This window comes from Arthrobacter sp. IK3, from assembly GCF_051337705.1.
GTDB lineage: Bacteria > Actinomycetota > Actinomycetes > Actinomycetales > Micrococcaceae > Arthrobacter_B > Arthrobacter_B koreensis.
This window is the reverse complement of sequence record NZ_JBPPSW010000007.1, coordinates 55,952-165,779: the sequence shown is the minus strand read 5'-3', so window position 1 is coordinate 165,779 and position 109,828 is coordinate 55,952. Positions and strand designations below refer to the sequence as shown.

Below are 109,828 nucleotides of genomic sequence, written 5' to 3'. Positions count from 1 at the left end.
AGACCATCAACACCTCGATCCTTCGCACCTATGACGAGGTGGTGGCGGAGCTGAAGAAGCAGGACGCCAAGCAGCCGGCAATGGAGCTGGAAGTGATTGGGCAGTCCGTGAAGGGCCGCGACCTGTACCTCGCGAAGTACATCAGCAACCCGGACAACCCCACTATCCTGTACCTGACGCAGCAGCACGGCAATGAACAGCTCACCACCGAGGGCGCCCTGGAGTTCGTGAAGCACCTCGGCACCGGCAAGACCAAGGGCGTGCTCGACGGCGTCAACATCCTGATTGTGCCGATGCTCAACCCGGACGGAGCGATGGGCGACGTCGACTTCCCGCTGGACGGCTACATCGCCACCGGCCGCACGCTCACACGCGCCAATGCCACCGGCACGGACCTGAACCGGGACCATGTGGCAAAGATCCAGCCGGAGACGCAGGCCCTGCACAACAACGTGATGCGCGCCTACGACATCGACTACATGATCGACCTGCACCACCAGGGCACGCAGAGCGAGCGCGACGGCAAGCTCGTCTCCGGATCGATCCTTTACCCGACGACGCCGAACGCCTCCCCCGAGGTGGTTCAAGGTTCGAAGCAGCTCGGTGCCGTGGTGTTCAACGCGATCGATTCCACCGGCTGGGGCCACCTGGGCCGATACGTGGGCGGTTCCGCGGAGACCATCAGCCGCAACGGCATTGCGGTTGAGTACGGCATCTCCACCCTGCTGTTCGAAATGCGCGGCATGTCGGACAACACCAACCCCTCCGCCGTACTGGGCCAGAAGAGCAACGGCTACCTGATCAAGCAAACCGTCACCACCCTCGATGCCGCGGCCCGGGCCATCTCCGACGGCTCGATCGGGACCACCGACACGTCCATCTGGGACAGGCTGGCGGAACAGACCACCCGTCCCGGCGAATAACTCCCCCAACCCGCGAAGGCGCAGTTCCCGCACGGGCTGCGCCTTCGCCGGTTAGAGGCGCCTGGCCGAGCCGGGCAGGGGGCACTTGGCCGAGCCGAGCAGGGGGCGCTTGGCCGAGCCGGGCGGAGAAAAAGCCGCATGGGGTTCCGGCCGGGGCGAACGGGGCAGATACTTCCATGCAGCACCACCGTCCATGATGTCCAAGGAGCCAATATGTCCGCGGCAAACAGGGAAACCTCCGTCTTCCGGCGCAAGCCCATTGAGCTGACTGAAGACGAGGCATCCGGTTCCAAACTCTTCAAGGGCCTGGGCCTGTGGCAGCTGACGGCCATCGGCGTGGGCGGCATCATCGGCATCGGCATCTTTACCCTGGCGGGGCTGGTGGCCAACGGAGGGCCCGACGCCGAGGGCGTGGGTCCGGCGGTCCTGATCTCCTTCCTGATCGCCGGGCTGGCGAGCGCCGCGGCGGCGCTGTCCTACGCCGAGTTCGCCGGGATGGTGCCGCGCGCCGGGTCCGCCTACACCTACGGCTATGTGGCCCTCGGGGAGATCATCGGCTGGTTCATCGGCTGGGACCTGCTGCTTGAATACACGGCGATCGTCGCCGTCGTCGCCATTGGCATTTCCGGGTATTTCACCGAGTTCATGGCCGGGATCGGCCTGGATGTGCCGGTGTGGATGCAGGGCACCGGCGACGTCGTGGAAGGCGGCGCGGTCAACTTGCCGGCCCTGGTGGTCTGCCTGTTCATCACGTTCATCCTGAGCCGGGGAACCAAGACATTCGGCCGCTTTGAACTGGTGGCGGTGGGACTGAAGGTCCTGCTGATCCTGTTCATCATTAGCCTGGGCATCTTCTTCATCAACACGTCCAACTACACGCCGTTCCTGCCCAACGGGTTTGGCGCAGTGTTCACGGGCGCCGCCACGGTGTTCTTCGCGGTGTTCGGTTACGACGCCATGTCCACCGCCGCCGAAGAGGCCAAGGACGGCAAGAAGCACATGCCCAAGGCCATCCTGCTGTCCCTCGGCATCGCCATGGTGCTGTACATCCTGGCCACCCTGGTGCTCACCGGCATGCAGAACTACACCGAGATCAGCCCCACGGCGGGATTCGCGTCAGCGTTCCAGAACGTTGGCCTGCCGGTGATCGCCACCGTGATCTCCGCGTTCGCCGTCCTGTCCATCCTGACCGTGATGCTGACCTTCCTGCTCGGCGTCACCCGGGTCTGGTTCTCGATGAGCCGGGACGGGCTGCTGCCCCGGTGGTTCTCCGCCACGGACAACAACGGAACCCCGCAGCGCGTGACCTGGATTGCCGGCGGGGTCTCCGCCCTGCTGGCCGGGTTCTTCCCGATCCGCGCCGTGGCGGACCTGACCAACATCGGCATCCTGGCAGCGTTCGTGGTGGTCTGCATCGCCGTGATTGTGCTGCGCCGGACCCAGCCGGACGCTCCACGGGAGTTCAGGCTCCCGCTGATGCCCTGGATCCCGGCTTTCGGCGTGCTGGCCTCGGCGTTCCTCATTTCCCAGCTGCACTGGGAAACCTGGCTGCGGTTCGCCGTCTGGCTGCTGATCGGAATGGCCGTGTACTGGTTCTACAGCCGGAAACACTCGCTGCTGAATCCGGACAGCCCGCGGCACACGGACTCCGGCGGAACCGGGCCGGCTCCCTCCGCCACGCCGGAACCGGGCAGCACGGGTTAGGCCTTCCGGGCGGGTGCCGGTGCGGTTCCGCCCGCCGGCAGCCGGACCGTAAAGACCGTCCGTCCGGGACGGCTGTCCACCCCCATGGTGCCGTTGTGGGCCTTGACGATGGCCGCCACAATCGCCAGTCCCAGGCCGGTGGACCCGGACAGGCCGCTGCGTGCGGTGTCCGCCCGGGCGAAGCGGGAGAAGATGCGGTCCTGGAAGTCTGGGGGAATGCCGGGTCCGTCATCCGCCACGGTCAGGACAGTCCCGCCGTCGGGCTCTCCGGCCAAGGCCAGATGCACGGTGGTCCCGGGTCCGGTGTGCTTTCCGGCGTTGCTGAGCAGGTTGATCATGACCTGACGCAGCTGGCCGGAGTCCCCCTGCACCAGCACCGGTTCCTCCGGCAGTGCCAGCACCCAATGGTGGTCCGGTGAGGCAACCTGCGCGTCGGACAGCGATTCAACGGCCAACTGGGACAGGTCCACTTCAACGGGTTCCGCGGTACGCCCTTCATCCAGGCGGGCGAGGAGCAGGAGGTCTTCCACGAGGCCGCTCATGCGCAGCGACTCCGCCTCCACCCGGCCCAGAAACTGCTGGGCCTGGGGGCTCAGGTCCTCGGTCAGCCGGACCATTTCGGTATAGCCGCGGATCGAGGTGAGCGGGGTGCGCAGTTCGTGGCTGGCATCCGCCACGAATCGCCGGACCTGCATCTCACTGCGCTGCCGCTCCCCCAGTGCGTTGGCCACGTTGTCCAGCATCCGGTTGAAGGCCAGGCCCACGCTCCCCACTTCGGTGCCCGGATGGGCCAGGGATTCGGGCACCCGCTCCGGAAGCTCGACGTCGCCGGCCGCCAGCGGCATGGTGGCCACCTGGGTGGCGATCTCGGAGACTTCCTCGAGCGGTTCGAGCGAACGCCGGATGATCAGGTAACCGAGCACTCCGGTGAGGGCCATGCCCGCGGCGGACACACCGGCAATGGTCAGCCCCAGGGACAGCAGCGTGCTGTTCGTTTCGGCCAGGGGGAGGCCGGACACAACGACGCCGCCGTTCGTTCCGGGCTGCGGCTGGGCAACCAGGCGGTACTCACCGAGGGAGAGCATACGGGTGACGGGCTGTCCGTCTGCCGGCAAAGATGCGAGCTCCCGGGCATCCTCCCCGGACAGGGCTGCGCGGGTTCCGTCCGGCTGCACCACGCCGGCGCTGGCCACCGTGCCGTCCGTGACGCGTGCACCCAGCATCCCGATCCTGCCCTGGCCGGGAGCGTCCAGCGGGTCCGGTGCCATGCCGGGAAGGTACTGCGGGGCGCCGGGCGGCGGCTGGAAGCTGACGGCCCGGTCAGAGGCGTCCAGCAGCTCAGTGTCCAGCTGCCGAACCAGGAAAACGTTCATGACGGCGTGGCTGAAGAACCCAATGGTGAGGCACGTCAGCAGTAGCAGGCCCAGGGTTGCCGCCAGCAGTTTGCTGCGCAGCCGCCAGCCGCCCAGCCGCCGGACGAGCCCGCTGCGCAGCTGCCGCAAGCGCCCCGCGGCGCTCATGCGGCGCTCATGTGGCCGGCTTGAGCGCGTAGCCCGCACCGCGGACGGTGTGGATCATGGGAGCGCGTCCGGCGTCGATTTTCTTGCGCAGGTAGGAGATGTAGAGCTCCACAATGTTGGCCTGTCCGCCGAAGTCATAGTCCCAGACCCGGTCCAGGATCTGGGATTTGCTGACCACGCGGCGCGGGTTCTCCATCAGGAAGCGCAGGAGGTCGAACTGCGTGGCGGTGAGCTGGATTTCGTCGCCCCCGCGGGTGACTTCACGGGTGTCCAGGTTCAGCACCAGGTCCCCGACCACCAGCTCGGCGCTGTCCGCGGAGGCAGCACCGGAACGCTGCACCAGGCGGTGCAGGCGCAGCAGCACCTCCTGCATGCTGAACGGCTTGGTCACGTAGTCGTCCCCGCCGGCCGCCAGACCCGTGAGCCTGTCTTCCACTGAGTCCTTGGCGGTGAGGAACAGTGCCGGCACGTCCGGATCGAAGCTGCGGATCTTGGTGAGGACTTCCACGCCGTCGAACTCCGGCAGCATGACATCCAGCACCAGGACGTCCGGGCGGAACTCGCGGGCACGCGAGACGGCGGAGCGGCCGTCGCCTGCCACCGCCACCTCCCAGCCGGCCATCCGCAGGCCCATGCTGACCAGGTCCGCCAGGTTCGGTTCGTCGTCCACCACCAGTGCGCGGATGGGAGTGCCGTCCGGATGCGTGAGCCGGGGCAGGTCCGCAACAAAATTCTTCGATGCTTCGGTCAACGTGTGCCTTCCCTGGATGCTGCCCTGAATCTGTGCCCGAAGGGCTGCTACTCCGGCAGCCGGGGGTTTCCGGTCCCGGCCGCTTCCCTTCCGGTTCCATTCTCCCCTTCCGGGCTTTCGCCGTCCTGATCCGCTGCTGTGCGGGGGCTGTGAGAACCGGATCCGGCCGCCCACCGGCCGAGCCGGCGATAGGCCAGCCCCACCAGCACGCACACCAGGTAGGACGCACCGATGAAGATCCAGCCGTCCAGGAAGTCCCCGGAGTATTCCAGGAGCAGGCCCATTGCCAGCGGGCCGGTGGCGAACCCGGCGTACATGCCCAGGGATACGGCGCCCGACGCCGCTCCCACACGTTCCTTGGGTACCTCTCGCAGGACGCCGGCCATCACCACGACGTTCACGCCGAGGACGGACGCGCCGTGGAAGACCACACCGGCCCAGAGCAGCGCCGGGTTGCCGGTTTCGCCGGCGGCCAGCAGGAGCGCCGCACCGCAGATGGCCCCGGCGGCCAGGATGAGCAGCAGGGTTGAGGCACGGACGCCTTCGGCCATGCGCCGGCCCCACAGCACCCGGGAGGCCACCCCCACCACTCCGGCGGCCGCGGCCGTGGCTCCGGCAAGCAGCAGAGAGAAGCCCAGTTCCCGCTGCGCAAACAGCGGCAGGTAGACGTTGGTGGCCTGCATGCCGGCACCCGAGAAGAGCGCGAATGCGGCCAGCAGCCATACCGCCGCGGGGAACCGGCGTTCGGCGGACGGACGTTCCCGCTCCGTTCCCAACGTTCCACGGGGTTCTGCCGGCAGCCGCTGCCAGGCGTAGGCCAGCAGCAGGCCCAGCACCAGTGCTGCTCCGACGGCGGCTCCGCGCCAGCCAGCGAACAGGGCGGCGGCGGGGAAGAACAGGCTGGAAAACAGCTGGCTGGCCTGCACGCCGGACTGCTTGATGCCCATCCACCCCGGCCGTTTTCCCGGCTGGACCGCGTGGATGATGATCCGGTTGGTGGTGGGGTTGGAGATGGCCTGCGCAGGCCCGGAGAGCAGGACGGCGGCGAGCAGCCACAGGTAGTTCCCTGACAGGGCCATCAGCACCAGGGCCAGGGCCGTGCCGCCGAAGATGATCAGCATTTGGGAGCGGGAGCTGATGCGGTCACTCAGCCGGCCCAGGGACATCGATGACAGTGCGGCGCTGGCGAAACAGGTAGCCGCGAGCAGGCCGAACTGGGATTCACTGATGCCCAGGTCCGTGATGATCAGTGTGCTCGTGGCGGAGATGCCGTAGTTCATGACCGGCCCGGCTCCCATGGCGCAGACGAGCACGAACAGCAAACCGGGGCCGGGGTTGGAGCGCAAAATCTTCCTCTCGTGGAACGACACAAACCATTGTTGCCTGTGTATGCCAGAGTTACGGACAAAAAGGGACTAATATCAGCGGTAGGGTCCGCCGGTCTTGGGCTCTTGTAGCTGGGGGAGAACGAAATGGGCAGTGAGTCTCAGGCAAGCGCGCCTTCGGCACGCCGTCACTCCGTTATGCTTTTCCGCCGCGCCCGCACCGTCATGGGCGCCCTCATCATCTTCTGGCTGTGGATGCTCCTGGGCAGCGCCGGTTTTGTGGCCTCGCTGTTTGACCGGCCCTTCTACGCCATGCTGGCACTCTATGCGCTGGGCACCCTCACCCTGATTTCCCTGCTGATTGCACCCGTTGCCCTGGCCTACCTGCTGATGAACCGGCCGGGCAAAGTGGCCGCGCAGCAGGCTCCCGCCGCGGCATCGCAGCCGCAGCGTTCCGAGACCGCCCGTCCGGTACGGGTCCAGCAGCCAGTCCCGCCGCAGCGTTCGGTGCGCGCCGACCTGGCTCCGGTCATCCGCATGATTCCGCGGAAGGTCAAGGACAGCAGCACCTCGCTGGGCAACCGTGCCGCCGCGAAATGGCGGGACCTGGCCTCCTAGCCTGCCCGGCCCCGGCCGTTGTGCGGGCCCAATGTCAGTGCCGTCGGCAACAGTTGGCACATGACCGTTACCGCGCACTCCGTCCCGCTCCGCTCTTCCTCCCCGGCCCGACCCCGGGTTTCACACGCCCCGTACCGGCAGGAACCGTACGTGCGGTGCCGCTTCGAGGCTCTGGCAGCGGACGGCAAAGCAGTAGCGTGGACGCGCACCGAGGTGCTGGTGCACTGGATCGACGACGACGGACAGGCCCACAACCGCTGGGTGCCGGCAGCCGCCGTCGTGCGTATTGCGCGGGACGACTCCGCCTGGCGGGATCCGTATGACGACTTCGACTTCTACTATCCGTCCCTGCACGCCTCCGGGGCCCCGGCGCGTTGACACCGCACCGGCGGCCGGGGCTCAGTTGAGGATGACGGATGTTTCCTTCGAGGCAGGCGGGAGCGGTCAGCGGAATGGACTTCCACTACTTCATTGAGACGGCCGGGTCCGTGGTGGACCTGGCCGGAGTCGCCGCGATAGTGGCCGGCGCCGCCGTCGCTTCCGTGCTGGCCGCCCGGGGACTGCTGCAGCGCCGCGAAAAGGTCTATGAGGTGTACCGGCAGCAGCTGGGCAGGGCCATCCTGCTGGGCCTGGAACTGCTGGTGGCCGCGGACATCATCCGGACTGTCGCGGTCACCCCCACGTTCGAGTCGCTCGGGGTGCTGGCGGTCATTGTGCTGATCCGGACGTTCCTGAGCTATTCGCTGCAGCTGGAGGTAACCGGCCGGCTGCCGTGGCAGCGGGCACCCGGCCCGGCGGAGCCTGCAGGACCAAAGCAGGCGCTATAGGCGTGCCGCCTGCTGCCGTCCAGCCGGTTCGGGCCGGGCCCGGAGCGCGGTGACCAGCACCGCCACGGTGACCATCAGGGTGGCGATGCCAAAGGGGTTGGCCAGGGCCGCCGAATATCCCAGCACCTCCGGCCCGGCCAGGGCGGAGAAGACCGATCCTGCCTGGGGCGTACCGAAATCCGGCACGAAGAATCCAAACGCGCCGGCCAGCACGTAGTTGGCGAGCAGCAGCAGCGAGGTCTTCAGGGGCGCACCAAATGGTCGGCGTGCCGCGGCCGCTGCAGTGATCTTTACGGCAGCGGCAAGCATCAGCACGGCCAGCACCGGCCCGGCCGTCAGCGCGAAAATCGAAACCAGGTGCCCCTCGACGCCAAAAAGCATCCGTCCCGCGGTGATCCACAGCGGTACCAGCAGCGCCATGGGAAGGCTCGCACAGGCCAGGACTGCGGTGAAGATTCGGGGCACGACGGAGGACGGACGGTCAGGCATGCTTCAACCTTAATCTGCGCCGTCCCCCTCCCCTGAACCGAAGGAATGAGGACGCCCCTCCAAATGTCATCTTCAGGGATGATGCCCCAGCAGCCTGCCGCGCCATAATCTGGGTTCAGCACTGGCCGAAAAGCTTCGCCGGCACGCAGTGACCCCCGCGCTTCCACCTTCCTACTGGCCTGCCTGAAAGTGCCCCAAGACCATGTCCGTTGATTTCCTCATGTGGATACCCGCCGCGGTGCTCCTGGCACTGCTCGTCCTGACGTTGACAGCCGGTGCCCTGTTCAGTCTTTTCCGGACCGGGGAAACCACGGGCGGCAAACGGGTGTTCTGGTTCGCCGTGGTGCTCCTGCTGCCCGTCGTGGGAGCGCTGGCCTGGCTTGCCGTGCTCCAGCACAGCACCCGGACTGCTGCCGCCGGAGGCTCCGGAACGGAGCCCCTGGCCTAGCCTCCTACGCATCGCCCGAGATCCCGGCCACCGGTTGCGGCGTTGTTGAGCACGCCTGCTGAAAACTGTTAGGCAGTCCGAACTCCCGGTGTTACCTTGGCCTTATGCAGGCTGCTCCCACAGACCCCGCGCCCCGGACCTCCCTGTCCAGGGCGGGAACGCGCCTGCCCTGGCTCCTCGGCCCCGCGCTCGTTGCCGGGGTTGCCTACCTGGACCCCGGCAACGTGGCAAGCAACATGACCGCCGGAGCCCGTTTCGGTTACCTGCTGGTTTGGGTGGTAGTTGCCGGAAACGTGATGGCCTGGCTGGTCCAGTATCTTTCCGCGAAGCTGGGACTGGCCACCGGACGCAGCCTGCCCGAACTGCTCGGCGCCCGGGTACGGTCCACCCCCGGACGGAGGCTGTACTGGCTGCAGGCGGAGCTGGTGGCCATGGCCACCGACGTCGCCGAGGTGATTGGCGGCGCCGTCGCACTCTGGCTGCTCTTTGACCTTCCGCTGCTGCTGGGCGGCGCGATTACGGGCGGCGTATCCATGGCGGTGCTGGCCGTGCAGGGCAGCGGACGGCACCGCAGCTTCGAATACGTGATCGTGTCAATGATGGCGATCATCGCCGTCGGCTTCACGGCCGGAGTCTTTGTGGCACCCCCGGATCCCGGCGCCGTGGCGGAGGGCCTGGTACCGCGGTTCGACGGCCCGGATTCGGTCCTGCTCGCGGCGTCCATCCTCGGGGCGACCGTCATGCCGCATGCGATCTACGCACACTCCGCGCTGACCCGTGACCGCTTTCCCGAGCGCTCCGCGGGACTGACCACCTCCACGCTGATCCGCGCCACGCGCTGGGACGTGACCATTGCCCTCGCCGTGGCCGGCACCGTCAACCTCGCCATCCTGCTGCTGGCCGCCACGTCCCTGCAGGGCGTGGACGGGACGGACACCCTGGAAGGCGCCCATGCCGCTATTGGCGGTGCCCTGGGCAGCGGCGTCGCGCTCCTGTTCGCGCTGGGCCTGCTGGCCTCCGGCCTGGCATCAACGTCGGTGGGCGCCTACGCGGGTGCCGAAATCATGCAGGGGCTGCTCAAGGTGCGCATTCCCATACTGCTGCGGCGGCTGATCACGCTGCTGCCGGCGCTGGCCATCCTGGCTGCCGGGGTGGACCCCACCTGGGCGCTGGTGCTGAGCCAGGTGGTGCTGTCCTTCGGGATCCCGTTCGCCCTGGTGCCGCTGCTGTGGCTGACCACGCGGGCGGACCTGATGGGCGAACACCGCAACCGGTGGTGGACCACCGCGGTGGGCGTTCTGGTAGCCGGACTGCTCATCACCCTGAACGTGGTGCTGCTGTACCTGACGTTTACGGGCGCCGGGTAGCCCGCACCGGTTGCCGGCTAGGGCCAGAGGGCGGAGTGGGCGCGGGCTTCAAGGTCCCGCCGCTCATCCGCGTGTGCGGCAAGCAGCCCGACGTCCGGCCGCGGCCGCCGGGCGGTACGTTCGCCGAGACTGATCAGGAGCTCCCCGGTGGTGACGAAGAGGCGGCCGACGCCGGTGGGACGGACGGTTGAATGGGTGGCTGGACGCGTGTGCGGAGGCAGGGACGCGTAGGTCATGACAGCATTCATGGCTGGTCTCCGGGTTCGATAAGCGGGAAGTAGTTCAGGTACAGCTCCACTGGCCGGGTGCCGCCGGCGCTGTCGCGGCCGCGGTACGGGGCAAGCAGTTGCTCCAGGTGCTCCGAGGCCTGGCGGGAGACCGCCTGCGCCTCTTCCAGCGTCAGGTGCAGCGTGGCCCCCATGAGGATGGAGGTATCCGCCCAGCCGTCCGGGAGCGCGTCACTGTGGTCGATAAAGCTGTTCACCGCACGGGATTGTCCACCCGTCACGGTCTTCGCGAGCATTCGGGTGGCGTCCCGGGTGGCCGGAGAAGCGGCCATGGTGGTCTGGATTGCCTCGGGAACCCGCTCCCACCAGCGTTCCCGTGCAGTCCCCCGCCCCTCCACCTCGCGGACGAAGCCATGCTTCGCCAGCTGGCGCAGGTGGTAGCTGGTGGAACCGCTGGATTCGCCCAGGCGGTCCGCCACTCCGCAGGCAGTCTGCGCGCCGTAGCGGGTGAGGCTCTCCAACAGGGCAATGCGGATGGGGTGCGCCAAGGCCTTGAGGCGGGTCATGTCCAGGACCGTGGCGTCGTACGGGGCTGACTGCTCTTCCATGCCTAGGAGCCTACGCTTGCAAAGAAGTCTTTGCAAGCATTTCTTTGCAACTACTTCTTTGCAATCGCAACCGTACCCAGGGGACGGTGAAGAAGAGCGTTAGGCGCGGACCCGGCCGCGGATCCGGATGGCCGCCACGAGGGTGAACACCACGGTCATCGCCACGAGCACGAAGATGACGTAGCCGGTACCCACGTGCCAGTCCCCCACCTGAGCCGTGATGCCGAAGACTCCCTGCAGTTCCTCGATCGCTGCAGGCTGGTCGCCGGTCATGGCGGGCAGTGTTTCGGCGGTCATTTCCTGCCGGACCAGCATGGAGGACTGCAGGAAGGGCAGGGCGCTCACGAACTGGCGCACCCCCTCGGGGAAGTTGCCAACCGGAATGTAGGACCCGGCAATGAAACCCAGGACGGTGCCCACAATCGTGGACAGCGCCGAGTAGGCGCCGGCGGTCCGGATGAAGGACACCGCGAACGCACTCAGCGCGGAGAACGCGAAGCAGGCCAGCGCCAGGTAGCCGCAGATCTTCAGCAGGGGCACAAAGGCGATGGTCACACCGCTGACCACGAACAGGTAGGCCAGGCTCACCAGCAGCACCAGCGCGGTCATGACCATGGAGATCAGGACGGCGGAGAGCAGGTAGCCCAGGATCAGCTTCTCCCGCCGGATCGGTGAAACCAGGAAGTCCTGGAAGCGGCCTGATCCGGAGTCCTCGACGAACACCACCATGGCACCCAGCGCCGTCGTAATGGTGGTGATGCCCAGGATGCCGGCGAACATCCAGCTGTCCACGAAGCCGCGGATCTGGTCCTCGGTGGCCTGCGGAAAGGATTCGGCGAGCCCTTCGGTCTGCAGGTTGCCCAGGAACAGGGTGTACAGCAGGAACACCACCAGGGCGGACACGAGCGAGAAGAAGACGCCCAGCCGGTCGCGGAAGAAGAGCCTCAGGTTGCGGGTGGTGATGTCCAGGACCACGTTCACTTGCCAGCTCCTTCGGCTGCCGGGGCAGGGGTCTCGTGGCCGGTGAGGGCCAGGAAAACGTCATCCATGGTGCCGTGGCGGAATTCGAAGTCCTGCACGGCGGCACCGTGCCGGGCCAGGATCTGCCGGGCCGTTTCGGCGGTCTCCACGCCAATGCGTACGACGGCGCCTTCCGCACTTTCTATGGTCCCGCCCAGTTCCCCGGCGGCCGCCATGAGGCCTGCCCGGTCCGCCGTCGTAATGCTGAGGATGCTGGAGCTGTAGGCTGCGCGCAGTTCCGAGGGGGTGCCGTCGGCGATGATCCGGCCGCTGTCCAGAATGCAGACCCTGTCCGCTTCCTCGGTTTCCTCCATGTAGTGCGTGGTGAGGAAGACCGTCAGCCCGTGGCGGTCGCGGAGGTCGTGGATGGTGGACCAGACAATCGCGCGGCTGGCCGGATCAAGTCCGGCGGTTGGCTCGTCCAGGAAGATGATGGGAGGGGCGTGCAGCAGGGCCCTGGCTATGTCCACGCGGCGGCGCTGTCCGCCGGAGTATGTTCCGTAGCGGCGGTCGATGAAGCTGCCCAGCCCAATCAGGTCTGACAGCTCACTGATGCGTGCTTCGTTGGCGGCGCGGTCCGCGGAGTAGAAGCGCGCCCGCACGCGCAGGTTTTCCCGGCCGGTCAGCAGCGGATCGAGGACGGATTCCTGGAAGACGACGCCGATGCGGGACCGGACGCCCTCCCCGCCGGAGCGGACATCGAACCCGCCTACTTCGGCTGATCCGGAGTCGAACGGGATGGAGGTGGTGAGACAGCTGATGGTGGTGGATTTCCCGGCGCCGTTGGTGCCGAGGAACGCGAAGACGCTTCCGGCTTCGACGTCGAATGACAGGTTATCCACTGCGGTCTTTGCGCCGTACCTCTTGGTCAGGCCCCGAACCGATATGGCCGGCAGGTTTTTCATCACTTCATCCTCCAGGAGAGCTCTCCGGCTGATCCCGCCGGCGGCGGGAGCGCAGAAGGCCCCGAGCGGAAACACTATCCGACTCGGGGCCTTGCGCACTGACCTGTGGTTTTTATGGCATTTTGCGGCGAATTCCTCCCGCTTAGCTGCCCGTCTCAGAGGGGCTCGGTTTTGGCACCACGGCGGCCGGAGTTGACGGGGCCGGCTCGGGTTCGGGCTCGGGATCCTCGCTCGGAACAACCGGAGCGGGCGCCGGAGCAGGTGCCGTCGTCGGGCGCGGGACCGGAGTGGCCGACGGCTTGGGGGCCGGCTTCTCCTCCTCTTCCTCGGGCTCTTCGGACTCCGTTGGACTCGGGCTGGGAGTGGGGTTCGCCAGGAGGTTGCCCGGCGGGTTGGCGAAGGCCTCACCCGGGTACAGGCTGCCTGCCTGCTGCATGAACCTGGCCCAGGACGGAGCGGCGATAAGCGAACCGTCGACTTCGGGGTAGATGCGGCCGCCGATTTCCAGATCGGACAGGGACCCTGTTCCGGCCTTCCAGTTGCCGATCCAGCTGGCGGTAGCCATGCCCGAGTTGTAGCCGATGAACCAGGTCTGTGACCGCGAGTCATTCGTTCCGGTCTTGCCGGCCATGGGCTGGCCGCCGTAATTCAGCAGCGATCCTGAGCCGGACTTCATGACCTCCTGAGTCGCATAGTTCACGCCGCGGGCGGTCTCCTTGGAGATCACCTGTTCGCAGTCGGGTTCCGGCACGTTGTAGGTCTTGCCGTTGGCTGCGGTGACTTCCAGCAGGGCACGGGGCTCGCAGACGTTGCCCTCGGCCGCGAAGCCGGCGAAGGCCTGGGCCATGGCCATCGGCGAGACGTCTTCCACGCCGCCAATCAGGGCTGACGGGTTGACGGAGAGGGATTCTTCCTCGCCGGAAGCGCTCTTGCCGTTGTGGATGCCCATGGACTCGGCAATCTCCATGATCCGGCACAGATCCAGCTGCTTGGCAGAGGAGAAGGTGATGGTGTTCAGCGACTGGGCGAGCCCGCGCAGGACGGTGGCGTCTCCGTAGTTGGTGTCGCCGTAGTTCTGCGGGGTCCAGCCGTTGGCATCGCCTTCAACGTAGGCGCCGCCGTCGAGGCAGCTCGCTGTCCAGCGGTCACCCTGCGGATAGGTCTTCTTGCGCCCGTCCAGCTGGGTGCCCAGGGACTTGCCCGCGTCCACCCAGGCCGCCACGGTGAACGGCTTGAAGGTTGAACCGGGCTGGAACCCGCCCACACCGTCCAGCGGCTTGTCCGGGTCTCCGTCCTGGAACTGGTCAACGTTGAAGTTCAGCACTGAATCCCCGGGGTTATCCCCCGGCGTGTATCGGGTGTTCTGCGCCATGGACAGGACGTTGCCTGTGCCCGGCTGCAGGCTGATCATTGAATGCCCAACCTCGGCAGCGGTGGTGTCCGGGTTTGCAGTTTCGTTGACTGCATCCTGGGCGGCCTGCTGAACGGCGGGATCCAGGGTGGTCTTGATGGTCAGGCCGGAACGGTAGAGCACAGACCGGCGCTCAGCCTCAGTCTCACCGAACTCCTCGCTGTTCAGGATCAGGCGCTCCACGTAGGAGCAGAAGTAGGGTGCCTGCTCGGCAGCCACGCAGCCCTGCTTGGTGGGCGTGATGGTGAGGTCCAGGCCCGAGGCCGCAGCGGCGTCGTACTGCGCCTGGTCAATCTTGCCGTTTTCAAGCATCTCGCCGAGCACCAGGTTGCGGCGTTCCAGCGCCCGCTCGGGGAAGGCCTGCGGATCGTAGTAGCCGGGGCCGTTGACCAGGCCGGCCAGCAGGGCGGATTCCTGGATGTTCAGGTCCTTGGCGTCCTTGTTGAAGAAGTATTTGGACGCCGCCTGGACACCGTAGGTGTTGCCGGTGAAGGGAACAATGTTGAAGTAGCCCTCAAGGATCTCGTCCTTGCTCATCTCATTTTCAACGGCGATGGCGAGCCGGATTTCCCGAACCTTGTCCGAAATTCCCTTGCTGCCGCTGTAGGTGGCTTCTTCGCCGCGTTCATTGGCTGAGTTGATGAGCACGTTGGTCACGAACTGCTGGGTGATGGTGGAGGCGCCGCGGTTGGTTCCGCTGGAGACGTTGGAGGCAATGGCACCGAAGATGCCCTGGACATCCACGCCGCCGTGGTCGTAATAGCGGGAGTCCTCAACGGAAAGCAGTGCATCCACCATGTGCGGGGAGATTTGGTCGAAGGTGACCGGCTGGCGGTTCTCCTCGTAGAGGGTGGCAATCAGTGAGTCGTCGGACGCGACGATGCGGGTTGGCGTGGCCAGCGTGGCACGCTCCAGGTCCGCGGGCAGTCCGTCGAAGAAGGTGATAGAGGCCGACGCCGCTGATCCGGCTCCGGCGGCCATGGGAACGAACAGCCCTGCAGTAAGTACTCCGCAGAGCACACTGACCCCAATAAAGGAGAGCAGGCGTCCGAATGTGGTTGCCGTGGTGAACACGGGAGATTTACGCGCAGCCATGATATGGGAGCATAACGCAGGAACATGGGATTTCTGGTTCTGTTGAGGAGCCGATACGGGGCGGCACCGTTGCATCCGGGCGGCAGATGGGGATAATCCGCGGCGTCCGGACGTGGCAGGACTCACGCCGCGGGGAACTCCGGGCAGGCACCCAACTAATCTGTGCAACCCCATCCCGGCCGCTCCCCGCCGCTGCTAGACTCCTGCACACTTCCTTCTGATGCACGGCGGCTCCAGGCACATCCAGGCACACGGCTGCGGGGCATCGGGAGTCCGGAACCATCCCCGGCTGAGGAGAGTCATGGCCCGGTTACTCCACGAGCTGCGTCGAGCGGGCAGCAGCCTGCGGGCGAACATCGATGCGCGGCGGGGAACCCTTGCACCGCCGCGGGCCAACCACGAAGAAATCCATGCGCGGCTTGAAAGTGCCATGGCCTCAGCCCGCGCCGCCGGACGGACCCTCGAGGAACAGGAACGGGTAGCGGGAGAAACAGCCGCCCACTTCGCCTCGGTGGCCGAGGCGTACCGGCTGCGGCGCGAAGCAGTAGAGACCGTGATGCCGGCCAGTCCGTCCCCTGCGGTGCTGACGCTGGCCGGAACGGCGCGGCGCATGCACTCACTGGCAACTGAACGTGAGGAAATGGCCACCGCCCATTTGTCGGAGATACGTTCCCGGCGGGACAAGGCCCACCAACTGCTGGCAGACCTGGTCAAGGCGCAGGCGGAACTGCGCCTTGCCGTCACCGTGGAGCAAAGCCGGCTGCGGCTGGATGGACTGGGCGGCCTGTCAGCTGAGGTTCCGGCCGGTCCCGGCAACCCGTTCGACATAGAGCTGCGCGAAGCCACCCGGCTGGCGCGGGAAGCAGAAGCCCTGGCAGAGCTGAAAGGCGGATGGGCATGAGTGAAGAATCAAGCGTGCGGGTGGGAGTTCCGTATACGCCGCCGCGGTCCTATTCGGAGAAGGCGGTGAGCCGGCTCGTCTTTACGGCGGCCGTGTTCATCATTTTCGGCGGTTTCAACTTCATCGCCGTGGCACTGGCCATCCTGCTGGTGGTTTATCCGCTCTTTATCCTTCGGGAGCGGCTCGTCCTGAGGCCGCGCCGGGAGGAAACGGAGACCGCCGCCCTGAACGACGCCGTCGCTCAGTTCTTCCCTGCCGCGCCGAAGGTGCAGCGCGAGCAGTGGCGAGAATTGATGACCACCAGGAAGGGGAAGACCTTCCGGTTCAGGGACGACGTCGGCGGGGAGATGCGGATGGTGCGCACCGGGCGCTCATCGCTGGGCGGAAACACAGCGATTGCCGGGCAGCCATGCCGCCCGCACAGTGCCAAGCGCACTGAAATTGAAGTAACCGTCCGCCACGGCGACGTGGGCCTGACGGACTTCGACACCATCATGACCGCATCCGGACGGGACCCCAACATTGCCCGGGCCATCGCGGAGGTCCGCCGGGGCTACCGGCACGGACGTGAATCCGCCTAGCGCAGGTTCATGCCCATCACGGTCCGCGCCGGAATGGGTCCGCCGAAGTCCTCGTCGACCGGAGCCATACCGAGCTTCTCGGCCACCCGTTTCGATGCCGTGTTCTCCGGGTGGATAAGGGCGACCAGCCGGGGTGCCTGCAGCGTTTCGCGGGCGAAGTCCCGGCAGGCGGCCGCGGCTTCTGTCGCGTAGCCGCGGCCCTGCCGGTCGGCGCGGACGTGGTAACCCACTTCCAGTTCGGTGTTTTCGCCGTTGATCTTCTGCCAGGTGAGGCCGCAGTCGCCCAGGAACTCGCCGTCGTGCGTTTCAACGATCCAGAGGCCGTAGCCGTGGCGGGCATAGTTCGCCTCGTTCCAGGCGATCCACTTGGCCGCCTCGTCCCGGGTCTTGGGCGCCGGGTAGTACGTCATGACCTCCGGATCGCCCAGAAGGCCGGCCATGAGGTCAAGGTCCTCCGGCGTCATGTCGCGGAAGCGGAGCCTGGCGGTGTCCTGGGGCAGCATTCCTCCAGCTTAAACCGGGCTGCAGGGCTGGCTAGAAGTACCCGTTGTCATTAATGGGCGGATAGATCTCCTTGGGAATCGGCTGGATGACGTCCCAGTGCTCAACCACCTTGCCGTCTTCAACCCGGAAGATGTCCACGATGGCCCTGCCTTCTTCGCCCGGAACCCGGCGGGAATGAACGTGCAGTGCCACCAGATCGCCGTCGGCAATTGCGCGCTTCACTTCGTTGCGGCCGTCCGGGTAGTTCTCGCGCAGGTAGGTCACAAAGCGGCGGAATGCCTCGGGGCCGTCCGCGACCCAGGGGTTGTGCTGGATGTAGGTGTCCCCCAGGTACGCCATGGCGCCCTCGACGTCGCGGTTGTTGTATTTCTCGTAGAAATCGAGGACCAGTTCCTTGTTGTTCACGCTCTTCCCTTCATGTGATGCGCGTTACATGCTGCGGCCAATATAGGCCGGAGCGCTCCCCTGCCGCCTATTTGGGCGCTTCACATTCGGGCACAAAAAAGTCCCGTCCTCCCCGCTGGGCGGAGAGGACGGGACAGATCCTGTGGAGCTTAGGGGAATCGAACCCCTGACCTTTTCATTGCGAACGAAACGCTCTACCAACTGAGCTAAAGCCCCAAGCCTGAACCGGAGAACCGGCCATGTCAGGCTACGCCGATTCTATGCACCCGCCTAGTCCGGGGGCAAAATGCCGCACGGTCCTTGAGGGCCTCGCCGGCACTTGGCTAGGCTCGCGGCATGCCCGCGCCGGCCCCGGCAAGCCACCGAGAACAAGGAGCACGCGATGAGCCTGATCAAAGACATGCTGACGTCCCACCCGGCAGGGAACTCCACCGTGGACATGGATGCACTGGCCGCCTGCATCGAGGCGTGCTTCGACTGCGTCCAGACGTGCACTGCCTGCGCGGATGCCTGCCTGGGCGAAGACATGCTCGGGGACATGGTCAGCTGTATCCGCACCGACCTGGACTGCGCGGAGGTCTGCGGAGCCACCGGGAAGGTGCTGGCGAGGGCCGGGAAGAACTACGCCTCCGCCGTCGAGCTTGTCCGTGCCTGTGCGGCGGCCTGCCGCCGGTGTGCCGGGGAATGCGAGCAGCATGCCTCAGCCCACGATCACTGCCGCATCTGCGCCGAAGCCTGCCACCGCTGCGCCGCAGCCTGCGATGCGCTGCTGCTGACCATCGCTTCCTAGCTGGAACCGGAGCTGGAACCGGAGGTGAGCATGCCCCGCACGTAGGCGGCCTGCCCCACATGCTCCAGGCAGTCTGCCAGGGAACTGATTAGCCGCACACCGAGCGTGACGGGCGGATCCCAGGACGTGTCCACCACACGGTCCAGATCCGCGGCGGACAGGCCGGACACGAAAGCCACCGTCCGGGCACTCACGGCGTCGTAGTAGCCCTGCAGGACCTCCGCGGACTGCACCTGCACCTTGGCGACCTGTTCGGACGTGTGCCCATATCCCGTGTCCTCAGCCTCCAGCGGGAGCCCAACCCGGTCAACCCAGCCCTCGGCCGTCCACACCTGCTGGTGTCCGGCGACGTCAGCAACCTGCGCGTCCTCCACCCGGGCCAGGTGCCAGATGAGCCAGGAGATGGAGTTCCCGTCCGGGTACGGCCGGGAGTTCAGCTCCTTCGCGCTCAGCCCGTGCACCACCCGCCGCACGGTAGAGGGAAGCCGGCCGAATGCGTCAACTAACAGCTCGCTCGATTCCATGGATGTTCCTCCGCAGGTTGGAAGTGGTTGCACGCCACTGTGCCAGTTCGGCGCCGCGGACAAAAGGGATGTCCGACGGCGGCGGGTGCGGCATGGGCGTACCCGGCAAGTATTTACCCGGAACGGGGTGGCAGACGGCCTCCGCGCTTCTACACTGACCGGATGGAGTGGATCGATGAACGTCCCACTTGGCTGCCGCCCATCCCGCCCCCGCACCGCGGACGGGCCCGGATCGTGGCGGGGGTGCTGCTGGTCAGCGCCGTGATGATCGCGGTGATGGCTACGGCCTTCGTGGGCGGCACCATCTCCATGTACCTGTGGTGGCCGCTGGCCGGCGGACTGCTGCTGCTGGGTTCGGGCCTGCTGAGCCGCCGCCGCCTTCCCTAATGTGTCTGACCAGCCTGCGCTCATCCGCCTGATCGAACAAAGTTCGGCATACCGAACTTGTTTAATCAACCTGCCGAACTTATGGTTTTCGGCATGAACTCCAACTCCCGCCTCCGCCGGCTGGCGGCGTTGCCGGCCGCCGCACTCCTGCTCTCGCTCACCGCCTGCTCCGGCACCGCGGCGTCCAACAACAGCAAACCCGTAGTCCTGACCACCTTCACCGTGCTGGCGGACATGGCCGAGAACGTCGCCGGCGACCATCTCCAGGTCGAATCCATCACCAAGGCCGGCGCCGAAATCCACGGCTACGAACCCACCCCGGGAGATATCCGCAAAGCCTCCGGGGCAGACCTCATTCTGGACAACGGCATGAACCTCGAGGCCTGGTTCGAACAGTTCACCGCAGGCCTCGACGTTCCCCGGGTGACAGTCAGCGACGGCATTGACCCGGTGGACATCGCCGAGGACGCCTACCAGGGCCTGCCCAACCCGCACGCCTGGATGTCCCCGCTGAACGCCCAGGTCTATGTGGACAACATGGCGGAGGCCTTCGCCGAGCTCGATCCGGACAACGCGGAAGCCTTCCGCTCCAACGCCGAGGGCTACAAGCAGGAACTGCAGGCCGTCCAGGACGAACTGGTCACCGAGCTCGGCACCCTGCCGGAACACCAGCGCGCACTGGTCACCTGCGAAGGGGCATTTTCCTACCTCGCCCGCGACGCAGGTCTTCGCGAGCGCTACATCTGGGCGGTCAACGCCGAGCAGCAGGCCACCCCGCAGCAGATCGCCGCCGCCATCGAATTCGTCCGGGCGAACCGGGTTCCCGCCGTCTTCTGCGAGTCCACCGTCTCCGACGCCCCAATGCAGCAGGTGGTAGGGGCCACCGGCGCCGCGTTCGGCGGTGTCCTGTACGTCGACTCGCTCTCCGAGGAGGACGGCCCGGTGCCCACGTACCTTGACCTGATCCGGCACGACACCCGGACCATCATCAGCGCGCTCACCGGGACCGGTGCACAGTGAGCGCCGCACTTGAACTGGACTCCGTGACGGTTACGTACGACGACGTTACGGCGCTCGACGGCGTCAGCCTCACCGTCCGGCCGGGCCGGGTCTGCGGGCTGGTGGGCATGAATGGCTCCGGCAAGTCCACGCTGTTCAAGTCCCTCATGGGCCTGGTGAAGCCATCCGCCGGAACCGTCAGGCTCAGCGGAATGCCTCCTGCCAAGGCACGCAAGGCCGGCCTGGTCGCCTACGTTCCGCAGAGCGAGGCCGTGGACTGGACCTTTCCGCTCAGCATCCGGGACGTGGTGATGACCGGACGCTACGGACATATGGGCCCCACCCGCCGGCCGCGCCCCGCCGACCGGACCGCCGTCGCCGATGCCCTGGCACGGGTGGAACTGACCGGCCTGGCTGACCGGCAGATCGGCCGCCTGTCCGGCGGACAGAAAAAGCGTGCCTTCGTGGCCCGCGGAATTGCCCAGGGGGCATCGGTGCTGCTGCTCGATGAGCCCTTCGCCGGCGTCGACAAGCGGTCAGAGGCAACCATCACTGCCCTGCTTCGTGAACTCGCGGCGGACGGACGGACCGTCCTCGTCTCCACGCACGACCTGCATGCCCTCCCCCAGCTGGCCGATGAAGCCGTGCTGCTGATGCGCCGGGTCCTGGCGCACGGATCCCCGGACGAGGTCCTCCGGCCGGAACAGCTGGCCCGCGCGTTCGGCCTGAACGTCCTGCCGGACGGCACACCGGCACCCGCACCGGAAGGAGCCACCCCGTGATTGACCTGCTGGCCGAACCCCTGGCCTATGACTTCATGCTCCGCGCCCTGGCCACCGCCGTCGTCGCGTCGGTGGTGTGCGGGGTGCTGTCCTGCTGGCTGGTGCTGATTGGCTGGTCGCTCATGGGCGACGCGGTGTCCCATGCCGTGCTGCCCGGCGTCGTGCTGGCGCACGTGGCCGGCGCGCCGTTCGCGCTGGGCGCGGTGCTGTTCGGATTCCTGGCGGTGGGACTGATCGGCCTGGTGCGGGACACGAGCCGGATCAAGGAGGACGCGGCAATCGGCATCGTCTTCACCACGCTGTTCGCCGCCGGATTGGTGCTGATTTCCGTGACGCCGAGCCAGACGGACCTGAACCACATCATCTTCGGCAACCTGCTGGGCGTGAGCTCCGCGGACCTGGCGCAGGTCGCCGTCCTGGCCGCTCTGACCCTGGCCGTGCTGCTCTTCAAGCGCCGCGACTTCACCCTGTACGCGTTCGACCCAACCCACGCCCACGCCGTCGGGCTTAATCCGCGGCTGCTCGGCGCGGCGCTGCTCGGGCTGCTGGCGCTCACCGCCGTCGTGGCGCTGCAGGCCGTGGGCGTGGTCCTGGTGGTCGCGATGCTGATCATCCCCGGCTCCACGGCCTACCTTTTGACCGACCGGTTCAGCCGCATGCTGCTGATCGCACCGGCGCTGGCGGCGGGCTGCGCGGTGGCCGGCATCTACGCCAGCTATTACCTGGACACCGCCACCGGCCCCATGGTGGTTCTGGCGCAGGGCACGGTTTTCGCCCTGGCGTACCTTTTCAGCCCACGTCAGGGAGTGGTTGGCCGTGCGGTCGGCGCCAGGAAGCGGCGCCGTGCGGCAGCCGCCTGAGCCTATGATGGGCGCATGACTTCTGTGTCCTCCGGTTCCGGCTCCCAGTCCCAGACCCTGTCCCGCGGGATCCAGGCACTGGAACTCCTGGCCGAATCGGAGACGCCGCTGACCATCGCCGAGCTCTCCGCCGGCCTGGGCGTGCACCGCTCCATCGCCTACCGGATCCTGCGCACGCTGGAGGCGCACTCGCTGGTGATGCGCGACGACGCCGGCCGGGTTTCGGCCGCGCCCGGACTCGCCGCGCTGGCCCGGGGAGTGTCCCGTGACCTGCAGTCCGCCGCGCTCCCGGAGCTGACCGTGCTTGCGAATGAGCTGTCCATGACCGCGTTCATCGCGGTGTGGGACCAGCACGACTGCGTCACCCTGGTCACCGTTGAACCCCGGCACAGCCGCACTGCCCTGATCCAGCGTCCGGGCACCCGGCACTCCTTTACCGCCGGGGCACCCGGGATCGCGATCCAGTCTGCCGTGTCCGAGGAGCACTGGAACCGGCTGGCCCCGGGCCAGCCGTACCGCGAAGAGGCCCGGCTGGCCCGGCGCCGCGGCTACGCCACCAGCCACAGCGAGGTGATCGACGGCGTGGGCTCGGTTGCCGTTCCGGTGCAGGTCCCCGGCCAGCTCCCGGCGTCCCTGTCCGTGGTGTACTTCGGCACCGGCAAGGACGACGCCGGAATCGGTGCGCGGCTGATCGAAAGTGTCCAGCAGATCGAGGCGCAGCTGCACTAGGTTTCGCAGGCTTCCGGCGCAGTATGCCTTTCCGCTCCGGTTTGTAACGTTTGCTCCGCTCCGCGGCGGAGCGATCTTCCAAAGCGGAGCGATTCCGCAGCCGTCTGGGTTAGGCAAGCATTCTCTTGCTGGAAACTGGAGCGGAAGGGGCCTAAAACGAAAGCATGGCCCATCATCATGCGTCTACGAACACGGCAGCCGCGCGCGTCAAAACGGCGGTTCGGAACTATCCGGTTGTCGCGGCAACCGTGGTGGTGCTCGGCGTCGTCCTCATCCTGTGGGGAACCGGGGCGTCCGGCCCTGCGCAGTGGATCGCCAGCCTGTACACCCTGGGGATCGTGGGCATCACCGGCTACGGCATGGTGCAGGACATTCGGCGCGGGCATTACGGCCTGGACATCCTTGCGGTCATCGCCATGCTCGCCACCGTCGCGGTGGGTGAATACATCGCGTCCCTGATCATCGTGCTGATGCTCTCCGGCGGCGAGGCGCTGGAGGACTACGCCGCCGGCCGGGCCAAGGGGGAACTCGATGCCCTGCTGGACCGTGCCCCGCAGATCGCGCACCGGCTGCCGTCCGGCGCCGACACGGGCGGGAACCCGGCCTCCGGTAAACCGGCTGCCGAACTGGCCGAGGACATTCCGGCCACCGAGGTGACGGTGGGCGACATCCTGCTGATCAAGCCCTCCGAAGTGGTGCCCGTCGACGGCGTGCTGCTCTCCCCCGCCGCGGCGATCGACGAATCTTCCCTGACCGGTGAGGCGATTCCGGTCTCCCGGGCAGCCGGAGACTCGGTGATGAGCGGTTCGGTCAACGGCACCCACGCGGTACGCATCCGGGCCACGGCGACGACGGCGGACAGCCAGTACCAGCGCATCGTCGCCCTGGTGCAGGAAGCCTCGGAGTCCAAGGCTCCCGTGGTGCGCCTGGCAGACCGCTTCGCAGTTCCCTTCACGATCGTTTCCCTGCTCATCGCCGGCATTGCCTGGGCGGTGTCCGGGGATCCGGTGCGGTTCGCCGAAGTGCTGGTGCTGGCCACCCCGTGCCCGCTGCTGATCGCTGCCCCCGTGGCGTTTATGGGCGGTATGAGCCGCTCCGCCCGGCACGGCATCATCGTCAAGGGCGGCGCGGTGCTGGAGCAGCTCTCCGCCGCGAAGAGCGCCGCGTTCGACAAGACCGGCACCCTCACCTACGGCCGTCCGGAGCTGGTCTCGGTGAACCCGGTCAACGGCTTCACGGGCGACGAGCTGCTGGGACTGGCGGCGTCGGCCGAGCAGTATTCCTCCCATGTGCTCGCAGCCTCCGTGCTGGCTGCCGCCGAGGAGCGCGGCCTTCCGGTCCAGCCTGCGGAGACCGCCCAGGAGGTGGCGACCAACGGCGTCGAAGCATTCATCGGCGGGCGGACCGTGCGCGTTGGAAAACGCCGGTTCATCGAGGAAGTGGACGGTTCAACGCAGGCCGTGGACCTGGCGCCCGGCCAGATGGTGGTGTACCTGAGTGTGGACGGGCGCTTCGCAGGCACGCTGATCCTCAGCGACACGGCCCGGGAAAACGCTGCGGCCACCCTGGAACGGCTGCGTGGGTTGGGCATCCGCGAAACCGTGATGCTCACCGGCGACGGCCAGGCCACCGCCGAGAGCATGGCCCGCACGGTGGGCATCTCCTCGGTACGGGCCGAGCTGCTCCCGGAGGACAAGGTGAAGGCCGTGGCGGAGCTGCCGCTGCGTCCGGTGATCATGGTGGGCGACGGCGTCAACGACGCGCCCGTGCTGGCAGCCGCCGACGTCGGAATAGCCATGGGCGCCCGCGGATCGACGGCGGCAAGCGAGTCTGCTGACGCCGTGATCGTCGCGGATGACATCTCCAAGGTCGCCACCGCCATGGACATCAGCCAGCGGACCATGAAGGTGGCGCTGGGCAGCATCTGGCTGGGCATCGCGCTGAGCGTGGTACTGATGCTGGTGGCTGCTTTCGGGTACATTCCGGCCGTAGCCGGCGCGCTCACCCAGGAACTCGTGGACCTGGCCACCATTCTCAACGCACTGCGTGCCCTGCACGGCAAGACCCTGTTCCGCCGCGCGGGCACACCCGCCGCCGTGAAGTCGGCTCCGGTTGCGGGGTCCGTGTAACCGGGTTTGCTGCGACCGTCCTTCCCACGCTCTGTGACCCGCGGGACGGATGAGGTCACATCAGCCACCACGCGTCACGGCGCGTGGGAAGCCCTGCCCGTCTCGACCCTCCTTCCCACTCCCTGTAACTGACGGGACGGATGAGGTCCCATCAGCTACCACGCGTCACGGCGCGTGGGAAGCCGGCGGGCAATCCAGGCCCCGGATGCCCGTTCCTGCGTCATAATCCCCGGATTCGTTGAAGGCCTGATCAGCGCGCGAATACGATGGCGGATCATCGCTTGAACACCGCCATGGACCCGGGAACTGAACATGTCTGCACTGATTGCGCCTGAAGGCCTGCCCCGTCCCGCTGTTTCCGCCGACGACGCCGTCCGCCTGGCCGCGGAGTTCTACGGCGTCGGGACAGCCCAGGTAAAAGAACTGGGCAGCCAGCAGGACCGAAACTTTCGGCTGACTGCCGCAGACGGCGTCCGGCAGCTCCTGAAGATCAGCAACCCGGCCTTCACCCGCCCGGAGATCGAAGCGCAGAACGCTGCCATGGAATGCCTGGCCGCCGCCGGATTCGCCGCCCCGCTGCCGCAGCTGTCCGTCAACGGCGAACCGGTGGAAAGCACTGTGATGGGCGGGCAGAAGCACTGCCTGCGCCTGCTGAGCTACGTGGAGGGAGCCCCCGTCATAGACCGGCCGCACCTGGGACCGGCCCTGCGGTCCGCTCTTGGCGACTGGCTGGGCCGGGCCAGCACGGCGCTGGCCGGGCTGGAGCACCCCGGGCTGGACCGGTCCCTGCAGTGGGACCTGCGGCACGGCGAGGAAGTTGTCGCTGCACTGGTTCCCTTTGTCCGCGCCGAATGGAAACAGGACCTGCTGCTCCGGACGCTGGAGCGAATCAGCAGCACGCTGGCCCCGCTGAAGGACCAGCTTCCGGTCCAGGCCGTGCACGGTGACCTCACGGATGACAACATCGTCTGCGCTTCAGGCCCGCGCGGCAGCGTGGAGCTGACCGGAATCATCGATTTCAGCGACGCGATGTACAGCTGGCGGGTAGCCGAACTGGCCGTCGGCTGCTCCGCACTCTTCCACCACGATCCGGTCAATCCGCTCACCGTGCTCCCCATGATCCGGGCCTTCCATGCACGGGCACCACTGTCCGACGCCGAGGTGCGGGCACTGTGGCCGCTGATCGTGCTGCGCGGGGCGGTGCTGGCGGTCAGCGGCGAACACCAGGTCACCATCGACGCCGGCAATGACTACGCCTCCGACGCGCTGGACCGTGAATGGGCCATGTTCGAGGTCCCAGCCCGCTACGACTGGAACGCCGCCGAGGCCTCCATCCGGGGAGCGCTCGGGATGGAGCTGCCGTCCCCTCCCGACACGTCAGCCTGGCTGCCGCTGGTGCCCGGCCTGCCGGTCCCGGCTCCGGTGGACTTCAGCTGGGACAGCGAGGAGTTCAGCAACGGATCCTGGCTGGACGGCGCAGCCGAAGAAGAACGCATCTTCGCCGAAGCCGCGGGCGCGGTGCTAACCCGGTTCGGGGAAGCCCGCCTCACCCGCGCCGCCGTGAACAGTGCCGAGGAACCGGCGAACACAGCCATCGCAGTCGAACTCCGGGCCCCTGTGCCGGCGGCGGTGCACACCCCCTTCGCAGGAACCCTCTCCGCCGCACCGGACGGAACCGTCCGGTTAGAAGGCGCGGAGGCCGTCGTCGTGCTTTCCGGTGTTCAGCTGGAGGCGGGTCCCGGACCGGTGGACGCCGGGGCCCGGCTCGGAACAGCGAACCAGCTGACCGTGTGGGTGCAGCTGCCGGGTGCCTATTCCGCCGCAGAAACACCGCCCCGGTTTGTGAAGGCGTCTGAGTTCCCCGGCTACGCTGCGGGTTTCCTGGATCCCTCAGCCCTGTTTGGCCTCCCACCGGCCACACCTGCAGCGGACGAAGCCCTGCTGGAGCGCCGGACGAATGCCTATGATGCCCTGCAGTCGCATTACTATGAGGCCCCGCCGCGGATCGAGCGCGGCTGGAAGGAACACCTGATCAGCACCTCCGGGCGGCATTACCTGGACATGGTGAACAACGTGACCTCGCTGGGGCACGGGCACCCGGTGGTCGCGGAGACCGCCGCACGGCAATGGCGGCGGCTGAACACGAACTCGCGGTTCCACTACGCCTCCGTGGCCGAACTGTCCGAACGGCTGCTGGCCAAGGTTCCAGACTCTTTCGATACCGTGCTGCTGGTCAACAGCGGCTCCGAGGCCGTGGAACTGGCGCTGCGGCTGGCCAAGGCGTTCACCGGCCGGGAAGACGTTTTGTGCGTGCACGAGTCCTATCACGGCTGGTCGCTGGGAGCCGATGCGGTTTCCACCTCTGTCTCGGACAACCCGCGGGCGCTGGAAACCCGGCCGGACTGGGTCCACATCGCCGACGCTCCGAACGCCTACCGCGGCCAGCACCGCGGTGAGGGTGCGGGCGCTGCCTACGCCGCCGACGTCGTGCGCCAGCTGCAGCGCCTGCACGACGCCGGCACTCCGGTGGGCACGTTCATCGCCGAGCCGCGCAACGGCAACGCGGGAGCAATCGGCACGCCGCCGGGTTACCTGGAGCAGGTGTACGCCGCGGTCCGCGGGCAGGGCGGGGTGAATATCTGCGACGAGGTGCAGATGGGTTACGGACGTCTCGGCAGGCACTTCTGGGGCTTCGAGGAACACGGCGTGGTGCCGGACATCATCACCATGGCCAAAGCGATGGGCAACGGGCACCCCCTCGGTGCGGTGATCACCCGGAAGGAGATTGCTGCGGCGCTGGCCGGGGAGGGCTCCTTCTTCTCCTCCGGCGGCGGCAGCACACTCAGCAGCCGGATCGGCGTCACCGTGCTGGACGTGATCGAGAAGGAACAGCTGCAGGAAAACGCCGACGCCGTGGGGCAGCTGCTGTCCCAGGGGTTCCGGGAACTGATGGACCGGCATGCGCTGATCGGTGCGGTGCACGGCATGGGCCTGTACCAGGGGGTGGAGTTTGTCCGGGACCGGCAAACACTGGAACCGGCTCCGGAGGAGACCCGGGCCATCTGCGAGCGCATGCTGGAGCTGGGCGTGATCGTGCTGCCTACGGGCGACCGGCAGAACATCCTCAAGGTCAAGCCGCCGCTGTGCTTTACAGAGGAGAGTGCTCGGTTCTTCCTGGCCATGCTGGACCGGGTGCTGGCCGAGGGCTGGTAAGCCCTCACAGTCCGCAAGAATGCGTACTGTACGCTGTCGATTCATCAGGTCACCGTGGACCAGCCGCCGTTTTCGCCTTGCAGCTGGACTGCCAGAACCCGGGAGGCACCATGCGCTTGAAATTCCTCGCCGCCGCAAGCGCCGCGGCCCTGCTGCTGAGCGGCTGTTCCCAGGCCACCGCGACGGAGGAGGTCCTTACAGTTGAGGACGGCCTGCCCGTCCACCCGGCCCCGGAGACCGGTCTGGGTTCCATGGAGGGGTTTTCCTCCACCGGTGTGACAGCCACCTTCACCGCCGAAGGACCGACGGTCGCCGCGTATCTGGCCTGCGGCTCCGAGGAGGAACCCCAGGGTGAACTGCGGCTGCAGGTGACCGGCCAGGAGGCCCGCACGGTGCCCTGCGGGACCACGGAGAGTCCCACCCGTACGCTCTTTGATAACTTCCCGCGGGGTGCCGCGTTTGATGTCACCGTCGAGTCCGTGGATGAGCCGCTGTCCTTTGCGCTCGTCCTCACCGATGCCTCCCGCTAGGGCAGCCATACTGGAGGCATGCACTCGACGACGGTACTGGTCGAAGGCGAGAGCGACCGGCTGGCACTCCAGGTGCTGGCCGGCCGCTCCGGGCTCGACCTTGCGGCGGGAAACGTCGCTGTGGTGCCGATGGGCGGTGTCACCAACGTCGCCCGGTTCCTGTCCCGGTACGGGCCCGACGGCGCCGGCCACCGGCTGCTCGGACTCTGCGACGAAGCGGAGGCCTGGTACGTCCGGCGGGCATTGGACCGTGCGGGCATAGGATCCGGAGACCTCCCCGGGCGGGGATTCCAGGTCTGCCGGTTGGACCTGGAAGACGAACTGATCCGGGCGCTCGGCCCCGGCGTCGTTGTGGACATCATTGCGGCTGAGGGCGAACTGGCGTCCTTCCGGCTCCTGCAGCGCCAGCCTTCGCTCCGCGAACTGGCCCTGGAGGAGCAGCTGCACCGCTTCCTGGCCGGCCGCTCCGGCAATAAGATCCGCTACGCACCGCTGCTGGTGGGCGCCCTGGACCCAGCGAACGTTCCGGAGCCGCTGGCCCGGCTGGTGGCGGCGATGTCGAGGCCGGCCTCCTAGGCCTCCGGGCTCTTCCGGCGGCCCGACCAGCGGGCACCCGAGCCCTCCTCCGCCGCCTGGTCCTGCGGGTTAAGGATGCCGCAGGCAGTCATCGAGAGACAGCCGCAGCCGATGCAGTCTTCCAGGGACATCCGGAGGCCCTCCAGCTCCGCGATCCGCTGGTCGATCCGCTCTTTCCACGGCTGGCTCAACCGTGCCCATTCTTTGGGGGACGGCGCCCGGTCGATCGGCAGCTCCGCCATGGCGGCCTGGATTTCCGCGATGGTGAGACCGATTTTCTGTGCGGCGGCAATGAATGCCAGGCGGCGAAGGACCGTGCGGTGGTAGACCCGGCGCCCGGCCACCCGCCGAGGGCTGTTTACCAGTCCGCGTTCTTCGTAATAGCGGATGGCGCTGACCGCCAGGCCGGAACGTGCCGACACCACGGAGATGGGCAGCAGGGCTTCGGGTTTGGGCTGGGTCACAGCAACAGGCTACGCGGGTTCCGCTTGCGCTCAAGTGAACTTGAGCACATACGGTCACCGTCATGTCCCGTACCCTTTCCTTCTCCTACCTGGAGGCGCTGAAGAACAAGCGCCTGGCCGCCTTCCTCTCCGGTGACCTCGTGTCCCGGATCGGTGACGGCATGACGCTCGTAGCGCTGCCTGTCCTCGTTCTGGGTCTGCCGTCTGAAGTGCCGCCGGCGGTCAGGCTGTCCCTCGTGTACGCAGTGCCGCTCGCCGCCCCGCTGATAGTCAGTCTGTTCTTCGGACTGGGAACGAAGCGTTTCGATCCGGCAGTCACTGTTGCTGCCGACTCCGCCCTGCGCATCCTTTTCTACGGTCTGGCTGCGGGGCTGGCGCTGGGCGGAACACTGACGTTCGGCTGGCTGCTGGCACTGCTCAGCGCCGGGTCCGTGCTTCGCTCGCTGGGGGCGGGTGCCCGCCGTCTTTTCGCCCTGGGTCTCGCCGGTCCGCAGGGATCCTACGCTGTCAACGGGATGATCGGCCTGTCCCTGGGCGCTGGAATGTTCGTCTTTGGCCCCGCCTGCGGCGGCCTGCTCCTCCTCTCGGGATCGGCGGCCCCGGCGCTGCTCGCAAACGCCGGCACCTACGTCGCCTTGCTCGCCGCGGTGCTGGTCGTCCGGCATTCGAGCGCGCAACCCGGCCCCCGTCCGGCGGACCCGCCGGCAGCCGTCTCAGGCTGGTCGATCCTCCGAAGCAAACCCAGGATCCTGCGGCTCTTTGCCGTGCTTTTCCTGTACGACCTGTTCTACGCGCCGGTCGAGATTGCGATGCCCCTGCTGATGCTCCATGACCTGGACCAGCCGTCAACGGCACTCGGAACAATCTGGGCCTGCTACGGGTTCGGCGCTCTCGCGGGGGCCGTCGCGGTCAACTATCTTCGCCGTTTCCCGCCGGCACCCGTACTGGTGGCGGTAATTGCCGGGTGGGCGCTTTGCGTAGCAGCGCTGGGCCTGTCGGGCACCGGCGCCGCGGCGTTCGCCGCCTTCGCCGCCGCGGGATTCGTGTACGCCCCGTTCAATCCCCTGGTCTTTGTGGTCCTGCAGAGCCAGTTGGCAGACCATGAACAGCAGCCCGTCTTCACGCTCTGGACCGCGGGCCTAACCGCCGCCCTCCCTCTCGGCCTGGCGCTTGGAGGACCGCTGGTCAGCATGGTCGGCTCCAGGCAATCCCTGTTCCTCTCAGCTGCAGTTTCGCTGGGCCTGGCGCTGGCCGCGCTGGCGATACTGCGGCACGAACTGTGGCCGGCGTCCTCCCGTCCCCGAAGCCGCAGGAAGCGCTCGGCTGTTCCTGCAGCGGGCAAAAACGGCTAGCGTAGCCAGCATTCGGTACCCGGTTTCGGATAATCCGGTACCCCGGATGCGAAGGAAGGTCCGGTCATGAGCACGCAGCAGGAACTGGTTACCAAGTACCTGGATGGCTTCCGCCGCAGTGACCACCCGGCGATCCTCGCCTGCCTGACGGACGACGTTGTGTGGCGCATTCACGGGTCTCGTACCGCCCGCGGCAAGGCGGAGTTCGACGCCGAGATTGGCGAGCCGGGCTTCGAGGGCTCCCCGGACCTCAGCATGGAGCGCATGGTCACCGAGGGCAACACCACTGCCATCATCGGCGCGGGCCACGGGGTACACCGAACCATCGGCCCGGTCTTCTTCAACTACTGCGATGTCATCACGTTCCGGGACGGCCTGATCAGCGAGATCGACTCCTACATTGTGCCCGTCGCCTAGGCGTCAATGGGGAAAGTCTGCGCCTCAGATGGTGCTGGAATCAGGCGCGTATCCGAAGCCAGCACACTGTTGCGGCCCGGCCCCTTGTCCGTCTCTAGGATGTATTGGATCGGGATGGGCCCGGTTGCTGCCACGCCGGTGAACACGCTTTCCTGGCGGCGAATTCCGGAGCCGATCCCGTCTGCCCGGACCAGGCGGGAGAAGATGGGGGCGGCAACAGCCGTGCCGCCGCTGCGTTCACACCAAATGCTGTACATGCCGTAAAGGTCTGCGACGGGAAGTACATCGCTGTCGTCCAAGTCCCGGACGGTGCATTCGGCGAGGAACTGGCGAACCTGCTGCGTAGTGGTATCCATGATGCTCAGCTCTGAAGAATTATGCGGTGATGATAGGAGGGTCCGGGAACCACGTGGTGGTCCGGATGCCGCCGTTGTCCTGGGGCGGACTGGTGCGGACTTGGAGTGCGCGGGCGGAGCGGGTTGCGGGTGAGGCAGCACAGTAGCTGGGGACTGGAAGCCATGATCGGTTCTACACCGTAGACGCTAGCTGTAGACTGCCCGGTAAGCAACCTTACGGATAGAGTTCTGACGAGCGATTTCCCTACGAAGGAACGGAAACAGACCCATGGCGCCGCCGCCGCGAAGGCCACCCGAACCCGACTCCGCCAAGCCGAGGCTGAACCGGGACCTGGTGCTCATCACGGCCCTGCGGCTGGTGGACACTGGTGGGCTGGAAGCGCTGAGCATGCGCCGCCTGGGCCAGGAACTGCAGTGCGATCCAATGGCCCTGTACCGCTACGCAGCCAGCCGCGCGGAACTGCTGGACGGCGTCACCGAACTGGTACTGAACGAACTTGTGATTGATGCGGATACTTCGGACTGGCAGGAGCAGCTGCGCCGGACAGCTCATGCCGTCCGGCGGCTGGCGCTCCAGCACCCTAACGCCGTGCCGCTGCTGGTCACCCGGCCGCTGTCCACTCCGCTGGGGATGAGGCCGCTGGGAATGCTGCGCCCGCTGGAGCTGATCCTTACCCTGTTGATCCGAACCGGGTTCACGCCGCCGGATGCACTGCACGTCTACCGTGCGTACTACGGATTCCTGTACGGGCACATCCTCAATGAGCTGCAGGAAACCGTGGTGAATCCGGAGGAAGAGGAACCCCTGCTCCGGCTGGCGCTTTACCGCCTTCCACCGCGGGACTTCCCCCGGCTGCGGGAGCTGGCACCGGTCCTGGCAGAGTACGACGGCGCGGCGGAGCTGGACGCGGGGCTGGATATCCTGCTCTCGGGGCTGGCACAGAAACTCAAGACAGATCCGGCCGACCACAGCCGCTAACCCCCCGGCCCTCCCCCGAGGAGAAAATCCGTTGCATCGAGAGGCCAGTCACGGCTCGTATGGGACCTCAAATGAGCCGTAACTGGCCTCTCGGCGGTTGGGAACGGGCTGGCTAGGAGACCGGAGCCAGCTCCGGGTAATCGGTGTAACCGGCGGCGCCGTCCGTGTAGAACGTGGCGTAGTCCGGCGCGTTCAACTCGGCACCTTCCTGCCAGCGGCGTGCCAGGTCAGGGTTGGCGAGCGCGGGACGGCCGACGACGACGGCGTCCGCCAGGTCCTCGTCCAGCAGGGCGAGCGCGGACTCGCGGGTGGTTTCCACGCCGAAGCCCGTGTTCAGCAGGACGGGCCCGGCGAAGCGGCGGCGCAGTTCCTGGACCAGGTCATCGGCCGGGTCCTTGTGCAGGATGCTCAGGTAGGCGGGCTTCAGCGGCGCGATGCCGTCCACCAGGGCCGTGTAGGTAGCAAGGACGTCTTCGCGGTCGGTTTCCAGCACGTCCTGGATGTTGTGTTCCGGCGAGATGCGGATGCCGGTGTGCTCGGCACCGACGGCCTCGACGACGGCGTGAAAGGCCTCGAGGACAAAGCGGGCCCGGTTTTCCGGGGAACCGCCGTAGGAGTCGGTGCGGGTGTTGGAGACCGGCGAGAGGAATTCCTGCAGCAGGTAACCGTTGGCACCGTGCAGCTCAACGCCGTCGAACCCTGCCTTCATGGCGTTCGCCGCGGCGGACGCGAATTCCTGGGCGACGCCGGGCAGTTCAGCCTCGGTCAGCGCGTGCGGCACCGGGTAGGGCTGCTTGCCGTCATAGGTGTGCGCTTCGCCGGAGAGTGTGATGGCACTGGGAGCCACGGGCTGGCGGCCGCCGTTGACGTTTTCGTGGGCCACCCGGCCGGAGTGCATCAGCTGGGCGACGATCCGGCCGCCGGCTTCATGCACGGCGTCGGTGACGCGCTTCCAGCCGGCGACGTGCTCGTCGGTGACCAGGCCTGGCATGCGGGTGTTGCCCTGTCCGGTGAAGGAGGGATAGATGCCTTCGCTGACAATCAGGCCCAGGGAGGCGCGCTGGCGGTAGTAGTCCACCATGATGTCGGTGGGGACGCCGTTCAAGTCGGCGCGCATGCGGGTCAGCGGTGCCATCACCAGCCGGTTGGGCAGTTCCATGGCGCCGACGGACAGCGGGGTAAACAGGTTCACTGGGGCAGGTACTTTCTCTCGACCGCATCAGGGCAGGGATTGTCCCGACGTTCGTACACCCAGCGACAACCCAATGCCCCGGGGCGGATATTCCAGCAGCCGCCAAGATCACATCCCGCTAGCTCCGCCCGGCTTCGGCCCTTGGCACTCCGTATCTGACGGAACCCGAATTGGCCGGTGCCCGTTCCCGGCTGCTGGAGCTGGCCGAGCCCGCCTGACCGGAGCTACCCGCGGGCCCTTTCCTGCGGCGCCCGCTCCAGGTTGCGGATGAGCTGACCGCGGGTTTGCCCGTCGATGGAGTTGTTCCACGCCGGGGATCCGGGTGCGGAGCGCCAAGATTCGTTCAGCGGGCTGTTGTCCACGGTGTCGAAACCCAGCTGGTCGTAGAGGCGGGTTACCAGTTCGACGGCGTCCGGGTAGTTACTGGAAACGCTGAGCGCCTTGCGGTCCGGCGCACCGGAGGGACGGGCCAGGCGGAACAGACCCGGCAGGTTGTCGCTGGGAACCCGGATGGGGGAACGGGCGTGGTGCTGGATGTGGGAGAAGGCCTTGGCTATCTTCGAGGCGGGCAGCTGTTTCTGGCGCAGCTCGTGGACAGTCCTGAGTCCGGAATCGATCTCCGGATAGTTGCCGTCCCGCCAGATCATGTAATTGTTGGTGTCCAGCACGATCTTCCCGGCGAGTTCCGCGGCCGGCAGCTGATCATCCGGCCGGTATGGAAAGGCCAGGACCACGAAGTCCCCGGCGGCGGCGGCCTCGGCTGCCCAGGCGGAGCGTGCACCGCGGCCCAGGGAACGAACAAGTCCCTGCAGCGCCAGGGGGTTCTGCGAATTCGCGATGACGATGTCATAGCCGGCGGCGAGGGCAGCGCGGGCGATGGTACTGCCGGCCTGCCCGGCGCCGAGAATGCCGATGGTTGTCATAACTGGTCTCTCCTGGCTCAGTCCTGTGGTCTGGGCACAACGCTAGGACCGGGTGCCGCTGGCAGCCAGACTCCCCCTGAGCCCAGGGACCGGCAGGACCCCTCTGGACTGCCGGGCGGTTACTTCCCGCTGAAGACCGGAAACCTTCCGGACATGCCGTAATCCCGAACGTCCATCCGCTGCAGGTCCGGCGCGGGACCTAGAACCGGCGCTCTGCCACGTTCACCCGGGTGGCGGCGTCGAGCGCTGACTGGACCTGGTCCGCCGGAGTCGGGCCGGGAGGCGTGTCCATGAGCTGGTCGTCGGACACGGTGGGGTCGGAGAAGTAGACCCGTCCGTAGGCCGGGGTTTCGGGTTCGAACCGCCAGCTTTCGGCGAGCGTCCCGGCGTCCACCGCGTCGAAACCGATTGCGTTGAGGATGGCTTCCGCCTCGGCCTTGGCGGCGGCGTTGTCGCCCGCGATGGGCAGGGCGGAGCGGTCCGCGGCGCCTTCAGGCCGGGCGAGCGCGGGGATGTGCGCGGCCGTGATGTTGTTGAAGACCTTCACGTACTCCGCGGTGCCGAGCTGGTCCCGCACCATCTCGCTGCTGGTGACCGTGCTGGTGACAAGTTCCTCGATGCGTCCGTCGCGGGAGGGGTAGTAGTTGCTGGTATCCAGCACCAGCTTGCCGGCCAGCAGGCCTTCGGGCAGGTCCTTCACGGCCTTGAGCGGGATGGAAAGCACGACGGCGTCGCCCAGGTTCGCGGCCTCTTCCGCCGTTCCAGCCTTGGCCAGCGGGCCCAGCTCCGCCACCAGCTCCTGCAGGGATTCCGGGCCGCGGGAGTTCGCGACCACCACGTTCATGTCCGCCGCGACGGCCAGCCGGGCCACGGCCGATCCAATGTTTCCGCTTCCGATGATTCCCAGTGTCGCCATGAGCACGTCCCTTCAGTGGTGGTTGTGGTGTGTGCAAGCAACGGCAGCCGCACGGAAATTCCCGGTATCCGCAGCCGGACCTCAGGCCACGGGCGCGGTTGCTCCCGCGAGTTCGCGCAGTTCCGCTGCAGTGAGCCGGGCACCGAACGCGGGGCCGCCGGGCTGCAGGAAGGCGGTCCCGGCCAGGGAATCCACCGGAACCGGGTCATAGCCGATGCGGTCCACGAGGGCGGAAACCAGGGCGACGGCGGCGGAATCCTCTCCGGCCACGGCCAGGCCCCGGCGTTCCGGATGGCCTGCGGGGCGGCGGTCCGGTTCCAGGTGGTGGTAGCCGGTGTGGCTAAAGGTCTTCACGACGGCGGCACCGGGGAACATTTCCTGCACCACTTCGGAGGACGGGCGGTCCCCGGCCGCGAAGGCGGGGATCTCGCCGTCCACCGGCGGCCAGTAGTTCATGGTGTCTATGACCACGCGGCCGGCCAGCAGGGCGGGATCGATGGTCTTCAGCCGGTGCAGGGGCAGGGCCAGAACCACGATGTCAGCGTCAGCAACGGCGTCGTGGGTCCACTTCGGTTCGGCGCCGGGGGTGACGAAGTCGATCATCAGTTCCAGCCGGGCGGGGTTCCCGGAAGCACTGAGTGACACCCGGTAGCCGGATTCAAGCAGCGAACGGGCGATGGCGGTGCCCGCCTTGCCCGCGCCGATCACGGCTATGTGCAGTGACTCCGGGGCGGCAGGTGTGGAGGACTGGTCATTCGTGGCCTGAAGAGGGGTCATGCCATCGCTAACACAGCCCGGCGCACGGGCATTCCCCCTGGTATCCAAGCCCACAGCGGGCGACAGACCCGGGAACTATTTGCGGCGCCGTCTTTACAGCGCCCTCCGCCGGCGTGACCATGGGCCCATGGCCTCTGTGCCGTGATGCCTGCCACCGCTGCCGGGATCAAAACCGCTGTGTTCGTCTGCAGATACCTGAAAGGCAACGCAATGAGACCTCCTTCATCCCAGAGGCGGGTTCTTCCCGCCGTGCTCGCCGCCCTGCTGCTGCTGCTCCTGACCGGCACCGGCGCCTTTGCCTCGGCCCCCAAGTCACTGACGGCTGCACCCTACGGGGACAATGACGGTTCGGGTCCCCAGTTCTACAGCGGACTGAACGTCAATGTGAGCGACGACGTGTCCGGGGACGTGTACGCGTCCGGCCAGCGGATCACCATCTCCGGCAATGTCACGGGCGATGTCATCGCCGCGGGCCAGAACATCAACATCACCGGAAACGTGGACGGCAACGTGCGCCTGGCCGGGCAGGATGTGACAATCAGCGGGGAAGTGTCCCGCAGCGGCACCATTTTCGCCTCGACCGTCGACGTCACGGACACCGGCTCCTTCGGCGATGACCTGGTGGGTGCCGCGGGGGACATCGACATCGCCGGCGAGGTTGGCAGAGACGTCGCGGTGGGCGTCGGTGACCTCACGATCGACGGGACAGTGGGCGGCAACGTCACCTACAACTCTTCAAACGAAGCGGACATTGCCGACGGCGCGGTCAGCGGCACCACTGAGCAGATTGTTCCCCAGCCCAATGAGGAACCGACTGCCGGTGAAAAATTCGCAGGATGGCTGCTCGGCCTGCTCTACGCGCTGGTTGCCCTCAGCCTGATCACCGCCGCAGCGGGCTGGCTCCTCCCCCGGCTGCTGCACCGGGTGACGGACCAGCTGATCCCCCGGCCCTGGAAAGCGCTGCTCGTGGGCTTCGTGGCGTTCATTGTTGTTCCGCTGGTGCTGCTCCTGCTGTTGTTCACCGTCATAGGAGCGCCGCTGGCCCTGACTGCCCTGCTGGTCTGGCTCACGCTGATGCTCGCCACGTTCGTCTTCGGCGCCTACTACATTGGCCGGCTGATCTTCCGCGACCGCCGGCACCCTGTGATCATGGCGCTCGTCGGCGGGGTGGTCCTCATTGTGGCGCTGCAGATCCCGTGGCTGAACGTCCTGGTCTGGTTCACCATGGTGTTCTTCGGCCTGGGCGCGCAGCTGCTGGCTCTTTACGAGAAGCGTCCGTGGCGCCGCGAACTGCGCGCAGCCGGCAGCCCGGGCACGGGTCCGGCGGGCACTACCGGGTACGACGGCGGACAGCCCCCGCCGCCGGTCCAGCCACCTCCCGTGCAGCCACCTCCCGTGCAGCCTCCGCCTCCGGCGCGGTAGGCCGGGCGGCAGGCAGGGCCGGGCGGGCTACCGCGGCTCGGGAGCAGGCTCCTGCCAGCCGCCGCGGTGGGTCATGGACGGCGGCGCCGGTTCCGGTGCCCGCCAGATGACTATCAGCAGCGTGGCAACCGGACCGAGCAGGATGGAAACGAGGAACCAGACCCAGCGTGAGCGGTTCTTCTGTTCGGCCAGGCCCGCGTTAATCACGGCCAGCGTGAACCAGAAGGTGCTTTGGGTTACATAGTTGTCCATCGGGACACCCAATCACACTTGGGCCTCCGCCGTTGCGCCGCGCTGCACGCGGAACTGAACCGTTCGGATAAGCGGGCGAATGGCTGCCAGGAGGCCATAGAGGCCAACGGACAGCATGGTGATGACCGCCCCCGGCGAAAAGGAATGGAAGTAGGTGACGGAAAGCCCGGTCACACAGACGGTTCCGCCCAGACCCATCGCCAGCCCCATGGTTCGCCGGAATGAGGCGGTAAGCAGTTGAGCCACGGCGACCGGAACGATCATCAGCGCGGAAACCAGGAGCACCCCCACCACCCGCATCGAAATGGCCACCGTCAGGGCGGCAGTCACCGCCACCAGGATGTTCAGCAAGCGGACGGGCAGGCCGCTGGCCCGAGCGAATTCCTCGTCATGGCAGAGTGCAAAAAGAGCGGGCCGCAGGCCCAGCCCCACTCCGAGAATCAAAGCGGCAAGCCCGGCGGTCAGCCACACATCCAGCCCGTCAACCGTTGAGATGGAACCGAAAAGATACCCCGTGAGGTTGGCTGAGGTCCCGCCGGCGACGCCGATCAGAAGCACGCCGCCGGCAATCCCCCCGTAGAAAAGCAGGGCAAGGGCTACGTCCGCACTGCTCGTGCCCCTGCTGCGGACGTATTCAATGAGCAGTGCCCCGGCCACCGAGGCCAGGACCGCCCCCGGAACCGCCCACGCCTCCACGTTTGCACTGCCCGCTGCGGCGCCGGCGAGCCAGCCCATAGCCACGCCGGTAAGTGCCACGTGACCAATGCCGTCGCCCAGCAGGGCCAGCCGCCTCTGGACCAGGTAGGTTCCAATCCCCGGCGCCGCGGTTCCGACAAGGACGGCGATGACCAGTGCCCGCTGCATCAGCGGGCTGACGATCATGGCCCCAAGGGTGTCCCAGAATTCTGTCCCCACAGTCACCGCCGTCCGCCCGGTCCGTGTACCGGGTACCCGTTGAATACGGTTCCCGGCAGCGCATCCGGGTGGTGATGGCCCGGTTCAGCCGGCTGGTGTACGGGAGGAGGCCCGTCCTGGACTACCTGTCCCTGAGAAAGGGTGACGGCTCGTCCAACCAGCGGGCGCAGCTCGGCCAGCTCGTGCAGGACCACGATGATGGTGGCTCCGGCGCGGTGCCGCCGCTGCAGGCTGGCGGCAAGGGCCGTCTTGGAGGCTTGGTCGATGCCGGACAGCGGTTCATCGATGACGAGCAGGTCCGGCTGGCGGATGAGTGCCCGGGCGATGAGGACGCGCTGCTGCTGTCCGCCCGAGAAAAGGTGCACGCTGTCCCTTGCCCGCTCAGCGAGTCCCATTTCCGCCAGGGCGTCCCGGACCTGCCTGCGGCTGCCGGGCCCCGGACGGAGGCGCCGGTTGGTGAGCAGACCGGATGCAACCACCTCTTCGGCGGTTGCAGACATGGAGGGGCTGGAGCTGACACGCTGCGGGACGTACCCGATGCGTGGCCAGGGAACGGACCGACGTGCGCTGACGTCCGTTCCAAAGAGTTCCACCCTCCCGGAAGCCAGCGGTGTAAGCCCGATGAGAGCCTTGACCAGCGTGGTTTTGCCCGAGCCATTGGCTCCCAGCAGGGCCAGGGCCTGCCCGCGCGGTACCTGCAGGTCTATCCCGCGAAGGATCGGCCCTGTTCCGAGGTCGACTCGAACGTCCTTAGCACGGACAACGGAGGGTTCAGCGGAATGGTTACTCACAACCGAGAGCCTCCTGAAGGGCGGAGAGGTTGCTGCGCATCACTGAGAGGTAGTCGGTACCGGGGTCGGTGAGGGATTCGAGTGGGTCCAGGACGGCGGTCCGGATCCCCAGGTCTGCTGCGATGGTCTCGGCCACTTTCGGATTCACGAGAGACTCGGTGAAGATCGTCGTCACGTCGCTGCCCTCGATCACCCGCTGGATCTTGGCCACCCTGGCAGGCGCAGGTTCCGCTTCGGGATCAATCCCGGCAATCCCGGCCTGCTCAAGGCCGTAGCGGCTGGCCAGGTATCCGTACGCTTCGTGGGATACAACGATCGTCCGCCGCTGGCACGAAGCCAGCCCGGCGGTGTACTGCTCGTCCAGTAGCTCCAGGTCCTGGATGAGTTCTTCAGCGTTTTCGGTGTACGCCGAAGCGTGTTCCGGGTCGATGTCGCTTAGGGTGGCCCGCACCTGCTCGGTCACGGCCGCCAAGCGGAGGGGATCGAGCCAGAAGTGCGGATCAGCAGCGCTGTGTCCCGATCCGGCGCTGAGGCTGGTTCCGTCACTTGCCTGCAGGTCGGCTGTCCCGGCGACGTCGAGTGCGTGCTCGGGGGCGGTCTGCTGCACCGCCGCGTCGACTGCCGGCTGGAACCCGGAGGCATACACAACGAGGGAAGCGGCAGCCAGGTCGCTGACCATCGCCGGGGAAAGTTCAAGGTTGTGGGGTTCCGCACCCGGTGGTGTCAGCGAGCTGACGTCGACGGCGTCCCCTCCAACCGCCTGCACCACGAACTGCAGCGGATAGAAGGACGCAAGGGCTTCCAGGGAGGCACTGCCCTCGGCAGCTGCTCCATTGCCGGCAGTGCATCCGGACAGGAGCATTGCCGACAACGTGACAGGCAAGATGAGTGAACGACGCAGACGGGACGTCATCGAATTCCTAACAGTGGTCGGTAGTGTTCCCGGCGGCCCCGGTATGTCCGGGGCCGCCGGGAACTGGGCCGGACGCGGTGATGGTCAGCCTGCTGCCCGGCCCGCAGTGGGGCTTTCGGTCTTAGCTTTCGGCGTGGTCATGCCCCGCGTGGTCATGCCCCGCGTGGTCCTCCTCGTCGCGGGCGGCGGTCTCCGGGTCACCGGTCACAATGGCAAGTTCCAGGGGTGTCTCGGGCAGGTCGAAGCTGTCCAGGACGGCACCCGCTTCGACGTCGATGACGTGCAGTTTTTTCGCCGCGGCATCAGTCACGTAGGCGAAGCCGTCGGCGCCAACCTTGACCACGGGACCGGGCTGCTGCCATTCCTCCGGTTCTTCCCAGGGTTCCACGACGTCAATCTCGTGGATGACGGCGCCGGTGTCCGCGTCCAGGATGTTCAGCTGCCCGTCGTAGGTCAGAACCAGGGCTTCGCCGTCCGCACCGCGGGCGAGGGAACGGAACCAGTACGCGGATCCGAGATCCACGGTGGTGACCGAGTCGGTCAAGGTATCGAAAAGGCCGATGCGGGTGGGGCGCTCTTTCTCAGCATCCGGGTCGGTTTTGTAATCCCCGAGGATGACTGTTGAGTCATGGTGGCCAAAAAGGTTGCCGGAGCGCTGGTAGTCCTCTTCGACGGCTACCTTGTGGAACGCTCCGTCACGGTAGATGACTGGACCGTTTTCGCAGCCCAGCGCTACGACGTCGCCGGTGGCCGTGGGCTTGGCGGCCGCTTCCCCGTGGACTCCGGGGCAGTCCGTGGTTTCGGCAACGAGGTCTCCTGACGGGGAGAGCACCTGCACGGTGTTGCGCGCGTCGGCGGTGCCCTGGGTGAGGAGCAGGTCTCCGCTGCTCAGGGGCACGGCCACTCCGTGGTGGGCCGTCTCGGTGGAGAACTTCTCGATCTCATCGTCGCTGATCTCTCCGTCGTGGATGTCATGGGAGTCCACAACGGTTATGGCTCCGGTGCCGTCGGAGAACAGTGCCGTCTTGCCGTCGTGAATCACCACGTGGCCCGGTTCCGGGGCCTCGATGGTCTGCCCAGTGAGGCGGGGATCGCTCACGAAGTAGTGGTTGTGGTCGCCGTGTCCCTGAACCACCAGGCCGGTGTCGAAAAGGCTGAAGCCCTTTCCTCCGCTCACCATGACGTGGCGGCCGTCTCCGGCGTTGTTGACCCGCAGGAAGCCGTCCAGCTCGGTGGTGTCCAGGACCTCGCCGGACTCTGTGTCCAGGGTGAGAACCCCGCCGTCGTAGGTCAGCACGGCCCGTGGTGCCAGGGCAGAGACTTCGGTTTGGCCTTCAGCCCCGGTAAATCCATCCCCGGATCCGGAACCGGCGTTCTCGCTGGCCGCGGACCCCGGTGGCGGAGTAGTTGAACAGGCCGATAGCAGGAGCGCTGCGGCAATAGCTGTGGACAGAGCGACGGATGATTTCGAAGTGAACATGCCGAGAGCTTATGTGAGAATGAGTCTCAATAGCAATAAGGGGTCGGTGCAGGTTCGCAATGTTGCGACACCCACCGGGGCGCTCCCCGGCCTAGACCGGAGCCAACGACGCCGGCACCTGGCTGGGCGCGCAGCCGAACCGCTGGCGGAACGCCCGGGCAAACGTTCCGGGGTCCAGGAAACCGGAGGCAAGGCACGCTGCCTGCACGGCGTGGCCCCGCCCGAGCAGTGCCCGGGCATGCTCCAGCCGCACCCGGCGGATTTCGGCCGCCGGAGAGGTTCCGGCCTCGGCGAAGAGCGCCTGCACCGAGCGGACCGAGAGATGCGCTGAGGCGGCGAGCTCCGCCGTCGTGAACTGCGGGTCAGTGAACCTGCTGCTGATGGTGCGGCACAGCGACTCGCGCAGTTCGGCGCGGGCCTGTGCCGGGGACGTGCGCGGTCCCGGCCCGCGGCGCCGCAGTTCCCGGACAATCTGTACCTCCGCGCGCGGCTCGGGGCTGAAGCTCAGCAGGGTGGCGTGCCCGTCTGAAATGCTGCGCGTGGACCAGCGGACCGGGCGGGCATCCCCGGCCCGGGTGACGAAGCATTCGGTGGCGGGTGCGGAGCCGGCGGAAGCGACAATCGGACATTCGTGCTCCGGATACGGCGTTCCGTCCGGGCGGCTGCGGTGCAGCAGTTCGTGGCTGGGCCCGCCAACGACGTCGTTCTCTTTGCGGTAGCCCAGGAACCGGATCGCTTCGAGGTTGGCCAGGGCCACCAGCCCCTGTGAATCGATAAGCCACAGCGGAACGGGTGCCTCGCGCACCATCTCGGCCAGCAGATCCATGCCCTCACCTCTCCTGGACGCAGCGTTTCAGTTCGGTTTCACCGTACGGAGCCCAGCGGCAGCAAAGGTTGCGGCGGTGTTTCGCCTGCGTAAAACCCATGGTTCGCTGCGCGAATTGCGCCGCGGGCTGCGCAAAAAGCCTGACGAGGCGGTTCCGGACGCTTCTACGTTGGCCTCAGGGCAAGTGCCTGCAGACCATTCACGAGGAGGCAGAAATGACGAACTGGAACACCACCCGGGACCAGGCAACACTCAAGGTGCGCACCGCCGTCGCCCGGTCGGACTCTTCCTGGGCGGAGCTCGCCGAGAAGCTGGACCGGCCGCTGCTGTGGACCATCGCCGCACTGCTGGGTTCGCACCCGGTCCCCGCCGAGTTGGCGGAAAAGGCCGGTGAACTGCTGGACCTCGATAAGGAGACCGTGCTCGCGCTGCAGGAGCAGCCGTACCGGATTGCCGGCGATTCGCTGAAGGATGACCCCACGATCTACCGCTTCTACGAACTGCTGGCGGTCTACGGCCCGGCATTGAAGGAAGCCATCCACGAGGAGTTCGGCGACGGCATCATGAGTGCCATCAACTGCAACGTGGAGCTGACCCGCCGCGAGGATCCGGACGGTGACCGCGTGCGCGTGATCATCGACGGCAAATTCCTGAAGTACCAGTGGTAAGGGGCCGGCCGTGAGCTATGTGATTCCCAAGGACTTCGCGGTCCGGATGATCGACGCCGGACACTCCAAGGTGATGCTCTCCACCCGGGACACGCTGATCCGCAGCTACATGGCCGGCGCCATCCTGGCCCTGGCCGCGGCATTCGCCGTCACGGTCAGCACGCAGACCGGCTCGCCGCTGCTCGGCGCGGTGCTGTTCCCCATCGGCTTCTGCATGCTGTACCTGATGGGCTTTGACCTGCTGACCGGCGTCTTCACCCTGGTGCCGCTGGCCTGGCTGGACAGGCGGCCCGGCGTGACCTGGAAATCCATGCTGCGGAACTGGGGGCTGGTGTTCCTCGGCAACTTCGCCGGTGCGCTGACCACGGCCCTGCTGATGGCGATTGTCTGGACCTACGGTTTCTCCTCTGCGGTGAGCGAGGTGGGCCAGGCGATCGGGCACATCGGTGAGGGACGGACGGTGGGCTATGCGGACCACGGTGCAGCCGGCATGCTCACCCTGTTCGTGCGCGGCGTGCTGTGCAACTGGATGGTGTCAACCGGCGTCGTGGGCGCCATGATGTCCGACAGCGTATCCGGCAAGGTGATCGCCATGTGGATGCCGATCATGCTCTTCTTCTACATGGGCTTTGAGCACTCGGTGGTGAACATGTTCCTGTTCCCGGTGGGCCTGATGCTCGGCGGCGAATTCACGCTGATGGACTACCTGATCTGGAACGAGATCCCCACGGTGCTCGGCAACCTGGTGGGCGGCCTGACATTCGTGGGCCTGATGATCTACGGGACGCACGCCCGCACCGCTCCGGGACGCCAGTTCGCGGCGAAGGTGAAGGTTTAGGTTCAGCGGAACTACGACGGCGCGGGCCGGCATCCGGGGTTAGCCCGGGTGCCGGCCCGCTCTGGTTTCGGGGCCGTGAGGTGCCGGCAGTCATGGACCCCCGAAAAGAGTCCGCCGGAAGCCGGGCCGCAGCTGCGCCGCACCTATAAATGCCGCCGATGCCGGTGCTAGCGTGAAGCAGGGATTGATTCGCTGTGGGGCCCCAGGCCCTGCGGAAGGAGATCGTCATGACCCGTAAACTCCACGAATTTGCTGACCTGTACCGGCGCAGCGGCCCCTGGTGCGTCGCCTACATCGACGCTTCCGCAGGGAACGTGGACAGCCTGGAAGCCGCAGAGGTCCGCCCTGTGGATGTCCGGAGGTCGCTGGCCCAGCAGGGCGCACCACCGGAGGACCAGGAAGCCGCGGAAACCGCGGTGCTGCCCGCCGAGGGAATTCCTTCCCCCGTCTCCCGTTACCTCCTGGTCCAGCAGGGCACGGTGGCCTTGAACGAACTCCTGCCCGGAGAGCTGGTGGTGCCGGAGCGCGTCTCGGTGGATCCCGTTCCCGATCTGCTGCCGCTGCTCAAGCACCGCCCCGAGGAGCTGCCCTACATTGTTGCGGAAGTCTCTCGGGAGGACGCTGAGATCCGCCTGCTCTTTGTCGGCCGCGAAGAGTCCTCCGTCGAGGATGTGGAGGGCGAGAAGGAAGACATCACCAAGCTCCCCGCCGGCGGCTGGTCACAGGACAAGTTCCAGCGGCAGACCGAGCAGGTCTGGCGGCGCAACGCGGACCAGGTCGCGGAGCAGATCGACCGGATTGTAGACAGCAGCGGAGCCAGGCTGATCGTGCTGGCCGGCGACGTCCGCGCGCGGGGACTGGTGCGGGACCAGCTCGCCGAAGCCCACAAGCCGCTGGTCAGCATGATCGATTCCCACATGCCGGAGTCCGGGGCCGGACGCAGGGCGTTCGAGGACAAGGTCCAGGAACGGATTGCCCTGCTGTGGGCCGCGGAACAGGAACAGATTATGGATCGCCTGGCCCAGCAGCAGGGGCAGGCCAACCCGGAGTCCGCGACCGGTTTAGGCGGGGTGCTTACGGCCCTGCAGCAGGCCCAGGTGGACCTCCTGATCCTCAATGACAAAGCACTGGCGGACCACCAGCTGCTGGCCCTGGGAGCCGAACCCTGGGTGGCCAGCGCTCCGGAGCAGTCCCTCGGTGCTGAGGTCCTGGGGCAGGTTCCCGCTCCGGCAGCGCTGATCCGGGCAGCTGCCCTGACCGATGCCAGTCTGCTGCTGGTGCCCGACGGCGTCCTCCCGCACGGCATCGATGTTGCTGCCCTGCTCCGCTGGCCCACCGGCCCTGCGGCGCCGGGGAGCTGAACGGCCGTCTCAGCCGGCGGCGCCTACTGCGCGGTGTAGCCGCCGTCCACGGACCAGACGGCTCCGGTGACGAGGCTGGCCGCATCCGACGCGAGGAAGCAAATTACCGCGGCCACCTCTTCCGGTGTTCCGAGCCGCCCCATGGGCTGCCGCGCCAGCATCTGGGAACGTACGGATTCCGCCAGCCCGTCCAGGAGCGGGGTCTGCACGTACCCCGGCGCCACGGCATTGATACGGATTCCGGTGGCCGCATACCCCAGGGCCGCGGACCGGACCAGGTTGGCCAGCCCGGCCTTCGACGCCGAATAGGGAGCCGAGCCGGCCTGGCCCACCAGGCCAAGGATGGACGAGACGGCAACAACCGCGCCCGGCTTCTGCGGGTCCATGAGCCGCAGCGCCTGCTTCATGCACAGGGCAGCACCTGTGAGGTTGATATTGAGCACCCTCTGCCAATGCTCCATATCCAGGTCCTGCAGCGGCGCTTTGGTCTCTGGTACGCCGGCGTTGGCAACCAGGATGTCCAGGGTGCCGCTTTCCGCAGCGCTGCGCATTAGTGCCGTCACTGACTCTTCGCTGGTCACGTCGGTGCGGACAAACGCGGCACACCCGCCGTCGTCAGCAATGCTCTCCGCCACATCCTCCGCCCGGGGGTCGATGTCGCCGATGACCACGCGGGCACCCCGCCGGGCCAGCATCCGGGCGGTCGCTTCACCGATGCCGCCCGCACCGCCGGTCACGACGGCGGTCCGTCCTGTCAGACCTCCGGCACCCGCCTCGGTCATGACGGCAACCGGTCCGACCCCGCTGCCTGACCGGCGCCCTCGCGGTCCTCAGCGAGCGCTGCTATGTCCCGTCCCATCCGGTAGCCGAAGACCAGGGCAGGGCCAATGTGGGAGCCGTAGCCCGGGTACCCGCCGCCAAAGACCGAGACCGCCGAGGCGCCTACGGCAAAGAGACCTGGAACGCGCGTTCCGTCCGGGCGGATCACGGCTGAGCGGGAGTCGACGTCGATACCGGCGAAGGTTCCCAGGTCACCCATGTGGACCTTCACGGCGTAATACGGTCCCTTGTCCAGGGGTGCCAGGTTGGGGTTGGGTTTGTGCTCGGGGTCGCCCCGGAAATGGTTGTAGGCGGTGGACCCACGGCCAAACCGGGTGTCCTCTCCCTTCCTCGCATCCTGGTTGAACTGCGCGATCGTCTCCCGAAGGCCGTCCGGGTCTACGCCGATCTTCTCCGCAAGGGCTTCCACGGTGCGCCCCCTGTGCAGGAAACCCGTCCGGTAATAGGAGAGCCGGGGTATGGGCCACGGTTTGGCGAAGCCTATTCCGTACTTGTGCATGAGTTTTGCGTCGCCCACCACCCACGCGTAGGTGTCCTCCTCCGCCTCGTGATGCCTGATCATCGCGCCGCCGAAATCGTGGTAGCTCAGCGCTTCGTTGCCGAACCGCCGGCCGTGCCTGTCCACGGTGATCATTCCCGGCAGTCCGATCTGCCGCAGGTGCGGAAACAGCCGCTGCGCACCGGTTCGGAGGTATGTGAATACCGTGACCGGAGCCCATGAGCCTACGGATGAAACGGCGGCGTTGATGCTTCCGCCGGCGGCGAGCGCCATGCGCGCACTTGATCCGTCGTGGCCCTGGGTGGGAGTGAAATGTTCATCTCCGGTCCGGTCGTGGGGAAAATACCGCGTCCTGAATTCCCGGTCTCCGGAGAAGCCGCCCCCGGCAAGAATCACGCCCAGCCGCGCCGAAACGGGGCCGGCGTGCTTGCCGCCCAGTTCTGCGCCGGTGACCCGTCCGGAGCCGTCCATGGTGAGGCTCCTGACGGGTGCATTCGTCCAAATCTGCACGCCGGCATCCAGGGCGGAGCGCACCATGCGGGTCATGAGTGCCGAACCGTTGGTCCGTTTGAGGGGCTGGCGGAACAGGACAATGTCCGTCCACGTCTTCAGCAGCTTCGCCGCCACGTACGTGAAGGACTTCACCGATTGGTTGGCATGGAGGAACTGGCTGAGGTCCGGACCCACCTGCGGCATATATCCGAAGACGGTGTAGGAACTCAGGTACGGCTGGAGTTCCCGCCGCCGGCTACCCAGCATCCTTGCATCGGCGTCCGCAGGAAGAATGGCTCGGCCGCCCAGCTTCGCACCGGGCAGATCCATCTGGTAGTCCGGCGCTTTCTCGGGATAGCTGAAGACCACTTCCGTGGACTGCTCAAAGAAGCTGATCGCTTCTGCCACGGTGTCCAGGAAGCCTGCCACTCCGGCTTTGTTGTAGGTATTCGGGGCCAGTGCCCGCAGGTAGCGCTCAATGTCCTCGCGGCTGTCTCCGCTGGCGGCGGCACCCCTCGGGTTGCCGGGCACCCATGCCCAGCCGGCCGAAAGCGCCGTCGTGCCGCCAAAGTGCGGGGACTTCTCTGCCACGATCACGCGCAGCCCCTGGTGCGCCGCCTTGATTGCTGCGGCCATTCCCGCCGCGCCGGAACCCACTACGAGGACGTCGCATTCAGAGGTTCCGGCGGCGGGGCCTGCCGAAGCAGCGTGTGTGGTGCTCATGTAAATCTCCTTGCTGAGGGCACACCGGGCGGGGCGCCCTTGGATGATGCGTGAACTCGGTTCGTGGTTGTTTCAGGGCCGGTCTACGGCCCTGAGGTAGGGCTCCCCCAGCTCGCTGATGGGGGTATGCGCGGTTTCCCGCGAGCTGATGACTGCTCCGGCCGCGGCCAGGGCACAGATGCACCCGAAGACGGCAACGGGTATCCAACCAAAGGTCCCTTCAGCCAGCAGCAGGCCGCCGATCATGGGGCCGAAGCCGGCGATGACCAGGCCAAGCTGGTTGCCCATCGCCATTCCGGAGTAGCGGACCGGGGCGGCGAAGAGTTCACCGAAGAATGACGTCCAGACCCCGTTGAAGCCCGAATACAGGACGGTCATGAACAGGACGGAAACCGCGAAGACGAACCAGATGCTGCCGGTTCCCAGGGCCAGGAAGTACAGGAAGATGCATCCGGAGCAGCCCAGCATGGCGGTGAGCATCAGCGGGCGCCTGCCCACCCTGTCCGAGAGCATGCCGGCCAGCGGCATCGCGGCCATGGACAAGCCGATGGCAACGGCGTTGATGGTGAGGATCGACGTGCGTTCGAAGCCTCCCTGCCCGGTGGCATAGGAGAGTCCGAAAACCGTGAAGATGGTCTGCATGACGGAGAAGACGGACATCAGCAGGACCCGGAGCACGTCGGCACCCTGGTATTTCAGGACCTCGCGTGCCGGAAGTTTCTTCACCTCGCCGTTGCCGGCCACTTCTTCCTTGAAGACGGGGGTTTCATCCAGTTTGGTCCGGACCCAGAAGGCAAGCGCGAGCACGAGCACCGAGAGCAGGAACGGTATCCGCCAGCCCCAGGTCATCAGGTCCTCTTCCGGCAGGGCGGCAATGGGGATGAAGACCAGGGTGGAGAGCACCATTCCGGAGGCATAACCGGTCATGACGAAGGACGTGAAGAAACCGCGCCGCCCTTCCGGTGAGTGCTCGATGGTGAGCGAGGAAGCCCCGGCGGACTCGGCTCCGGCCGAGAATCCCTGCGCCAGCCGTCCCAGGACCAGCAGCACGGTGGCCCAGATGCCTATCTGTTCGTAGGTAGGCAGCAGCCCAATGGCCAGGGAAGCCCCGCCCATGAGCAGCAGCGTGAAAAGGAGGACGTTCTTGCGCCCGATCCGGTCTCCGAAGTGGCCCATGACCATGCCCCCGAGGGGGCGCGCGATGTAGGCGACGCCGAAGGTTGCGAAGGCCGCGATCGTGGCCACTGCGGGACTGGTATCGGTGGGGAAAAACAGCTGCGGGAACACGAGCGCTGCCGCCGTGCCGTAGATGAAGAAGTCGTAGTACTCGAGCGTGGAGCCCAGGAACGAGGCAAGGGCCGCCTTGCGCGGAGTCCTTGGAGCTTCGGTGCCTGCACCGTCCGCCGTGGGGGTGGAGCTCCCGTGCGGTGAACCGGGAACATGCTGGGTGTTGGGAAGGGGAACGCTCATGTGTTGTCCTTTGCGTCTGTGCCTGGGACTGCGTTGTCCAGTTCAATATCCACATAGGCCAGTTCCCGCACATTGGGCAGCGAGAGCGGCTTGATCGCTTCATGGAGCGGGTGGGTGTTGTACACCGCGAGGTCCTCCGCGGTGTTGAAATCGGCGATGATGACGTGGTCCCAGGAACGCGCTGTGTGCAGGATGTCCGGCCCGTGGACGAGGGACAGCATGCCCGGGATGTTTCCCCGCATAGCTTCAAGTCCCTGGACCCAGCGGTCCCGGACGGCGGGGGTGAACGTGTCCTCCCAGCGGAACAGAACCACGTGCCGGATCACGCGCTGACTGCTTCCTGCGGGGCATATGCCGCCGGCTGTCCCGCGAGTCTGCGGCCCGCCAGGTAGGCCATGGTCATGAGCGGGCCGAGCGTGGCGCCGGCTCCCGGGTACCCGGCGGCATAGGGGCTTTCCGTGGTATTCCCGGCGGCGTAAAGCCCTTCAATCGGCTGCCCGTCGACGTCAAGCACTCGGGCCTCACCGTCCGTGGCGAGTCCTCCGCAGGTACCGAAGGCACCATTGACTACTTCCAGCGCGTAATAGGGTCCGTACTGCAGCGGCCCGAGGGAAGGATTGGGCCAGGCGTTCGCCGAGTCACCCCAATAGCGGTCATATTCGGACGTGCCGCGGCCAAAGTCCGGGTCGGTACCGGTTACGGCATGGTAGTTGAACCGTTCCACGGTGGATTCAAGTGCTTGTCCCGGCACACCAATCTTCGCTGCCAGCCCTCCGAGCGTCGGGGCCTCGATAAGCCACTCGGGAGTTGGCTTGCCTGCACGGTGATCCAGGATTCCGTAGCGTTCAAGGTATGACTGGTCGAAGACCACGTGCACCGGCGTATTGAGCGGCTGGTTCCGAGCCGAGTCCCATGAATGCAGGGTCCGCGCCAAGTCGTTGTAGTTCTGCGCCTCGTTGGCGAACCGCCGGCCGTGGCGGTTCACCATGATGGATCCAGGTCCCTGCCGTTCAAACCGGAGGAGGGACCCAATCCGCTGTCCGTCCCTGCTGCCGCCGGTATAGGACATCGGCGCCCACCAGGCTTCGCGGGTGCCCCTAGTCATGGCACCAATACGCTGGCCCATCCTCAGCCCGTCTCCGGTATTCGACGGCGGGGAACACATCAGGCGTACCGAACAGGCCAGCATTGAATCCGCCAGCGGGCGGTCCCACTCGAATCCTCCGGCACCCAGCATCACCCCGACGTCGGCCGTTATTTCCGTGCCGTCTTCCAGCTGCACGCCGGCGACCCTGCCATTTGCGTCCATCAGCTTCGCCGCCCGTGCTTCGACGGCGAACTGCACTCCGCTGCGCAGGCAGGCAGAGATCAGCATGGCCACGAGGGCGTGGCCCTTCGCCGCCAGCCCGCCTGCTTGGCGGGCGGCCAGTTCATCCCAGGGGAAGGCGGTGAATGCGCCCCAGTCCTCATACTCCTGCATGGTGTAGGGATGGCGGCCGTCCGTGCGGACGTGTTCGGCCAGCGGGCCCAGCGCCTCGCGGTAGTTGAAGAGGGCCGGTTCAACCGTGCGTCCGCCGGCGACTGCACCGGGGAGGTCCTGCCGGTAGTCCGGGAACTTATCCAAGAAAATAAACCGGACCCCCAGCTCGTCCTCCGCGAAACGGAGCATGGTGTCGCCGTGGTCCAGCGCAGCGTCAAGAAGCTCGGCCCGTCCCCGCCCGCGGGCTACGGCTTCCACGTACTGCCTGCCCTCGGCCTTGGAATCGCGGAGCCCGGCGGAGCGTGCGTAGTGGTTGTCGACAATCCAGAGCATCCCGCCTGAGACTGCCGAGGTGCCGCCCAGGAGTGTGCTTTTCTCCAGGACCAGGACTGACCGGCCGCCGGCGGCAGCCGTTGCAGCGGCCGTGAGCGCCGCCGCACCGGACCCCACGACGACGACATCGTAGCGTCCTGCGTTCTCTCCGTTGAGCATGCGCATAAAAGGGGCCTTTCGATGGGTGAAGCAGATGATCTCTCCACCTCAGCGTGACAGCCGTCACATCCCCATCGGGGAGGGTGTTCCGTTGATTCGAACCCCCTGCTCCGTTGAACGGATCAGGCCAGCGCCGGCGCACTGCGGCGCTGCATTCCGGGCGACGCTGGGAGGTAGCCCAGACGCCGGGTGATGGCGCGGGATGCCATTTTCAGCTGCGGCACTATCGCCGGGAGGCTCTCCTGACCTACGGGAACAATCATGCTCAGCGCGGCCACCACCTGGTTCCGCTCGGCAAACACGGGAACGGAAATACCGCTGGACTCTTCGACGATGATCCCGGCCATGGAACAGTAGCCGGACTGGCGAACAGCAGAGAGCAGCGCCCGCAGCTCGGCGGGGTCCGTCATGGTGGAGGCGGTGAGCTTCTCCAGCCGGCGGCGCAGGAACTTATCCTGCTCCTCATCCGGCGCATGCGCCATGAAGACCAGGCCTGCCGAGCAGCCATGGATCGGCAGGCGTCCGGCTACCCGGGTGATGTTCACGGTCGAGTCATTGGCCGCCAGCCGCTCGATGTAGAGAACATCCGTGCCCTCCAGGACTCCCAGGGAAACGTGGTTGCCTGACTGGGACAGCAGGTCCTCCATGACCGGCAGCGCCGCCTCCCGGAGGTTCACCGCCCGCGACCCCCTGCTGGCGAGCTCCCACAGGCGCAGTCCGTGCCGGAGGCGCCCGCCGCCGTCGCGCTCCAGGAGCCCTTCCAGTTCCAGCTCAGCGACGAGGCGGTGGACCGTGGATACGGGCAGATCCACGGCCCGTGCCAGCTCACGGAGCTTCAGCGCGGGTTCTTCATCGGTAAACGCGGCCAGCAGGCGGACCGCCCTGTTGATGACTGATTCGCCGGACTGTGGGTTAGCCATTGCCGCGCCTTTCGCCGTGTGAGCTAAACCATACCGTTCAACGGAACGACCACCCCATGCGCCTGCCGGGGGCTCGTAACGTTGCCGTTCATGATCCAGACTCCCTCTTCCCCCACGGTCCGCGCCCTTCAGACCGCCGGAACACCAGATGCAGCGGGCCGCGCTGCCGGCGTCGTCGCACTGATTTCAGGTGCCGCACAGGGAATGGGTGCATCGCATGCAAGAGTGCTGGCGGCCAACGGCGGATGCGTCATGATTGCCGACCTGCAGGAGGACGCGGGCAGGGAACTTGCCGCTGAGATCAACTCAGCGTGCGGCAGGACGGCTGCCGGCTTTGTCCGGCTGGACGTAACCAGCCTCGAAAGCTGGAAGGCCGCCGTGGCAGCAGCGCTTCAGCACTTCGGCCGGCTGAACGTCCTGGTGAACAATGCGGGCATCTACACGCCGGGAAACGCCGTGGAAGCCAGCGTCGATGACTGGCGCCGGACCATCGACATTGACCTCACCGGAGCGTTCCTGGGCATGAAGGCCGCAGTCCCCGAACTGCGCCGGAACGAAACCTCCTCCATCATCAACGTTTCCTCCATCGCCGGCCTTGTGGGCTTCAAGAACCGTGCCGCCTATGCTGCCGCGAAGTGGGGCATTCAGGGCCTCACCAAGACGTCCGCCCTGGACTTCGGGGCGGACGGTATCCGGGTAAACTCGATCCATCCCGGCTCGGTGGAAACCCCGCTGACGGCTGGACTCCAGCGCGGATACGGCCAGATTCCAGCCGGGCGGGCCGCGCAGGTGGAGGAAATCAGTTCCCTGGTGCTCTACCTGGCGTCGGATGAATCCCGGTATGTGTCCGGGGCTGCCATTGCCATTGACGGCGGCGAGACTTCGGGAAACAACCTGCGCCAGGACTCCTAGGTCCTCAGCCGGCAGCCGCAATAACCTCCGCCAGATCAGTCGGCCGGCTCCACATGGGCCAGTGCCCGGTGGGCAGGTCGAGGACCTCCACATCCGTGAGCTCCGCGGTTTCGGCGAACATCGGATGCCCCGACCGGGCCAGTTCCAGCATCTGCGCCCCCGGAATCGAGCAGCACACCAACGTGGTGGGCACGTTGCGGCGGGCGTCGTTGGTCAGTTCGAGCGGCTCGCGCAGCACGGGACCGGGTTCCGGAACGGCACGGGTCCGGAAGCGGTCGAGGACCTCTTCGCTCAGGCCTTCCAGGCTGGCCTGCTGGCCGAGCGACTCGAAGTCCGGCAGCGGCAGTTCCTCCGCGTCCTCGGGGAAGCCGGGCAGGAAGACGCTTCCCGGGCCCACGGGACCGGAGTCGACCCACACCATCCGGCGGATCAGCTCGGGGTGCTGGTCCAGGACCAGGCTGACGGGGAAGTTGGCGCCGCTGTGCGCCACCAGCGTGACCGGTGCGTCCAGGCGAGTGACGACGTCGGTAATTGCCGCTGCCTGCTCCCCGAGAGTGCGGGTTGTGCGGGCGGGATCCTCGGGATCGAGTCCGGGGAGAGTGAGTGCGGTTGCCTGGGCGTTTCCGGCGGCAAGGTGTTCCAGGACTTCATCCCAGGCCCAGGCACCCAGCCAGTGGCCGGCAATCAGGACGATGGGGCTCTTTGGTGTGTTCATGTCCCTACCTTCCCCCCACGAACGGGCAGGTGTGTGTCACTATTTATGTCATGAATTTTCGAGCTGCCGCATGAAGCGGACCGAGCGGCTTGTGGCTATGTCCGAGATGCTGCGGCGCAGCGGCAGCCGGGGCTGCTCGGCCGAGAAACTGGCCGGTGAATTCGGCGTCTCCGTCCGCACCGTCAAGCGGGACCTAGACGCCTTGGAGAACAGCGGGGCGCCCATCTGGTCCCGCCCGGGACCCGGCGGCGGTTACGGCCTGGCGAGCGGCGGGTCCCTGCCGCCGGTCACCCTCTCACCGTCCCAGGCGGTGGCGCTGATGGCCGCTGTTTCGGCGGCGTCGGACGCTCCCTACGCTGACCTGGCGGCAGCCGGCGTCCGGAAAATCCTGGACGTGCTGGACCCGCGCACCCGTGCCCGGGCCGAGGAACTGGCCAGCCGGGTGTGGGTCAATGCCCCGCCGGCGTCCTCCCGCGCCATTCGGTCTGCTTTGGAACAAGCAATGGCCGATCAGCGGGTGGTCCGCATCCGCTACACCGCCAAGGACGGCGCGGTGACAACGCGCGACGTCGAGCCCATCCTGTTCGCTTCCACCAGCGGCCGGTGGTTCCTGGTGGGATGGTGCAGGCTGCGGAACGGGATCCGGTGGTTCACCGTCTCGAGCATCGAGCGGGCGAGTGTCACCGCGATGGCGTGCACCGGGCACACGGTCGCGGAGGTCGGCGAACCGCCGGTGAACGCCCGCCCGGTGCACTCCTCGTAGCTTCGTCTCAAGCGCAGCCTCAGGACTGCAGGATCCATGCCGCGCTGTCCGGCGGCAGAAGCCCCTCGGGGGTCAGCGGTGCTGATGCCAGCAGGACGTCCCCGGCCGGAAGCCGGCAGGGCTTATCCCCCATGGCTACGGCAACCAGAACCTGGTTTCCCCGCGCGCAGATCAGCAGGCCGTTTTCTTCGACGCGCCATTCGCAGGCATCGCCGGGCGTGAAGATTTCCTTCTCGATCAGCTGTCCGCGCAGCCTCAGCGTCTCCCGGACAAAGTGCAGGGTTGACTGCGGATCCTGCCGGTGCGCCTCTACCGAGTGCGTCCCCCAGGAGGCTGGTACCGGCAGCCAGGGGTCGGCGTCGGAACTGGGCGAAAAACCGTATGAGCCGTCGGGAACGGTGGTCCAGGGAAGCGGCACGCGGGCGCCGTCGCGGGACACTCCGCCGCGGGCCCACATGGGGTCGGCGCGGGCGCCGAGCGGCACCTCGACGTCGGGCAGGTTGAGTTCCTGGCCCTGATAAATGTAGGCGCCGCCGGGCAGACCGAGGATGGTGAGCAGCCCGGCACGCGCGCGGCTAACTCCGCGCTCCCCGCCCCCGAACCGGGTCACGGAGCGGGTGATGTCGTGGTTCTCCAGCGCCCAGGTGGGCGGGGCGCCGTGGACGCGGCGGGCAGCTTCAAGTTCGGTGCCGACGGCGGCCCATGCGGCGGCGTCCCAGTCCAGCTTCACGAACGCGAACGCGAAGGCCTGGTGCATCTCATCCGGCCGGGTGTAGCGGGCGGCCCGGTCCGGTTCCAGGTTCACTTCCCCGACCAGAATCCTCTCGGGCGTGTAGGCGTCCGTCAGGCGGCGCCACCGGCGGTAGACCTCGTGCACTTCCTCCTGGTCGGAAACCTGAGGGTTGGAGCGCAGTCCGTTCACCACGGTGCCGGTGCTCGCCGTGTCCGGCAGCCCCTCGGCTTTGAACAGGGCGTGTGCGACGTCGATCCGCAGGCCGTCCACGCCCTTGTCCAGCCAGAACCGGAGCACGTCTTCGAAGTAATCCCCTACGGCCGGGTTGCGCCAGTTCCAGTCCGGCTGCTCCGGTGAGAAGAGGTGCAGGTACCACTGGCGGTCCGTGTCGGAGCCGGGGTTGGCGCGGCTCCAGGCGGCACCGCCGAAGACGCTTTGCCAGTTGTTCGGCGGAGTGCCGGCGTTGTGCCCGTCCTCGAAGTGGAACATGCCCCGCTCGGGCGAGCCCGGCCCGGCGGCCAGGGCGGCCTGGAACAGCGGATGCTCCGAGGAGCAGTGGTTGGGAACTACGTCCAGGATGATGCGCAGGCCCAGCCCGTGGGCGGCGTCGAGCAGGTCATCGAACTGCTCCATGGTGCCGAAAAGCGGGTCGACGCCGCAGTAGTCGCTGACGTCGTACCCCTGGTCAATCTGCGGGGACGGCTGGAACGGGGTGATCCAGATGCCGTTTACGCCGAGTGCGGCAATGTAGGGCAGGTGTTCCTGCAGGCCGGCGAGGTCGCCGACTCCGTCGCCGTCGCCGTCGGCGAAGGACCGCGGGTACACCTGGTAGATGACGGCGTCCTGCCACCAGCCGGAGCGCGGCCCGAGTGTTGCGGGTGTGGTCATTTGGTTCCTCCAGAGGTGAGGCCCTCGACGATGCGGCGCTGGAAGATCAGGACCATGATCACCAGTGGAACAGTGACAATCACACCCGCTGCCATCTGCTCACCAAAGGGTGCCTGGAACTCCGTGGCGCCGGTGAACTTTGAAATGGCCACGGTAGCGGTCTGCAGTTCCGGGTCATTGATCATGGACAGGGCGATGATGAACTCGTTCCAGCTGTGGATGAAGGTGAGGATCGCCGTCGTAAAGACCCCGGGAGCTGCCAGCGGCAGGAGAATCTTCCGGAACGCCTGCCACTTGGTACAGCCGTCAATCATGGCTGCTTCCTCCAGGTCGAACGGGAGCGCCTTCATAAACGTTGTGAGGTTCCAGACGGCCAGGGGAATGGCAAAGGACAGGTTGGGCACGATCATCGCCTGATAGGTGTTGATCCATCCTATGTCCGTGAACAGGCGCAGCAGCGGCACCACCACGGAGATGCCGGGGAACATGGACGTGGCGATGACCAGGCCCAGGATCACGGACTTGAACCGGAAGTTCAGCCGGGAAATGGCGTACGCAGCGAAGATGCCGAGCACCAGGGCCAAAGTGGTGGTGATGCCGGCGACGATCAGGCTGTTCAGCAGGGCCTTGCCGAACAGCGTGGATCCGTCGAAGACCTTGACGTAGTTCTCCATGGAGAACGGCTGCGGAATCAGGGAGTTGTCGAAGATGTCCGAGGTGCGGCGGAGGCTGGAGACGAGCATCCAGTAAAACGGCGACAGGCAGTACACGAAGATCGCCGCGAGCCCGGCGTAGGTGAGGTAGCTCTGCCAGCCGCGTTTCTTCGGTGCCCGCTGCGGGACTTCGTCCGGGGTGTCCGTGCGGGTGAGGACGGGTATCTGTGTCATGAGCGTGCCTTTGCCTTCCGGGAGGGGCCCGCCTTGCGGAGGCTGCGCATCTCCTTGGTGCCCGCGACGTCCGCGCCGAGCAGCTTCACGAAGACGATTGCCACCAGGGCCACGTAGAGGAACAGGATGATGGCGAATGCCGACGCCGAGCCGTAGCGCAGCTGGTTTGATTCGTCCCAGGCGAGCATGGACAGGGTCTCCACGGATTGTTTTCCGGGGCCTATCAGTACGAACGGCAGGTCGAACATCCGCAGGGCATCGAGCAGCCGGAAGAGGACGGCGACCAGCAGCGTGGGTTTCACCAAGGGGAGCGTGATCGAGCCCAGCTGCCGCCACCAGCCGGCGCCGTCGATGCGGGCCGCCTCGTAGACCTCGCCAGGGATGACCTGCATGCCGGCCAGGACGAGCAGGCCGATGAACGGGGCGGTCTTCCAGACTTCGGCGATGATCACGGCGGCTTTGGCCTGGAATCCTTCGGCGGTCCAGAGGATTTCGGTGCCGATCAGGGTGTTGGCGATGCCGTCCGACTGGAAGATCCAGCGCCAGAGCAGGCCGGAGACGGCGGTGGGCACGGCCCAGGGAATGAGGATGCTGGCGCGCAGGATTGCCCGGCCGCGGAACGCCCGGTTCATGGCGAGCGCCAGGGCCAGGCCCAGGACGGTTTCCAGCGCCACGGTGGTGAAGGTGAAGAAGGTGGTGTTGGCGAAGGCGTTCAGGAACCGCTGGCCTGATTCCCCGGCGAGGAGGTCGGTGTAGTTGGCCAGCCCCACGAAGCTTTCGCCTTCGGCGACGAAGCCGTTCTCATCGAGTCCGGATTCTTCCCGGAACAGTGACTGGTACAGGGCGGATATCAGCGGATAAGCGATGACGAGGGCAAGCACCAGAAGGGTTGGGGACAGCAGCAGCGCCGCCATCCTGCCTTCCCCGGCGGTGCGGTTTCCGGGTTTGCGTTTTACGGGCGGCGGGCCGTCGGGACGGCGCGGAGGCGCAGCAGTGCTGGTACTCATGGCGTTCCTCACTGGGCGGGGTCTGGGTTCTGGCTGCGGAGGCGGCCGCCGGCACCCATGCCGGCGGCCGCCGTCGTGCCTAGTCGGCGGCGAGCTCTTCGAGCTTGGCCTGCATGTCGGCAAGAGCCGTCTCCGGGTCCTTCTCCCCGGTGAGGGCTGCGTACGCTTCTTCCTGGATCGCCGTCGTCGTGGCGCCGTACTTGACTACCTGGGGGCGCGCCTGCGCGTTCTCCAGTGATTCCAGCAGCGTCGGGTAGAACGGGCGGTTTTCGACGACGGCGGGATCCTCGAGCAGCGAGGGGTAGACCGGCGCGCGTGAGCTCTTGTCCAGGCGGGCCTTGGACTCTTCCTCGCTGGTGAAGAACTGAATGAACTCCAGGGCAGTGGCCTTGTTTTCGGTGAACGGCGAGACGGCGAGGTTCCGGCCGCCGAGCGTGGAGACGCCGGGGTTGTCCCCGATGCCGGGCACCGCGCTGATGCCGAATTTGTCCACGACGGCGCTGGAGCCGTCCGTCGCGGTCAGCGAGGAGTAGACGAACGGCCAGTTGCGCAGGAACACCAGGTCGCCTTCCTGGAAGGCGCGGCGGCCCTGTTCCTCGAGGTAGGTGATGGCGTCGCTGGGAACAAGGCCGTCGTTGAACGCGTCGGTGAGCTGGGTGAGGCCGGTCAGGGCTTCCGGGGTGTCCACCGTCGGGGTGCCTTCGTCGTCGAACAGCTCGCCGCCGGCCGATCCGACGGCTTCGGTGAAGTTCACCGTCAGGGCTTCGTTCTTGTCGAACTGCCCGGCGTAGCAGGACATGCCTTCCGCTTCGGGTAGGGCCAGCACCTTCTCGCATGCCGCCGTCATCTCTTCCCAGGTGGTGGGCGGGGCCTCGATGCCGGCTGCCTGCAGCAGATCCGTGCGGTAGTAGAGCAGGGCGCCGTCCGTGTAATACGGGGCGCCGTAGAGAGTGTCCCGGTAGGTGGCGGTCTGCACAGCGGCGGGAACCATTGAGTCGGTGGGCAGTGCGTCCTCGGGCAGCGGCATGATCCAGCGGTTCGCCGCGAATTCGGAGGTCCAGACGACGTCCAGGTTCAGCACACTGAAGGTGTCCGATTCGATCTGGGCGTTCTGCACCAGCTGCTGGCGCTGCTGGTCTGCTGAATCGGGGAGCTCGATGAACGTCACCTGTTCATCGGGGTGTTCGGCGTTCCATTTGTCGATGGTGTCCTGGGCGGCGCCGGAGGCGTCCCGGGAGGAGACGTAGTTGATGGGTCCCCGGCCTTCGAACGCAGCGGCTGCGTCCTGCTGTGCTTCGGGTTCCTCGCTGCTGCCGCCGCAGCCGGCGACGGCGAGGGCGGAGATGGTCAGTACTGCCGTTCCGAGAAGAATCCGTTGACTGTGGCGTCGTTGCCTCATGCTGTGCTCCTTGTAGTGGCGGGTGGTGCTTGGCTGGTTCGGGTGCTGGGCTGGTACTGGTCCCGGGGCGGCCCGGTGGATCCGCGGGCAATGATGGAGTGCGGGACAATCCGGGGGCCGAGGTTGCGGGCGCGGAGGATTTTGCCGACGGCCGTTCTGCCCATGTCCTCCAGCGGCTGGGCGACGGTGCTGAGCGGCGGGTGGACATGCTGGGCCGTGGAGGTGTTGTCGAAGCCGAGCACCGAGACGTCTTCCGGGACGCGGCGGCCGCGTTCCTGCAGTTCGTTGACGGCGGCAGCGGCCATTTCGTCACTGACGGCGAAGACGGCGGTGAGCTCCGGTTCCTGCCGGAGCAGCTCGTCCAGGGCGGGTGCACCGCTGTCATAGAAGAAGGTGCCGTGCGCAATGACGGGCGTTTGCTGCGCTTCGGCCATGGCCCGCTCGTAGCCGCGCTGGCGGGGGTGGGCCACAAAGACCGACGACGGGTCCCCGGCGAGCAGGCCGATGCGCCGGTGTCCGAGGGAGAGCAGGTAGCGGGTGGCGTCGTAGCCCGCCCGTTCGTCGTCGATGGAGACGCTGGGCGAGCCTGACTTGTCGCTGATGGCAACGGAGATCAGTGGAATGTTCGGGCCGAGCGACTGCCGCATGTCGTCCGTGATGACCGCCGAAATCAGGATCACACCGGCTGCCCGGTAGGTGCGGAGCGTCCGCAGGTAGCCGTCGATGAAGACTGATTTCAGGCCGGTTCGCCCGAGCATCACGGCGTACCCGTGTTCACGCGCTGCTTCCTCGACTCCGCGCATTACTTCGGAGGCCAGCGCGTCGGAAACCATGGGTGCGAGTAGCCCGATGACGGAGGTTTGCCGCGTCTTCAGGCCGCGGGCCATGAAGTCGGTTTCGTAGTTGAGCGCACTCACGGCCGCTTCGACGCGGCGCCGGGTCTCTTCGGAATACCCCACCAGGCCGTTGACCACGCGGGAAACGGTGGCCGGAGATACGCCGGCGTGTTTCGCGACGTCCCGAATCGTTGCCATGCCCCTCCTCTTGGTGGACTGCGTGGACGCAAACGGTTTACGTAAACGTTTGCGCGATCTGCGTCACACCCTAAAGGGAGAATTCCGGGATCCATGACGTTTCGTAAACGCCCGCGCTCGAGATGGCAGAAACTGCTCTTTTGAGCCCTTAAACAGGCAGCAGTTTCTGCAATCTCGATGGGAAGCGTCCCGGTCAGCCGAGCCCTTCGAACACATCGCCCAGCACCGGGGCCCCCGGGGGCCTGGACGGCCAGGCCTGCACCAGCGGTTCGACGCCGACCATCCGGTTCCAGCGGGCGTCCTCTTCCGCGTCCGGCGGCACCCCGGGCGAGATCACGTGCCGCTGCGTCCTGTGCTGCATCAGTCCGGCCACTATCCGGTCCGCCACGGCGCTGACATCAACCTCGATGCCAATCTCCTCGTCCGGAACGGGGCACACGTCATACATCCGGCCCGCTTCCCACGGCTTCAGCCCGCGGCGGATCCGCCCGCTGTTCCAGCGTTCCCAGGTGGAGCGGCGGACACAGCCGTGCAGTAGCCGCTGCAGGCCCGGACCGCCGTCGGCACGCAGCCGGGTGAATGCGGCGTCGGTGGCGGCTCCCACCGCAATGTGGTCGGGATGCGCGGTGAGTCCTTCCGGACCGAAGGTGGCGACGACGTCGGGCAGTTCCTGGTCCAGGATTCCGCCGATGCGCTCCACCAGCTCGGCAAACGGGACCCGGTTCACGGCGCCGTCGTCGTAATCAAGCCATTCGTGCCGGTCCGGCGGCCGGCCGTGCGCGGTCCACGCGGCGTCCATTTCCCGGCGGCGGATGCTGCCGAGGTCCTCGCTGACCGGCGGATAGGCCGGATCGATCAGTCCGGCGCCGCCGTCGGTCGCGTGGACCAGGACAAACCGGAAGCCGGGATCGTCCTCGTGCAAGGCCACGGTTCCGGCGAGCCCGTACGCGTCGTCGTCAGGGTGCGCGACGACGAGGGCCAGGACGCGGGAACTACCCATCACGGCACCTGGGTGGCGGCGTCGGGCCGTCAGGTCAGGTCGGTGATCCTTGAGTTGGCGTTGGAGCGGACGGACTCCACTCCCTTGAGCGCCGATGCCTTCGACTTGTAGCTTTCGGAGGAGGCGATGACCTCGCCGTTGCCTGCCTTGAGACGGAACCTGAATCCGCCGGCTTTGTCCTGATAGACCTCGAATTTCCCTGCCATGACTGCCTCGCTTGGGTTTGCTCCGGTACGTCCCATTCAGCGTTTGCCGGCCGGGCAAGTCAACCCGTCCCGGAAAACCGGCGGCACCTTAGCTATCGCCCTTAGTTAGCATCCTGTGGATCTACCGGAAGGTATATGTGGCGCCGCGCCCATATCATCCAATCGCTGTATTGCCCGGGCCGTTATTGGAGCCCGTTCGCCCTAGGCGGGCCAGCTCTGCAACGCGGTATCCACGACGTCGTCGAGCTCCCCAGCGTCCAAGCCACTGGCCGCCTGGACCGCGATGCCGAACATCAGGGTGGCCAGGTAGCGGGCAAGCCGGTCGGGGTCCGCATCCGGCGGCAGGTCGCCGTCGTCCAGCGCGCGGCGCAGTCGCTCGGCCAGACGGCGCATTGCCTCGTTTCGCCACGGCACGAGGATGTCGCGGGCGGGCTGCGCTTGGGGGCTTTCGGCGAGCGCTCCCTGCACGGTCAGGCAGCCGCCGAAGCCCTGTGGCGCGGTGGTGGTCTGCACGGCTCCGCGCAGCAGCACCTCCGCCACCTGCCGGGCGGTGGGCTGCTCCAGCGCGCGGGCGACATAGGATCCGGGCCCCTCGGCGTAGCGGTCCAGCGCGCGGCGGAAGAGCTCCTGCTTGTTGCCGAACGCCGCGTACATGCTGGGCTTGCCGATGCCCATGGCGGTGGTCAGATCGCTGAGGCTGGAGCCTTCGTAGCCCTGCTTCCAGAACACAAGCAGCGCCTGGTCCAGTGCGTGGTCCAGGTCGAATTCCCGGGGACGGCCGGACGCCGGACGCCCGGGCCCGGTAGGGGTCTCAGCCATACCCTGATCCTACGCTTCGAAACCACTTCTGTACCGCCCGGAATAAAACTAACAGGCGGCGAGGTTACATCCACGAAGACGCTCACCCGGAGCGCACTTCACAGACGGAACAGCAGGTCCCGGAACCTTCGGGCCGCCGAAAGGAAACATCATGACTGAGTTCAACGTTCGCGACTTCTACGCCCGCTATATGGAGGCGCTCAACGCCCACGAGTTCGACCGGATGGACGAGTTCGTGCACGACGAGATTGTCCTGCATAGCCAGCCCAGTTCCCGGGACGCCGTAGTGGCGCAGCTGTACAGCATCACCGACGCCGTTCCGGACTTCCACTGGGAGACCCTGGATATCGCGATCAACGGCGAGGTGGTGGCCGTCCGCGCAACCAACACCGGCACCCCCGTCAAGGAATGGCTAGGCGTGCCGCCGTCGGGCAAGCCGATCAACATTGAGGAGTACGCCATTTACACCATCCGGGACGGCAAGTTCCTGCATATGTCGGCCGTCCATGATGCCGAGACCATGCGCCGGCAGCTGATCGGCTAATCGGGGGCCCACCGACTTACTGGCGGCGGCGGACGGGACTCGCGATCGCAGACAGGTTTCAAATCTTGCCGTACACGACGGGCGCGGCGTACCGCTCCACCCGGGCCATTCGGCCTCTCGGGTCCGCTCCTGAGGATCTAAGTGCACCGATTAGATTAGTCCCATGACTTTCCCGGGGGCCGTGCTCGACATTTGCAACCTGTCCGTAGGCTACGGCGGCCTGCCGGTGTGCGGGCCGATCACGGCACGCGCCGAGGCAGGCGAGATCCTCGGCATCGTCGGCTTCAACGGTGCCGGGAAGTCCACCGCCGCCCGCACCATCGCCGGGAAGCAGCAGATGCTCGACGGCGAGGTGCGGGTCCACGGGCTGCCGGTCAACGAGGACGCCATCCCGTTCCGTCGCTCGGTCGCCGCCCTGTTCGACGAGGATGCGTTCTTCCCTTCCCTCTCCCTGCGCGAGCACCTGCAGCTGGTCGCCCGCGGCCACTCGGTCCCGGACCCGGACGCCGCCGTCGACGCCGAACTGGAGTTCTTCGCCCTGCAGGAGCGGGCCGACGCCGTTCCCGCCTCCGTCTCCTCCGGCCAGCGCCGCCGGCTGCTGCTCGCGTCGGCCCTGATCCGGCCGTCGTCGCTGCTGATCCTCGATGAACCGGAGCAGCGCCTGGACCCCGCCATGCGCGAACGGGTGGGAGAACGCATCCAGGCCTATACCGACGGCGGCGGCACGGTCCTGCTGGTGACCCACGATCCGGCGCTGCTGCTGGCCACCGCGCAGCGGTGCCTGCTGATTGACGACGACGTCCGGGAGATCGCGCCCGAGCGCGCCGCCGCGGAAATCGCCGGACGCTGACTTATGACCGCCGACACCGTCCAGGCACCTCCCCCGTTCGACCCGGTCCGTTACACCCGGCAGGCCTCGCGGGCGTTTTCCCGCGGCCGGACCCGGTTCCGGGATGTCTTCGTCGACGTCTACACCGCTGTGCTGGCGCTGGGAACCATCGGTGCGCTGGCCGTGGGGCTCGTCCTGGCCCTGCGCGAGCAGGTCGCCCAGGCATGGAACGTCGGTTCCGGGCGCACCCTGGTGGCGCCGCCGTCGTTCTCCCTGCCCGACGGCGCGGCAGCGGCTGTGCTGGTGTTCGCGGCCCTGGCTGCGGTGATGGTGATCGCCCGGAAGCTGGGCCCCGCGGCGGTCAGCGGACCCGAAGGGTACTGGTGGCTGGGGCTGCCGCTGGAGCGGCGGCCGATGGTGGCGGGACGGCTGGTCCGGCACCTGCTGCAGGTGTGGGCGGGCACGTCCCTGCTGTATCTGCCATTCGGGTTTGTGATGGACCTGGAGACCAGTGTTCGGGGTCAGGTCCTGGCGGCTGCGACGTTTGGGGCGGGTGCGGTTTGTGCCGTGCTGCTTGCGGGTTTGCAGCAGGCCCGGCCGGCTCTGCAGGCGGCGGCTGAGCGGCGCCGCGGCATGCTTCCCGGCCTGTTGGTGCTGGTGCTACTGAGTCTGGTCACGGTGCGGGTCGCCGCGGGGTCATGGGCGCTGGCGGTCGGAGGCCTGGGTGTCACCGTTGCCCTCGGCCTGCTCGTATTCTCCCGGCTGGATCGGATCCCGGGCCGGGAGCTGATCCGCGGCGGCGCGGTGTCCGGGCACACCGGCGCCGCGGTGTACCTGATGGATCTCAATGAGATCGGCAGGGCGCTTTCGGCAGAGCCCGACGGCGTTGCCTCCCCTCGTGCGGCGCGCTGGTATGCGCGGGGCGGGCGCACTCCGTTTGGTGCTCTGCTGCGTGCGGATACCGCGGCGTTCCTGCGGACCCGCGGCCTGTGGGTGCGTCCGGTGCTGGTGCTGGCGGTGCTCGTGGTTGTGTTGCTGGCCGGCGGTGCCCAGCCTCCGCTGGTGCAGCTGGGGATGATCGCTGTGGCTGTGTTTGCGGCGGTTCCGGCGCTGGGTGCGGTGGCCCGGCGGACGGCAATCATGCCGGGCCTGGACATGCTGCTGCCGCTGTCGGTGTCCGTCGTGAAGCTGAGCCGGATGGCGCTGCCTGCCGTTGCTTTGGCGCTCTGGGCTGCGGTGTTGTGTGCGGTACTGGTGCTGCTCGGCGCCGGCGATCCGTCATTGATTGCTCTGGGTGCACTGGCTGGTGTCGGGTTTGGTGCGTCGGCTGTGCGAGGCGCCTACCGGGTCCAGCCTGACTGGACGGCTCCTCCCATCGACACCCCGTTCGGTCCGATGCCCAGCGCGCAGGCCGGGTCAATGGTCCGCGGTTTCGACACGACGCTGCTGGCGATGGTTCCGCTTCTGCTCGGGCTCTTCCTGGGGTATGTGCCTGGAGTGCTGCTGCTGGCGCAGGCTGGGTTTTCAGCGGTGTGTGTTCTGGTGGTGGTGTACTCACATCCGGGGAAACATCAAGTGCAGTGAGACGAAAACGCGCGGCCTGTTTGCCACCTTGCTCGGCGTGGCATGCACCTTGAACGTTCCTGTCCGTGCCTTGGTCCCCACGGATCTTGCGCGCTCACCTCTAAGACGACTGGTTGCCTCGAGTGATCCCAACCATGTCGACTATTGCTTCAGTCGGACGGGTACGTTTCGGGGACTCTTCCTTCAGAACTGATTCATCTTGCCTGATTTCTGTTTTGCCTTCTTCGTTATGATCCCCCAGCCGTTGACCTGATTGCCCTCGCCGTCGTTAGTCGAGGTGTTTTGGGGATTGAGCGCAGATATCTCTTGGGCGATGGAAAGCAAGGCCGCTACCTCGGCCACTTTGAGACGCTGATCTACGCTAAGGTGCTCCTGATCACTGATGGATCCTGAGCTACGCCCTTTTGCTGCGCCGATAGCATCGGTCAGTGCATCCCAAGCTGTTGAATAGTCGTTGCTCATTTTTCCTCGTCCCTTTTGCCGTGAGCCGTCTGCCACGGGTCGCTTCGAAGTTACCAGCCCCTGGGGACATTCACCGGGCACCACGCGAAGAAGTGCACCGCCAAGAACAGCTGGTTGAGTTCTCACCTACCACATAAAGGGATTAAGCTGCATGCAGTCACCAACGTCCTGGTTACAGGAACATCCCCCTGTTGGATTGGGCAGACTTCCACCCCTAGACACGTCCTTTATCATCTGTACCGACTCAGGGCTCCATCCCATAGACTTATTGATCTTCAACGATCTGGGGGGCCAAAAATATGCTTGAAGTTGACGCGATAGAACCTGAAAGGGTCGGCTTCCTGAACGCCGTACAGAACGTACTGCAACGGAAATCGGCCACTACTGAAGTCGATCTCATTGTGGCAGCAGCCTGCCAATCGTTGAAGGAGGGGCCGCGTTCTCTTCTTGAGATACAGGGCGAGGTGTCTCGAACCTGGCCCCGCTCGCATGCCACGCGGGATGCCTTCGTGAATGCCATGAACGTAGCTAGAGAGTTAGGGCTAGCTACGCTAGACGAGGAGAAACAAGAGTGGATTCTCACCGCAAAAGGTTTAGCTGACCTACAACAAAACGACGTTTGGGTTAAAGCCCTACGCGAAAGAACTACGTCCGAGATGCGGGTGAGGGCACGAGAAGGCCTAGGGATAGAACCGGACACCATCGAGGCGAACCTCTGGCTTGATGCGCTGGTCTCCGCATTGGTACCTGCTATTGAGGACACTCTGCAGGAGCGCTTAGGATCCGCGAGGAGCCTAGTCGAAGGCAGGATAAGTCCGAGCGCGAACAAAACCGAACTCGTCCTTCGCTCTTTGGAAAAAGCAAGTAACAGAACAGAAATTGTGCAGCTTCTTCAATCCTTCGCCGTTAGCGCCCTGGACCCTTTGGACCCATTTGGCTTGGACCTCGTAAAGCACATAGCTACCGGCTGTGTCTTGCACTCATACATGGCTGGGATTTCGGGACGACAACTCGCAGGCATTCTGGGCGAGGCTGTGAGGCAACGGGCAATTCTGGATACTCCGGTCCTTATCGGCCTGCTAGGCCCCGCCCGAGACCAGAGTGGCACCGAGATGACCATCCGTCGCGCAGTAAAGGATGGTTGGAGCGTCGTAGTTGCAAAGCACTCCATAGATGAACTACTCGAGTTGCTGGAGCGAGAGATTCCAAATCTGGAGAGTCTCTATCGAGAAGCCCATAACCGAAATGCACGCATGGAGTTTTATGCCTCGCTAGTGGACGACCAACTACACGGAATCATTATTAGCGCACTTCGAGAAGGTACCTATAAGTCACTAACAGAAGTGACTGCTGCGGCAAATTCTTTGGTAAGCCGACTGGAAGACATGGGAGTCCAGGTCCGCACACACGGAAACGAGGTCTCTGCGGAACACCGCCAAAAGTGCCATGAAGCACTCTGCGAGTATCTTGAACATTCGCATAGAACCCGCTCCCAAAAAGTCATCGAACGCGACGCCGAAACCATGACGATGGCATGGCGGCGGAGACGCCGTGAGACATCCCAGCACTGGCCAGGTGCATGGATCATTACGACGGATCAGGCTATGAGCCCGGCCTATTCCAAGGTATCCAACGACAGGGTTTCCCTCACTTTATCCTTGGCTCAGTGGACTACCATCATAGCAATCAGTGCCCGCCCAGATGAATTGGTACAACTGGCCACTGTGGCCGCTGGCCAATTCGTCGACGAAGCGATTTGGCAGCTACCGGCACGGTATCCCCCTGAGTTTGCGATCCAGCTAGCTGCACAACTATCTCCTGAACAAGGGGGATCAAATCTAGACCTTCATCAAGCCCAAGCACTTTACCCACTCCCCGAAATGCTTGACAAAATCGCATCAGACGCATCACCTACGCAGTTAGCTTCAGATGTATTAGCTGAACGAACCAGAAGATTTAATGCCCTTAACAACATTGATCGCAGAAAACGTGATGAGCGGATAGCCAGAGCATATGTTGATGCAACGGAGGCTAAAGATCGTGAATTGGAGGCACATAGAAAGCTCAATCAGAAGGTGGATGAATCGCAGAGACTTGAAATCGAATTAGCCGCCCTCCGCGCCGAAAAAGATGCAACCGATCTCAGAATGAGACAACAAAGGTTGCGGCACAAACGAACTCTTATAAGCATTGCATTGTGTGCAGGTGCCGCATCCTGCCTGACACTAACCTTGATATTTGGGTCGATGGCAACTCAGATCATAGCAGGGCTCGTCGTTATAGCGATGGTTTTTCTGTGCATTCAGTGGTGTCGCAACTTGGAGAAAAGGTTGCACGTTATTGGATGGTCTGCAGCAATTGAGGGCTTGGGGGTCGCTTCGGCTGTACACTCGTTCTTCCCTTTATGGTGACAATCGGCGCTTATTAAAGTTCACAGCGGAGCTGGGGCAGGCAAAAAGAGGGCCAACGGTTGCCCTCATCCCCCCCTTGACGTGACCCACCCCACAAGGCAGACTGGATCATATACGATTTCGTACTTGATCCAGGAGTGAGATGTCCACGAGCAGCACCGCCACACCGGAGACACTGGCACAGGCCGGCAAGGTCATCGCCGTCCACATCAACTACCCCAGCCGGGCAGCAGAACGCGGACGCACCCCGGAGCAGCCCTCCTACTTCCTCAAGCCCAGCTCCTCCCTCGCCCTCACCGGCGGCACAATTGAGCGCCCGGCAGGCTGCGAACTGCTCGGCTTCGAAGGCGAAATCGCCCTGATCATCGGCAAAACCGCCCGCCGCGTGAGCATCGAAGACGCCTGGAGCTACGTCGGCGGAGTCACCGCCAGCAACGACCTCGGCGTGTACGACCTCCGCTGGGCAGACAAGGGCTCCAACCTCCGCTCCAAGGGCGGCGACGGCTTCACCCCCGTGGGCCCGGCCATCCTCGACGCCGCGTCCGTGGACCCCGCAGCCCTGCGCGTGCGTACCTGGGTCAACGGCGAACTCGCCCAGGACGACACCACCGAAGACCTCCTCTTCCCCTTCGCGCAGCTGGTCGCCGACCTCTCCCAGCTGCTCACCCTCGAACCCGGGGACATGATCCTCACCGGCACCCCCGCCGGCGCCTCCGTGGCCGTCCCGGGCGACGTCGTCGAAATTGAAGTGGACTCCCCCTCCACAGGACAGACGACCGGCCGCCTGACCACCGCCGTCACCGAAGGCACGACGCCGCTGGCTCCCTTCGGCGCGCAGCCCAAGATCGATGACAAGCAGCGCGAGGAAGCCTGGGGCTCCGCCGAGAAGGCGGGCCTCGCGCCCGCGGAGGAACCGGCGTCGGCCCTCACCCCGGAGCTGAAGGCCAAGCTCGAATCCGTCGCCACCGCCACGCTGAGCTCGCAGATGCGCGCCCGCGGCCTGAACAACGTCTCCATCGACGGCCTCACCGGCACCAAGACCGGCCGCAAGGTGGTCGGCACCGCCCGCACCCTGCGCTACGTCCCCAACCGCGAAGACCTCTTCAAGACCCACGGCGGCGGCTACAACGCGCAGAAACGCGCCATCGACTCCGTCCGCGAAGGCGAAGTCCTGGTCATGGAAGCCCGCGGCGAAAAGGGCACCGGAACCCTGGGCGACATCCTCGCCCTGCGCGCGATGCACAACGGCGCCGCAGCCATCATCACCGACGGCGGCGTCCGCGACTACTCCACCGTCGCCAGCTTCGACCTGCCCGTCTACTGCGCCAACCCGCATCCCGCGGTGCTCGGCCGCCGGCACATCCCCTGGGACACGGACATCACCATCGCCTGCGGCGGCTCCACCGTCCAGCCCGGTGACATCATCGTGGCCGATGACGACGGCATCCTGGTCATCCCGCCGGCCATCGCCGAGGAACTGGTGGAAGCCTGCATTAAGCAGGAACACCAGGAAGAGTTCATCGCCGAGATGGTCAAGGCCGGCCACGGCGTCGATGGCCTCTACCCGATGAACGCGGCGTGGAAGGAAAAGTACGAGGCCTGGGCGGCGGAACAGGCGTGAGCAGCGTCCCCAACGCTGGGACAGTCAGCAAGGCCGAACAGGCCTACCAGACCGTCCAGTCGAAGATCGCCTCCGGTGAATACGGACCCGGGTACCGCCTGGTGCTCGGCCGGATCGCCGCGGACCTGGGCTGCTCCGCCGTCCCGGTCCGGGAGGCGATCCGCCGGCTGGAGGCCGAAGGGCTGGTCCGGTTCGAGCGGAACGTCGGCGCCACCGTCACCGGCATCGACCCCACCGAATACCTCTACACCATGCAGACCCTGAGCCTGGTGGAAGGGTACGCGACGGCGCTCTCCGCACCGCTCGTCACGGCAGAGGACCTGGCTCAGGCCAAGGCCATCAACGCCGAAATGCGCGAATGCCTGGAGCACTTCGACCCGGTCCGCTTCACCGCCCTGAACCGGGACTTCCACTCCGCCCTGTTCACCAACTGCCCCAACCCGCACATCCTTGACCTGGTCCACCGCGGCTGGAACCGGCTCGGCGCCCTGCGCTCCTCCACCTTCAGCTACGTTCCCGGCCGCGCCCAGGACTCGGTGGCCGAGCACGGGCGCCTGCTCGAACTGATCGAGGCAAAGGCCGACGCCGGCACCATCGAGGCCGCGGCGCGCGCCCACCGGATCGCCACCCTCGAGGCCTACCTCAAGCACACCCCCGCAAGCTCCACCCCGTAACCCCAGACCCCGCATCAAAGGAGACGCCCCATGGCTGAGCACTACATCCCGGAGAACCTTCCGACCCACATCCAGCACTTCATCAACGGCGAATTCGTGGACTCCATCAACGGCGCCACTTTCGACGTGCTGGATCCGGTAACCAACCAGAACTACGCCACCGCCGCCGCGGGCCAGAAGGAAGACATCGACGCCGCCGTCGCTGCCGCCCGCGAAGCCTTCGTGAATGGCCCGTGGCCGAAGATGAAGCCGCGTGAGCGTGCCCGCATCCTCAACAAGATTGCCGACGCCGTCGAGGCCCAGGAAGAACGCCTGGCGGAGATGGAAACCTTCGACACCGGCCTGCCGATCACCCAGGCCAAGGGCCAGGCCCTGCGCGCGGCCGAGAACTTCCGCTTCTTCGCGGACCTGATCGTCGCCCAGTTCGACGACGCGATGAAGGTCCCGGGCTCCCAGATCAACTACGTGAACCGCAAGCCGATCGGCGTCGCCGGCCTGATCACCCCGTGGAACACCCCGTTCATGCTCGAGTCCTGGAAGCTCGCCCCGGCCCTGGCCACCGGCAACACCGTGGTGCTCAAGCCTGCCGAGTTCACCCCGCTCTCCGCCTCCCTGTGGGCGGACATCTTCACCGAAGCCGGCGTTCCGGCCGGTGTGTTCAACCTGGTCAACGGCCTGGGCGAGGAAGCTGGCGATGCGCTGGTGAAGCACCCGCAGGTTCCGCTGATCTCCTTCACCGGTGAGACCACCACCGGCCAGACCATCTTCCGCAACGCGGCAGAGAACCTGAAGGGCCTGTCCATGGAGCTCGGCGGCAAGAGCCCGTGCGTGGTCTTCGCGGACGCGGACCTCGACGCCGCCCTGGACTCCGCGCTGTTCGGCGTCTTCTCCCTCAACGGCGAGCGCTGCACCGCCGGCTCCCGCATCCTGGTGGAGCGCCCGGTCTATGACGAGTTCTGCGAACGGTATGCCGCCCGCGCAAAGACCATCGTCGTCGGCGATCCCCATGACCCGAAGACCCAGGTGGGCGCCCTGGTGCACCCCGAGCACTACAAGAAGGTGGCATCCTACGTCGAGATCGGCAAGACCGAAGGCCGACTGCTGGCCGGTGGCGGCCGCCCCGAAGGCCTGGAAGAGGGCAACTACATTGCCCCCACCGTCTTCGCGGACGTGAAGCCCGACGCGCGGATCTTCCAGGAGGAGATCTTCGGCCCCGTCGTCGCGATCACCCCGTTCGACACCGAAGAAGAGGCCCTGGAACTGGCCAACAACACCAAGTACGGCCTGGCCGCCTACATCTGGACCCAGGACCTGACCCGCGCGCACAACTTCGCGCAGAACACCGAGGCTGGCATGGTGTGGCTGAACAGCCACAACGTCCGCGACCTGCGCACCCCGTTCGGCGGTGTGAAGGCCTCCGGCCTCGGCCACGAAGGCGGCTACCGCTCGATCGACTTCTACACCGACCAGCAGGCCGTGCACATCACCCTCGGCAAGGTGCACACGCCCAAGTTCGGCACCGACGACGCCGCCAAGACCGACGCCTAAATCCCCCCGCTCTGTTCGAAGGAGAACCATGAACGCCAACCCGATTCCCAAGCCGTCCATCAACCCGCCGGACATTGTCCGCTGCGCCTACATGGAGCTGGTGGTCACTGACCTGGCCAAGTCCCGTGAGTTCTACGTGGACGTCCTGGGCCTGCACGTCACCGAAGAGGATGAGAACGCCATCTACCTGCGCTCCCTCGAGGAGTTCATCCACCACAACCTGGTGCTGCGCAAAGGACCCGTCGCCGCCGTCGCGTCCTTCGCCTACCGCGTGCGCACCCCGGAAGACGTGGACGTTGCCGAGGCCTACTACAAGGAAATGGGCTGCCGCACCGAGCGCCGCGCCAACGGCTTCACCAAGGGCGTGGGCGACTCCGTCCGCGTGGAGGACCCGCTGGGCTTCCCGTACGAGTTCTTCTACCACGTTGACCACGTGGAGCGCCTGACCCAGCGCTACGACCTCTACTCCGCCGGCGAGCTGGTGCGCCTGGACCACTTCAACCAGGTCACCCCGGACGTTCCCCGCGGCCGTGCCTACCTGGAGAACCTGGGTTTCCGCGTCTCCGAGGACATCAAGGACTCCGAGGGCACCACGTACGCTGCCTGGCTGCACCGCAAGGACACCGTCCATGACACCGCCCTCACCGGCGGCGACGGCCCCCGCATGCACCACGTTGCGTTCGCCACGCACGAGAAGCACAACATCATCCAGATCTGCGACAAGATGGGCGCCCTGCGCATCTCCGACCGGATTGAACGCGGCCCCGGACGCCACGGCGTCTCCAACGCGTTCTACCTCTACATCCTGGATCCGGACGACCACCGCATCGAGATCTACACGCAGGACTACTACACCGGCGACCCGGACAACCCCACCATCACCTGGGACGTCCACGACAACCAGCGCCGCGACTGGTGGGGCAACCCCGTTGTTCCGTCCTGGTACACCGAGGCCTCCCTGGTCCTGGACCTGGACGGCAACCCGCAGCAGGTTGTGGCCCGCACCGACTCCTCCGAAATGGAAGTGACCATCGGCGCTGACGGCTTCTCCTACACCCGCGGCGACGAGACCGACTTCAAAGTCGGTTCGCAGCTCTAGTTTCGGGCGTACCGCGTCCGGGAAGCCGGCGTACGACGGCGGGAGGGACAGCTTTGGCTGTTCCTCCCGTTTTCGTTGGGCTGGGGTTGGGGGCGCCGGGGGCCCTACCTGCCGGGATTCCCACTCTCCGTTGTTGGTGTCTACCGCTGTAACCACTCCCGGTAACAGACGTCACGACGGGTGGGAACGGCGGGCACGGGGGGGGGATCCTCCACCCGATTTGCGCCGGTTTGTGACGTTTGTTCCGGGCTGTGGCTCCGATTTCTGGCTCCGATCTGGGACGTTGCTCCGGTTGGCGCCCGTCGCTCCGGTTTGTGACGTTTGCTCCGGTTTGCGGGGCCGAATCCGTCCCAAAGCGGAGCGAATCCGTCCAACACGTCGGCATGCCCGGCACGGTTTCCCAGCCCTCGTTACTCCTGTCACCGGATGTGACCACAGGAGACCACGCCCGTCACAGGGGATGGGAAGGGTGCCCGTCGTCGGTACTCCAGTGGCCGAATGTGACCACAGGAGGCCACACCTGTCACGAGGACTGGGAAGCCGTGCACGTCATGGACAAAAACAGCCCCTCAGAAATGGATCCCGCGGAACAAACCGGTTCCCTGGCGACGGACCGGGCCACCCGTGCTGGGGCCTGGTCGCCTCATCTACCCGGACTCGGAAAATCTTAGAAACCCGATGATCAGCCGGATGAGCGGTCTGCGGGGGCCACATCGGTTCCCGGCTTTCGAACCTCAGTTGGCGCGCGTCAGCTGCTGGGCACGTCTAGCGGTACACGAACCATGAGCAGCGAAAGGACCTCTCCAGCGGCGTACGTGTCGTCAAAGAGTGCGGTTGCCTCGGGATGCAGACGCGTCTGGGCCAGCAGTGTTAGGACTTCACCGTCCCGGGCGGCAACTCCCGCGGCGGTCTCGCGCCCGCCCGTCCCAGCTCCGGCGGCACCAGCCGCGGCGGCACCCTCCCCCGCACAACCTCCCCCTCCGACACCAGCCCCAGCGGAACCGCCCCCGTCCGTCCCGGCACCGCCCCCAGCCCCGTCCGATACGGCAACAGCCGGCTCCCAGCTCACATCCGCGAAGGGGATCCGCTGCCACACGCCGTCCTTCCAGGTCTCAGCAGTCAGCAGTAGCCGTCCATCAGTCCCTTCCACCCGAGGATCGGCAAGGCAGACATCCAGCATCCCGCCGTGCGCACGCAGCCGGACTCCGCCGCGGAAGTGCAGGGCGGGGGCCGGTGCATCCGGATCCGGCGAGAAGTAGAAGCTGCCATCCGGCAACTGGCCGGTCCCAGGGGAAAGCTCCACAGACCCGTCCGGACAGCCGGCAACGTACGCCAGGAAACTCTCCTTCAGTCCCCAGACGAGTCCGGTGTCCCGCCGTGTCAAGGTTGCGGCAGCGGTCATGGTTGCGGCAGCGGTCATGGCTCCTCCATTCATCGGTGCACCCGGATCCGGACCGACTGGTAGCCGAGCTCGGGCATGCGGGTCGGCTCCGGGGTGCCCAGCAGCTCGAGCCGTTCGGCACTATGGACCAGGACCTGCAAGGCTGCGCCAATAATGCCGCGGGCCAGATGCTGGCCGACGCACTGGTGCCGGCCCCGGCCGAAACCAAGGTGCCCGTCCACGTTCTCCCGGAAGGCATCGAACCGGTCCGGGTCCGGAAACCGCTCCGGATCCCGGTTCGCCGCAGCGTAGACAAGGGTGACCGGCTCTCCGGGCTGCAGCGTTTCGCCAGCCACAACCACGGGAGCGCTGACCGTCCGGGCAAAGCCCCGGTACGGCGTGTACAGCCGGAGGAATTCCTCCAGTGCCCGCTCCGGCGGCACCTCACCGGAGCGTAGGCCACCGTGCAGCATCGGGTCCAGCGCCAGGTGCCGCGCAATCGCACCGATCAGCAGCGGCGGGGCCACCATCCCCACCACCAGGGACTGCCGCAGCGCGCCGATGATGTGTTCCTCGTCCAGTTCCTGTCCGTTCACCCGCTCCGACAGCAGGGACGACGCCGGGTCCTGGCGCGGATCCCGCGGGTTCCGGCGGCGGTCCGCCACCAGCCAGCGCGCGACGTCGTACATTTCCTCGCTATGACGGGTGACGGCGGCACCGTCTTGCCGCCGCCACGCGTCTACCCACGCCGTTGCGGTCTGCGCCAGCCACGTGATGCGCTCGTCCTCGAGATTGAGCCAGAGCGCCTCCGCATAGGCGGGCAGCAGCGTACCGAAGGTGCGGGAGATGTCGTCGTCGGGCCCGTCCGCGAAATCCTCGAAGAGCGCCTGGGCACGCTCCCCGATCCGCTCCGACAGCGCCGCAACCCGTCCCGGAGACAGCGTGCGGCTGAGGGCCCGCCGAAACGGGGTGTGCCGTGGGGCATCGAAGTTCAGCGGCGGCCGCCGGATGCCCCGTGGATCGCTGGGGACCACCGCCTTGACGCTGGAGATGAAGGTCTCCGAATCGGCGGCAGCCGCCTGAACGTCCTCAAACCGGGTCAGCGCCCAGTACCCGCCCAGGTCCCGGGTGTAGGCCGCGGGGCTCTCCCGGCGCATCCGGGCGTAGGCGGCGAATGCCTCTTCCGGGTCGTCGCTGGGCAGGGAGAAACTCCCGGCCAGGCGGCCGCTGCCGATCGTATCCATCAGGCTCCCATTGCGATGAACTCGAGCGGCACGTGGTTCGTTCCCCACTCGGCCCACTTCGCCATCCCGGGGTCCCCGGTGAGGTCGAAGCGGCTGCGGGAGAGTGCCTCTTCCAGGGTGATGCGGAACATCATCCTGGCCAGCGGTGCGCCCGGGCAGGAATGTGTTCCCCGGCCGAAGCTGATGTGCCGGGAAATGTTCTCCCGGTTCAGGCGGAACGAATCCGGATCATCGAACACCCGCGGGTCGCGGTTGGCAGCGGTGTAGACCAGTGCAATCGGATCATCGGCCAGGATCTGCTGCCCGCCCACCACGGTGTCCCGGCGGGCGGTGCGGGCCATCCCGCGGTACGGGTTGTAGAGGCGCAGGAACTCCTCCACAGCCGCCGGAATGTCCTCCGGATGCTCCCGCAGATGCTCCTGCAGGTCCGGATCCCGGCTGAGGTGCACGAACATGTTGCCTATGAACACGCTCGGCGCCACCATTCCCGTGACGATCAGTTGCCGGACGCAGCCCAGGACCATGGCGTCCGGCAGCGGACCGCCGTCGTCCTCTGCCTCCAGCAGCGCCTGCGTGAGGTCCTCCTCCGCGGCGAACGAACCCGCTTTCCGCTCGTCGATGATTGCCTGAGCAATTTCATACAGGCGGCCGCTGAGACTCTTGACCGTGTCATGGTCCAGTACCTGGATGGCATCAACGTAGGTGCCGCTCACGGCCTTGATGTCCAGGCTGGTTTCCACGGAGAGGTTGAAGAACTCCGCGAACACGTGGGCGGGCAGCTTCTGGGCGTACGCCCGCGCCACGTCCACGGTCCCCTCCGCGATGAGCGGTTCCAGCAGTTCGACGACGCACCGGCGCACCACCGGCTCCAGCGCCCGCATCTTCGGCGGCGTGAAGAAGTGGTTGATCACGCGCCGGTAGCTGGTGTGCTGCGGCGGGTCCAGGTGCAGCGGCGGACGGACGCCGGTGAAGGCGAACTTGGGGATGGCGTTCTGTTTGTTCGTGGTGAACCTGTCGATGTCCGTGATGACCTCGGTCAGTTCCTCGTAGCCGAGCATGGCCCAGAACCCGCCGAAGTCCTGGCTCCGGGCCACCGGGTTTTCGGAGCGCAGCAGCGCGAACCGGCGGTGGGCGTCGTCGAAGCCCTCCGGCAGCTGTGCATCGAAGTCGTGGGCGCTGCGGCGCGTGTCCGTGGTGCTGGTCTGCATATCAGTTCATGCCCAGGAGGGTCTTGAGTTCGGTGGCGTCGGCCATGTCGATGTCCCGGACCCGGGTGAAGCTCTCCATGCCCTCGGCGTCGTACGGGGAGATCTGGGAGACCACCTCGTTGAACCGCAGGTTCCCGTCCTTGCCCATCAGGAACGCCGCCAGGAGCTTGGCGCCGGCCGGATTCGGCGAGCCCTTGACCAGGCCCAGCCCAACTTCGGGACCGGTGGTGGGGCTCGGGGAGACGATCTCCACCGGTGCTCCGCTGGACTGGAGCGACTTCACTACGGCCAGCACACCCGGGTGCCCGATGGCCGACTCACCGGCCGCCACTGCCTGGGTGCCGGGAACCGCACCGCCGGAGAGGACCGGGGTGTTTGCCGCGATGCCTTCGAGGAACTCATCCCCGTATTCATCTCGCATCAGGGACCAGAACGCGATGTTCGCCGGCGAGGAATCCACCTCGGCGATCTGGATCTTGCCCTTGTGCTCCGGCTTCGCGTATTCCTCCCAGGAGGTGGGGGCGCTGGCCACCAGATCCGTGTTGTACGCCATTTCGGTGGGGACCATGGAAATGATGGGTGTGTTTCCGTCATGCGTGTACAGCTCAGCCGGGAAGTCCTCGATCAGGGACCCGGGGATGTCCGCCTCGGAGAACGGGAGGAGCCATTCCTTCTCCAGCGCCTCATCGTAGAACGGCGAGTCGGTGAGCATGATCAGGTCTGCGGGGCTGCTGCCACTGTCCGCTTCGCTGGAGAAGCGCTGGGTGAGGTCGCTGGAGACCAGGCGCAGCGGCTCCACGGTGATGCCGTAGGCGGCCTTGAAGTCAGCAGCGAGCTGGCGCAGCGCGGACTCTTCAACCATGCCGTACAGCGTGACGCTGCCGGCTGCCTTGGCTTCGTCGACCAGGGCCTGGGTTTCGGCGTCGAGGTTGGTGGCTTCGCCGACGTCGCTGCTTCCGCCTGCGGAGGAGCAGGCGCCAAGCGCAAGGGATGCGGCGGCGAACAGGGCCAGGACGGGAAGGTGCCTCTTCATTGGGGTTTCCTTTCGGGGGTGGACGTGCGGACTTACCTGCGGCTTCTGGCGACGCCCATGCGTTTGGAGAGCCAAAGCACGGCGACGAGGATGACGGCGGTGACGAGCACCAGGGTGGAGGCGAGCGCGGCGAGCAGGGCATAGGAGCCGCCGTTGAAGACTTCGAGGATCCGGAACCCGACCACCACGTTGTTGGTGCCGGAAAGGATCGCCGAGGCCGTGAGGTCACCGATAATGCGGACAAACAGCAGCGCAAAGCCGCCCACCAGTCCCGGGAGCATCAGCGGCAGGAACACCCGGCGGAAGGTTTTCCACTTGCGGGCGCCGGAGACCTCAGAGGCCTCCCCCAGTTCCTTGCCGATGGTGGCGACGGCGGCATCCGCGGCGATCGAGGCCTGCGGCAGGTACAGCGCGAGGTAGCCGATCAGCAGGATCAGCCAGGTGCCGCCGAGGCTGAACGGCGGGCGCGCCAGCAGAAGCAGGATGCCCACCGCTATCACCATGTTGGAGATGGAGGCCGGCAGCTTGATCGCGGCGTCCAGCCCGAGGGTCATGCGGCTGCGGTGCTGGGCGATATAGAGGGAGACCATGGCGGCGACGGTGATGCCGATGACGCCGCCCACCAGGCCCAGGGTCATGGAGTTGGCGAAGGCTTCACGGGTCTTCGGGTCATCCACCAGCGCAACCCGGAACGCGTCCAGGCTCAGTGAATCCCACTGGATGTTCGCGGTCCAGTAGCCGTTGAGGGACACGATGAACAGCGCAAACATTGGCAGCACGGTGGAGACGCCGACGTACAGCAGCACGGCCCCGCGCACCACGGGACGCCAGATGCCCAGCTTCGTCACGGTGTGGTGCGTCGCCTTGCCGCCGATGCTCCCGAACCGGGAGTTACGCAGGATGCGGTACTGCACGTAGTAGGACAGGCCGACGAAGAGCACGACGATGGCGGAGAGCCCGATCGCCAGGTCCTCGTCCGGCGGATACGTGAAGGTGAGCAGCCGGACGATCCGCACCGGGATCATGTCGATCCCGGCCGGCGTGCCGATGATCTGGGCGATGGAGAACATGCCGAACCCGAACCACGTGCAGAGCAGGAATCCGGCGCCGATGGCAGGTGCCAGGGCCGGGAGGGTGACCCGGCGCAGGGTGGTCAGGGCGCTGGCTCCGCTGATCCTGGATGCTTCTTCGAGGCTTGAATCCAGGCTCTGCATGGCAGCCGAGACATTCATGTAGACGTACGGCACGGCATAGAAGGTGTAGACGAGGATCAGCCCGTACCAGGAGTTGATGTCGAACGGCCCTGATTCGAGCTGGACTCCGATCAGTCCCAGCAGGTCCCGCAGCCAGGAGTTCAGCAGCCCTGCCTGCGGGGAAAGCAGCATGGTCCAGCCCACGGCGCCCGCGATCGGAGGCAGCAGGAAGGGGAGGTACGGAAACACCTCGTTGAGGACACCGAACTTGGCGTCTGTTCGGGTATTGGCCCAGGCGAGAAGGAACCCTATGACGACGGCGAGCAGGGAGCTGGCCATGACCACCAGCACGGTGTCGATGATCAGCTTGCCCAGGTCCTCGATGGCGAGGGTGCGCTGGATGGCCTCGAGGGTGAAGCGGCCGTCCTTGTAGAACATGTTGATGACCACCCGCACCAGCGGGAAGCAGACAAGCACCACCAGGACGCCGGCGAGGAGCAGGGACACCGTGTCGAAGCTGTTCATGCCGCGCAGCCGGGCGGCCAGGGTGCGGCGCGGCTGCGGCGGGGCCGGGCGGGGATCCGCTGCCGGGGACCGGTCGTCTTTGACCGTCGTGTCGATGCTCATCAGACGCGTTCTTCCTGCTGCTCGGCTTCGTCGCGTGGAAAGACCATGACGTCCTGTTCCCGGAGCCCGACCCAGACGTCGTTCCCCTCCCGGAAATCGGTTGAACGGCCGCTGACCCAGATGCGCAGGCGGGATTCACCCGCCTGGACCAGGAACTCGGTGTGCGTGCCCATGAACAGCACCGCGACGACGCGCCCCGGGAGGGCACTGGCGGTGTCCGGCCGTTCGGCGGAGAGCTGCCCGTGTTCCGGGCGGAACAATAGGGTTGCCCGCTCCCCGGCCGCGGCGGACGTCCGGACCAGCCCAAGGGAGGTGCTGTAACCGCCGTCGGCCCGCGTGCCGTCCAGCTCATTGGTGTTGCCGATGAACTTTGCCACGTACTCGGTGGCCGGGCGGGCGTACACCTCATCCGGGGTGCCGAACTGCTGCACCTGCCCCTTGTCCAGGACGGCGATGCGCGTGGCCAGCTCCATGGCCTCGGCCTGGTCATGCGTCACGAACAGCGCAGTAAACCCAAACCTGCGCTGCATGGCCAGCAGCTCCACGCGGAGGGTTTCGCGGACCTTGGCGTCCACGTTGGACAGCGGTTCGTCGAAGAGGACGACGTCGGAGTTGTTGACCAGCGCACGGGCCAGGGCGACGCGCTGCTGCTGCCCGCCGCTGAGCTGGCTGGGGTACTGGCCGCCCAGGTCCCCGATCCCCACGGCGGTAAGGGCTTCCGCGACGCGCTGGTTCATGATGGAGCGGTTGCGCCGTGATCCGCGCTGGTTCTCCAGCGGATAGCGCACGTTCCGCGCCGCGGTCATGTGCGGCCAGAGAGCGTAGGACTGGAACACCATGCTCAGCTCGCGCCGGTCCGCACCCACATTGATGCCGGCGGCGCCGTCAAACACCGTAGTTCCGCCCACGGTGATCTGCCCCGAATCCGGAGTCTCAAGTCCGGCGACCGAGCGCAGCAGCGTGGTCTTGCCGCAACCGCTGGGACCGAGCAACACCACGAACTCGCCCTTTTCGATGCGCAGGTCCGCGCCGTCGATGGCCGGCACCGTGGAGCCGTCCTGCCGGCGGAAGTGCTTGGTGAGCCCGCGGATGTGGACAGCCGTTTCCGTCTCCGGCTGCTCCGGGGCGGCAGATGTGGGGGCTGGGCTCGAAGGCGCCGATGTAATCTTCATCACATCGGCAATGTATGGCACATTTAGATCGTTCGTCAACGGTTCGCGATAAATGATGCGAACATGACACTATGAGCGCTGTGTGGAGCAATCTTGAAGACCTGCGGTCCGTCGTAGCCGAAGGCCCCCGGGGACGCCGGGTACTGGTCACGCTCATGGCTGAGTACTGGCTGGAGGAGGGAGCCATGGTTCCCTCGGGCGCCCTCGTGGACCTGATGGCCGGCATGGATGTCAGTCCCTCGGGGACACGGACGCTGCTCAGCCGCCTCTCGCGGGAAGGCCGCCTCACCACCGTCAAGGACGGGCGGCGGACGTTCTACGCACTCTCGGACAAGGCCCGGCGCCGGCTCACGGAAGGCTTCACCGTGATCCGGGTCTTCGGGACCGACCACGGCCCCGCCGATCCCGACTGGACCACCCTGCTGTTCTCCATCCCCGAGGACCAGCGGGCCGTGCGGCAGCAGCTGCGCAAGGGCCTGTCATGGATGTGGTTCGCTCCGCTGTACGACGGCGCGTGGATCACGCCCCGGGACCACGGACAGCAGGCCATCGCCCTGTGCCACAAGCTGGGAGTGGTATCGGCATCCCTGATCCGCGGCCGTGTCTCCTCGGCCGGAACGGCCTTCGGCAACCCGGTCGACGCCTGGGACCTGGACCTTGCCCGCGAGCTATACACCTCCTTCACCGCGATCCTCCAGGACCCGCTGGAACGGATGCGCCGGGCTGAGCTTTCGCCGGTTGACTCGATGCGGGCCCGGACGGAAGTGGTCAACGTGTTCCGCGGCTTCCCGCGCTTCGACCCGGACCTGCCCCTTGGGCTGCTCGCGGATGACTGGCCGCGGCGTGCCGCCCGGGAAGCGTTCGCGGAGCTGTACGACGGCGTCACGGAGGACGCAATCGAGCACGTCCGGTCCGTCGTCGGGCAGCACTCCCCCGCGCACGTGCAGGACGTCTCAATTCGCCGGCTGTAGGCGTTTGCTAGAACTGGATCCCGCGGGACAGGCCGCCGTCCACCAGCACATTCGCACCGGTCATCCGCGAAGCCCGCGGACTGGACACGAAGACGACGACGTCGGCCACCTCCTGCGGCGTGCCCATCCGGCCGGTGGGGTTCAGCGCGAGTGACTCGGTGAACATCTCCGGAGATCCGGACTCAATGCCCTGCCAGACGCCGCCGTCGAAATAGGTGTTGCCGGGCGAGACGGTATTGGCGCGGATCCCCGCGTCGGCCAGCTGGAAGGCCAGCCCGGCCATGTACGCGATCAGCGCGGACTTCACCGTGCCATACGGGCCGGAGGCGAAGTCCACCTCCCGGCCGGAGACGCTGGAGATTGCCACCAGCGAGGGCGAGTCGCTGCGGCGCACGTGCGGGATCGCGGCCTGCATCAGTTGGACGGTTCTCATCAGGTCAATCCGCAGGCTAGCTTCCCAGTTTTCAGCAGTGTCCGGAATGGCCAGCGCGCTGACGTTGCTCACCACGGCGTCCAGTCCACCGAAGCGGCCAGCGACGCTGTCCACCCAGGCGGCCACGCCGTCGCCGTCGCCCATGTCCAGGACGGCACCCTCCACCTTCACCCCGCTGTCAGCAAGGGCTGCCTCGGTTTCCGCGATCTCCGCGGCATCCCGCGCGCAGAACGCAACGTTCGCTCCCTCCGACGCGAAGGCCTCCACGATCGCCCGCCCGATTCCGCGGGTTCCGCCGGTGACCAGTGCCGTTTTGCCGCGCAACTGCAGGTCCATGAGTGCTCCTAGTCTGAGAGAAGGTCTGCGCTGCGCCGGCGCAGGTCGGCATGCAGGCCGCCGTAGGCGTCGGCCTTGGGGAAAAGCGATTTCCGTGCCTTGACCACCACTGAATAATTGGCGTCCACGGCGTTGGCGATCGGTGCCTGGGCCGTCTGGGTGAGCAGCTGGTAGGCATCCATCTGGTGCAGGCCGAAGAGCTCCCCGAACCAGCGCACCATCTCCACCTGCCCGATCCGCCAGGAATCCTCCATCGGCCGGGAGGATCCCACGGCCATCCACTCGCCGTCGGTCTCCAGCCGTGGCCAGGCGGGGGCGCCGCCCTTGATCAGCTCCACCAGGATGGTGGAGTGCATGGCACCTTCGACGGCGGTGCCGCACGCCTCGCCTTCGCCCTGGCGGTAGTGGCCGTCGCCAATGGAGAACAGCGCGCCCGGCTGGTTCACGCCGAGGTACACGGTGGTGCCGGCTTTGACCTCCGGCGCGTCCATATTGCCGCCGAAGCGTTCCGGTACCAGTGAAGAGCGCACTTCGCCGCCGGGCGGGGCCACACCCACGGTGCCGAGCATAGGCTCCAGCGGCAGCGCGACCTCGAAGTCGCCGAACCGGGCCTGGTATCCGACCGTGGAGCGGGCGGAGTCCACGTGGTAAATCCAGGTGGTGTCCGGCAGCGGGTCCTGCAGGAACGCCGTGCGGTCGGTGCTGGTGAGCCCGCCGAAGAACGGGATGGTGGCGGACGCGCCGTAGCTGCGCGCCGGCGTCAGGTCCACGATGTGCAGGGCGAGGGCGTCCCCGGGCTCGGCGCCCTCCACAAAGAACGGACCGGTCTGCGGGTTCACGAAGTTCAGGTTGACCTTCTCGCTGGACAGGTCCTCCACAGAGGTCAAGGCATTGTTGAACGCGTCCTCGGACCAGAGTTTCAGGGCGGTTCCCGGCTTGATCCGCATAACCGGTTCGGCGCCGCCGAAGGTGTAAACCAGCTGGTCCGGGCGGGGGCGATACTCGATGATCTCCATGCGCCGGGAGCCTAGCCGAGGTTTCGGGTTCTGGAAATAGCGGGCGCCCACCCCTCGGCAGCACGCGGTCCTACGCTGGAAGGATGGACCCCGTGCTGCTGGACTTCCCCTTCGCCGGCCGCTGGACCGTGCAGAACAGCCCGGCCAACCGGGTGCCGAGCCACGGAACCTGCTTGTTCGGCACCGCCTACGCCATCGACTTCGTGGCGGTTGACGCGCACGGCCGCTCCGCGCCGCCGTCGTTCCGGGCAGTGTTCGGCACCGAGGCGCCGGAGAATTTCGCCGGCTTCGGCGTGCCGGTGCTGGCGCCCGCTGCCGGGACGGTCACGGCAGTGCACGACGGCGAACCAGACCACGAGGCGCGGCGCTCACCGTTCGCGCTGGCCGGGTACGCCCTCACCCAGCGCGAACGGGTCCGGCGGGGAGCGGCAGGGATCGCCGGCAACCACGTCGTCCTGGCAACCGGGTCCGGAGAGCACCGGGCCTACATCCTGCTGGCCCATCTGCGCCGCGGGTCCACCGCCGTCGCCGTGGGGGACACCGTCCGCCCCGGCACCTTTGTGGGCGAATGCGGCAATTCGGGCAACAGCACGGAACCGCATGTGCACCTCCAGGCCTGCGACTCGATGGACTGGGAGCGCACCCGGGGCCTGCCGCTGGCGTTCCGGCATCCGCAGGCGGGTGTGCCGTGGCTGCCGCGCAATCGGGACATTATCGAAGCCGGCTCAGCAGGGATGGCCGCTCCGGCCAGCCCAGCGACGTAGGCTCATCTGGTAAGCAGGCTTGGCAGCGTGAGGAGCAGCAGTGACTTTGGTGGACAACGCCGTGTATGTGGACGGCAAACGCCTGCACAGCCCGGAAACCCTCGAGGAGACCTTTGATCTCACCCGGGAGACGGGCGGCATGGCCTGGATTGGGCTCTACCGTCCGGATGACATTGAGCTGCTGGCCGTCGCCGAGGAATTCGGGCTGAACCTGCTGATCGTGGAGGACGCCCTCGCCGGGCACCAGCGCTCCAAGCTGGAGCAGTACGGGGACCAGCTTTTTGTGGTGCTGCGCCCCGCCCGCTACCTTGACGACGTCGAACGCGTTGAAATCGGCGAGCTGCACCTGTTTGTGGGGCCCAACTTCGTGGTGACCGTCCGGCACGCCGAGTCCCCGGACCTGGCGCGGGTGCGGACCCGGATGGAGCGCGAGCAGGACCTGTTGTCCCTGGGACCGCAGGCGGTGCTGTACGCCATCCTGGACCAGGTGGTGGACGAATACGCGCCGGTGTCCGCCGGACTCGAAAACGACATCGATGAGATCGAAGACCAGCTCTTCGGCGGAGACGGCGAAGTCTCACGGCGCATCTACGAGCTCTCACGCGAGGTCATCGGCTGCCAGCGCGCCATCAGCCCGCTGGAAACCGTGGTGGGCGAGCTGCAGCGCAATCCGGAGAAGTATGACGTGCCGCCCGAACTCAAGGACCGGCTCGGCGATGTGCTGGACCACGTGCTGCGGCTGATCGACCGGATTACCGCCTACCGCTCCCTGCTGGACAACGCCCTGTCCCTCAGCTCCACCCTGGCCTCGAACCGGCTGGCGGAGACGTCCATCGCCCAAAACGAGCAGACCAAGAAGATCTCCGCGTGGGCCGCAATCCTGTTCGCTCCCACCCTGGTGGGCACCGTGTACGGTATGAATTTCAAGAACATGCCGGAGCTCGACTGGCCGCTGGGCTATCCGATGGCCCTGGCGCTGATGGTGGTGCTGGGCATCCTGCTTTATGCAGCGTTCAAACGGAACAACTGGCTGTAGGAGGCCCCTCAATGCGCACCCGGTTTACGCTCCTGGCCCTGGCCCTGCTGCTCGGCGTATCCGCCTGCGGGGCTGACCCCGGCCCGGCCGGCACCTCGCCGGACGATTCGGGGGCCGCCGGGGACGCGCCGTCGTCCTCCGCCTCCTCAAATACTGATCCTTCCGCGCCCGAGGGGGTCTGGGGCAACCCGGAGAACATGCGCGAGCCGTCCCTGGAGCTTCACGAGGACGGACGCCTGACCGGCACCGACGGATGCAACCGGCTGATGGGCCGCTGGGTTTTGGAGGACGGGACGGTCCGCTTCCAGGAGGTGGCCATGACCATGATGGCCTGCCCCGACGTGGACCAGTGGCTGGCTTCGGCGGCCACCGCGGTCCCGGCCGAGGACACGCTGCTGGTGTACGACGGCGCCGGCAACCAGATCGGCTCCCTCACCCGGTAGCGTCCCCCCGCCCTCATCGAAATGACAGAAACTGCCCGTATCAGTCCTGATACGGGCAGTTTCTGTCATCTCGTTGTGGGGGGTCGAGAAAGGCTTACTTGGACTGCGGAGCGCGGTGCGAATCCTCGATGCCCAGGTCTGCACCCTTGGTCTCCTTGACCATGGTCACGGCACCGAAGGAGATGACGCAGAGAACCATGATGTAGATGCCGATCGAGCCGGACCAGCCGGTCTCATCCAGCAGGAGCTGGGCGATCATCGGAGCGAAGGCTCCGCCCAGGATGGCGCCGATCGCGTAGCCGATGGAAACGCCGGAGTAGCGGATGCTGGCGGGGAACATCTCGGCGTACAGCGCAGACTGCGGGCCGTAGGAGAGGCCCAGGCCGATGGTCAGCACGAAGATGGACAGACCGAACAGGAACACGTTTGCGGTGTCGATCAGCAGGAACATCGGGATGGCCCAGAGGAACACCCAGGCGTAGCCGATCTGGAAGGTGCGCACGCGGCCGATCTTGTCCGACAGGATGCCGCCGTACATGGTGAAGATGAGCCAGCCGAAGGAGCCAACCGTGGTGGCCAGCAGCACCGACGGACGCTCCATGCCCAGCGCCTTGCCGGCGTAGGAGGCGAAGAACGCAATGACCAGGTAACCGGCGGCGTTGTTGGCGATGAAGATCAGCGCGGCAAGGATGACCTCGCGGGAGTTGTACTTGAAGAGCTTGCCGAGCGGCGCGGAGGAGTCCTTCTTGCGCTCCTGCATTTCCTTGAAGACCGGGCTTTCGTCCACCGAGCGGCGGATGAAGTATCCCACGAAGATCAGGACCACCGAGAGCAGGAACGGAACACGCCAGCCCCACTCAAGGAAAGCCTCTTCGCTCATCGAGCTTGTCAGGAGGAACATGACGAACGTTGCCAGGATCATGCCGATCGGCACGCCGATCTGCGGGTAGGCACCGAAGAAGCCGCGCTTGTTGATGGGTGCATGCTCAACGGAGAGCAGCGCAGCGCCGCCCCATTCGCCGCCGGCGGAGAAGCCCTGCAGGATACGCAGGACCAGGAGCAGGATCGGAGCAGCAACGCCGATCTGCGCGTAGGTCGGCAGCACGCCGATCAGCGCCGTGGCGGCACCCATCATGATCAGGGTGAAGACCAGCATCTTCTTACGTCCCAGCTTGTCGCCCAGGTGGCCGGCGACAATGGCGCCCAGCGGACGGAAGAGGAAGCTGATGCCGATGGTGGCCCAGGAGACGACCTGCGCCAGTGGGGTGCCTTCGCCCAGCGGGGCGAAGTACAGGGACGCGAGCACCAAGCCTGCAGCCTGGGCGTAGATGAAGAAGTCGTACCACTCGATAGTGGTACCAACCAGGGTGCCCGCAAGTACCTTGCGTTCCTCCCGGGTCATCCGCTGGGACGGCGCAGCAGACGCACTTGTTGTAGTCATTGAAACTCCGTTATTTTTGACTGGGAAAAATTACTGAAAGAACGGTCGGTCACCTGTCGCCCCAAGATACCCTGATCTGTGACGGGCAACACACTATTTCGTGAATGTGACGCACAGCCCATGAGCCGGACGTCTGCCTCAGGCAGGCGCCCGGAAATCCAGCCCATTCAACGGACAGCCAGGCCCCGCCAAGAGTGCAGCGGAGCCCTGAATGGATCTCACCCCTGCCGCCCTGCACCCTTCATTCGCATGACCAGAGTTCGATAATTGAACACTCGTTTCTGATAGCGAACTAGTGGAACTATAGAGGACGTGTGATCCGAGACACAAGCCCCGATTTTGGCCGCTAGGCTGGACGAATGCCTTCACAGTCCGCTGAGACCAGCCCCGCCCCCGACGCAGCCGCCGCATCCTCCTCCAACTCCGCCGGATCGCCGTCGGGCACCGGATCGTCGGGCACCGGCAGCTCAGCGGACGTGGCGGACGACCTGGTGCAGCGCAGCCACCGGCTGCCCTCCGGCCTGGAATACACCTCCACCACCGGCCGGGTGGTGTTCCGGCGGGAGGAAACGTCCGAAGGGAAGTCCGAAGGATTCAAACCGAAGGCTGAGATCTTCCTGACCGCCTACACTGCGGACGAGCAGGCGGCTGCTTCGCCGAACCCGCGCCCCGTGGTCTTCGCGTTCAACGGCGGGCCCGGCTCGTCCTCCGTCTGGCTGCACCTGGGCTTGCTGGGCCCGCGGCTTGTGGACTCCGGCGACGCCGGGAACCTCACCCCTCCCCCGTACGGCCTAGTGGACAACCCGCAGACGCTGCTGGAACACGCGGACCTGGTGATGATCGACCCCGTGAACACCGGCTTCTCCCGGGTAGTGGACGGCAATACCGCAGACGAGTTCCACGCGTTCGAACAGGACCGGGACCTCGTAGCCGAAGTGATCCGGCTCTGGACCACCCGCAACAACCGCTGGCTGAGCCCCAAATACCTGGTGGGCGAGTCCTACGGGACCCTGCGGGCCGTCGCCGTTGCCGGGCGCCTCTTTGATGCGTACGGCATGTCCGTCAACGGGCTGGGCCTGATTTCCACCGTCCTGAACATGTCCACACTGATGTTCGCCCCGGGCGTGGACACGCCCTACGCCCTGCACCTGCCCACCTACGCGGCAATCGCGCACTTCCACGGGCGGCATCCGGGCCGCGAACTCGCGGAGGTGGTCCGCGACGCCGAGGAGTACGCAGCGCGGGACTACGGCTATGCACTGAGCCAGGGTTCACGGCTCAGCGCCGAGGAGTACGACGCCGCAATCCGGCGCCTGGCTGAACTCACCACCCTGGACCCCGGGTTCATCCGCCGCACCAACCTGCGCTGGGACTATTCCCAGTTCTCCGCCGAACTGCTGCGTGACCGCGAACTGTCGGTGGGCCGGATCGACGGGCGCTTCACTGCCCCTGCCGAAGACCCGCAGGCCTCCGTCAACTGGGACGACCCCAGCCTCGCCGCCATCAACGGCCCGTACGCCGCGGCGATCAACCACTACATCCGCGCTGAGCTCGGCTACGAGAATGACCTGCCCTACGAAGTCCTGACCGGCCGGGTGCAGCCGTGGAGCTACCGGGAGTTCGAGGGCGTACCGATTGATGTCACCAAGACCCTTGAACGGCTGATGGCGCACAACCCCTGCCTGCGGGTGCATGTGGACTACGGCTATTACGACGGCGCCACGCCCCACTTTGCGGCAGAGTACGTCTGGGCGCACATGCGCCTGACGGAGGAGGCACGTGCGCGGTTCACGCACCACTACTACGAAGCCGGGCACATGATGTACCTGCAGCCGGAGGCACGGCTGGCTGAGCTCGCCGCGCTGGCGGAGTTCGTGGCACCGTCCGCCGGCTAACCGGCTGCGTAGGCTCGGCCGGCCAGCCGGTCCACCTGCCGCGCGATCCGGGCTGCCCGCACGGCCTCATTCGGCGCGGTGACCACCTGGTGGAGGATGGGATACCGGGCTGAGCGGCCCAGTTCGGCGAACGCGGCCGCCGCGTCCGGGGCGGTCGCCAGCGCAGCTGCGAGGTCTGCGGGAACCTCAAGCGCAGCAGGCCCGCCGTAGGCCCGGTCCCACCGCCCGTCCGCCTTGGCCCGGTCGATCTCCGCCTGCCCGCGTCCGCGCATACGGCCCGCCCCTACCAGTCCGGCAACCAGGTCCACGTTCCGCTTCGACCACATGGACCGTGCCCGCCGCGGCGTGAAGTGCTGCCGGTAGGTCGCCTGATCCACGCTGTTCCGCCGGCCGTCGATCCAGCCGCTGCACAGCGCCTCCTCCAGCGCCTCGGCGTAGGTCAGGGAAGTGGGGACCAGGGTGCCCTTCTTCGCGAGGACCAGCCAGACGCCGTCGCTCGTTGCGTCGTTCTCCTCGAGCCACGCGCGCCAGGCAGCGGCATCCGCCACCACCAGCTGGGGCGGAACTGCTCGTTCAGTCATCGGTTCAGGACCTCCATCTCGGGCGCCGTTCTTCGAGTATTCCGCACATTGAGGACAGCTTCTGTCCGCTGGAGAGGCAGGCTCCCCTTGCGGCACTTTCGGCTGGCTGGGTAGCTTCGCCTGCAGGACGCGGGCTCCGGCCCGCACCACCGGAAGGATGCCATGGGTAAGGTCGCGTGGGGGTTCACCAGTTCGATCGACGGGTTCATTGCCGGTCCCGGCCATGACATGGGGTGGTTCGAAACGCTGGAGCCCCTGCCGCCGGGCCTCACCGAGCGCATGGCCGGGGCCGTGGGGGTGATCATCTCGGGTCGGCGCGGCTATGACGCGGCAAAGGCCCAGCAGGGCGAGCGGGACGAAGCCACGGCAGAGGCCTACGGCGGCGCCTGGTCCGGCACCGAGTTCATCCTGACCCACCGTCCGGAGGAGCTGACCGGGGATCCCGCCGTGACCGCATTGAACTGCGGTGTGGTGGAGACCGTCCGCCGGGCGCAGGAGATCGCCGGAGAGAAGGACGTGCAGATCATCAGCGCGGACATTGCGCGGCAGGCGCTGGAACACGGCCTCATTGATGAACTGCAGGTGTTCGTGGCTCCGGTGCTGCTCGGCGACGGGATCCGCATTTTCGACGTCCCCGGCGGCAGCCGCCATGACTGGGAGCTGACCGGCATCATTGCGGGCGCCGAGCGCAGTTTCGGCCGGACCTACCGTCCGAGACGCACCTGACCCTACCGGGTGGCGAAGTGGATCCAGACGCCGATAATCCAGGCGGTTCCGGCCGCCAGTGCCAACCCGAGTTCCACCAGCAGGCCCAGGCCGGTGGCCTTCAGTGCCGCCCAGGATGACGACGCCGCTGCAGGCAGGCTGCGCTGGCGGGCGAACTCACTGAGCAGCAGGCCGCCGGCAAAACCCACGATCAGCCCTACCACCGGAATGAAGAACATCCCGGCGATGCCCGCAGCGAGGCCGATCAGGACGGACCGGTTGGGGATTTGCCGCTGCTTGAGTTTCCGGCCGGTCAGGACCCAGCTGGCGGAGAGGCCCGTCAGTGCGAACAGGGCTCCAAAAGCGAAGGACCACCAGCCGGCGCCGCTGCTCACTCCGATGGCCCAGCCCAGGAAGGACAGCAGGATCAGGATGCTGCCCGGAAGGACCGGCACCACAATGCCGGCCACACCCACGGCGATAAGCAGGCCGGCAACGACGGTGATGATCAGGTCCGTTTCCATGCAGCCAAGTCTTCCACGCCGCCGGGGGGGGCGCGGGACCGCCAAAATCCGCACCCCGGCGCTACAGTAAGGTTACTTATGAAGTCATCACCTTCAGTCCGGCACCCCCAACGGGAACAGGAGCAGCAGATGAGCACCGAACCAGGCAGCACCGCAGCAGGCGAACCCCGACGCCGGCAGGCAGAGGATGTGCCTGTCCGCGAGAACGCGGACGCCCCAGCGCAGGCAAACCCCGTCCGGCAGGAGCCGGATGTCACCCGGCGGCTGGAAACCCCGCCGCAGGATGGAGCGTCCCGCCGCACCGATTCGGCGATGCCCGCCGAGTCCACCGGGCACGCAGAACCGGCAGGGCATGCAGGCAGCCGGCACACGGCCGGCTCCCGGACCAATGACACGGAAGTCCTCAACACCAGCGTCACCGGGACAAGGGACCCGAACGACGCCGCCTACCGGAGTGAGGATGCCGGCGCTGGAACCACGCGCCGCGCCGCGCACCGGGACCGCGAAGACACCACCGCCCCCGCAGCAGTCCCCGCCGGACACCAGGATTCCGTCCGGACCGCCGAGGAACCCGTGATGCCGAACCGGGAAGCACTCCTGGCCGCCGAACGAGAGCGTTTCGGCGGCATCAAATTCGGCGCGGCATTCTTCGGCTGGCTGACCGCCACCGGCATGGTCGTCCTGCTCTCCGCCCTGGCCGCCGCTATCGGAGCCGCCGTCGGTGTCTCCACCGATACGGACCTGGGGGCCGCCCTGGACCAGGCCGCCGCCAACCAGTCCTCCGGGCTGATCGGCGCGATCATCACCCTGATAGTCCTGCTGCTGGCCTACTACGCCGGCGGCTACGTCGCCGGACGGATGGCCCGCTTCAACGGAGCCAAGCAGGGGGTCGCCGTCTGGCTGTGGGCCCTGGTGGCCGCCGCCGTCGTCATAATCCTTGGCCTGATCTTCAACGACGACATCCGCAGTCTTACCCAGCTCAACTCCGTGGCACCGCTGCCGCAGGATCTTGGTGACGTCAGCGCCGGTTCCTGGCTGGCACTGCTGGCCACCGTGGTGGTCAGCCTGGTCGGCGCTATCCTCGGCGGGCTGGCAGGCATGCGCTTCCACCGCCGGGTGGACCGTGCCAAGTTCACTCCGGTTCCGGCCTAGTCCAAAGCGCAAAAAACCGGCCCGCGCAAGTGCGGGGCCGGTTTTCGCGTCTTGAACACCGCTAGCCGGCAGCGGCCCGCGCGTACTCGTAAAACCCTGCCCCCGTTTTCCGGCCCAGGCGCCCCTGTTCCACCAGCGCAGCAACCGCGGCATTCGGTTTATCCGCGGTATCCCCCGTCTCCGCATAGGTGCACTCGGCGATGAAGTGAATGACGTCGAGTCCCACCAGGTCCATGAGCTCGAACGGGCCCAGGGGATGGCCGAGGGCAGTCCGGGCGGTGGAATCAATGTCCTCACGGGAGGCCACGCCGGCCTCTGCCAGCGCCAGGGCCTCCCGTTGAACCGCCCCCATCAGGCGGTTGGCAATAAACCCGGGAACCTCCCGGTTAATCAGCACAGGTTCCTTGCCGAACGCTCGCGCCAGCGCCATGACCGCCTCCACAGTCTGCTGCGAAGTGGCGTCATTGCGCACCACCTCGACGCACTTCATCACCAGGGCCGGATTAAAGAAGTGCATGTTGCAGACTTTGTCGGGCCGGCCTGACTCCCCCGCGATCTTGGAGGACCCCAGCGTCGAGGAATTGGTGACAAGGATCGTATGGGGCGGGCAAATGCGCCCAAGTTCCGCGAAAATGTCCCGCTTGATTTCCAGCCGCTCGGTAGCGGCTTCGATGACGACGTCGGCACGGGCCGCTGCGGACAGGTCGCCTGCATACTCGATGCGGCCCAGCGCCGCTGACGCGTCCGCCTCCCTCAACTTTTGCTTGCCCACCCGGCCCTTGGCCCAGCGCGCCAAATCGTGTTCCGCTGCGGTCAGGCCCTCAGCTGAGATGTCCTGAAGGATGGTTGGGAATCCGGCGAGCGCGGCCGTCATGGCAATCTGCCCGCCCATGGTTCCAGCCCCCACGACCATGACGCGGATGTTCCGAAGCCCAGGGTCCGTGTGCACAGCGGAGCTCATGCCGGAATACCTCCGCGCAGATAGACAGTAGTGGTGTGGGTGAAGAACTCCCGGGCAGCGCCGCCCTGCTCCTTGGGGCCATATCCGGATTTTTTCGTTCCGCCGAAGGGAACATGCGGATCAGCCCCTGCCGATTCGGAGTTTATGTGCAGAATGCCGACGTCCAGATCATCCATGGCGGCCAGGACGAGGGTGGTGTCCTGCGTAAATACTGCGGCGCTCAGTCCGAATTCACTTTCGTTGGCAAGGTCGAAGGCGTCCTGAGCATCCGCTGCACGGCGTACGGCCAGCACTGGTCCGAATAGTTCCTCCCGCCATGCAGTATTCTTCTCGGCCATGGTCCCCGCCGGCACCTCCAAGACCGAAGGCGCCAGGAAACTGCCTGCGGCCTGGCATGCTTCGCTTTCAGCGGGGTCCGGGGTGCTTCCGCAGACCAGCTTGGCGCCCTGGTCCAGAGCAGTTCGGATGCCCACGCGTATTTCCTCGGCGGCCGAAGCGGATACCACCGGGCCCATGTGAGTGGCAGGATCCACTGGGTCGCCAACGACCCAGTGCCGCAGACGGGCCTGGAGCCGTTCCAGGAATTCGTCTGCGATTTCTTCCTGGAGGATCAATCGGGACGTCGCGGTGCATTTCTGCCCACTGGAGCGGAACGCTCCGGAAAGGACCTGTTCAACGGCGAGCTCAAGATCCGCATCGGCCAGGACGATGGCCGCATTCTTTCCGCCCAACTCCGCCTGAACCGGGATTCCCCTTTGTGCGGCTTTTCCGGAAATGGCACGGCCCACGCGTGTGGATCCAGTGAAGGTTACGCCGTCCAGCTCGGGGTGCTCAAGCAATTCGTTGCCAAGTTCACCCGGGCCAAACACCAGGTTTAGGACACCGGGCGGCAGCCCGGCCGCGTCCAGCGCCTGCACCAGCCGCATGGCCAGGAGCGGCACCAGGCTCGCGGGTTTGAACACCACGGTGTTCCCATAAACGAGTGCGGGCGCGATCTTCCACGCCGGGATGGCGATCGGAAAGTTGAACGGCGTTATTACCCCAACAACCCCCAAGGGCCTGCGCGCAACGAGGATACGTTCACCCCGGCGCGGAGACGAGAAAACCTCTCCAACCGGCCTGTAACCCTCATTGCCGTAATACCGGAGGATTTGGGCGGCCCGCGCTACCTCCCCAATACCTTCCGCCAGGGTCTTTCCCTCCTCGCGTGCCAGCTCGAGTCCCCACGCCTCGGTGTTGGCTTCGAGGTGCTCTGCAGCCCGTATAAGCACCGCTCCACGCTCATGCATAGGAGTGCGGGCCCAGCCACGCGCGGCTGACCGGGCTGCCGCCATCGCCGCGCCTACATCGGACGGGATCGCTTCCGACCCGTGCGCAACAGTTTCTCCGGGCCGTGAGGGATTCGCAGAGACCAGCGCGGCACCCCTGCCCTCGTTCCATTCGCCGTTAACGTAAATCCGCAGCGCCACTGGATCAACGGGCGGTTCCTGCACAAGGTCGGTGGTCGTTTCCATATTCCTGTTCATTTCGTCAGCGGACACAGCCGGAGATCCCTAACGGAAGGCCGGGACACCGGTGAGCTTGTTGCCCAAAATCAATGTGTGAACCTCATCCGTTCCTTCGTAGGTTCGAACTGACTCAAGGTTGTTCGCGTGCCGCAGCGGGGAGTACTCCAACGTAATGCCGTTCCCGCCCAATATCGTCCGGGCTTCCCGGCAGATGGCTATGGCTTCACGGCAGTTGTTCAGCTTGCCCACGGAGATCTGATGCAGGTCCAGCGTCCCGGCATCTTTCTTTCGTCCTAGGTGCAGGGCCAGGAGGAAGCCCTTATTGATCTCCAGAGCCATGTCCACCAGCTTCTGCTGGGTCAGCTGGTACCCGGCCAGCGGTTTCTCGAACTGCATTCGCGTCTGGGAATAGGCCAGGGCATCTTCGAAAGCATCCCGCGCCGCGCCCATCGCACCCCAGATGATGCCGTATCGGGCCTCGTTCAAGCAGGAAAAGGGGCCTCTCAGTCCTACGACTCCGGGGAGCACCGCATCAGCTGGCAGGCGCACATCTGTCAGTTCGATTTCACACTGGATCGAGGCCCTCATGGAGAGTTTGGGTTCGATCGGGGTGGCAGTGAATCCGTGGGTTTCGGTGGGGACCACGAATCCGCGGATCCCGCCGTCGGTCTGCGCCCAGATGACTGCTACTTGCGCCACTGACGCCAGGCCGATCCACCGCTTTGTTCCGTTGAGCACCCAGTCTTCGCCGTCGCGGCGGGCAAAGGTGGTCATGCTGGAGGGGTCGGAGCCCGCTGTGGGTTCAGTGAGGCCGAAGCACCCGATGGCCTGGCCCGCAGCCATGGCGGGCAGCCACTGCTGCTTGTGTTCTTCCGAACCGTGTTTGTGGATGGCGGACATGGCAAGCGAGCCCTGGACCGAGACGAACGTCCGCAGCCCTGAGTCACCGGCTTCCAGTTCCGCCCCGGCCAGTCCGTACTCCACCGCGGAACGCCCGGCGCAGCCATAACCGTCCAGGTGCATTCCCAGCAGGCCAAGCTCGGCCATCTTGGGGACGATCTCGAGCGGAAAGTGCGCGTCTTCGTACCACGCTGCGATGTACGGTTTTATTTCCGCCTGGACAAATTCCCGGACCTGGTTCCGCAATTCCAGTTCGCTGGCGGAGAGGAGATCATCAAAATCGATGAGGTCGCTCGGTTCGGTGACGAGTGCGTGGGTAGTCATCTGTTTCCCTTATTGGCCTGGTTCGAATGGTGGATGGTGTCTGCAGTGCAAAGAAGATTTTGATGTTCGCCCAATTCCGGGGGCACACGGGTGTAGCGTGCGGGCGTCCGGGAGAGCCCGATGGGATTAGCAATATGGCGTGTGGTTCGCCCGTTCGATTCGTCGGTTATGGCAACAACCGGTTCCAGGCCCAGGGACCCGGCAAATTCGATGGCCTCCAGCACGGAGTTCACCTTGCCGGCCGGTACGCCGGCTGACATCAGCTGACCTTGCCATTCCGCGGCAGTCCGGCTTTGAAGCGCTTCCTCGATCAGCACTTTCAACTCCTGTCTGTGCTTCACCCTCAGGGCATTCGTAGCGAAGCGGGCGTCCCGGACCAGGTCCTGAAGCCGAAGCTCACCCATCAGAGAGGCAAACTGCCTGTCGTTTCCCACTCCCACCGCCAGCACGCCGTCAGCCGTGTTGAACGTTTCATACGGCGCGATGCTTGGATGGGCGTTGCCAAGACGGGCCGGCGGCTCCCCGGTGGCGAGTGTCCCGCCGGCCTGGTTCGTCAGTCCGGCAAGCAGCGAAGTGAGCAACGAAATCCGAACCTGCTGGCCTTCCCCTGACTGTTCCCGCTCCCGCAGCGCCAGCAGGATTCCAGATATTGCGTTCTGCGCGGCGAGCACGTCCACAAGCGCCACTCCAACCTTGCTGGGCGGGCCATCCGGCTCCCCAGTGATACTCATGAGTCCTCCCAGTGCCTGGACCAGAAGGTCGAACCCCGGCAGGTGGGCGCCGTGCCTGTCCCCAAACCCTGAAATGGAGCAGTAAATCAGCGTGGGGTTAAGGGTCCTGAGTTGCTCGTAGCCGAGACCGAATTTGGTGAGAACGCCGGGTCTGAAGTTCTCGATTACGACATCGGCTTTCCTGATGTGCGTCATCAGGGCAGCCAAGTCGTCCGGATTATTGAAATCGACCACCACGGAACGCTTGTTCCGGTTGAGTGCGGTGAAGTACGTGCTCGTTCCGTCCGGTGTTACCGGCGGGCACCAGCTGCGGGTTTCGTCCCCAGACGGGCTTTCGACCTTGAGCACGTCTGCTCCGAAATCCGCAAGCATCATCGAGGCCAGGGGTCCGGCCAGGATCCGCGAGAGGTCGACGATCCTGATGTTGCTTAAGGGCTGAGGCATCTTGTCCTGACTTCCCTGATCAAGGGTTACACGCTGCATGAAAACGGCTAGTAGCTCGACGGCGCCGAGGCGGCCCGTGCTGCCCTCCGGCTGTACTTGCCGGCAAGCGCTTCAGCACCGCGGGCAAGGATGGCTACATCGGCACCAACGTTGATGAAATCCGCACCGGCCTCGGTATAGGCACGGGCCTGCGGCTCCTGGAAGGCATTGACGCCCGCGATCTTGCCTTGAGCCTTAACGGTCCGGATAACACGCATCACCGATTCGATGACATCGGGGTGGTCCTGCTGCCCGATCAGGCCCATCGTGGCTGCCATATCCGCTGGTCCGATAAAGATGCCGTCGATCCCTTCCGTGGCAGCGATCGCAGCGGCGTTGTCTACCGCTTCAACAGACTCAACCTGCACAAGCAGCGAGATGAAGTCATTCGCCCGGGCCAGATAGTCGGGGACGCGGTTCCAGCGGGCTGAACGCGCCAGTGCGGCACCGACACCGCGCACGCCCTCCGGAGGGTATTGCGTTGCCTGAACTGCCTGCCGCGCCTGATCAGCGTTGTGGACCATGGGCACAATCAGCGACTGGGCGCCGATGTCCAGGAACTGCTTGATCACCACCGGGTCGTTGGCCGGGACCCGGACCACGGCCACCGGCGGGTAGCCAGCGATCGCCCGGAGCTGGTCCAGGACGGATTCGAGGCCCATCGGCCCGTGCTCCCCGTCGATCAGCAGATAGTCCAGTCCGGCACCTGCGCAGATTTCAGCGACACCGGAATCGCCCGAATTCAGGAACATCCCTGCGGCAGTGCCCCCGTCTTTGAACAGATCCTTGAAGGACCTCGGCGGGTCTATTCGAAACGGCATGTGATGGTCCCAAGCTTGCCGTAGTCCACGGCGACGGTGTCACCTCTCTGGACCCACAGCGGGCGGGTGAAGGACCCGGCCAGGATTATTTCTCCGGCTCCAAGCCCTTCGCCGTGAGCAGCGATCGCGTTTGCCAGCCAGTAGACTCCGGCTGCCGGGTGGTTGAGGACGCCCGCTGCTACACCCGTTTCTTCGACGATCTGGTTCTTATAAAGAATCGCCGAGATCCAGCGCAGATCCACGTCATGCGGGTCCACGGGGTTGCCGCCCACAACCATTGCGCCCATCGCGGCATTGTCGCTAATGGTGTCGACGATGGTCCGACCGTCCATTTCGATGCGCGAATCCAGGATCTCCAACGCCGGAACCACGTATTTCGTGGCCTGCAGGACATCGAAGATTGTGGCGCCGGGCCCACGGATATCTTTGCCCAGGACAAATGCCAGCTCCACTTCCACGCGCGGATGGGTGAATTCGCCCCACGGGATGCTGCTGCCGTTTTCCAGCACCATGTCATCAAAAATGATCCCGTAATCCGGTTCCATAATCCCGACGGCCGCCTGCATTGCCCTGGATGTCAGACCGATCTTACGACCGGCAAGCCGGCGCCCGTTAGCTTCAGAGCGCCTGCGCCAGAGGTCTTGCACCCGGTACGAATCCTGGACATTCATGTCCGGATACCGTGCAGTCAGCCGTTCAATCGGAACGCGGGTCCGGCCTGCTTCGACGAGCTCGTCGGCTATGGCAGTGATGGTCTCCTCACTGAGCATGGTCAGCCTTTCAATGGAGGGTGAGGGTTTGATGGCGCGGGGGGCATGGGCTTCACCATCCGGTCCGGATGGCGTCCCCTCGCACCTGCTGAAAGAGTTGGCGGGTCCCCCGCTGAAGGACACCGACGTCGCTGCCGACCGCAACCAGGGCGGCGCCCTTCATCGCCCACTCACGACTGTCAGCGGGGGAGCTTGCGTAGAGTCCAAAGTGCCCGCCCACACCCTGGACTGTCTCAAGGACATGGCCCAGCGCTTCACGAACCTGCGGGTGCCTTGGGTTCCCGAGGTGGCCAAGTGAGGCCGCCAGGTCTCCCGTCCCAACGAAAACACCGTCGATGCCCTGGACCTGAGCGATTTCCTTGACCGACTCCAATCCGGCAGCCGATTCGATCTGCACGAAAAGACAGATGGACTCGTGGGCTGTCCTGAGGTAATCGGTGTGGCGCCCGAAGCCGGCTGCCCTGTTCAGGGTGCTCGCGACGCCCCGGTTACCCGCCGGCGGGTAGCGTGTCGCTGCAACCACCTCAGCTGCCTGTTGTGAAGTCTCGACTCCCGGCACCAGCAGGTTCCGCACACCCAGGTCGAGGTACTGCTTAATTGGCGTCGGATCGCGGTCCGGAGTTCGCGCCACAACCTCCACGACGCCGCGGGCCGACTGTACCTGTCCCAGAACAGTTGTCAGGGTGTTGGGCGCGTGCTCACCGTCGATCAGCACCCAGTCCGCACCTGATCCGGCACAGATCTCGGCAGAGTACGGATTCGCGAGCCCCATCCACAGCCCATACTGGGGTTCGCCGGATGCCAGCTGATCCTTCAGGGTCATGAGAGCGGCCCCGCAGCGGCTGTTTCCAACTCGTTCAACGCTTCAGAGCCTTTCGGTTTCGGGCGTGCATTTTCCGCACCCAAGCAGGACGCGAGAGCCACATCATCAGGATCACGACGACGGCGGAAACCGCTGTCATCATCACCGCGACAGCTGCCACCTGGGTGAACAGCCCTTCGCCCCATACCTGGAACAGCAAGGCACTGACCATCGGGGTTTGACCGGTGCCAAGGAGCACTGCCACCTCGAGGTCGCCGATGATCCGCACGAACACGAGGGCAAAGGTGGCAAAAATGCCAGGACGCAGCAGCGGGAGCACAATCTGTCCAAAGGTCCGCCCGGCTCCCGCCCCGCAGAGACGGGAGGCGTCTTCCAAGCTGCCGTCAATTTGAGCGGAGGTACCTTCAAGGGAGATCACGGCGTAGGGCAGAAACGAAACGAAGTACGCCATGCCCATAATCAGCAGTGTGCCGCCGAGGTTGAACGGGGCAGCGGCAAACGCGAAAATGAACGCCGCTGCCAGGACTGCACCAGGGACAACTCCGGGAAACTTTGCCGCCGCACCGGCTGCTTTCGAGACCCAGTTATTGGATTGGCGGGCATACGTCAAAATCAGAGTTGCGGCCATGACAACCACAAAGCCGGCCGTCACTCCCAGGAAAACTGAGTTGCCAATTCCTTCAAGTGCCCCGCCGGCGCCGGAGGCCATTACCTTGAAATTCTCCAGCGTCCAGTTCGAGGCAAAGATGTCCGGCTGCCAGTAGCGCTGCAGGCTCAGGTAGATCACCGCAGCTAGTGGAAGTACGGCGGCGCAGAGGATGTAAGCCAGTCCCACCATCCGCACCGGCCAACGCCAGCGGCCAAGCGCGATCTTGGCCACCTTCGGCGCCTGGCCGCCCATTCGCGCAAAACGCTGCTTTGAGATCACGGAGTGCTGGAGATAGTAAAGAACCAGCAGCACGACCAGCAGCAGGACACTCAGGCGCACAGCGGTGCCATAGTCCACTGGGTAGGAATTCTGGATAGAGCGGACGATCCGCACGGACATGATGTCCAGATCCGTTCCGCTGCCAATAATGGCAGGAACGGAATACACTCCCGCCCCGATGATTGTGGCCAGGATGAATCCGGAGAGAAGCGACGGGGCTACTGCCGGAAGCGAAATGGTTCGGATGACCCGCAGGGTGCTCGCGCCTGAGGCGCGTGCTGCTTCCTCCAGTGATGGGTCGAGGGACCGCATCGCCGCAACGATTGGAAGGTAGGTGTAAGGGACGGTGAGCAGCACGTACACAAGAATCATTCCGGCGGCCGAGTAGATCTGGAACCCCATGGGTTCCAGCACAGCCGACAACAGGCCGACCTCAGGGCTGGCCAGGACCACCCACCCAACTGCCAGGGCTACCGCCGGCAGGAACAGCGGGATCAGCGGCAAGGAATCACCTACCGAACCCAGACCCGCGTCCGTGCGCTCGTTGACCCAGGCCAGGAGGGCACCGATTGCCAGGGACAGGAAAGCGCTGATGCCTACCACCACCGCAGTGTCCCGGATCATCCCGGGGAACCACGGCTCGCTTACCAGCTCGATCCAGGCCTCCAGCGGCCCGCCGGCCCTTTGGAACATCTGGAACAGCGGGTATGCAACCAGGAAGACCACCAAGGCCGAAAGCACGAGCAGTAATCCACCAAACGCGCGGCTTCGCAGCAGCTTTCCCCAGCTTCTGGGAGCGGGAGGATTTACCTGTGTCTGCTGCGGGTCTTCCGCCTGCGGCTTTGAAAGGGTTGAGCTGCTAGTCATCGGTTACCACCCGCAGGAACTCCGAGGGAATGCTCACTTCGATCTCGCTAAGTTCCCGTAACTGCGGGTCCGGGGCGCCGAAAGCCCACACGGTCACAACCTGCTCACCCAACTGGCACTGGTATTCGGTGTGCGACCCGGAGAAGGTCCTGGACATAACCACGCCATGCCAGGCCGCGTCGTCGCCGGTTCCGGCTGCTGCTGGCGCAATCCGGCACTTCTCCGGACGGATCATCACTGTCACTGTGTCGCCGGGCGCAGCTTCAAACGCGGGGTCGTCGGCACGCCGGCTTACCTGCATTTCCCTGCCGCACAGCTTCACCAGCATGCTGTCCGCCGACTGCTCACTTACGGTGGCCTCCATAAAATTGGCCTCGCCGATGAATTCCGCTGTCGAGCGGTTGCTCGGACGTTCGTAGACTGCCACCGGCGAAGCGAGCTGATCGACTCTTCCGTGCCGCATTACTGCAATTCTGGTGCCAAGGCCCATAGCCTCAACCTGGTCGTGGGTGACGTAGACAGCGGCGAACTCCAACTGCTTGTGAAGCCGAACCAGCAGCGACCTGAGCTTTACCCGGATTCTCGCGTCCACGTTGGAGAGCGGTTCGTCGAACAATACGACTGACGGCTCCGAGATGAGGGTGCGCGCCAGCGCAACACGCTGCTGCTGGCCGCCGCTAATCATTCCCGGGTGCTGCTTGCCCAGCCCTCCGAGGCTGACAAGATCGAGATACTCCGCGGCCCGGCTGAGCGCCGCTGATTTCTTCACCCCGGCCGTACGCAGCGGATAGGCCACGTTCTCAAGCAGGTTCATGTGCGGCCACAAAGCATAGGACTGGAACATCATGTTGACGTCCCGGTCGTTGGGGGCGAGGGCGATCCCGGTGGCGGAATCATAGGCGGGCTGTCCGCTGATGCTTATGGAACCGCTGGTCGGTGACTCCAGGCCGGCGATGCACCGGAGCAGCGTGGACTTACCGCAGCCACTTGGGCCAAGCAGGACTAGCAGTTCGCCGGTTCGCACTTCAAAGGACACATCGTCGACGGCGTTGACGAACTCTCCTTCATGCCGCTGGAATTCCTTCACGACTCTCTGAACGGAGAGACGGATTGGCTTGGCCTCAGCGGCTGCCGGGGCGCCTTGGGCAAGGGGCTGAATCTGGGTAAGGCTCACAGGTGGCCTCCTTCTGGGGGAAGAGTTGGACTTAGTCGAGTTCGAACGCGCTGAGGATGGTGTCGCGCTCATTTACTGCGCGCAGTGGGTCGGCAATGCGTGCGTCATCCGGTGTGGGGCTGCAGCCTTCGACGTCCCCCACAACCAGTGAGAGGTACAAGCCATCCCCGCAGAACGCGGACTGGCCCGCAGCACTCAGCATGAAGTTCGTGAAAACCAATGCGGCATTGGGGTGGGTGGCGTCTGCGGCCACACCAAGCTGATTGGTAAAGGCAAACACCGGTTCCGGGATAACTACTCCCAGCGGGGCACCCGAATTGACCAGTGTCTGGGAGTGGCCTTTCGCTCCCGGGGCCGAAAGGGCGACTTGTCCGGCGGCCACCTTCTGGATGGCCGAAACCGATGAATCGAACCAATCGTCGTTCCCGTCTCCAAGATTCTTGAGATAGCCGGCGCCGTATTCATCCAGTAGGAGCTGATAGAAGGAGAGGACGCTGTCAGAGGCCACCTGCGGATCCGTCAAGGTGGCGTCCTTTAGAAACTCAGGATTCTCCAATTCCTTCCAGCTCTGGGGTGCAGAAGAAATCTTGTTCGTGTTGTACGTAAGCACCCAGGGAGACGTCACCAAACCCACGTGGGCATCATGGGCGAATCCTTCCCGGACATCGGCAAGGTTCGGCACCACGTCCTCGTTCAGGCCCAGGAACCAGTCGGGATCCTGGTTGAACATAAGCGGGTCCGTGACGATCACGGCATCGGCGCTTTGGGCGCCAATTGACGTTTCCGAGGCGAACCGGCTGCGCAGATCACCGGTGGAGAGGCGGGTCATGGTTACGGAGATGTCCGGATACTCCTGGTTGAATGCCTCAACAAGTGCCGCGTTGACGTCCTCGGTAGCCGCCGAGTAGACGACCAGCTCCCCTTCGGCTGCCGCGCGCTGCTCAACATCGGTGAAGTCGGTACCAAGCTCTGATGCTGCGCTCTGGCCTCCGCAGGCGGTCAGAGCGCCGGCAGCCAAAGCAAGACAGGCGACTCGAGGGAGAATGGTGCTAAACGCAGAGTTCATCGATTGCTCCAAAAGGTGTCGCCACTGCACTGTGGCGGGATTCCAACAATGTGACGGCTGTCACTGGGTCATAGGACACTATCTGCGTCTGGTGAATTACGTCTCGGGACAGCCTAACCAAGCACTTCCGCACATTTAGATGAATGGACCATTACGTCAGAACGCCTCTTGCTGGAATCGTCAGGGGGTGGTATTTATGACCCCTTGGACGCAAAAGCAGCCCGGCCGAAGTTATTCGGGGGCTGCAATTGTCTAAATGTTCAACAGGCCTCAGTCAGCAAGCCCTTCACTGCGGAGGGCAAGCCAAAGGCGGCTGGAGGTCGTAGCGTCCGTCAAGTCCAGGCCAAGCATCTTTTCTGCCGAAGAGACACGGTACCGCAGGGTATTCCGGTGGAGCTCCAAGGACTCCGCTGCCGCTTCCCAGCGCCCGCGGCAGCGCAGGTATTCGACCACCGCTTCCACCACCTGGGGGCTCCCGTCCCGCTGCAGTTTGTGCACCCAGTCACTGGGAGTTTCGCCCTGGTAGTGGGAGCGGTCCACCACGGTGCCGGCTGGCGCCTTTCGGATATCGTTCATCCAGTGCTGCCATCGATGTGAAAGCTTGTTCGCGGGCACCTGCTCGGTCAGCAGCACCCTCAGAGCGGGGTGCCTGTCAACGAGCGCCACGAGTTCGGGCGCCATAGCCTGGAATTGGACGCGGTTCAGCAGGAGCCACAGCTCGTCGTCGTCGATATACGCCAGCAACTGGCGCGCGTCGGGCGGCACTGCCGCTTCGAGCAAATCCAGGAGATCGTCCGGATCCCATGCCGACACGCCTCGGACACAGACAATGTGGGGGCGACTGGGAGGTGTTGCCAGGCCCATCTCCGCCGCGAGCTCCAAGGCGCTGTCTATCCGCTGGGAAAAGATCAGCCGGGTAATTGAGTCCCGTACCATGCGAGACGCTGTCTGAAGCCGGCGCATGTCCCGCAGCAGCAGCCGCAGAAGCATGGCAGCACTACCGCCGAATCTGTGCATCTCCGGATGCAGCGGGGCATCGCAGGCCACAATCAGAACCGCCGTTGCCCGCCCCTCCGCACCCACAGGGAACGTCATCAGCTCCTGCCCGGCAGCCGATCGGCCGGTGGCCGGCTTAAGCGATGGCCGGGGAATGATGGACACTGCTTCAGCGAGCGTTTCCTGGTCTACCTCCCCTGAGGTTCCGGACTGCACAGACTCGATTAGCCGGCCGCTGGTAGTAACCAGAGCTGCCCACGCGGCACTGTTGTCGGTAAGGCAGGTGAGTATTGCAGAGATCGGGTATTTAGACCCCGAGGCGCGGACTAGGTCCACGTATGCCAATTGAGAAGTGTCCATGACCTCTCCGAGACTAGTCGCCGCCAGGATAAGCTCCAGCCTTTTTACCCTGTATGAAGCCGGTCACAAGCGAATTAAACTCTGACGGCTTTTCGAAGGGCACCCACAAACCACATTCGCCGAAAACGTGGAGTTGAGCCCGTGGAATACGGCTGAGCATAAAAACCGCATTCTCATACGACTGGGCCCGGTTCTCCCTGCCCCAGACGATCAGCGTCTGGGCCTGGATCTCATCCAGCCGCTTCCACAAGTCCTCCGGCGTGTGCCGGGTGGTTGTCCTCCCCTCCGGCGCCTGTTCCATAAACTCCGGTTCAACGCTGGCTTCATACCGCTCACGCACCACGTCCTCAGTGATAAGGGACGGATCGTAAAGCAGTTGGGAAAGGTAATCACGCATCTTTTCCGGCGTCGGCCCGTTGCCCCCGTAATAAACCTGGCTGGCGGTTACCTTTCGGCGCAGGCCGAACATGGTCTGCCCACCAGCGGAACTAACCAGTACCAGCCGGTCTACCAGGGCCGGATGTTCCACAGCCAGCCGGATGCCTACAGCTCCTCCTGTGGCCATCCCCAGGACATGTGCACGGTCGATTCCCAAAGACTCAAGGAATGCCACCATGACCTCGGCGTACATCGCATTACGCCCGCTCACGACGTCGGGCTTGTCTGATTTTCCGTACCCGGGCAGATCCACGACGATCACCCGGAAGTGCCGCGAGAGTTCTTCCATATTGCGGCCGAAATTACCCCAGCCGAAGGCCCCCGGGGCACCGCCGTGGATGCAGAGCAGCACAGGCCCTTCACCGGCCTCGTGGTAATGGACACGGACCCTGCCGGCCTGGGCAAACCGGGAGGTCGTGTCATACGTCAGCATGCTGGCCCGACGTCGACCCGGACATCCGCAAGGCATCCCCTTGCAGCGGGGGTGCCACGATTCGGCGGTCCCATCCAGCGATGAAACGGAGGACAAAATGGTTGAACTCGTCTGCTCGCTCAACCATGGTCCAGTGACCACACTGCCCGAACACCACCAGATCCGCGTTAGCGAAGGATTCCATTCCCGCCAGCGCGTCTTCAGGCGGATTCACCCTGTCTTCCCGCCCAAAGAGGAACAGCATTGGCACCTGGCAGGCCCCGGCCCGGTCCACCGCAAACGGATAGTCCACTTTGCTGGCTTCCCTTAGCCGAGTGGACTCCTGGTGCTGTTCATATGCCCCGGGACGTTCCGCCATTCGTGTTCGGAACTCCACCAGCGGCTCCGGAATCATGCGCGGATCATGTACAAGGTGTTCCATGGACCGACGGACCATGGCCGGGGAGTACCCTCCCATGTCCTTGTGGGAAGTCAGATTCGGCTCGAACCGTGATCCGGATTCCCATCTCGCTCCGCCGGTCCCGACCACCACTCCCCCTGCCACCCGTTCAGGATGTTCCAGTACCAGGCTGGAGAGCACCATCCCGCCGAGTGAGTTGCCGACTACGTAGGCTTTTGGCAGCTCGAGGGCATCAAGGAGCCGGACGACCAGGTCAACCTGGTTGGGCCGAACTGCCGGAACATCCCCGGGTGTCTCCGTGAAGCCATAGCCGTAGAGGTCCGGGGCGATAACCCGGTGGCCTGCGGCTACGAGGGCCGGGATGGTGAGGTAGAAGTTCGCTGCTGCTGTGATGCCGATGGCCGAGCCGTGGAGCAGGACCACCGGGACGCCGTCCGGGCGTCCCTCATCCAAGTAATGAATGTGCTCACCCGGACGGGTGGAGAGCCAACGGGATTCGTAGCCGAAGTACTCGGCAATGAGTGAAGAATCATCTGCGCGCATTGTTAACCGTTCAGGCTAGGACTGGCCATTTGGCGAAGCCAATACCTGTGAAACAGGCGTGGACAGGCAGGTAGTCGATGACCTCACCGGGGCGGTTCATCGCCGCAGCCAGCGAAATCCAGGCACGGATCTCTCCTGTACCCGATCGCATGGTGTCCGAGTCGAAACTGAACAGCTTGGCCAGAGCATCAACGTCGTTCCGCTCGACGCGCTCCAAGACCCACTTATCGAGCGGGACATCGATGTCGCCGCGGTTGAAGTCCTTATCAGAAGGGAAGTGGCTCAGTCCGCCAGAGGCGACCAGAACGATCTTTTCCTCCCGCATGTTCAGGATCTCAGCGATCGCGCGGCCAAGGTCGGCACACCGTTCCCCTCCAGCCAGGGGGGTGTAGTACTCATTGATCAGGATGCAGACGATCGGGATCTCACGCGACGGGTCGAGCTCGGGAGCAATCCGGGCAGCCATGTGAGGCAGCCCGTAGCCGTCCCGGCCCTGGGGGTTGAACCGGTTCAGGGTAGCGATATCGAAGTTCCGCTTGACCAGGCCGTGCGCAAGGGCTTTGGCAACCTCGACGTCGTTCTTGAAGGTAATGGTTGCGCGGTCTTTCATGGGAACGTCCCACTCGTACGCCTGATGCCCCCACATCTCTTCCTCGCCTGTGTAGATAGCCAGCGTGGGGTTGTTCGAGAGGTTGAACAGATCGCCTTGGTCATCGCCAATGAAGACCAGTACGTCGGGCTCGTATTCCTCGACCGCTTTGCGCATGTCTGCGAAATCTTCGTGGATCCGCGCATAGAGCTCTTTGCAGTACTCCAGGCTGTCCCGCTGCCGTGCCGCCTCCGGGTAGCGTTCAAAGACGCCGGGAGCAACCCTGTCAGTCATCCACTTCTGCCAATGCTCCGGGGGACGGAACATTCCAGCCGCATGGGAACATGCCAAGCCAAGACCAATCATTATGCATTCTCCTTTGTGTGGTGAAACCGAATAGGTTGATCGCTGCGGGCAAGCGCAGTCAGCACCCGGTGGGCTGCTTCGACGTCGGCTTCCGGGATGCCTGAGAGTGCGGCTTCGTTGAAGCGGCGGGCATTCTCGGCTACCTGCCGGCGGAGGGTGCGGCCCTGAGGTGTCTGCCGGAAACCCGAACCGGTGACTTCGACGAGGTTCTCCTCGATGAGCTCGCTCAACGCGTCCTCGATGGCCTGCGGCCCCAGGAACGCCGAAGACACAAGTTCATCGACGGTCTGCGGCCCCGTTGAGAGCCTCTTAAGCACCCGGCTGCTGCCCGCGCTGAGGCCGAAACGGGACCTGTGCTCATCGAATTCCCGTGAAAGCCGGTGATTCACCGCGGTCACGAGCTGGGCGAAGGGAGCAGGCTCGCTCTCCGGCGAGGTCTCTTCCGTGGCGGCTTCGCTCCCGGGGCCAGAGGAAGGGAAGGGAGCTGATGCCGCGTAGCCTCCTTGGACGAACAGCAGCGGCTCCCCCTCGGCCACGGCGCAGCGCTCTACGTGTCCGACCAGGATCTGGTGATCACCGCCGGGCAGGACATCGTACGTCCGGCATTCAAAGCGGGCGATGGCTCCTTCGATCAACGGAACCCCGGCCAGGCCTTCGGTCCACGCGATCTGCTCGAAAGCACCGGCCCCTCCCTGCGGAGAGGCGACGATTCTAGAGACATCCACCTGATCGGCAGAGAGCACATTGACGGCAAAATGCTGTGCTCCAACGAACACTGGAGCCCTCCCCGAGGTGTTCTGCACGGACCAGAGGATGAGCGGCGGGTCCAGTGACACTGCGGCAAACGAATTGACGGTCATGCCAACAGGCAGGCCGCCGTTAAGGGTGGTAATCACGGCGACGCCCGTGCCGTACTGGCCCAGCGCACTGCGGAACGCCCTTCGGTCCTGAACGGGATCACTGATGTGGTATTCGGCTCCCGGAGCCGCCACGACGCTCATCGGTGGTACGCCAGGGTGCGCATGGACGGGCTGTCTTCAAAGCTCGGACCCGGCAAGCCCAGCAAACACTGTGAATACAAGGTCGCGGCGGCCTCCCTGCCGGCCGAACCGTGCACGCGCATCGCGTGCAGATCCCGGACAACCGTCTGC

110 protein-coding genes and 1 tRNA gene (2 of these 111 cut by a window edge) are annotated in these 109,828 nt (G+C 65.8%); 43 read left to right on the top strand and 68 right to left on the bottom strand.

Annotation, left to right across the window (positions count from 1 at the left end):
* Positions 1-923: the 3' portion of a M14 family zinc carboxypeptidase gene (locus ACSLGO_RS11180; RefSeq protein ID WP_436401124.1), read on the top strand. Its footprint begins 109 nt before the window's first position; 923 of the gene's 1,032 nt are visible here — the last part of the coding sequence; the start codon falls outside the window, past its left edge; it ends in the stop codon at positions 921-923.
* A gap of 213 nt (positions 924-1,136) precedes the next feature.
* Positions 1,137-2,627, top strand: coding sequence for an amino acid permease (locus tag ACSLGO_RS11175; protein ID WP_436401123.1), 1,491 nt, complete (start codon positions 1,137-1,139; stop codon positions 2,625-2,627).
* Here ACSLGO_RS11175 and ACSLGO_RS11170 read toward each other — a convergent pair.
* Genes ACSLGO_RS11170 through ACSLGO_RS11160 form a run of 3 tightly spaced genes read right to left on the bottom strand, consistent with a single transcriptional unit; the run spans position 2,624 to position 6,244 of the window.
* The gene (locus ACSLGO_RS11170) at positions 2,624-4,147 is read right to left on the bottom strand and encodes a sensor histidine kinase (RefSeq protein WP_436401122.1); all 1,524 of its coding nucleotides are present in this window, start codon (positions 4,145-4,147) and stop codon (positions 2,624-2,626) included. The genes ACSLGO_RS11175 and ACSLGO_RS11170 overlap by 4 nt on opposite strands.
* Before the next feature lie 7 nt (positions 4,148-4,154).
* On the bottom strand, positions 4,155-4,898 hold the full coding sequence (locus ACSLGO_RS11165; protein ID WP_436401121.1) for a response regulator transcription factor: 744 nt from the start codon (positions 4,896-4,898) through the stop codon (positions 4,155-4,157).
* Between the two features lie 47 nt (positions 4,899-4,945).
* Complete coding sequence (locus tag ACSLGO_RS11160; RefSeq protein ID WP_436401120.1) at positions 4,946-6,244, bottom strand: MFS transporter; 1,299 nt, start codon at positions 6,242-6,244, stop codon at positions 4,946-4,948.
* 126 nt (positions 6,245-6,370) lie between these two features.
* On the opposite strand from ACSLGO_RS11160, the gene ACSLGO_RS11155 reads away from it, so the two are divergent.
* The 3 genes from ACSLGO_RS11155 (at position 6,371) to ACSLGO_RS11145 (ending at position 7,668) form a co-directional block, all read left to right on the top strand.
* Complete coding sequence (locus ACSLGO_RS11155) at positions 6,371-6,841, top strand: hypothetical protein (protein WP_436401119.1); 471 nt, start codon at positions 6,371-6,373, stop codon at positions 6,839-6,841.
* Between the two features lie 60 nt (positions 6,842-6,901).
* Positions 6,902-7,219, top strand: a complete 318-nt coding sequence (locus ACSLGO_RS11150; RefSeq protein ID WP_141653620.1) for a hypothetical protein — start codon at positions 6,902-6,904, stop codon at positions 7,217-7,219.
* Between the two features lie 74 nt (positions 7,220-7,293).
* Positions 7,294-7,668: a DUF1622 domain-containing protein gene (locus ACSLGO_RS11145; RefSeq protein WP_263129036.1), complete on the top strand. Its 375-nt coding sequence runs from the start codon at positions 7,294-7,296 to the stop codon at positions 7,666-7,668.
* On the opposite strand, the gene ACSLGO_RS11140 is transcribed toward ACSLGO_RS11145, so the two are convergent.
* On the bottom strand, positions 7,663-8,157 hold the full coding sequence (locus ACSLGO_RS11140; protein WP_436401118.1) for a hypothetical protein: 495 nt from the start codon (positions 8,155-8,157) through the stop codon (positions 7,663-7,665). The two genes, ACSLGO_RS11145 and ACSLGO_RS11140, sit on opposite strands and share 6 nt — an antisense overlap.
* A 202-nt stretch (positions 8,158-8,359) precedes the next feature.
* Between ACSLGO_RS11140 and ACSLGO_RS11135 the strand changes: the two genes are divergently transcribed.
* Together ACSLGO_RS11135 and ACSLGO_RS11130 are read left to right on the top strand one after the other, a co-directional pair.
* Positions 8,360-8,605, top strand: coding sequence for a PLDc N-terminal domain-containing protein (locus tag ACSLGO_RS11135; RefSeq protein WP_091601241.1), 246 nt, complete (start codon positions 8,360-8,362; stop codon positions 8,603-8,605).
* Between the two features lie 104 nt (positions 8,606-8,709).
* A complete protein-coding gene (locus tag ACSLGO_RS11130) occupies positions 8,710-9,972 on the top strand; it encodes an Nramp family divalent metal transporter (RefSeq protein ID WP_436401117.1) in 1,263 nt (420 codons plus the stop codon).
* Positions 9,973-9,989: 17 nt separating this feature from the next.
* On the opposite strand, the gene ACSLGO_RS11125 is transcribed toward ACSLGO_RS11130, so the two are convergent.
* From ACSLGO_RS11125 to ACSLGO_RS11105, 5 genes are all read right to left on the bottom strand, one after another.
* Positions 9,990-10,220, bottom strand: a complete 231-nt coding sequence (locus tag ACSLGO_RS11125) for a hypothetical protein (protein WP_436401116.1) — start codon at positions 10,218-10,220, stop codon at positions 9,990-9,992.
* Positions 10,217-10,807 carry a winged helix-turn-helix domain-containing protein gene (locus ACSLGO_RS11120; protein WP_091601235.1) on the bottom strand — a complete coding sequence of 197 codons (591 nt, stop codon included), beginning with the start codon at positions 10,805-10,807 and terminating at the stop codon, positions 10,217-10,219. The genes ACSLGO_RS11125 and ACSLGO_RS11120 overlap by 4 nt, the downstream gene beginning before the upstream one ends.
* A 99-nt stretch (positions 10,808-10,906) precedes the next feature.
* Positions 10,907-11,788 carry an ABC transporter permease gene (locus tag ACSLGO_RS11115; RefSeq protein ID WP_091601233.1) on the bottom strand — a complete coding sequence of 294 codons (882 nt, stop codon included), beginning with the start codon at positions 11,786-11,788 and terminating at the stop codon, positions 10,907-10,909.
* Positions 11,785-12,732, bottom strand: a complete 948-nt coding sequence (locus tag ACSLGO_RS11110) for an ABC transporter ATP-binding protein (RefSeq protein ID WP_377955142.1) — start codon at positions 12,730-12,732, stop codon at positions 11,785-11,787. The genes ACSLGO_RS11115 and ACSLGO_RS11110 overlap by 4 nt, the downstream gene beginning before the upstream one ends.
* A gap of 142 nt (positions 12,733-12,874) precedes the next feature.
* Positions 12,875-15,238, bottom strand: a complete 2,364-nt coding sequence (locus tag ACSLGO_RS11105; protein WP_277664890.1) for a transglycosylase domain-containing protein — start codon at positions 15,236-15,238, stop codon at positions 12,875-12,877.
* Between the two features lie 301 nt (positions 15,239-15,539).
* On the opposite strand from ACSLGO_RS11105, the gene ACSLGO_RS11100 reads away from it, so the two are divergent.
* Positions 15,540-16,139, top strand: a complete 600-nt coding sequence (locus tag ACSLGO_RS11100; RefSeq protein WP_436401115.1) for a hypothetical protein — start codon at positions 15,540-15,542, stop codon at positions 16,137-16,139.
* Positions 16,136-16,720 carry a hypothetical protein gene (locus ACSLGO_RS11095; RefSeq protein WP_141653619.1) on the top strand — a complete coding sequence of 195 codons (585 nt, stop codon included), beginning with the start codon at positions 16,136-16,138 and terminating at the stop codon, positions 16,718-16,720. The genes ACSLGO_RS11100 and ACSLGO_RS11095 overlap by 4 nt, the downstream gene beginning before the upstream one ends.
* Here the strand turns inward: ACSLGO_RS11095 and ACSLGO_RS11090 are convergent.
* The 3 genes from ACSLGO_RS11090 to ACSLGO_RS11080 form a co-directional block, all read right to left on the bottom strand.
* Positions 16,717-17,223 (bottom strand): GNAT family N-acetyltransferase, encoded by a 507-nt coding sequence (locus ACSLGO_RS11090; protein WP_436401114.1) that lies wholly within the window; start codon positions 17,221-17,223, stop codon positions 16,717-16,719. The two genes, ACSLGO_RS11095 and ACSLGO_RS11090, sit on opposite strands and share 4 nt — an antisense overlap.
* Before the next feature lie 31 nt (positions 17,224-17,254).
* Entirely contained in the window at positions 17,255-17,629 is a 375-nt protein-coding gene (locus tag ACSLGO_RS11085; RefSeq protein WP_055242628.1) for a nuclear transport factor 2 family protein, read from the bottom strand.
* A 143-nt stretch (positions 17,630-17,772) separates the two neighbouring features.
* Positions 17,773-17,845, bottom strand: a tRNA-Ala gene (locus tag ACSLGO_RS11080).
* Between the two features lie 166 nt (positions 17,846-18,011).
* Here ACSLGO_RS11080 and ACSLGO_RS11075 point away from each other — a divergent pair.
* Complete coding sequence (locus ACSLGO_RS11075; RefSeq protein WP_091601223.1) at positions 18,012-18,419, top strand: four-helix bundle copper-binding protein; 408 nt, start codon at positions 18,012-18,014, stop codon at positions 18,417-18,419.
* Here the strand turns inward: ACSLGO_RS11075 and ACSLGO_RS11070 are convergent.
* Complete coding sequence (locus tag ACSLGO_RS11070; RefSeq protein ID WP_152273968.1) at positions 18,416-18,943, bottom strand: mycothiol transferase; 528 nt, start codon at positions 18,941-18,943, stop codon at positions 18,416-18,418. The genes ACSLGO_RS11075 and ACSLGO_RS11070 overlap by 4 nt on opposite strands.
* 162 nt (positions 18,944-19,105) lie before the next feature.
* On the opposite strand from ACSLGO_RS11070, the gene ACSLGO_RS11065 reads away from it, so the two are divergent.
* From ACSLGO_RS11065 to ACSLGO_RS11025, 9 genes are all read left to right on the top strand, one after another.
* A complete protein-coding gene (locus ACSLGO_RS11065) occupies positions 19,106-19,330 on the top strand; it encodes a hypothetical protein (RefSeq protein ID WP_263127782.1) in 225 nt (74 codons plus the stop codon).
* Between the two features lie 93 nt (positions 19,331-19,423).
* Positions 19,424-20,350, top strand: a complete 927-nt coding sequence (locus ACSLGO_RS11060) for a metal ABC transporter substrate-binding protein (RefSeq protein WP_377955138.1) — start codon at positions 19,424-19,426, stop codon at positions 20,348-20,350.
* Positions 20,347-21,111: a metal ABC transporter ATP-binding protein gene (locus tag ACSLGO_RS11055; protein WP_436401113.1), complete on the top strand. Its 765-nt coding sequence runs from the start codon at positions 20,347-20,349 to the stop codon at positions 21,109-21,111. The genes ACSLGO_RS11060 and ACSLGO_RS11055 overlap by 4 nt, the downstream gene beginning before the upstream one ends.
* On the top strand, positions 21,111-21,971 hold the full coding sequence (locus tag ACSLGO_RS11050) for a metal ABC transporter permease (RefSeq protein WP_436401163.1): 861 nt from the start codon (positions 21,111-21,113) through the stop codon (positions 21,969-21,971). The genes ACSLGO_RS11055 and ACSLGO_RS11050 overlap by 1 nt, the downstream gene beginning before the upstream one ends.
* Before the next feature lie 15 nt (positions 21,972-21,986).
* On the top strand, positions 21,987-22,700 hold the full coding sequence (locus ACSLGO_RS11045; protein WP_386917210.1) for an IclR family transcriptional regulator: 714 nt from the start codon (positions 21,987-21,989) through the stop codon (positions 22,698-22,700).
* Positions 22,701-22,864: 164 nt separating this feature from the next.
* A complete protein-coding gene (locus ACSLGO_RS11040; RefSeq protein WP_436401112.1) occupies positions 22,865-24,829 on the top strand; it encodes a heavy metal translocating P-type ATPase in 1,965 nt (654 codons plus the stop codon).
* Between the two features lie 312 nt (positions 24,830-25,141).
* Positions 25,142-28,042, top strand: a complete 2,901-nt coding sequence (locus tag ACSLGO_RS11035) for an aminotransferase (RefSeq protein ID WP_436401111.1) — start codon at positions 25,142-25,144, stop codon at positions 28,040-28,042.
* 110 nt (positions 28,043-28,152) lie between these two features.
* Complete coding sequence (locus ACSLGO_RS11030) at positions 28,153-28,572, top strand: hypothetical protein (RefSeq protein WP_263127787.1); 420 nt, start codon at positions 28,153-28,155, stop codon at positions 28,570-28,572.
* Between the two features lie 18 nt (positions 28,573-28,590).
* Entirely contained in the window at positions 28,591-29,148 is a 558-nt protein-coding gene (locus ACSLGO_RS11025; protein ID WP_325786333.1) for a TOPRIM nucleotidyl transferase/hydrolase domain-containing protein, read from the top strand.
* On the opposite strand, the gene soxR is transcribed toward ACSLGO_RS11025, so the two are convergent.
* Positions 29,145-29,612, bottom strand: coding sequence for a redox-sensitive transcriptional activator SoxR (soxR, locus tag ACSLGO_RS11020; RefSeq protein WP_091601203.1), 468 nt, complete (start codon positions 29,610-29,612; stop codon positions 29,145-29,147). The genes ACSLGO_RS11025 and soxR overlap by 4 nt on opposite strands.
* A gap of 62 nt (positions 29,613-29,674) precedes the next feature.
* Here soxR and ACSLGO_RS11015 point away from each other — a divergent pair, with 62 nt between their 5' ends.
* Positions 29,675-30,964 carry an MFS transporter gene (locus ACSLGO_RS11015; protein ID WP_325786332.1) on the top strand — a complete coding sequence of 430 codons (1,290 nt, stop codon included), beginning with the start codon at positions 29,675-29,677 and terminating at the stop codon, positions 30,962-30,964.
* A gap of 66 nt (positions 30,965-31,030) precedes the next feature.
* A complete protein-coding gene (locus ACSLGO_RS11010; protein WP_263127789.1) occupies positions 31,031-31,381 on the top strand; it encodes a nuclear transport factor 2 family protein in 351 nt (116 codons plus the stop codon).
* On the opposite strand, the gene ACSLGO_RS11005 is transcribed toward ACSLGO_RS11010, so the two are convergent.
* On the bottom strand, positions 31,378-31,737 hold the full coding sequence (locus ACSLGO_RS11005; RefSeq protein ID WP_325786331.1) for a primase-like DNA-binding domain-containing protein: 360 nt from the start codon (positions 31,735-31,737) through the stop codon (positions 31,378-31,380). The two genes, ACSLGO_RS11010 and ACSLGO_RS11005, sit on opposite strands and share 4 nt — an antisense overlap.
* 268 nt (positions 31,738-32,005) lie before the next feature.
* Here ACSLGO_RS11005 and ACSLGO_RS11000 point away from each other — a divergent pair, with 268 nt between their 5' ends.
* Positions 32,006-32,716, top strand: a complete 711-nt coding sequence (locus ACSLGO_RS11000; protein WP_325786330.1) for a TetR/AcrR family transcriptional regulator C-terminal domain-containing protein — start codon at positions 32,006-32,008, stop codon at positions 32,714-32,716.
* A gap of 112 nt (positions 32,717-32,828) precedes the next feature.
* On the opposite strand, the gene ACSLGO_RS10995 is transcribed toward ACSLGO_RS11000, so the two are convergent.
* The 4 genes from ACSLGO_RS10995 to ACSLGO_RS10980 all read right to left on the bottom strand — a co-directional run bounded on the left by ACSLGO_RS10995 (position 32,829) and on the right by ACSLGO_RS10980 (position 36,524).
* Entirely contained in the window at positions 32,829-33,908 is a 1,080-nt protein-coding gene (locus tag ACSLGO_RS10995) for an alkene reductase (RefSeq protein ID WP_325786329.1), read from the bottom strand.
* Positions 33,909-34,132: 224 nt separating this feature from the next.
* Positions 34,133-34,831 carry an NADPH-dependent F420 reductase gene (locus tag ACSLGO_RS10990; RefSeq protein WP_325786328.1) on the bottom strand — a complete coding sequence of 233 codons (699 nt, stop codon included), beginning with the start codon at positions 34,829-34,831 and terminating at the stop codon, positions 34,133-34,135.
* Positions 34,832-35,030: 199 nt separating this feature from the next.
* The gene (locus tag ACSLGO_RS10985) at positions 35,031-35,747 is read right to left on the bottom strand and encodes an NADPH-dependent F420 reductase (RefSeq protein ID WP_436401110.1); all 717 of its coding nucleotides are present in this window, start codon (positions 35,745-35,747) and stop codon (positions 35,031-35,033) included.
* Between the two features lie 81 nt (positions 35,748-35,828).
* Positions 35,829-36,524, bottom strand: a complete 696-nt coding sequence (locus tag ACSLGO_RS10980) for an NADPH-dependent F420 reductase (RefSeq protein ID WP_263127794.1) — start codon at positions 36,522-36,524, stop codon at positions 35,829-35,831.
* 210 nt (positions 36,525-36,734) lie between these two features.
* Here ACSLGO_RS10980 and ACSLGO_RS10975 point away from each other — a divergent pair, with 210 nt between their 5' ends.
* Complete coding sequence (locus ACSLGO_RS10975; protein ID WP_436401109.1) at positions 36,735-37,946, top strand: hypothetical protein; 1,212 nt, start codon at positions 36,735-36,737, stop codon at positions 37,944-37,946.
* A gap of 27 nt (positions 37,947-37,973) precedes the next feature.
* Here the strand turns inward: ACSLGO_RS10975 and ACSLGO_RS10970 are convergent, their stop codons facing one another.
* The 6 genes from ACSLGO_RS10970 to ACSLGO_RS10945 all read right to left on the bottom strand — a co-directional run bounded on the left by ACSLGO_RS10970 (position 37,974) and on the right by ACSLGO_RS10945 (position 43,123).
* Positions 37,974-38,198, bottom strand: a complete 225-nt coding sequence (locus ACSLGO_RS10970) for a hypothetical protein (protein ID WP_152273979.1) — start codon at positions 38,196-38,198, stop codon at positions 37,974-37,976.
* Positions 38,199-38,210: 12 nt separating this feature from the next.
* Complete coding sequence (locus ACSLGO_RS10965; protein WP_436401162.1) at positions 38,211-39,080, bottom strand: metal ABC transporter permease; 870 nt, start codon at positions 39,078-39,080, stop codon at positions 38,211-38,213.
* 35 nt (positions 39,081-39,115) lie between these two features.
* On the bottom strand, positions 39,116-39,904 hold the full coding sequence (locus tag ACSLGO_RS10960) for a metal ABC transporter ATP-binding protein (RefSeq protein WP_436401108.1): 789 nt from the start codon (positions 39,902-39,904) through the stop codon (positions 39,116-39,118).
* A complete protein-coding gene (locus ACSLGO_RS10955; RefSeq protein ID WP_436401107.1) occupies positions 39,897-40,766 on the bottom strand; it encodes a metal ABC transporter substrate-binding protein in 870 nt (289 codons plus the stop codon). Before ACSLGO_RS10955 ends, ACSLGO_RS10960 begins: the two co-directional genes overlap by 8 nt.
* A gap of 172 nt (positions 40,767-40,938) precedes the next feature.
* Positions 40,939-42,297 (bottom strand): hypothetical protein, encoded by a 1,359-nt coding sequence (locus ACSLGO_RS10950; RefSeq protein WP_436401106.1) that lies wholly within the window; start codon positions 42,295-42,297, stop codon positions 40,939-40,941.
* Positions 42,298-42,388: 91 nt separating this feature from the next.
* The gene (locus ACSLGO_RS10945; protein WP_436401105.1) at positions 42,389-43,123 is read right to left on the bottom strand and encodes a helix-turn-helix domain-containing protein; all 735 of its coding nucleotides are present in this window, start codon (positions 43,121-43,123) and stop codon (positions 42,389-42,391) included.
* A gap of 215 nt (positions 43,124-43,338) precedes the next feature.
* Here ACSLGO_RS10945 and cynS point away from each other — a divergent pair, with 215 nt between their 5' ends.
* From cynS to ACSLGO_RS10930, 3 genes are all read left to right on the top strand, one after another.
* Complete coding sequence (gene cynS, locus ACSLGO_RS10940; protein WP_263127802.1) at positions 43,339-43,791, top strand: cyanase; 453 nt, start codon at positions 43,339-43,341, stop codon at positions 43,789-43,791.
* 10 nt (positions 43,792-43,801) lie between these two features.
* Positions 43,802-44,629 (top strand): formate/nitrite transporter family protein, encoded by an 828-nt coding sequence (locus tag ACSLGO_RS10935; RefSeq protein WP_091601174.1) that lies wholly within the window; start codon positions 43,802-43,804, stop codon positions 44,627-44,629.
* A 227-nt stretch (positions 44,630-44,856) separates the two neighbouring features.
* Positions 44,857-45,990, top strand: coding sequence for a baeRF2 domain-containing protein (locus ACSLGO_RS10930; RefSeq protein WP_325786318.1), 1,134 nt, complete (start codon positions 44,857-44,859; stop codon positions 45,988-45,990).
* 23 nt (positions 45,991-46,013) lie between these two features.
* On the opposite strand, the gene ACSLGO_RS10925 is transcribed toward ACSLGO_RS10930, so the two are convergent.
* The 6 genes from ACSLGO_RS10925 to ACSLGO_RS10900 all read right to left on the bottom strand — a co-directional run bounded on the left by ACSLGO_RS10925 (position 46,014) and on the right by ACSLGO_RS10900 (position 52,906).
* A complete protein-coding gene (locus tag ACSLGO_RS10925) occupies positions 46,014-46,772 on the bottom strand; it encodes an SDR family NAD(P)-dependent oxidoreductase (protein WP_387003667.1) in 759 nt (252 codons plus the stop codon).
* Positions 46,769-48,544, bottom strand: coding sequence for an FAD-dependent oxidoreductase (locus ACSLGO_RS10920; RefSeq protein ID WP_436401104.1), 1,776 nt, complete (start codon positions 48,542-48,544; stop codon positions 46,769-46,771). Before ACSLGO_RS10920 ends, ACSLGO_RS10925 begins: the two co-directional genes overlap by 4 nt.
* 72 nt (positions 48,545-48,616) lie before the next feature.
* On the bottom strand, positions 48,617-50,014 hold the full coding sequence (locus ACSLGO_RS10915; RefSeq protein WP_419242346.1) for an MFS transporter: 1,398 nt from the start codon (positions 50,012-50,014) through the stop codon (positions 48,617-48,619).
* Positions 50,011-50,340, bottom strand: a complete 330-nt coding sequence (locus ACSLGO_RS10910) for a Dabb family protein (protein WP_325786314.1) — start codon at positions 50,338-50,340, stop codon at positions 50,011-50,013. The genes ACSLGO_RS10915 and ACSLGO_RS10910 overlap by 4 nt, the downstream gene beginning before the upstream one ends.
* The gene (locus ACSLGO_RS10905; protein WP_436401103.1) at positions 50,337-51,992 is read right to left on the bottom strand and encodes an FAD-dependent oxidoreductase; all 1,656 of its coding nucleotides are present in this window, start codon (positions 51,990-51,992) and stop codon (positions 50,337-50,339) included. Before ACSLGO_RS10905 ends, ACSLGO_RS10910 begins: the two co-directional genes overlap by 4 nt.
* Positions 51,993-52,108: 116 nt before the next feature.
* Positions 52,109-52,906, bottom strand: a complete 798-nt coding sequence (locus ACSLGO_RS10900; RefSeq protein ID WP_436401102.1) for an IclR family transcriptional regulator — start codon at positions 52,904-52,906, stop codon at positions 52,109-52,111.
* Positions 52,907-52,996: 90 nt separating this feature from the next.
* On the opposite strand from ACSLGO_RS10900, the gene ACSLGO_RS10895 reads away from it, so the two are divergent.
* On the top strand, positions 52,997-53,818 hold the full coding sequence (locus ACSLGO_RS10895) for an SDR family oxidoreductase (RefSeq protein WP_436401101.1): 822 nt from the start codon (positions 52,997-52,999) through the stop codon (positions 53,816-53,818).
* Positions 53,819-53,822: 4 nt separating this feature from the next.
* Here ACSLGO_RS10895 and ACSLGO_RS10890 read toward each other — a convergent pair whose 3' ends face one another.
* The gene (locus ACSLGO_RS10890) at positions 53,823-54,533 is read right to left on the bottom strand and encodes an alpha/beta fold hydrolase (RefSeq protein ID WP_436401100.1); all 711 of its coding nucleotides are present in this window, start codon (positions 54,531-54,533) and stop codon (positions 53,823-53,825) included.
* Between the two features lie 70 nt (positions 54,534-54,603).
* On the opposite strand from ACSLGO_RS10890, the gene ACSLGO_RS10885 reads away from it, so the two are divergent.
* Complete coding sequence (locus tag ACSLGO_RS10885; protein WP_436401099.1) at positions 54,604-55,296, top strand: helix-turn-helix transcriptional regulator; 693 nt, start codon at positions 54,604-54,606, stop codon at positions 55,294-55,296.
* A gap of 19 nt (positions 55,297-55,315) precedes the next feature.
* Here ACSLGO_RS10885 and ACSLGO_RS10880 read toward each other — a convergent pair whose 3' ends face one another.
* From ACSLGO_RS10880 to ACSLGO_RS10845, 8 genes are all read right to left on the bottom strand, one after another.
* Positions 55,316-56,917, bottom strand: coding sequence for an alpha-amylase family glycosyl hydrolase (locus ACSLGO_RS10880; protein WP_436401098.1), 1,602 nt, complete (start codon positions 56,915-56,917; stop codon positions 55,316-55,318).
* Positions 56,914-57,804 (bottom strand): carbohydrate ABC transporter permease, encoded by an 891-nt coding sequence (locus ACSLGO_RS10875; protein WP_436401097.1) that lies wholly within the window; start codon positions 57,802-57,804, stop codon positions 56,914-56,916. Before ACSLGO_RS10875 ends, ACSLGO_RS10880 begins: the two co-directional genes overlap by 4 nt.
* The gene (locus ACSLGO_RS10870; protein ID WP_436401096.1) at positions 57,801-58,811 is read right to left on the bottom strand and encodes a carbohydrate ABC transporter permease; all 1,011 of its coding nucleotides are present in this window, start codon (positions 58,809-58,811) and stop codon (positions 57,801-57,803) included. The genes ACSLGO_RS10875 and ACSLGO_RS10870 overlap by 4 nt, the downstream gene beginning before the upstream one ends.
* Positions 58,812-58,890: 79 nt before the next feature.
* Positions 58,891-60,210 (bottom strand): ABC transporter substrate-binding protein, encoded by a 1,320-nt coding sequence (locus tag ACSLGO_RS10865; protein WP_436401095.1) that lies wholly within the window; start codon positions 60,208-60,210, stop codon positions 58,891-58,893.
* Positions 60,207-61,244, bottom strand: coding sequence for a LacI family DNA-binding transcriptional regulator (locus tag ACSLGO_RS10860; RefSeq protein WP_436401094.1), 1,038 nt, complete (start codon positions 61,242-61,244; stop codon positions 60,207-60,209). Before ACSLGO_RS10860 ends, ACSLGO_RS10865 begins: the two co-directional genes overlap by 4 nt.
* Before the next feature lie 193 nt (positions 61,245-61,437).
* Positions 61,438-62,244 carry a PIG-L deacetylase family protein gene (locus ACSLGO_RS10855; protein WP_436401093.1) on the bottom strand — a complete coding sequence of 269 codons (807 nt, stop codon included), beginning with the start codon at positions 62,242-62,244 and terminating at the stop codon, positions 61,438-61,440.
* A gap of 29 nt (positions 62,245-62,273) precedes the next feature.
* Complete coding sequence (locus ACSLGO_RS10850) at positions 62,274-62,450, bottom strand: YegP family protein (RefSeq protein ID WP_263127807.1); 177 nt, start codon at positions 62,448-62,450, stop codon at positions 62,274-62,276.
* A 201-nt stretch (positions 62,451-62,651) separates the two neighbouring features.
* On the bottom strand, positions 62,652-63,269 hold the full coding sequence (locus tag ACSLGO_RS10845; protein ID WP_436401092.1) for a TetR/AcrR family transcriptional regulator: 618 nt from the start codon (positions 63,267-63,269) through the stop codon (positions 62,652-62,654).
* A gap of 151 nt (positions 63,270-63,420) precedes the next feature.
* Between ACSLGO_RS10845 and ACSLGO_RS10840 the strand changes: the two genes are divergently transcribed.
* The 3 genes from ACSLGO_RS10840 (at position 63,421) to ACSLGO_RS10830 (ending at position 66,226) form a co-directional block, all read left to right on the top strand.
* Entirely contained in the window at positions 63,421-63,813 is a 393-nt protein-coding gene (locus ACSLGO_RS10840; RefSeq protein WP_436401091.1) for an ester cyclase, read from the top strand.
* Between the two features lie 163 nt (positions 63,814-63,976).
* Complete coding sequence (locus ACSLGO_RS10835; protein ID WP_436401090.1) at positions 63,977-64,663, top strand: ABC transporter ATP-binding protein; 687 nt, start codon at positions 63,977-63,979, stop codon at positions 64,661-64,663.
* 3 nt (positions 64,664-64,666) lie between these two features.
* Positions 64,667-66,226, top strand: coding sequence for a DUF6297 family protein (locus ACSLGO_RS10830; RefSeq protein WP_436401089.1), 1,560 nt, complete (start codon positions 64,667-64,669; stop codon positions 66,224-66,226).
* Positions 66,227-66,409: 183 nt separating this feature from the next.
* Here the strand turns inward: ACSLGO_RS10830 and ACSLGO_RS10825 are convergent, their stop codons facing one another.
* Positions 66,410-66,688: a hypothetical protein gene (locus ACSLGO_RS10825; RefSeq protein ID WP_436401088.1), complete on the bottom strand. Its 279-nt coding sequence runs from the start codon at positions 66,686-66,688 to the stop codon at positions 66,410-66,412.
* Between the two features lie 299 nt (positions 66,689-66,987).
* On the opposite strand from ACSLGO_RS10825, the gene ACSLGO_RS10820 reads away from it, so the two are divergent.
* The 5 genes from ACSLGO_RS10820 (at position 66,988) to hpaD (ending at position 74,041) form a co-directional block, all read left to right on the top strand.
* Entirely contained in the window at positions 66,988-69,099 is a 2,112-nt protein-coding gene (locus ACSLGO_RS10820; RefSeq protein WP_436401087.1) for a hypothetical protein, read from the top strand.
* Positions 69,100-69,241: 142 nt separating this feature from the next.
* Positions 69,242-70,720: a fumarylacetoacetate hydrolase family protein gene (locus tag ACSLGO_RS10815; protein ID WP_436401086.1), complete on the top strand. Its 1,479-nt coding sequence runs from the start codon at positions 69,242-69,244 to the stop codon at positions 70,718-70,720.
* The gene (locus ACSLGO_RS10810) at positions 70,717-71,394 is read left to right on the top strand and encodes a GntR family transcriptional regulator (RefSeq protein WP_436401085.1); all 678 of its coding nucleotides are present in this window, start codon (positions 70,717-70,719) and stop codon (positions 71,392-71,394) included. Before ACSLGO_RS10815 ends, ACSLGO_RS10810 begins: the two co-directional genes overlap by 4 nt.
* A gap of 30 nt (positions 71,395-71,424) precedes the next feature.
* Positions 71,425-72,942, top strand: a complete 1,518-nt coding sequence (gene hpaE / locus ACSLGO_RS10805; RefSeq protein ID WP_386917247.1) for a 5-carboxymethyl-2-hydroxymuconate semialdehyde dehydrogenase — start codon at positions 71,425-71,427, stop codon at positions 72,940-72,942.
* Between the two features lie 28 nt (positions 72,943-72,970).
* Complete coding sequence (hpaD, locus tag ACSLGO_RS10800; RefSeq protein WP_419242332.1) at positions 72,971-74,041, top strand: 3,4-dihydroxyphenylacetate 2,3-dioxygenase; 1,071 nt, start codon at positions 72,971-72,973, stop codon at positions 74,039-74,041.
* A gap of 748 nt (positions 74,042-74,789) precedes the next feature.
* Here hpaD and ACSLGO_RS10795 read toward each other — a convergent pair.
* Genes ACSLGO_RS10795 through ACSLGO_RS10770 form a run of 6 tightly spaced genes read right to left on the bottom strand, consistent with a single transcriptional unit; the run spans position 74,790 to position 81,899 of the window.
* Positions 74,790-75,461 carry an HtaA domain-containing protein gene (locus ACSLGO_RS10795; protein WP_436401084.1) on the bottom strand — a complete coding sequence of 224 codons (672 nt, stop codon included), beginning with the start codon at positions 75,459-75,461 and terminating at the stop codon, positions 74,790-74,792.
* 11 nt (positions 75,462-75,472) lie between these two features.
* A complete protein-coding gene (locus ACSLGO_RS10790) occupies positions 75,473-76,666 on the bottom strand; it encodes a cytochrome P450 (protein WP_436401083.1) in 1,194 nt (397 codons plus the stop codon).
* Positions 76,666-77,874, bottom strand: a complete 1,209-nt coding sequence (locus ACSLGO_RS10785) for a cytochrome P450 (protein ID WP_263127820.1) — start codon at positions 77,872-77,874, stop codon at positions 76,666-76,668. Before ACSLGO_RS10785 ends, ACSLGO_RS10790 begins: the two co-directional genes overlap by 1 nt.
* Position 77,875: 1 nt before the next feature.
* The gene (locus ACSLGO_RS10780) at positions 77,876-78,907 is read right to left on the bottom strand and encodes an ABC transporter substrate-binding protein (protein ID WP_263127821.1); all 1,032 of its coding nucleotides are present in this window, start codon (positions 78,905-78,907) and stop codon (positions 77,876-77,878) included.
* Positions 78,908-78,939: 32 nt separating this feature from the next.
* On the bottom strand, positions 78,940-80,727 hold the full coding sequence (locus ACSLGO_RS10775; protein WP_263127822.1) for an ABC transporter permease: 1,788 nt from the start codon (positions 80,725-80,727) through the stop codon (positions 78,940-78,942).
* The gene (locus ACSLGO_RS10770; protein ID WP_436401161.1) at positions 80,727-81,899 is read right to left on the bottom strand and encodes an ABC transporter ATP-binding protein; all 1,173 of its coding nucleotides are present in this window, start codon (positions 81,897-81,899) and stop codon (positions 80,727-80,729) included. The genes ACSLGO_RS10775 and ACSLGO_RS10770 overlap by 1 nt, the downstream gene beginning before the upstream one ends.
* Before the next feature lie 71 nt (positions 81,900-81,970).
* Between ACSLGO_RS10770 and ACSLGO_RS10765 the strand changes: the two genes are divergently transcribed.
* Positions 81,971-82,870: a PaaX family transcriptional regulator gene (locus tag ACSLGO_RS10765; protein ID WP_436401082.1), complete on the top strand. Its 900-nt coding sequence runs from the start codon at positions 81,971-81,973 to the stop codon at positions 82,868-82,870.
* A 7-nt stretch (positions 82,871-82,877) separates the two neighbouring features.
* Here ACSLGO_RS10765 and ACSLGO_RS10760 read toward each other — a convergent pair whose 3' ends face one another.
* Together ACSLGO_RS10760 and ACSLGO_RS10755 are read right to left on the bottom strand one after the other, a co-directional pair.
* Positions 82,878-83,639 (bottom strand): SDR family NAD(P)-dependent oxidoreductase, encoded by a 762-nt coding sequence (locus ACSLGO_RS10760; RefSeq protein WP_436401081.1) that lies wholly within the window; start codon positions 83,637-83,639, stop codon positions 82,878-82,880.
* An 8-nt stretch (positions 83,640-83,647) separates the two neighbouring features.
* Complete coding sequence (locus ACSLGO_RS10755; RefSeq protein WP_419242327.1) at positions 83,648-84,655, bottom strand: acetamidase/formamidase family protein; 1,008 nt, start codon at positions 84,653-84,655, stop codon at positions 83,648-83,650.
* Positions 84,656-84,738: 83 nt separating this feature from the next.
* On the opposite strand from ACSLGO_RS10755, the gene ACSLGO_RS10750 reads away from it, so the two are divergent.
* From ACSLGO_RS10750 to ACSLGO_RS10740, 3 genes are read left to right on the top strand one after another with little or no spacing between them, the layout of a single operon-like run.
* Positions 84,739-85,419: a M23 family metallopeptidase gene (locus ACSLGO_RS10750; protein ID WP_419242326.1), complete on the top strand. Its 681-nt coding sequence runs from the start codon at positions 84,739-84,741 to the stop codon at positions 85,417-85,419.
* Between the two features lie 40 nt (positions 85,420-85,459).
* Positions 85,460-86,455 carry a magnesium/cobalt transporter CorA gene (gene corA / locus ACSLGO_RS10745; protein WP_386917253.1) on the top strand — a complete coding sequence of 332 codons (996 nt, stop codon included), beginning with the start codon at positions 85,460-85,462 and terminating at the stop codon, positions 86,453-86,455.
* 11 nt (positions 86,456-86,466) lie between these two features.
* A complete protein-coding gene (locus tag ACSLGO_RS10740) occupies positions 86,467-86,898 on the top strand; it encodes an META domain-containing protein (RefSeq protein WP_091601123.1) in 432 nt (143 codons plus the stop codon).
* 94 nt (positions 86,899-86,992) lie between these two features.
* On the opposite strand, the gene ACSLGO_RS10735 is transcribed toward ACSLGO_RS10740, so the two are convergent.
* Complete coding sequence (locus ACSLGO_RS10735) at positions 86,993-88,339, bottom strand: MFS transporter (protein ID WP_091601120.1); 1,347 nt, start codon at positions 88,337-88,339, stop codon at positions 86,993-86,995.
* A gap of 359 nt (positions 88,340-88,698) precedes the next feature.
* On the opposite strand from ACSLGO_RS10735, the gene ACSLGO_RS10730 reads away from it, so the two are divergent.
* A complete protein-coding gene (locus ACSLGO_RS10730) occupies positions 88,699-90,234 on the top strand; it encodes a S10 family peptidase (RefSeq protein WP_436401080.1) in 1,536 nt (511 codons plus the stop codon).
* On the opposite strand, the gene ACSLGO_RS10725 is transcribed toward ACSLGO_RS10730, so the two are convergent.
* Entirely contained in the window at positions 90,231-90,815 is a 585-nt protein-coding gene (locus tag ACSLGO_RS10725; RefSeq protein WP_436401079.1) for a YdeI/OmpD-associated family protein, read from the bottom strand. The two genes, ACSLGO_RS10730 and ACSLGO_RS10725, sit on opposite strands and share 4 nt — an antisense overlap.
* Before the next feature lie 162 nt (positions 90,816-90,977).
* Between ACSLGO_RS10725 and ACSLGO_RS10720 the strand changes: the two genes are divergently transcribed.
* Complete coding sequence (locus tag ACSLGO_RS10720; protein ID WP_436401078.1) at positions 90,978-91,541, top strand: dihydrofolate reductase family protein; 564 nt, start codon at positions 90,978-90,980, stop codon at positions 91,539-91,541.
* 2 nt (positions 91,542-91,543) lie between these two features.
* Here the strand turns inward: ACSLGO_RS10720 and ACSLGO_RS10715 are convergent, their stop codons facing one another.
* Positions 91,544-92,044: a DUF456 domain-containing protein gene (locus tag ACSLGO_RS10715; protein ID WP_436401077.1), complete on the bottom strand. Its 501-nt coding sequence runs from the start codon at positions 92,042-92,044 to the stop codon at positions 91,544-91,546.
* A 129-nt stretch (positions 92,045-92,173) separates the two neighbouring features.
* Here ACSLGO_RS10715 and ACSLGO_RS10710 point away from each other — a divergent pair, with 129 nt between their 5' ends.
* The gene (locus ACSLGO_RS10710) at positions 92,174-93,196 is read left to right on the top strand and encodes a TIGR04086 family membrane protein (RefSeq protein WP_436401076.1); all 1,023 of its coding nucleotides are present in this window, start codon (positions 92,174-92,176) and stop codon (positions 93,194-93,196) included.
* 61 nt (positions 93,197-93,257) lie between these two features.
* On the opposite strand, the gene ACSLGO_RS10705 is transcribed toward ACSLGO_RS10710, so the two are convergent.
* The 16 genes from ACSLGO_RS10705 to ACSLGO_RS10630 form a co-directional block, all read right to left on the bottom strand.
* Positions 93,258-94,157 carry a 3-hydroxyacyl-CoA dehydrogenase family protein gene (locus ACSLGO_RS10705; RefSeq protein WP_386917260.1) on the bottom strand — a complete coding sequence of 300 codons (900 nt, stop codon included), beginning with the start codon at positions 94,155-94,157 and terminating at the stop codon, positions 93,258-93,260.
* The gene (locus ACSLGO_RS10700; RefSeq protein ID WP_436401075.1) at positions 94,154-95,671 is read right to left on the bottom strand and encodes an aldehyde dehydrogenase family protein; all 1,518 of its coding nucleotides are present in this window, start codon (positions 95,669-95,671) and stop codon (positions 94,154-94,156) included. The genes ACSLGO_RS10705 and ACSLGO_RS10700 overlap by 4 nt, the downstream gene beginning before the upstream one ends.
* Positions 95,672-95,710: 39 nt before the next feature.
* On the bottom strand, positions 95,711-96,889 hold the full coding sequence (locus ACSLGO_RS10695; RefSeq protein WP_436401074.1) for an acyl-CoA dehydrogenase family protein: 1,179 nt from the start codon (positions 96,887-96,889) through the stop codon (positions 95,711-95,713).
* A complete protein-coding gene (locus ACSLGO_RS10690; RefSeq protein ID WP_436401073.1) occupies positions 96,886-98,064 on the bottom strand; it encodes a CaiB/BaiF CoA transferase family protein in 1,179 nt (392 codons plus the stop codon). The genes ACSLGO_RS10695 and ACSLGO_RS10690 overlap by 4 nt, the downstream gene beginning before the upstream one ends.
* 47 nt (positions 98,065-98,111) lie before the next feature.
* A complete protein-coding gene (locus tag ACSLGO_RS10685) occupies positions 98,112-98,924 on the bottom strand; it encodes an HpcH/HpaI aldolase family protein (protein ID WP_386917266.1) in 813 nt (270 codons plus the stop codon).
* Positions 98,909-99,694: a 2-oxo-hept-4-ene-1,7-dioate hydratase gene (hpaH, locus tag ACSLGO_RS10680; protein WP_386917267.1), complete on the bottom strand. Its 786-nt coding sequence runs from the start codon at positions 99,692-99,694 to the stop codon at positions 98,909-98,911. Before hpaH ends, ACSLGO_RS10685 begins: the two co-directional genes overlap by 16 nt.
* Before the next feature lie 52 nt (positions 99,695-99,746).
* Positions 99,747-100,517, bottom strand: a complete 771-nt coding sequence (locus tag ACSLGO_RS10675; protein ID WP_152225426.1) for an HpcH/HpaI aldolase family protein — start codon at positions 100,515-100,517, stop codon at positions 99,747-99,749.
* Positions 100,518-100,551: 34 nt separating this feature from the next.
* Positions 100,552-102,186, bottom strand: a complete 1,635-nt coding sequence (locus ACSLGO_RS10670) for an ABC transporter permease (protein WP_436401072.1) — start codon at positions 102,184-102,186, stop codon at positions 100,552-100,554.
* A 118-nt stretch (positions 102,187-102,304) separates the two neighbouring features.
* Positions 102,305-103,486, bottom strand: a complete 1,182-nt coding sequence (locus tag ACSLGO_RS10665; RefSeq protein WP_436401071.1) for an ABC transporter ATP-binding protein — start codon at positions 103,484-103,486, stop codon at positions 102,305-102,307.
* A gap of 31 nt (positions 103,487-103,517) precedes the next feature.
* Positions 103,518-104,504, bottom strand: a complete 987-nt coding sequence (locus ACSLGO_RS10660; RefSeq protein WP_386917269.1) for an extracellular solute-binding protein — start codon at positions 104,502-104,504, stop codon at positions 103,518-103,520.
* 318 nt (positions 104,505-104,822) lie between these two features.
* Entirely contained in the window at positions 104,823-105,647 is an 825-nt protein-coding gene (locus ACSLGO_RS10655; protein ID WP_436401070.1) for a helix-turn-helix domain-containing protein, read from the bottom strand.
* A gap of 274 nt (positions 105,648-105,921) precedes the next feature.
* Positions 105,922-106,779, bottom strand: coding sequence for an alpha/beta fold hydrolase (locus tag ACSLGO_RS10650; protein ID WP_152225419.1), 858 nt, complete (start codon positions 106,777-106,779; stop codon positions 105,922-105,924).
* Complete coding sequence (locus ACSLGO_RS10645) at positions 106,766-107,722, bottom strand: alpha/beta fold hydrolase (protein ID WP_386917272.1); 957 nt, start codon at positions 107,720-107,722, stop codon at positions 106,766-106,768. The genes ACSLGO_RS10650 and ACSLGO_RS10645 overlap by 14 nt, the downstream gene beginning before the upstream one ends.
* A 10-nt stretch (positions 107,723-107,732) precedes the next feature.
* On the bottom strand, positions 107,733-108,605 hold the full coding sequence (locus ACSLGO_RS10640; protein WP_170287696.1) for a hypothetical protein: 873 nt from the start codon (positions 108,603-108,605) through the stop codon (positions 107,733-107,735).
* A 71-nt stretch (positions 108,606-108,676) separates the two neighbouring features.
* The gene (locus ACSLGO_RS10635) at positions 108,677-109,678 is read right to left on the bottom strand and encodes a flavin reductase (protein ID WP_386917273.1); all 1,002 of its coding nucleotides are present in this window, start codon (positions 109,676-109,678) and stop codon (positions 108,677-108,679) included.
* A protein-coding gene (locus ACSLGO_RS10630) for an acyl-CoA dehydrogenase (RefSeq protein WP_152225413.1) crosses the window boundary here: on the bottom strand, positions 109,675-109,828 show its 3' portion. 1,109 nt of this gene lie beyond the right edge of the window; 154 of the gene's 1,263 nt are visible here — the last part of the coding sequence; its start codon lies beyond the right edge, outside the window; it ends in the stop codon at positions 109,675-109,677. The genes ACSLGO_RS10635 and ACSLGO_RS10630 overlap by 4 nt, the downstream gene beginning before the upstream one ends.

Bases quoted from the DNA above. Each gene is read 5' to 3' on its own strand.
- ACSLGO_RS11175 (WP_436401123.1), top strand. From the start codon at position 1,137: ATGTCCGCGGCAAACAGGGAAACCTCCGTCTTCCGGCGCAAGCCCATT.
- ACSLGO_RS11170 (WP_436401122.1), bottom strand. From the start codon at position 4,147: ATGAGCGCCGCGGGGCGCTTGCGGCAGCTGCGCAGCGGGCTCGTCCGG.
- ACSLGO_RS11155 (WP_436401119.1), top strand. From the start codon at position 6,371: ATGGGCAGTGAGTCTCAGGCAAGCGCGCCTTCGGCACGCCGTCACTCC.
- ACSLGO_RS11150 (WP_141653620.1), top strand. From the start codon at position 6,902: ATGACCGTTACCGCGCACTCCGTCCCGCTCCGCTCTTCCTCCCCGGCC.
- ACSLGO_RS11145 (WP_263129036.1), top strand. From the start codon at position 7,294: ATGGACTTCCACTACTTCATTGAGACGGCCGGGTCCGTGGTGGACCTG.
- ACSLGO_RS11140 (WP_436401118.1), bottom strand. From the start codon at position 8,157: ATGCCTGACCGTCCGTCCTCCGTCGTGCCCCGAATCTTCACCGCAGTC.
- ACSLGO_RS11135 (WP_091601241.1), top strand. From the start codon at position 8,360: ATGTCCGTTGATTTCCTCATGTGGATACCCGCCGCGGTGCTCCTGGCA.
- ACSLGO_RS11130 (WP_436401117.1), top strand. From the start codon at position 8,710: ATGCAGGCTGCTCCCACAGACCCCGCGCCCCGGACCTCCCTGTCCAGG.
- ACSLGO_RS11125 (WP_436401116.1), bottom strand. From the start codon at position 10,220: ATGAATGCTGTCATGACCTACGCGTCCCTGCCTCCGCACACGCGTCCA.
- ACSLGO_RS11120 (WP_091601235.1), bottom strand. From the start codon at position 10,807: ATGGAAGAGCAGTCAGCCCCGTACGACGCCACGGTCCTGGACATGACC.
- ACSLGO_RS11110 (WP_377955142.1), bottom strand. From the start codon at position 12,732: ATGAAAAACCTGCCGGCCATATCGGTTCGGGGCCTGACCAAGAGGTAC.
- ACSLGO_RS11105 (WP_277664890.1), bottom strand. From the start codon at position 15,238: ATGGCTGCGCGTAAATCTCCCGTGTTCACCACGGCAACCACATTCGGA.
- ACSLGO_RS11100 (WP_436401115.1), top strand. From the start codon at position 15,540: ATGGCCCGGTTACTCCACGAGCTGCGTCGAGCGGGCAGCAGCCTGCGG.
- ACSLGO_RS11095 (WP_141653619.1), top strand. From the start codon at position 16,136: ATGAGTGAAGAATCAAGCGTGCGGGTGGGAGTTCCGTATACGCCGCCG.
- ACSLGO_RS11090 (WP_436401114.1), bottom strand. From the start codon at position 17,223: ATGCTGCCCCAGGACACCGCCAGGCTCCGCTTCCGCGACATGACGCCG.
- ACSLGO_RS11075 (WP_091601223.1), top strand. From the start codon at position 18,012: ATGAGCCTGATCAAAGACATGCTGACGTCCCACCCGGCAGGGAACTCC.
- ACSLGO_RS11070 (WP_152273968.1), bottom strand. From the start codon at position 18,943: ATGGAATCGAGCGAGCTGTTAGTTGACGCATTCGGCCGGCTTCCCTCT.
- ACSLGO_RS11065 (WP_263127782.1), top strand. From the start codon at position 19,106: ATGGAGTGGATCGATGAACGTCCCACTTGGCTGCCGCCCATCCCGCCC.
- ACSLGO_RS11060 (WP_377955138.1), top strand. From the start codon at position 19,424: ATGAACTCCAACTCCCGCCTCCGCCGGCTGGCGGCGTTGCCGGCCGCC.
- ACSLGO_RS11045 (WP_386917210.1), top strand. From the start codon at position 21,987: ATGACTTCTGTGTCCTCCGGTTCCGGCTCCCAGTCCCAGACCCTGTCC.
- ACSLGO_RS11040 (WP_436401112.1), top strand. From the start codon at position 22,865: ATGGCCCATCATCATGCGTCTACGAACACGGCAGCCGCGCGCGTCAAA.
- ACSLGO_RS11035 (WP_436401111.1), top strand. From the start codon at position 25,142: ATGTCTGCACTGATTGCGCCTGAAGGCCTGCCCCGTCCCGCTGTTTCC.
- ACSLGO_RS11030 (WP_263127787.1), top strand. From the start codon at position 28,153: ATGCGCTTGAAATTCCTCGCCGCCGCAAGCGCCGCGGCCCTGCTGCTG.
- ACSLGO_RS11025 (WP_325786333.1), top strand. From the start codon at position 28,591: ATGCACTCGACGACGGTACTGGTCGAAGGCGAGAGCGACCGGCTGGCA.
- ACSLGO_RS11015 (WP_325786332.1), top strand. From the start codon at position 29,675: ATGTCCCGTACCCTTTCCTTCTCCTACCTGGAGGCGCTGAAGAACAAG.
- ACSLGO_RS11010 (WP_263127789.1), top strand. From the start codon at position 31,031: ATGAGCACGCAGCAGGAACTGGTTACCAAGTACCTGGATGGCTTCCGC.
- ACSLGO_RS11005 (WP_325786331.1), bottom strand. From the start codon at position 31,737: ATGGATACCACTACGCAGCAGGTTCGCCAGTTCCTCGCCGAATGCACC.
- ACSLGO_RS11000 (WP_325786330.1), top strand. From the start codon at position 32,006: ATGGCGCCGCCGCCGCGAAGGCCACCCGAACCCGACTCCGCCAAGCCG.
- ACSLGO_RS10990 (WP_325786328.1), bottom strand. From the start codon at position 34,831: ATGACAACCATCGGCATTCTCGGCGCCGGGCAGGCCGGCAGTACCATC.
- ACSLGO_RS10985 (WP_436401110.1), bottom strand. From the start codon at position 35,747: ATGGCGACACTGGGAATCATCGGAAGCGGAAACATTGGATCGGCCGTG.
- ACSLGO_RS10980 (WP_263127794.1), bottom strand. From the start codon at position 36,524: ATGACCCCTCTTCAGGCCACGAATGACCAGTCCTCCACACCTGCCGCC.
- ACSLGO_RS10975 (WP_436401109.1), top strand. From the start codon at position 36,735: ATGAGACCTCCTTCATCCCAGAGGCGGGTTCTTCCCGCCGTGCTCGCC.
- ACSLGO_RS10970 (WP_152273979.1), bottom strand. From the start codon at position 38,198: ATGGACAACTATGTAACCCAAAGCACCTTCTGGTTCACGCTGGCCGTG.
- ACSLGO_RS10965 (WP_436401162.1), bottom strand. From the start codon at position 39,080: ATGATCGTCAGCCCGCTGATGCAGCGGGCACTGGTCATCGCCGTCCTT.
- ACSLGO_RS10955 (WP_436401107.1), bottom strand. From the start codon at position 40,766: ATGCTCCTGTCCGGATGCACTGCCGGCAATGGAGCAGCTGCCGAGGGC.
- ACSLGO_RS10950 (WP_436401106.1), bottom strand. From the start codon at position 42,297: ATGTTCACTTCGAAATCATCCGTCGCTCTGTCCACAGCTATTGCCGCA.
- ACSLGO_RS10945 (WP_436401105.1), bottom strand. From the start codon at position 43,123: ATGGATCTGCTGGCCGAGATGGTGCGCGAGGCACCCGTTCCGCTGTGG.
- cynS (WP_263127802.1), top strand. From the start codon at position 43,339: ATGACGAACTGGAACACCACCCGGGACCAGGCAACACTCAAGGTGCGC.
- ACSLGO_RS10930 (WP_325786318.1), top strand. From the start codon at position 44,857: ATGACCCGTAAACTCCACGAATTTGCTGACCTGTACCGGCGCAGCGGC.
- ACSLGO_RS10925 (WP_387003667.1), bottom strand. From the start codon at position 46,772: ATGACCGAGGCGGGTGCCGGAGGTCTGACAGGACGGACCGCCGTCGTG.
- ACSLGO_RS10920 (WP_436401104.1), bottom strand. From the start codon at position 48,544: ATGAGCACCACACACGCTGCTTCGGCAGGCCCCGCCGCCGGAACCTCT.
- ACSLGO_RS10915 (WP_419242346.1), bottom strand. From the start codon at position 50,014: ATGAGCGTTCCCCTTCCCAACACCCAGCATGTTCCCGGTTCACCGCAC.
- ACSLGO_RS10905 (WP_436401103.1), bottom strand. From the start codon at position 51,992: ATGCGCATGCTCAACGGAGAGAACGCAGGACGCTACGATGTCGTCGTC.
- ACSLGO_RS10900 (WP_436401102.1), bottom strand. From the start codon at position 52,906: ATGGCTAACCCACAGTCCGGCGAATCAGTCATCAACAGGGCGGTCCGC.
- ACSLGO_RS10895 (WP_436401101.1), top strand. From the start codon at position 52,997: ATGATCCAGACTCCCTCTTCCCCCACGGTCCGCGCCCTTCAGACCGCC.
- ACSLGO_RS10890 (WP_436401100.1), bottom strand. From the start codon at position 54,533: ATGAACACACCAAAGAGCCCCATCGTCCTGATTGCCGGCCACTGGCTG.
- ACSLGO_RS10885 (WP_436401099.1), top strand. From the start codon at position 54,604: ATGAAGCGGACCGAGCGGCTTGTGGCTATGTCCGAGATGCTGCGGCGC.
- ACSLGO_RS10880 (WP_436401098.1), bottom strand. From the start codon at position 56,917: ATGACCACACCCGCAACACTCGGGCCGCGCTCCGGCTGGTGGCAGGAC.
- ACSLGO_RS10875 (WP_436401097.1), bottom strand. From the start codon at position 57,804: ATGACACAGATACCCGTCCTCACCCGCACGGACACCCCGGACGAAGTC.
- ACSLGO_RS10870 (WP_436401096.1), bottom strand. From the start codon at position 58,811: ATGAGTACCAGCACTGCTGCGCCTCCGCGCCGTCCCGACGGCCCGCCG.
- ACSLGO_RS10865 (WP_436401095.1), bottom strand. From the start codon at position 60,210: ATGAGGCAACGACGCCACAGTCAACGGATTCTTCTCGGAACGGCAGTA.
- ACSLGO_RS10860 (WP_436401094.1), bottom strand. From the start codon at position 61,244: ATGGCAACGATTCGGGACGTCGCGAAACACGCCGGCGTATCTCCGGCC.
- ACSLGO_RS10855 (WP_436401093.1), bottom strand. From the start codon at position 62,244: ATGGGTAGTTCCCGCGTCCTGGCCCTCGTCGTCGCGCACCCTGACGAC.
- ACSLGO_RS10850 (WP_263127807.1), bottom strand. From the start codon at position 62,450: ATGGCAGGGAAATTCGAGGTCTATCAGGACAAAGCCGGCGGATTCAGG.
- ACSLGO_RS10845 (WP_436401092.1), bottom strand. From the start codon at position 63,269: ATGGCTGAGACCCCTACCGGGCCCGGGCGTCCGGCGTCCGGCCGTCCC.
- ACSLGO_RS10840 (WP_436401091.1), top strand. From the start codon at position 63,421: ATGACTGAGTTCAACGTTCGCGACTTCTACGCCCGCTATATGGAGGCG.
- ACSLGO_RS10835 (WP_436401090.1), top strand. From the start codon at position 63,977: ATGACTTTCCCGGGGGCCGTGCTCGACATTTGCAACCTGTCCGTAGGC.
- ACSLGO_RS10830 (WP_436401089.1), top strand. From the start codon at position 64,667: ATGACCGCCGACACCGTCCAGGCACCTCCCCCGTTCGACCCGGTCCGT.
- ACSLGO_RS10825 (WP_436401088.1), bottom strand. From the start codon at position 66,688: ATGAGCAACGACTATTCAACAGCTTGGGATGCACTGACCGATGCTATC.
- ACSLGO_RS10820 (WP_436401087.1), top strand. From the start codon at position 66,988: ATGCTTGAAGTTGACGCGATAGAACCTGAAAGGGTCGGCTTCCTGAAC.
- ACSLGO_RS10815 (WP_436401086.1), top strand. From the start codon at position 69,242: ATGTCCACGAGCAGCACCGCCACACCGGAGACACTGGCACAGGCCGGC.
- hpaE (WP_386917247.1), top strand. From the start codon at position 71,425: ATGGCTGAGCACTACATCCCGGAGAACCTTCCGACCCACATCCAGCAC.
- hpaD (WP_419242332.1), top strand. From the start codon at position 72,971: ATGAACGCCAACCCGATTCCCAAGCCGTCCATCAACCCGCCGGACATT.
- ACSLGO_RS10795 (WP_436401084.1), bottom strand. From the start codon at position 75,461: ATGACCGCTGCCGCAACCATGACCGCTGCCGCAACCTTGACACGGCGG.
- ACSLGO_RS10790 (WP_436401083.1), bottom strand. From the start codon at position 76,666: ATGGATACGATCGGCAGCGGCCGCCTGGCCGGGAGTTTCTCCCTGCCC.
- ACSLGO_RS10785 (WP_263127820.1), bottom strand. From the start codon at position 77,874: ATGCAGACCAGCACCACGGACACGCGCCGCAGCGCCCACGACTTCGAT.
- ACSLGO_RS10780 (WP_263127821.1), bottom strand. From the start codon at position 78,907: ATGAAGAGGCACCTTCCCGTCCTGGCCCTGTTCGCCGCCGCATCCCTT.
- ACSLGO_RS10775 (WP_263127822.1), bottom strand. From the start codon at position 80,727: ATGAGCATCGACACGACGGTCAAAGACGACCGGTCCCCGGCAGCGGAT.
- ACSLGO_RS10770 (WP_436401161.1), bottom strand. From the start codon at position 81,899: ATGAAGATTACATCGGCGCCTTCGAGCCCAGCCCCCACATCTGCCGCC.
- ACSLGO_RS10765 (WP_436401082.1), top strand. From the start codon at position 81,971: ATGAGCGCTGTGTGGAGCAATCTTGAAGACCTGCGGTCCGTCGTAGCC.
- ACSLGO_RS10760 (WP_436401081.1), bottom strand. From the start codon at position 83,639: ATGGACCTGCAGTTGCGCGGCAAAACGGCACTGGTCACCGGCGGAACC.
- ACSLGO_RS10755 (WP_419242327.1), bottom strand. From the start codon at position 84,655: ATGGAGATCATCGAGTATCGCCCCCGCCCGGACCAGCTGGTTTACACC.
- ACSLGO_RS10750 (WP_419242326.1), top strand. From the start codon at position 84,739: ATGGACCCCGTGCTGCTGGACTTCCCCTTCGCCGGCCGCTGGACCGTG.
- ACSLGO_RS10740 (WP_091601123.1), top strand. From the start codon at position 86,467: ATGCGCACCCGGTTTACGCTCCTGGCCCTGGCCCTGCTGCTCGGCGTA.
- ACSLGO_RS10735 (WP_091601120.1), bottom strand. From the start codon at position 88,339: ATGACTACAACAAGTGCGTCTGCTGCGCCGTCCCAGCGGATGACCCGG.
- ACSLGO_RS10730 (WP_436401080.1), top strand. From the start codon at position 88,699: ATGCCTTCACAGTCCGCTGAGACCAGCCCCGCCCCCGACGCAGCCGCC.
- ACSLGO_RS10725 (WP_436401079.1), bottom strand. From the start codon at position 90,815: ATGACTGAACGAGCAGTTCCGCCCCAGCTGGTGGTGGCGGATGCCGCT.
- ACSLGO_RS10720 (WP_436401078.1), top strand. From the start codon at position 90,978: ATGGGTAAGGTCGCGTGGGGGTTCACCAGTTCGATCGACGGGTTCATT.
- ACSLGO_RS10715 (WP_436401077.1), bottom strand. From the start codon at position 92,044: ATGGAAACGGACCTGATCATCACCGTCGTTGCCGGCCTGCTTATCGCC.
- ACSLGO_RS10710 (WP_436401076.1), top strand. From the start codon at position 92,174: ATGAGCACCGAACCAGGCAGCACCGCAGCAGGCGAACCCCGACGCCGG.
- ACSLGO_RS10705 (WP_386917260.1), bottom strand. From the start codon at position 94,157: ATGAGCTCCGCTGTGCACACGGACCCTGGGCTTCGGAACATCCGCGTC.
- ACSLGO_RS10700 (WP_436401075.1), bottom strand. From the start codon at position 95,671: ATGGAAACGACCACCGACCTTGTGCAGGAACCGCCCGTTGATCCAGTG.
- ACSLGO_RS10695 (WP_436401074.1), bottom strand. From the start codon at position 96,889: ATGACTACCCACGCACTCGTCACCGAACCGAGCGACCTCATCGATTTT.
- ACSLGO_RS10690 (WP_436401073.1), bottom strand. From the start codon at position 98,064: ATGCCTCAGCCCTTAAGCAACATCAGGATCGTCGACCTCTCGCGGATC.
- ACSLGO_RS10685 (WP_386917266.1), bottom strand. From the start codon at position 98,924: ATGCCGTTTCGAATAGACCCGCCGAGGTCCTTCAAGGATCTGTTCAAA.
- hpaH (WP_386917267.1), bottom strand. From the start codon at position 99,694: ATGCTCAGTGAGGAGACCATCACTGCCATAGCCGACGAGCTCGTCGAA.
- ACSLGO_RS10675 (WP_152225426.1), bottom strand. From the start codon at position 100,517: ATGACCCTGAAGGATCAGCTGGCATCCGGCGAACCCCAGTATGGGCTG.
- ACSLGO_RS10655 (WP_436401070.1), bottom strand. From the start codon at position 105,647: ATGACGTTCCCTGTGGGTGCGGAGGGGCGGGCAACGGCGGTTCTGATT.
- ACSLGO_RS10650 (WP_152225419.1), bottom strand. From the start codon at position 106,779: ATGCTGACGTATGACACGACCTCCCGGTTTGCCCAGGCCGGCAGGGTC.
- ACSLGO_RS10645 (WP_386917272.1), bottom strand. From the start codon at position 107,722: ATGCGCGCAGATGATTCTTCACTCATTGCCGAGTACTTCGGCTACGAA.
- ACSLGO_RS10640 (WP_170287696.1), bottom strand. From the start codon at position 108,605: ATGACTGACAGGGTTGCTCCCGGCGTCTTTGAACGCTACCCGGAGGCG.
- ACSLGO_RS10635 (WP_386917273.1), bottom strand. From the start codon at position 109,678: ATGAGCGTCGTGGCGGCTCCGGGAGCCGAATACCACATCAGTGATCCC.